Genomic DNA, 110378 nt, shown 5'->3' on the forward strand with positions numbered 1-110378 from the left:
CAGACCAGCTGCAACAGCAGCCCTGACTTCCTCCCAGGAACATCCTTGGACAACACGCGGGCGCCGAAAGGCCCCGCACGCTGAGCGTTTCTTTCCCGGTCTGGTGGCCCTAGCGCGAGCAAAACACCCGATCCCATCCCGAACTCGGCCGTTAAGTGCCGCTGCGCCGATGGTACTGCGTCTCAAGACGTGGGAGAGTAGGTCACCGCCAGACCTGGAAAGAAACGCATCTCTCTCGAACGACGTCACTTCCGATCAAGGACACCAATGGCGCGGGGTAGAGCAGCCCGGTAGCTCGTCAGGCTCATAACCTGAAGGTCACAGGTTCAAATCCTGTCCCCGCAACCAATACTAATTCCCCAGCAAGATCGAAGCCTCCCGCCTCACCGCCAGAGGCTTTCTGGCATCTCGGCGCCTGCTCATGACCGGCGGCCGCTTGCGCGATGGGGCGCCCCGTGGCCAGGTTCAGCAGACCCGCCAGCGCCCCGTGGAGGTGGATCGCCAAGGCGGGCTTCCCGTCCGCGTCCTCCTCCGGCACCAGCTCGATCTTCTCGACCAGCGCCCGCAGCGCCTCTTTCGCCTCCTCGTCCTGGTCCGCCTCGCCGAGGCCCCGGATCAGCTGCCCGACCCGCATGCGGTAGGCCGCCGACATGCCCGGGTGGAACCGCAAGGGTTCGGGGGCAGGGGCAACAGCCAGTTCCGCCTCCAGCGCCTCCTTGCGCCGGAAGGCCACGTCGAGCCGGTCCTTGATCCGAGCCGCAGGCACCCCGCCGATGAATCAATCCACCAACTGACCTAGCCGTGTGGGTCCCTCGTTCATAACGCGAGTCTGCCGGCTTAAGGTTGGTGGTCGGCGGGTGGTTTCAGGGCGAGGCGCCGTCGGTGGCCGAGGCGGTGCGCTACATCGGCGTGACGCAGTTCACCTACCACCGGTGGCGCAAGAAGTATATTGGGCTCGAGACGAACTAGGTGAAGCGGTTGAAGGAGTGCCGGACCTCACGCTCGAGAAGCTGATCCTGCGCGGTGAGGCCGGAGGCCGAACGCCTCGAAAACGTCTTAGCCGCGCCCGCCGCCGCCGTTGCGTCGACCATGTCCGGCGGTAGTTTGGGGTATCCGAGCGGCTCGCTTACCGTATGCTTGGCCAGAACTGCTCGACTCAAGAGAAAGGTTTCGCTCGGACGCCCCGACGAGGAGGCGGTTACCGCTGACATCATCGCGCTTGCATCTCCAGTATGGTCGCTATGGCTACCGACAAACTGCGGCCCTGCTGTGTCACGCGGGCTGGGTCGTGAACGTGAAGCGGGTCGTGCGGATTTGGCGGCGGGACTGAGGAGGATCAGGGAAGGCCCCAGCGGGACGCTTCCCGACGAAGCTGAAGGTCCCGCAGAAGCACTCGAAAGGGGGGGCGACGGCTCTGATGAAACGACTGATCGTGCATTCTTCTGCGGCCTGAGCGACCTGGTCAAGCCTGGTCCTACGACCTCGTCGAAAGCCGGACCCATGACGGGGAGAGCATCCGCCTGCTCAACCTGATCGAGGAGTTTACCCGGAAGTGCCTGGCGATACTCGAGCGGTCGCGAGCTCAGCCGCAGTGCCAGCGGAGTCCAGTCGCCCGAAAACCCGTTCCATGCCGCGCTCCATGCCGCGATCGAGGCCGAGAACCACGGCCCCAACCCCTACAACATCCAGACGCGCATCCATCACATCGCGCCGCGTCTGACCGCCGGGCAGATCGCGAGGGTGCAGGAGGTGGCGGCGCGGCACGATGCGGTGATCCTCTGCATCGCCCATGACGACCGGCTGGCGGCGGGACTTGCGGGGCTGGTGGCGGCCGGCCGCCCCGTCGTCACGCTGGCCACCGAGATCCGCTGCCCCGGCGCGATCTATGTCGGCCCCGACAATCGCCAGAGCGGGCGCGTGGCGGGCGATATGGTCGGCCGGCTTCTCGGCGCGGCAGGGGGCGAGGTCCTTGTCATCGCGGGTCATCTGTCGATGCTGGGCCATGCCGAGCGCGTCGCCGGTTTCGACGAGGTGCTGACCGCACGCTACCCGACCTGCCGGGTCGTGGCCCGCGTCGAGAGCCACGATCAGGCCGATCTCGCCGCCGACCTCACCTGGCGCGAATTGCAGCGACATCCGGGCATCCGGGCGATCTACAACGCGGCGGTCGGCGCGTCCGCCGTCGCGGCTGCGCTCGCGGCGCGAGGCCGTGCGCAAGAGGTGGTGCTGGTCGGGCATGAGTTGACGGAGGACAGCCGCCCGCTTCTGGCCTCAGGCGCCATCGACGCGCTGATCGACCAGGACCCCGCGCTGGAAATCCAGACGGCCATTGCCGCAATCGCGCGCCGCCACGGCCGCGTGCCCGACGGACCGGTCGTGCCATTCACGCCGCTGCGGATCGTGATGCGCGAGAATTGCTGATCGCTCTTGCGGCGCACCCGTCCGCCGATGGTAGGAATGATGCGATCCTTGATGTGAGGCGTGATGGGCAGACCTACCATCGTCGATCTGGCGAAAGCCGCCGGCGTCAGCACCGCCACCGTGGACCGTGTCCTCAACGGGCGGCTCCGGGTGCGCGAGGAAACCGTGCGCCGCGTTCATCAGGCGGCCGAGGAAATCGGCTATCACGCCGCCAATGTCATCCGTCACCGGATGCTGGCGGACCGGCCCGAGATGCGCCTCGGCCTGGTGCTGCAGAAGCCGCGGCACCGGTTCTACCAGAACATGCTGTCAGCCTTCGAGCAGCAGGCGCGGGCCGAGACGCAGCGCCGCGTCCAGATCGTCCCGCGCTTTGTCGAGACAGCCCAGCCCGAGGAGCTGGCGGAGACGCTTCTGAGCCTGCGCGGGCGCGTGGAGGCCATCGCGGCGACGGGGCTGGACCATCACCTCGTCACGCAGGCGGTGCGCGAACTGCGCGGCGCGGGGACGCCCGTCTTCTCGCTGTTGTCGGATTTCGCGCAGGGCGTTCGGGACAGCTATTTCGGCACCAACAACCTGAAGGTGGGTCGGATCGCGGGCTGGTTCATCTCGAAGCTGGCGACCGAGCCGGGGAAGGTGGCGCTGTTCATCGGCGGCTCGCGCTTTCACGGCCACGAGCTGCGCGAAACGGGCTTTCGCAGCTATTTCCGCGACGCCGCGGCTCAGTTCCAGCTGCTGGACACGCAGATCAACCTCGAGACGCGGCAGCTCACCTACGAGGCGACGGTGAACCTGCTGAACCGGCACGCCGATCTGGTCGGCCTTTATGTCGCCGGCGGAGGCATGGAAGGCGCCATCCAAGCGGTGCGCGAGGCGCGGGCCGGCAGCCATGTCGTGCTGATCGTCAACGAGCTGACGCCCGAATCGCAGATAGGCCTGCAGGAGCACGTCGTCAGCATCGTGCTTGGCACCCCGATCCGGCAATTGGCCGAGGAGGTGATCGGCGCGATGATCGCCGTGGCCGAGAAGGGCATGTCCGAGACGCCGGGCCAGCGGTTCTTTCCCGGCGAGGTCTGGACGCCGGAAAGCGAGTTCATGAGGTAATTCCATCATGAGGCCGGCTTCATTCCATCATGGATGATGGGAACTGCCCCTTCTTCTCGTTGACGCAACGGCGTCACGGGCCAATGATCCACGGCAGCGGCGCAGGGAGAGAAGAGGCGCTGCATTCGCGACAACGGCCGGGTTGACACCAGGCCCGCCCCTCGGGCGGGCGGCTGCGCCCTGCCGCGTCCGGCAAACGTGGCGTCAAGCGCCCGCAGTGGAGGAGAAAGACGTGAAGAAATTCCTGGTGACGACGGCGCTTCTGGCCGGCATGTCCGGCGCGGCCTCGGCCGAGAACATCGGCGTGTCGATGGCGCTGTTCGACGACAACTTCCTGACCGTCCTGCGGAACGGGATGCAGGACTATGCCGCCGGCCTCGACGGCGTGACCTTGCAGATCGAGGACGCGCAGAACGATGTCGGCCGGCAGCTGAACCAGATCCAGAACTTCGTCGCCTCGGGCGTGGACGCGATCATCGTGAACCCGGTCGACACCGACGCGACCGTCGCCATGTCGAACCTCGCCGCCGAAGCCGGCATCCCGCTGGTCTATGTGAACCGCGAGCCGGTGAACGTGGACGACCTGCCCGAGGGCCAAGCCTTCGTCGCCTCGAACGAGCTGGAATCCGGCACGCTGCAGACGCAGGAAATCTGCCGCCTTCTGCAGGAACAGGGCAAGGGCGAGGGCGCGCGTGCCGTGGTGATGATGGGCGAGCTGTCCAACCAAGCCGCGCGGATGCGCACGCAGGACATCAAGGACGTAATCGCCACCGACGAGTGCAGCTTCATCGAGATCGTCGAGGAGCAGACCGCGATGTGGTCGCGCACCCAGGGCACCGACCTGATGACCAACTGGCTCTCGGCCGGGGTCGAGTTCGATGCGGTCATCGCCAACAACGACGAGATGGCGATCGGCGCGATCCAGGCGCTGAAGACCTCGGGCGTGGCGATGGATGAGGTGATCGTCGGCGGCATTGACGCGACGGCCGACGCGCTGGCGGCGATGCAGGCGGGCGATCTGGACGTGACGGTCTTCCAGAACGCCGCGGGTCAGGGTCAGGGCGCCGTCGACGCGGCGCTGAAGCTGTCGCGCGGCGAAGAGGTCGAATCGAAGGTCTACGTTCCCTTCGAGCTGGTGACCCCGGACAACCTGGCCGACTACCAGAACTGACGGCCGGCCGGGCCCGCACGCCGCGGACCCGGCTTCGCTTTGGGAGGAGCAACCATGCTAGACGGAGCGGGCGCCCCGGCGCGCGGCGCATATGCGGGCGAATACATCCTCGAGGTGGACAACGTCCGCAAGGAATTCCCCGGCGTCGTGGCGCTGGACGACGTTCAGCTGAAGATCCGTCCGGGCACCGTCCACGCCCTGATGGGCGAGAATGGCGCGGGCAAGTCCACGCTGATGAAGATCATCGCCGGCGTCTACACCCCAGACCGGGGCGAGGTGCGCTTCGCTGGCAGGCCGCTGGTGATCCGCACGCCCTTGGACGCGCTGAACTCGGGCATCGCGATGATCCATCAGGAGCTGAACCTGATGAACACGATGAGCGTGGCCGAGAACATCTGGATCGGGCGCGAGCCGAAATACGGCTTCGGGCTGATCGACCATGGCAAGATGGCCGCGATGACGCGCGATCTCTTTACGGATCTCGGCATCAAGCTGGCGCCCGAGCAGATGGTCGGCGATCTGACCGTCGCGCAGAAGCAGATGGTCGAGATCGCCAAGGCGGTCTCGTTCAACTCGGACGTGCTGATCATGGACGAGCCGACCAGCGCGATCACCGAGACCGAGGTCGAGCATCTCTTCCGTATCATCCGCGACCTGCGCGCCAAGGGCGTCGGCATCGTCTACATCACCCACAAGATGAGCGAGCTGTTCGAGATCGCCGACGAGCTGACCGTCTTCCGCGACGGCAAGTTCATCGCGGCCGTCCCGGCCGCCGAGGTGACGCGCGACCAAATCATCAAGATGATGGTCGGCCGCGAGATCACCAACCTGTTTCCCAAGATCGACTGCGAGATCGGCGAGACGATCCTCGAGGTCCGAAACCTGACGCTGCCCGGCGTCTTCGAGGATGTCAGCTTCACCCTGCGCCGGGGCGAGATCCTGGGCGTGGCGGGGCTTGTCGGCTCGGGCCGCTCCAATGTCGCCGAGGCGGTCTTCGGCGTCACGCCGGCCGCCAGCGGCCAGATCCTGATCGACGGCGCGGTGGTGGACATCAAGTCGCCCCCCGTCGCGATGCGCCACGGCATGGCCTTCCTGACCGAGGACCGCAAGGAAACCGGCTGCTTCCTGAACCTCGACTGCATCGAGAACATCCAGGTCGCGCTTCTGTCCTCGGGCAAGGTCGACAACCGCGGCTTCGTCAACCAGCGCGAGGTCAATCGCCTCGCCGAAGAGTTCTGCGCCAAGCTTCGCGTGAAGACCCCGAACCTGGCCGAGACGGTCGCGAACCTGTCCGGGGGCAACCAGCAGAAGCTGCTGATCGCGCGCTGGCTGCTGACGAAGCCGCGCATCCTGATCCTCGACGAGCCGACACGCGGCATCGACGTGGGTGCGAAATCCGAGATTCACCGCCTGATCACCCAGCTGGCTGCCGAGGGTGTGGCGATCCTGATGATCTCGTCCGAGCTGCCCGAGGTTCTGGGCATGTCGGACCGGATCATGGTCATGCACGAGGGCCATGTCAGCGGCTTCCTGGACCGGGCGGAAGCCGACCAGGTGCGCGTCATGGAACTTGCGGCGAAATGAGAGGAGAAGCCTGATGGCCACCCAGACACTCGGCGCCGAACGCGCCGCCCCCAAGGCGCATCGCAAGCTGCCGTCCGAAATTAACATCCTGCTGGTCCTGATCGGGATCGCGCTGGTCTTCGAGATCCTCGGCTGGATCTTCCAGGGCCAGACCTTCCTCGGCAACATCAACCGGCTGAAGATCATGATCCTGCAGGTCTCGGTGATCGGGATCATCGCCGTGGGGGTGACTCAGGTCATCATCTCGGGCGGGATCGACCTGTCCTCGGGCTCGATCGTTGGTGCGGTGGCGATGGTCTCGATGAGCTTCGCGCAGGCTGGCGACTATGCCCGCGCCGTCTATCCGGCCCTGACCGACATGCCGGTGATCGTGCCGGTGCTGATCGGGCTGGCCTGCGGCGCGGTTGCGGGCACCATCAACGGGCTGCTCATCGCCTATACCAAGATCCCGCCCTTCATCGCCACGCTCGGCATGATGGTCACGGCGCGCGGCTTTGCGAAATGGTACACCAAGGGCCAGCCGGTCAGCTTCCCGACCGACAGCTTCGCCTCGCTCGGGGCGGGCATGATGCCGGTCCTCATCTTCCTCACCGTGGCCGCGATCTTTCACGTCGCGATGAAGTACACCCGCTACGGCAAGTTCACCTATGCCATCGGCGCCAACCCGCAGGCGGCGCGCGTCTCGGGCATCAACGTCGAGACGCATCTGGTCAAGCTCTACATGGTCGCCGGCACGCTGGCCGCCTTGGCCGGGATCGTCGTCGCCGCACGCGGCCAGACCGCGCAGGCCGGCATGGGCATGATGTACGAGCTGGACGCCATCGCGATGGCCGTCATCGGCGGCACCTCGCTGGCCGGGGGGCGCGGCTCGATCATCGGCACCTCGATCGGGATGATCATCTTCGGCGTCATCATCTCGGGCTTCACCTTCCTGCGGCTGGACGCCTACTACCAGGAGATGATCAAGGGCGCGATCATTGTGGCCGCCGTCGTGGCCGACACCTATCGGCAGCGGAAGAAGATGAAGAAGGCCTGATCGATCCTCGTCCTGCACCGACCGAACCGCGGGGCATCCTCCCCCCCGCGCAGGGGCGGGGCACCAGATTGCCCCGCCCGCCGAACCGCCAAGGAACGCACAAGATGAAACACGCGCTCGATCCGCACATGATCCGCCACCTGTCCCTCGAGGACACCTGCCGCAAGGTTGCCGAATTGGGCTATGATCATGTCGAGCTGTCACCGCGCCCCGATTTCCTGTCCTGGTGGACGCGGCCCAAGGTCTGGCCCGAGCGGATCGCCAGCTTCAAGAAGGCGCTGAAGGATCACGGCCTGGGCCTTGCCACGCTGCAACCGATGTATCGCTGGGCCAGCCCCTATCCCGACGAATGGGAGGTGGCGATCGACAACTGGAAAAGGGCCATCCAGATCGCGGTCGAGATGGACTGCCCAATGTTCGTCAGCGAGTTCGGCCGCGGCGGCAGCCCCGAGCGCAGCCTGAACGACCGCTCTGGCCTGCACCGCCCCGAGACCTGCGAGAACCAGTTCTTCCGCGCGATGGACATCCTGGTCCCGATCCTCGAGCGCGAGGGCCTGACCCTGTCGCTGGAGGCCCATCCCGAGGACTGGCTGGAAGAAATCGCCCCGGCGATGGACATCATCAGGACCATCAACTCCAAGGCCGTGAAGGCGTCGTTCATCGCGCCGCACACCTTCTTCTATGGCCCCGACATGGTCGCCAACCTGCGCGCGACGGAGGGCCATCTGGTCCATGTGCGCCTGGCCGACACTTACGACCACACCAAGTCCTCGCAGCTGCGCTATGTCGTGAACCCGCCGGGCGCCAAGGTGCGCGTGCACCAGCACCTCGACTTCGGGCAGGGCGAGATCGATTGGGATTCCTTCTTCGCCACCCTCGCCGACATGAAGTTCGACGGCGTCCTGTCGAACTGCGTCTTCGGGTGGGAGGACCGGGCCGAGGACAGCGCCCGCTTCATGCTGGACGAAACCAAGCGCTACGTCGCGACATACTGGAAATAGGAAGACAGACATGACCCTGAGAATTGGTGTCATCGGAACCGGCATGATCGGCCGCGACCACACCCGCCGCATCGCGCAGGTGCTGGCCGGCGCGGAGATCGTCGCGCTCAGCGACTACAACCCGGCGGCGGCGCGGGCCGTGCAGGCGGACCTGGCGCCGGATGCGATGGTCTACGACAAAGGCGAGGAGCTGATCGCCGCGGACGACGTGGACGCGGTGCTGGTCTGCTCGACCGGCTCCACGCACGAGGCCTATGTCCTGGCCGCCATCGCCGCGGGCAAGCCCTGCTTCTGCGAGAAGCCGCTGGCGACCACGGCCGAAGGCGCCAAGCGCATCGTCGATGCCGAGGTGGCGGCGGGCAAGCGCCTGGTGCAGGTCGGCTTCATGCGCCGCTATGACGCTGGCTACCAGATGCTGAAGAAGGTCGTGGACAGCCAGATCGGCACCCCGCTGATGGTCCATGCCGCGCACCGCAATCCGACGGTCCCTGAGCATTACGTGACGCCCATGGCGATCCACGACACGCTGATCCACGAGATCGACGTGTTCCGCTGGCTGCTGGACGACGATTATGTCTCGGCACAGGTGGTCTTCCCGCGCAAGTCCAGCCACGCGCACGGCAAGCTGGCCGACCCGCAGATCGTCCTGCTGGAAACGGCCAAGGGCGTGCGCATCGACGTCGAGATCTTCGTGAATTGCCGATACGGCTATGACATCCAGTGCCAGGTCGTGGGCGAGGAGGGTCTGGCGAACCTGCCCGAGCCGATGAACATCACGACCCGCAAGAACGCGGCGCTGTCCACGCCGATCATGACCGACTGGAAGGACCGCTTCGTCGACAGCTACGATGTCGAGCTGGCAGACTTCATCAAGGCCGCAGCGCAAGGCACCGCCTCGGGGCCGTCCAGCTGGGACGGCTACGTCGCCGCCATCAGCTCGGATGCCTGCGTCGAGGCGCAGGAGAAGACCGGCCAGATCATCCCCATCACGCTGCCGGCCCGCCCGGCGCTTTACGACTGAGACCGCCATGCGATTTGCGATCAACCACATCTCGGCGCCGAACCTGCCGCTGGCCGACTTCTTCCAGATGGTCCGCCGGCTCGGCGCGACCGAAGTCGAGATCCGGAACGACCTGCCCGATGTGCTCGGCAGCACGGACCCCGCCGAGGTGCGTGCCGAGGCGCAACGCCAAGGCATCACTATCCTGTCGATCAACGCGCTCTACCCCTTTAACGTCTGGTCCGGGGATCTGCCGGGCCGCGCGGCGCGGATGGCGGACTATGCCCGGGCCTCAGGCGCCAAGGCCCTGGTCATGTGCCCGCTGAATGACGGCACCGAGGTGGCGTTCGATGACCTCGTGGCGGCGCTGAAGGCGATGAAGCCGATCCTCGAAGAACGCGGCCTGATGGGCCTGGTCGAGCCGTTGGGCTTCCCGATCTCCTCCCTGCGCAAGAAGTCCACTTTGATCGAGGCGATCAAGGCCGCAGGGGGCGAGGGCGTCTATAAGCTGATGCACGACACCTTCCACCATCACCTGGCCGGCGAGACCGAGTTCTTCCCCGACTGGACCGGCCTCGTCCATATTTCGGGCGTGACGGACCCCGACGTGGCAGTAGAGGACATGCTGGACGCGCATCGCGTGCTGGTTGACGGCGCCGACCGGCTGGAGAACCTGCCCCAGATCAAGGCACTTCTGGACGCGGGCTATAACGGCCCGTTCAGCTTCGAGCCCTTCGCGGCCGAGGTGCATGAGGCCGCCGATCCCGAGGCGGCGTTGAAGACCAGCATGGACCACATCCGGTCCGCGCTCTGACCACGGCGGCGGGCGTTCGCGCCCGCGCTCATCTTGAAGGAGCACTGCGATGAAGACGCTTGACGTGATCACCATCGGCCGGTCCTCGGTCGATCTCTACGGCCAGCAGGTGGGCGGGCGGCTGGAGGACATGGGGTCCTTCGCCAAGTATATCGGCGGCAGCCCGACCAACATCGCCTGCGGGACGGCGCGGCTCGGCCTGCGCTCGGCCGTGATCACGCGGGTCGGAGACGAGCACATGGGCCGCTTCATCCGCAAGCAGCTGATCCGCGAGGGCGTCGACGTGCGGGGCGTGGCGACCGACCCCGAGCGGCTGACGGCGCTGGTGATCCTCGGCATCCGCGATCAGGACAGCTTCCCGCTGATCTTTTACCGCGAGAACTGCGCCGACATGGCGCTGACCGAGGCGGACATCGACGAGGGCTTCATCGCCTCGGCGCGCTGCGTGCTGGCGACCGGTACGCATCTGAGCCATCCGCGGACCGAGGCGGCGGTGATGCGCGCGCTGGAGCTGTCCCGCAAGCACGGCGCGCAGACGGCGCTGGACATTGACTACCGCCCGAACCTCTGGGGCGTTGCCGGCCACGGCGAGGGCGAGAGCCGCTTCGTCGAAAGCGCCGCCGTGACAGCCAAGCTGCAGGCGACGCTGCGTCTCTTCGACCTGATCGTCGGCACCGAGGAAGAGTTCCACATCGCCGGCGGCAGCACCGACACGCTGGCGGCGCTGCGCGCCGTGCGGGCGGTCTCGGACGCCACGCTCGTCTGCAAGCGCGGCGCCAAGGGCGCGGTCGCCTTCACCGGCCCCATCCCGGACAGCCTGGACGACGGCGAGGCCGGCCCCGGCTTTCCCATCGAGGTCTTCAACGTGCTGGGCGCCGGCGACGGCTTCTTCTCGGGTCTCCTGAAGGGCTGGCTGGATGGCGAGCCCTGGCCGAAGGCGCTGGAATATGCCAATGCCTGCGGCGCCTTCGCCGTCAGCCGCCACGGCTGCACCCCCGCCTACCCTTCGCTGGAGGAACTGCGCTTCTTCCTGTCGCGCGGCGTGATCCGCCCCGACCTTCGCAACGACGCCGCGTTGGAGCAGATCCACTGGGCGACGAACCGGCAGGGCCGGATGGGCGGCGACTGGACGACGATGCGCGTTTTCGCGTTCGACCACCGGATGCAGCTTGAGGCGATGGAGGGCTACACGCCGCAGAAGGGCGGGGCCTTCAAGCGCCTCTGCCTTCAGGCGGCGCTGGCGGTGCAGGACGGGCAGGGCGGCTATGGCATCCTCTGCGACAGCCGCATCGGGCGCGAGGCGCTGCACGCGGCCTCGGGCACCGGCCTCTGGATCGGGCGGCCGGCGGAATGGCCCGGCTCGCGGCCGCTGGCTCTTGAGCCCGAGCTGGGTCCGGATTGCGGCGGGCTTGGCGAGTGGGTGCGCGAGAACGTGGTCAAGGTGCTCTGCTTCTGCCATCCGGACGACGACGCGGCCCTGCGCGCCGAGCAGGAGGCGACGGTGGGCCGCCTCTACGCCGCCGCCCGCCGGAGCGGGCTGGAGTTCCTGCTGGAGATCATCCCCTCGAAGGTCGGCGCGGTCGATAACGACACGACCGCCACGCTGATCCGGCAGTTCTACGCCGCCGGCATCTACCCCGACTGGTGGAAGCTGGAGCCGCTGACCTCGCGAACGGCCTGGGCCAAGGCCATCTCTGCCATCGAGGATCACGACCGCCACACGCGCGGTATCGTGGTCCTCGGCCTCGATGCGCCCGAGGCCGAGCTGGCGGCCAGCTTCGAGGTCGCCGCCAGCTTCGATCTGGTGCGCGGCTTCGCTGTCGGGCGGACGATCTTCGGGACGGTTGCGCGCGACTGGTTCGCCGGCAAGATGGACGACGCCGGGGCGGTCACCGAGATGGCCAGCCGCTACGGCCGCCTCTGCGGCCTCTGGGACAATGCCCGCGCTGCGGCGAAGGTGGCGGCATGAACCGGCCCTTGAGCGAAGGCGAGGCCGTGCCCGCCACGACAGACCACGCAGGAGATGCGCAGATGAGCGGAACGATCAGGCTGACGGCGGCGCAGGCGATGGTGCGCTGGCTCTCGGTGCAGATGACCGAGGAGGGCGAGCGCTTCATCGACGGGGTCTGGGCGATCTTCGGGCACGGCAACGTGGCGGGTATCGGAGAGGCGCTGCACGGGATCGGCGACGCGCTGCCCACCTGGCGCGGGCAGAACGAGCAGACCATGGCGCACGCCGCCATCGCCTATGCCAAGGGCAAGGCCCGGCGGCGGGCGCAGGCGGTGACGGCGTCCATCGGGCCGGGCTCGACGAACATGGTCACGGCGGCGGCGCTGGCGCATGTGAATCGCCTGCCGGTGTTGTTCATCGCAGGCGACGTCTTCGCGAACCGTCGACCCGATCCGGTCCTGCAGCAGGTCGAGAGCTTCGGCGACGGGACCGTCAGCGCGAACGACTGCTTCCGCCCGGTGGTGCGCTATTTCGACCGCATCACCCGGCCCGAGCACCTGCTGACCGCGCTGCCCCGCGCGCTGCGGGTGATGACCGATCCGGCCGAGTGCGGCCCGGTCTGCCTCGCCTTCTGCCAGGACGTGCAGGCCGAGGCCTATGACTGGCCCGAGGCGTTCTTCATGCCGCGCACGTGGCGCATCCGCCGGCCCGCGCCCGATGCGGCCGAACTGGCCGAGGCGGCTGCCATGATCCGGGCCGCCAAGGCGCCGGTGCTGATCTGCGGCGGGGGCGTCATCTACTCCGGTGCCGAGGATGCGCTCGGGGACTTCGCGAGCCGCCTCAACATCCCGGTGATCGAGACGCAGGCGGGCAAGTCCGCCCTGCCGCAGTCCCATCCGATGAACTTCGGCGCGGCGGGCGTCGATGGTTCGGCCGCGGCCAACGCGGCGGTGCAGGAGGCGGATCTGGTGATCGCTGTCGGCACGCGGCTGCAGGACTTCACCACCGGCTCGCGCACGCTCTTCCCCAAGGCGCGCATCCTGGGGGTGAACGTGCAGACCCATGACGCGGGCAAGCACGGCGCCGCGACGCTGCTCGCCGATGCGCGCGTGGCGCTGGAGGCGCTGGCGGCCGAACTGAAGGGTCTGCGTTTCGACGCCGCCGACCCGCAGGCCCGAGCCGACTGGCTGGCAGTGGTGGACGCCCATTGCGCGACCACCCCCGCGGGCCTGCCGACCGACGCGCAGGTGATCGGCGCCGTGCAGGCGGCCGCGCCCGACGGCATCGCCATGTGCGCCGCCGGCACCATGCCCGGGGCGCTGAAGCTGCTCTGGCAGGCCAGCCGGCACGGCTACCACATGGAATACGGCTACTCCTGCATGGGCTACGAGGTGGCCGGCGCAATGGGCCTGAAGCTCGCCCGACCGGAACGCGACATCCTGTGCTTCGTCGGCGACGGCAGCTACATGATGGCCAACAGCGAGCTGGCGACGGCGGTGATGCGGCGCATTCCGTTCACGGTCATCCTGACCGACAACCGCGGCTATGGCTGCATCAACCGGCTTCAGGCCCATTCCGGGGGCGCGGCCTTCAACAACCTCTACCTTGACTGCCGGATCGAGGCGCAGCCGCAGATCGACTATGTCGCCCATGCCGCTAGCATGGGCGCACATGCCGTGAAAGCCGGCGATCTGGCGGACCTGCAGGACCAGATCCGCGCCGCGCGGGGCCGCGACATCCCGACCGTCATCGTGATCGAGACCACCGCCCGCCCCGGCCCCGGAGACGGGCTGGAGGCAGCGGGCCACTTCTGGGACGTGGCGGTTCCCGAGGTGGGCGAGACCGACACCCTCAAACAAGCCTATGCGCGCTACATCCAGCATGTCGCGCAGCAGGCCCTGATCAACTGAAGGCGCACCATGATCCTTTACGGCACCAACCCGATTGCCTGGGCCAATGACGACGACCAGTCCATCGGCGCCCATATCCCGACCGAGCAGATCCTGCGCGAGGCTGGCCGCGAGATCGGCTTCGACGGCATCGAGAACGGCCACCGCTGGCCGGACGACGCGCAGGCGCTGAAGGCGCTGCTGGGCGAATACGGGTTGCGCTTCATCTCGGGCTGGTACTCGACCGAGCTGCTCACCCGCTCGGTCCGGGACGAAATCGCGGCGGTCCAGCCGCATCTGGCGAAGCTGAAGGCGAATGGCTGCAAGGTCTGCATCGTGTGCGAATGCTCGAACACCGTGCATGGCGATCCGGCAAGGGCGGTCAACGACCGGCCGCGCCTGACGGAGGCCGAAATGGCCGAGTTTGGTGCCAAGATGGAGGAGTTCGCGGCCTACCTGGCGGGGAAGGGCATCACCTTGGCCTATCATCATCACATGGGCACCGTGGTCGAGAGTCCCGAAGAAATCGACGCCTTCATGGCCGCGACCGGTCCTGCGACGCATCTCCTCTTCGATGCCGGCCACTGCACCTTCGGCGGCGGCGACCCGGAAGAGGTGCTGCACCGCCACGTCTCGCGCGTCGCCCATTTCCACGCCAAGAACATCCGCCGCCAGGTGACTGAGCGGGTGCGGGCCGAGAACCTCTCGTTCCTGCAGGGCGTTCTGGCCGGCGCCTTCACCGTGCCGGGCGATCCCGAGGGCGCCATCGACTTCGTGCCCCTGCTGCGTATCCTTGCCGAGGCCGGCTATGACGGCTGGCTGGTGATCGAGGCCGAGCAGGACCCGCAGCAGCGGAGCCCGCTGCACTACCAGTCGATGGGGCTTAAGGCCCTCAAGGCGGCCGCGCGCGAGGCCGGGCTCGGCCAGTCCGTCGCGGCCTGACGGCAAGGGAAAGGAGCCGGCATGGCACATCTTCTGCGCAGACCCTTCGGCGCCCATGGCGAGGTGCACCGCATCACCCCGGCCGATGCCGGCTGGCGCTATGTCGGCTTCTCGCTCCATCGCCTCCGCGCCGGCGATCGCGCGGCCGAGGCGACGGGCGGACGCGAGGCGATCCTGGTGATGGTCGAAGGGAAGGCGCAGATCTGCGCCGCCGGGCAGGACTGGGGCACCCTGGGCGACCGGATGGACGTCTTCCAGAAGACCCCGCCGCATTGCCTCTACGTCCCGGACGGGCAGGACTGGGCGGCCGAGGCGGTGACCGACTGCACCATCGCCGTCTGCTCGGCGCCGGGGCGCGGCGGGCACGAGGCGCGGCGGATCGGCCCGCACGGCATCACCCTGACGCAGCGTGGCGAGGGCAGCAACACCCGCTGGATCAACAACATCGCGATGGAGGCCGAGGACTGGTGCGACAGCCTCCTCGTGACCGAGGTCTTCACCCCGGCGGGCAACTGGTCCTCCTATCCCAGCCACCGCCATGACGAGGACGACTTCCCCCGCATCACCTACCTCGAGGAGACCTATTACCACCGCCTGAACCCTGCAACGGGCTGGGCGGTCCAGCGGGTCTATACCGACGACGGCAGCCTCGACGAGGTGATGGCGGTGCGCGATCACGACGTCGTTCTGGTGCCCCGCGGCCACCACCCCTGCGGCGCGCCGCACGGGATGGAGCTCTACTACCTCAACGTGATGGCCGGCCCCCGACGCGCCTGGAGGTTCGTCGCCGCGCCAGAGGTCGCGCATCTGATGAGCTAGCCCGTCCAGCGCAGCAAGCGACGTTGCCCGGCTACAGGATCGTGTAGCCAAGCGACTGCTTGGCACTGGCGGCGGAGCAACCGCAGGTGCGCGTCCTCATCCGCCCGAGGTGGGTGAAAAACCGGGAGCAGGGCATGACTGCCGCAGCCGCCGATGCGCCCGACGGATTCAGTCCTGACGCAGCGACTCCAGCGGCGACTTCTTTGAGGCTTGCCAGGCCGGGTAGATGCCGAAGGTAAGCCCGACGAGGCAGGAGAGGGCGAAAGCCAGAACCAGCGGCTCGGGCGTCACCTCGATCCGCATGCCAATGCGGCTATGCGCGATGACGGCGGCGGCCAGTCCGGATGCGGCGCCTGCGAGGCCGCCGGCGAGCAGCAGGCCCGCGTCCGGAAAGATCCGCTCGGCCACCGGGTCGCCGATCATCACCACGCGGGCCGAGGCGGCCACATCCTTGGCCACGATCTGCCGCAGCAAGGCCAGCTGCCAGTTCAGCACGAAGAAGAAGAGGCGATTTGAGCGGGTGCTGTCGGCCTCGTCGGCTCGCACCTGGACGACGTCTACTCCACCAGTCTCGCTGCAAGTTCCTCGGCCAGCATCTTAGCCTGCTGCCGGATGTCCGGGATTGCGGTGATTTCCCAGAAGGCGGCGCGGGAGGCGGGGCCGATGGCGCGGATGGTGGGGTCGGGGTGGCCGGATGCGTCGATGAGGGCGCAGTCTGGGGCGATGTCGAGGCCGAGGCGGAGGGGATCGATCCGTGCAGCGCCTCGGGCCAGGAGCGCGGCGATGAGGGGCGTGGCGTTCTCGGCCGGATCGCGGCGGATGCCGCGGCAGTCGATGATTCGCGCGGCCTCAAGGCCGAGCGTGCGCGCCGTGCCGCGGGGGCGCCAGTCGGCGGTCAGGATCGCGCCCTCGCGGCGGGCGCCGAGGAAGCTGCCGGACAGGAGGCGCATGCGGCCGGCGCGGATCGCGGCGTGGATGGGCGCGGCGCTTTCAGGGGGCAGGCGGTGGCGGTGGACTTCCCACCAGGGGGCGGCGTGGCGCAGGAAGCGGGCGCGCTCGGCCGCGTCCATGGCGCGCCAGAGGGCGGTGAGGTGCGGGCGCAGCCCGTCCACCGCGTCGCGCCATGTCCCGCCCTGCGCCTCGGCCCGGGCGGCGAGGCCGCGCAGCCAGGACATCACGAAGCTGACCGGCGCGCCCAAGGGAACTTCGGCCCGGCTGATCTCCAGCGGCGTGCCCGGCGCATGGACGCGGGGCAACTGGCCGCGGCGCGAGATGGCGACGATCTCGCCCCTGTGGCCGGCATTCAGCAGCGTCACCGCCTGATCGACCATCGACAGCCCCGAGCCGATGATGACGACGCGCCCCGCCGGCGGCGGCGGCGGCGCGGCCTGCCAGGCGCCTAGGACCAGCCCCTCGGGGTCCGGCTCGGGGACGGCATGGCCGGTCGCCAGCACCGCGCGGTCGGCCGGGATCACCCGGCCGTCGTCCAGATGCGCCGCGACCTCTCGGGCGGTATGGGTCAGATCGAGGCAGGTCGCGCGGATGCAGTGCAGCCGCCCGTCCGCGGACAGGGGCGCCAGCAGCTCGGTCATGTAGGCGCCATAGGTGCCGCGGCTGACGAAGCCCGTCGGGTCCGCCGCCTCGCCGCGCGCGGCCAGCCAGCGCAGGAAGTGGCTGGGATCGTCCGGAAAGGCGCTCATGTTGCCGGCGCGGGTGTTCAGGAGGTGCCCGGGATCGGCGGTCGAATAGGCGATGCCGCAGCCCAGCATGTGCCGGCCCTCGATCACGGTGACGCGCAGGCCCGCGCCCGGATCGCGCAGCAGATGCGCGGCCAGCAGGACGCCGCTGGCGCCCCCGCCGATGATGAGGACATGGGGCAGATGGGCGATGCGCGGCGCGGGTGCGGGCGGGAACGTCTCGATCTTCATGGCATCCTCCTAAGGGCGGCGGGATCAGGGGGGGCGGCGGGATCAGAGGGCGGTGGCGAAGACGGCCATCCAGAGCGCGAGGTTGACGGCGATGGCGGCGGGGACGATCACCTCGCGCCGGCCGGGGGCGGGGCGCTGGTGCAGGCGGCGCAGATGGGCCTCGGTGGTCGGGTCGAACATGGCGGGCTCCTTTCGGGCTGCGATGGCGTCAGGCGGTGCGGGCGCCCCTGAGACGGGTGATCCAGGAGGGGCGGGCGGTCCGGGCAATCAGCTCATCGCGCAGCGCCTTGCCGCGGGGCCAGGGGCCGAAGCCCGAAGCGACGTTGATGTGGCCGGCATGGCCGAGATCGTAGAGCTCGGCGCCCCAGCCCGAGGCGACCTCGCGGGCCTGCTCGAAGCCCATCCACGGATCGTTGCGGCTGGCGACCACGGTGGCGGGAATGTCGAAGCGGCCGCGGGGCAGGGCGCCGAAGGGACGCGTGCGCGCCGAGATCAGCGGATCGGCCGGCGCGACCAGCAGCGCCCCGCGCACCGGCAGGTCCGGCCAGCGCGTCAGCAGATGGGCGATGGTGACGGCGCCGAGCGAGTGGCCGACGAGGATGCAGCCGGGGTGGCGCAGCACCTGGCTGGCCAGCATCGCCTGCCACAGCTCGCGGACGGGCCGGGCGGGATCGCCCGTCTCCAGCAGGATGGCGTCGGGATCGGTCCCCGCCCACCAGTCCTGCCAGTGGGGCGCGGGCGAGCCGTCGAGGCCGGGGACGATGATCGTCTTGGGCTGCGTCTTGGTGGTCCAGCTCATGGCGCTCTCCTTTATCTCGCATAACACTACAATGATGGTCGTGTATTTGGGTTCCAAAGATCACGCCCAGAAGGGAACAGGGTTCTACCGGTCGCGGGTGTTGACGGGGTAGGCGGTGGTGTGGCGCAGCCGCTCCATCGCGAACTGCGAGGTGACGTTCTTGATCGCCACCGCATCGGTCAGCGCGCGGTAGAAGGCGTCATAGGCCGCCATGTCCGGCACGGCGACGCGGAGGAGGTAATCGACATCGCCGGCCATGCGCCAGGCCTCCATCACCTGCGGCAGGCCGGTCAGCGCCTTGGCGAAGGCGTCGCGCCACTCGGCGGAATGATCCGGCGCCTCGATGCCCACGAAGACCGTCAGCCCGAAGCCCAGCTTGGCCGGATCGGCCAGCGCCACGCGCCGCTGGATCACACCCGCGGCCTCCAGCTTCTGGATGCGCTTCCAGCAGGGGGTCTGCGACAGGCCGACCTTCTCGGCGATCTGGGCGATGGGCGTGGTCGCATCCGCCATCAGCGCCGCCACGATCTTGCGGTCGATCAGGTCCAGCGCGAAGGCGGTGCGGGTCTCGTCCTGGGGCATGATCCTCTCCTCTTGCGCCCGAGGATGCCACGAATCATGTTAATGTCTAGCGCAATTGTCGTTATTCGACGAAAAGCCGCGGCACCCGGTCGTCTTTTCTGGCGCTTTCCGGCATATGCCCCTATGATTGCAAGGGAAGATGACGCGGAGCGGCCGGGCATGATCACGCAGAAAATGAAGTATGCCCTCAAGGCCCTGCTCGTTCTTGGCGACGAGGCCGCCCGCCCGCGCCCCGAGGCCCTGACCATCGAGGAGATCGCCCGCCGCTCGGGTGCGCCCAAGCGCTTTCTCGAGCAGATCCTGCTCGAGATCCGCAATGCCGGCATCGTCGCCTCGATCCGGGGCCGGGCAGGGGGCTACATGCTGATCAAGAAGGCCGAGGACATCTCGATCTCGGAGCTTCTGCGCCTGATCGACGGGCCCATCGCGCCGCTGCCCTGCCTCTCGCGCCGGGCCTATCAGCGCTGCGAGGATTGCACCGACGAGGCCACCTGCCGCCTGCGCAAGGTCTTCGCCGAGGTCTTCTGGTCCTACCTGATCCTGATCGAGAGCCTGACCCTGGCCGACATGCTGGGCAGCGACGAGATCGCGGGCGAGCTGACCGGCGCCTAAGGGCGCGCCTGCGCCGGAGAATGATCTTCTCCAAACACGACTAAATCAGCCGATTTATTTCTCTTGCTAAAGACGACCTTCCCTGTCGTTAATTGTGCTCATGAAGCGGCACCTGCCGCGCCCCGAGCAAGAGGATCCAGCGATGCCCCTGCGACAATCCCCTGCCGCCCGTGCCTCTGCCGCCCGTGCGCCGCTCTGCGCCATCACCCTGATCGACCGCCGCACCGGCCGGCCGCACCGCGTCAACGGCGCTGCGCTCGTCGCGCTCAGCCGCGATCCCGACGGTGCCGCGGCCGAGCTTCTGGCCGGCCGCGACCCCCGCATCTGGAGCGCTCGCGTCCAGCCGCTGCCCGGCGCCACGCGCTGACCACCACCACTCACGGAGCCCACATGAAGATCATCGCCATCCTCACCGGCCTCCGCGCCCCGGCCCCAACCTTGGCTCCGGCCCCGGCCATGGTCCCCGCCCATGCCATGCCGGGATCGCGCCCGCCCGCATCCGGCATCCGCCCGACCGGCCGCCTCGCCCCGATGGGCATCTAGGCCGCCCCGTCACCGTCACCCGGACATCTGCGGGGGCAGCGCCCCGATCCTCCCCCGCCCCTCACAAGCCGCCCCTCACAAGGACCCGCCCATGTTCCTCCGCCCCGCCGCCCTCGCCCTGATCCTGCTGGCCCCCGCCGCCCAGGCCCAGAGCCTGCTGAACGTCAGCTACGACCCCACGCGCGAGCTTTATCGCGAGTTCAACGAGGCCTTCGCCGCCCATTGGGAGGCGCAGGGCAACCCGGCCCCCACGATCGAGACCAGCCATGGCGGCTCGGGCGCACAGGCGCGGGCGGTGATCGACGGGCTGAACGCGCAGGTCGTCACGCTGGCTTTGGCCGGCGACATCGACCGCATCGCCGAGGATACCGGCAAGCTGCCCGCCGACTGGCAGTCGAAGCTGCCGCACAATTCCAGCCCCTATACCTCGACCATCGTCTTCCTCGTGCGCGACGGGAACCCCAAGGGCATCCAGGACTGGGGCGATCTGGTGAACGAGGGCGTCGAGGTCATCACGCCGAACCCCAAGACCAGCGGAGGGGCGCGCTGGAACTACCTCGCGGCCTGGGCCTGGGCCGAGAAGAACGGCCGCGACCCGCAGGAGTTCGTCGGCCAGCTCTTCGCCAATGTCCCGGTGCTGGACACCGGCGCGCGCGGCTCGACCACGACCTTCGCGCAGCGCGGCATCGGCGACGTGCTCTTGGCCTGGGAGAACGAGGCCTATCTGGCGCTGGAGGAGCTGGGCGAGGACCAGTTCGACATCGTGGTGCCCAGCCTCTCGATCCTGGCCGAGCCGCCGGTCGCGCTGGTCGAGGGCAACATCGCCGATGACGCGCAGCGCGCCTTGGCCGAGGCCTATCTGAACTATCTCTACACGCCCGAGGGGCAGGCGCTGGCCTTCAAGCACTTCTACCGGGCATGGGACGACAGCGCGGCCGATCCCGAGGACGTCGCCCGCTTCCCCGAGCTGGAGCTGGTCTCCATCGACGATCTTGGCGGATGGGCCACGCTGCAGCCCGAGCACTTCGGCGATGGCGGGATCTTCGACCAGATCTACGTGGCACGGTGACACGCTGATGGCCACCCGCGCCCCTCTCATCCAGCGCACGGCGATCCCCGGTCTCGGCCTTTCGGCCGGGATCACGCTGTTCATGCTGTCGCTCGTCGTCATCCTGCCCATCGGCGCGCTGCTGGCCAAGGGCGCCAGCTTCGGCGCCGCCGGCATCTGGGAGGTGGTGAACCGCCCCCGCACATGGGCCGCGCTGTGGCTGTCCTTCCGCCTGTCCTTCCTGGCGGCGCTCTTCAACCTCGTCTTCGGGGTGATCCTTGCGTGGGTGCTGGTGCGCTACCGCTTCCCCGGCAAGCGCATCATCGACGCGGCGGTGGACCTGCCCTTCGCCCTGCCGACGGCGGTGGCCGGCATCGCCCTGACCGCGCTCTACGCCCCGAACGGCGTTCTCGGCAGCCTCGCCGGCGAGATCGGCTGGAAGATCGCCTATACCCAGTGGGGCATCTGGCTGGCGCTGGTCTTCGTAGGCCTGCCCTTCGTCACCCGCACCGTCCAGCCGGTGATCGAGGAGATCGAGTCCGAGGTCGAGGAAGCCAGCGCCACGCTCGGCGCCAGCCGCGCCCACACGATGCGCCACGTCATCCTGCCGATGCTGATGCCGGCCGCGCTGACGGGCTTCGCCCTCTCGCTGGCCCGCGCGGTCGGGGAATACGGCTCGGTCATCTTCATCGCCGGCAACATTCCCCTCAGGACCGAGATCGCGCCGCTGCTGATCGTGATCCAGCTCGAGGAATACAACTACAACGCCGCCGCCGCGATCGGCATCGCCATGCTGGTCATCAGCTTCGCGATGCTCTTGGCGATCAACCTCATCCAGATCTGGTCTCGCCGGAGGATCGGTCATGTCTGACGCCGCCCTGAACCTCCACCGCACGGCCCATCCGGGCAAGCGCCGCTTCCGCTCGGCCACCGAGGAAAGCGCGCCTGCCCGCATTGCCCTGATCCTGATCGCCGTCGGCGGGCTTCTCCTGCTGGTCGGCGCGCCGCTGGTCGCCGTCTTCGCCGAGGCGCTGGTGCGGGGCTGGGGCGCGGCCGTCCAAAGCCTGCAAAGCCGCGACGCGCAGGCCGCAATCCGGCTGACGCTGCTGATCACCGCCATCGCGGTGCCGATGAACGCGATCTTCGGCATCGCGGCGGCCTGGTTCATCACCAAGTTCGACTTCCGCGGCAAGGCCTTCCTCATCACCCTGATCGACCTGCCGTTCAGCGTCAGCCCGGTGGTCGCCGGCCTCTGCATCGTGCTGCTGTTCGGGGCGAACTCGGCCATGGGGGCCTGGCTGGTCGCGAACGGCTTTCCCATCGTCTTCGCCGTGCCCGGCATCGTGCTGGCCACCGTCTTCGTGACCTTCCCCTTCGTCGCGCGCGAGCTGATCCCCGTGATGATCGAGCAGGGCCGCTCCGAGGAAGAGGCCGCGCTGACCCTCGGCGCCTCGGGCTGGCGGGTGTTCCGCACGGTGACGCTGCCGAACATCCGGTGGGCGCTGCTTTACGGCACGCTCCTCTGCACCGCCCGCGCGATGGGCGAGTTCGGCGCCGTCGCCGTCGTGTCCGGCAAGATCCGCGGCCAGACCGCGACCATGCCGATCACCATCGAGATGTTCTACAACGAATATCTCTCGGTCGCGGCCTTCTCGATGGCCGCGCTCCTGACGGGCTTCGCCCTCCTGACCCTGATGCTGAAAACCGTGCTGGAGCTGCGTCACGCCGACCAGCTCGCCGCCACCCGCCGCCATTGAGGAGCCCCTCCATGCATATCGACATCGACGAGATCGCCAAGGAGTTCGGTGCCACTACCGCGCTGCATCCCGTGTCCCTCGCCATCCCCTCGGGGGCGCTGGTCGCGCTGCTGGGGCCCTCGGGCTCGGGCAAGACGACGCTCCTGCGCATCCTCGGGGGCCTCGAGTTCCCGACCTCGGGCCGGGTGCTCTTCAACGGCCAGGACGCGACCGGCATGACCGTGCAGGAACGGCGGGCGGGCCTCGTGTTCCAAAGCTACGCGCTCTTCCGGCACATGACGGTCTTCGAGAACATCGCCTACGGCCTCAGGGCGCGCCCCCGCGCCGCGCGCCCCAACAAGGCCGAGATCGACCGCCGCGTCCTGAAGCTGCTGGACCTTATCCAGCTGCCCCATATCGGCGATCGCTACCCCACCCAGCTCTCGGGCGGTCAGCGCCAGCGCGTGGCGCTGGCCCGCGCCCTTGCCATCGAGCCGCGCATGCTGCTCTTGGACGAGCCGTTCGGCGCCCTCGACGCCAAGGTGCGCAAGGAACTGCGCCAAGGCCTGCGCGACATCCACGACGAGACCGGCCTGACCACCGTCTTCGTCACCCACGACCAGGAAGAGGCGATGGAGCTGGCCGATCTGGTCGTCGTCATGTCCATGGGCCGCATCGAGCAGATCGGCAAGCCGCAGGACATCCGCGCAAAGCCCGCGACCGAGTTCGTGCGCGAGTTCATCGCCGCGTGACGTCCGCCCGACCTGGGTCCAGGGGAAAGCCGCAGCGCCAAGGCAGATCCGGCAGGCCCAGATCGGGCGGCGGCGTTGCGGCGGCGAGCAGGTTGACGACATCGGCGCGGCTTCTCGCATCCGCGCCGTCCGCCAGGGCCTCCGCCAGCCAGCGCGTCGCCTGTGGGGCCGAAAGGCTCGTGCCGCTCAGGCGCTGGCACGCGGCGGGCGCGATGCCGGGCAGGGTCATGCCGAAGACGTTGCTGCTTGCATCGGCCGGCGCGGTGATGTCGCCCCCGTCGCCATTCGAAAGAAGCCCGGTATAGGCGCTGAGCCGTCCCGGCGGCCATGCGAGCGTCGCGCCGACGCGGATCTGCTGCGCGCCCCGTGCGTGAAGGCTGGCGGTGCCGTTCCGGCGGATGGGGCCGAGGGGCGGGCTGTCGCGCTCGGGCCAGCGCCCCGACGCAGTGCGCGGGGCGTGGTCGGCATGGACGAACGAGGATTGCAGGCCCTGCCCGCGAAAGCCCGAAAGCCGGTCGTCGCGGTGGATGAAGAGGTCGCAGCCCGAGGCACCTGCCTCGGTCAGGTGCAGCTTCCAGAGGCCGGGCGGCGCGGCCTTGCCGGCCTCCGGCAGCGTCGGCGGCACGATGACCGTCAGGCAGGCCCGCCCCGCGTCGCCGCCCCGGCGCTGAAGGACGACCCGCGCCAGCCGGGCGCCCCGGCCGTCCTCGACCACGCCCTGACCCGTCTGGTCCAGCGGCACGGCGATTTGCCTTCCGTCGGGCGTGGAAAGGGCAAGGCGCGGCGCGGGCTCTCCGGCCGCCCCCCAGATCTCGAGCGCGTTCAGGGTCGGATCGGCGGGCGGGATGCGCCAGCCGATGCTGCCGCCTTGCTGCAGCTTCGCCCGCAGCCGGGCCTGCCGGCTGTTGCCGGTCGGTACGACGAAGAAGATCGGCCCCAGCTCCCACTTCCTGATCTTCGTGACCGCGTCCTGCAGGCGCGACAGCAGCGCGCTTCCGTCATCCGCCCCCGCCGTCACGCCGAGCGAGAGGTTCACGACCAGCGGCGGTGCCACCTTACGGCCCGCCACCCTGGACATCTCGCGGGCAAGCGCGCGGGCGCGGGCGATGACGAAGACCACGGCCGCCTGGATGAAAAGGCCCGACAGGCTGCCCGTCGTCTCGGCCAGCACGCTTCTGGGCAGCGAGACGGCCAGCATGGGGAAGTCGCGCCCGCGCCCCTGTCGCGGATCATGCCCCGCCGCCAGCGCCGCGACCGCCGCGCCGTGGCTGGCGGCATGGGCCATCTGGAAGACGCCGCCCGGCTGCATCAGCCCGCAGGCGCGATAGGCGGCATCGGGATCGCCCGCCCGCCGCAGCGCGTCGATCTGCGGGCCGCGCAGTTCCCGGCCAAAGGCGATGTCGGCGCGGCGCTCGGCCCGCGCGGCCTCCATCAGCCAGATCGAGGCGACGCGGCTGTGGCCTTCGGACGTCGTGAAGAGGGGATGCGCGAAGGGGATGGCGTAATCTATGACCGCGACGATGGCGGCCTGGCCCGCATCTGGCGGATGGGCCGCGGGGTCGAGGAATGGCCCCTCTTCCGCCACCGGCGCGCCCTTCACCGCCAGTGCCTGCGCGGGCAGCAGCGCCGGGATGCTGTCGAGGATCGCGGTGAACAGCTCGAGGGATTGCTTGATGATCATGGGTTGAACGCCGCGTCGATCAGCGCCTGCAGCGCCTCAAGCCGGGCCGCGCGTTCGGGGTCCCCCACGGCAAGCTGCATGCCCTTCACGAGGTCATCCACCAGCGGCCAGTCGTCGTCCCGCGTCAGATGAGCTTGCGGGGCGGGCTGCCAGATGAGCGGCGTCAGCCCCATCGCCCCTCCCATTCGTCATGCGCGGCGGACCAGGTCGCGGCGAGAAGCGGCGCCTTCTCGGCGGCGCCGCCTTCGGCATGGGTCAGGCAGTTCTGCGCCTCCCATGCGGCCCAGAACGCCGGCAGGTGGAAGTCGCGCGAGCCTGCGGCCGCATCCTCGCCCCACTGCGCCCCGTCGAAGGTGATGTCGGGCGCCGTGCCGCCGGTCGCCCGCGCGACCAGCCAGCGGGCGGCGGCCAGTCCGAGCGCCGCCCCCGCCGCGCTGTCCGACGGGAAGTGCAGCCCCGCCACCGTCCGGTTCGTCGCGATCCGCGCCGCCGCGCGGTCCAGCTGGCTGCCAAGGGCGGGCGAGGCGGCGCCGCTGAGGGCCGCGAGCACGCCCGCAAGCGCGAAGGCCTGCGTCGCGTGCCCGCTCGGGAAGGTTGAATGGCCGGGGCAAGGGATGATCGGCTGGATGTCGGGCGACAGCACATGCGGGCGCGGCAGCGCGAAGCCCAGCTTCGCGCGCTGGACGAGCACCGTCGCCAGATCCAGCGCGGCCGAGGCCAGAAGCAGGGTGCAGGGCGTCCAGCGCGGCGCGATGGGCAGGATCGACGAGAAGAAGGGCAGGACCTGATCGGTCTGGCAGAGGATCTCGGCCATGCGCTCGGCGCGCAGATCGGCATAGCCGGCGACCAGCTGCACCTCGTCCTGCAAGCGCTCCGCGTCCGGCGGCGCGATCCTGACCAGCCGCCCGCCTGGCGCCTCGATCACCAGCGCCTCGGCCGTGGCCGCGATCCGCAGCCCCTCGGTCGCTTCGGACAGAAGCGCGGCGACCGCGAAATGCGGCTCGATCCGCCGCAGCCGCGCGGCAAGGTCCGCCTGCGGTGCGCCGGGCGCGGTGACGGCGACCTCGGTCATGGGGGCCAGCGCCTCGCGCGCCACCAGCAGGGCCTGGGCCATCATGGCGCTGACGCCGCCCGCGCCCTCGGCCTGGGCATTCTGCGCGTTCTGGGCATTTTGCGCGTTCTGCGCATTTTGGGCGTTCGAGAAGGACATCGGATCTTCCCTCTGCACGGGCGCGTTCCACGCCTCGATTCGCGTGAGCTATGGTAACATGCGCGCGAGCATTCATCAGGAGCCTTCGGTGATGCGCCATCGGCTGCGGCTCATGGGCCCGGTCAACCTCGTCACTGCCGAGGGCAGGGACGTGACGCCGCGTGGCCGCAAGGCGCGCGGGATGCTGGCGCTTCTGGGCACCGCGCCCGGCCTGCGCATGGCGCGCGCGCAGCTTCAGGACCGGCTGTGGAGCCTCAGCCCGCCGGTCCAGAGTTCGGCCAGCCTGCGCCAGGCCCTGCGCGAGCTGCGCCAGGCGCTGGAGGGCGCGCTGGTCGGCGGCGACGGGTGGGTGGGGCTGGATCCCGCGGCGGTCGAGGTGGACCTGCGGCCGCGCGCCGGGCTTGCGGGGCAGGTGGCCGAGTTCGCCCAGGGCCTCGAGATCGACGATCCCGAATTCGAGGACTGGCTGCGCGACATGCGCCTCGCGCTCGAGGACCGCGTGCCGGTGCCGGAGCTTGCCGCGCTGGTCCTCTGCGAGCCGCGGGGCGAGGGGGCGCAGGCCCGGATGCTGGCCGAGATCGTGCTGCAGGAGGCCGCGGCCCGCGCCGCCCCGCTGATCCCCGCCCGGATCATCCGTGCGCCCGACGGCGGCGAGGGGCTGCTGGTCGAGAGCTGGTGCCTTGGCGGGCAGGGCGAGCGGGCGCTGATGATGACGGCGCTGCGCGATCTCGGGACGGGGGCGCAGCTCTGGGCGCAGAGCGATGCGCTTGCGCCCGGCCTGCCCGACATGCGGCGGCTCGGCAGCGTCCTGGCGGCGGCGATGATCCAGGCGGCGCGCCAGAGCGGGGCGGGCGGCGGGCTGCGCTATCCGGTCCCCGATCTCTTCACCTTCTCGCGCCGCCGCCTGCTGGCCGCGGACCGCAGGTTGCAGCAGGCCGAGGGCGCGGTGCCCCGCGCGCTGCAGGCCTTCCTGCGCTACACGCTGATCATCGAGCGGCAGGGCGCCGACCCCCGCAGCCTCGCCGACGAGGCCGAGGCCTTCTGCCGCCAGTCCCTCGAGGCCGCGCCGACCGATCCCATCGTGCTATCGACCTTTGCCCTGTTGAAGTCCTTGCGCGGCGAGGTGGCGGCGGCGCTGGACCTGGCGCGGCTGGCCTGCCGCCTGTCGCCGGGCCATGACATGTCGCATCTGGCGCTGTCGCAGGCGCTGAACGATGCCGGCCGCGACCGGGATGCGCTGATGACCATCGTCAAAGCCGATGCCGGGCCGATGGCGATGCTGGGCCAGCCCAGCTGGCGGCTGCGCCTGATGGTGGCGCAGCTGCGCCTTGGGCGCCTTGCCGAGGCCGAGGCCGCGGCGGCCGCGGCCCTCGCCCATGCGCCGGAATGCCGCCCGGCGCTGCGCGCGCTGGCCGCCCTGCGCTTTCACCGCGGCGACGAGGCCGGCGCGGCCGATGCGCTGGCCGCCCTGCGCCGCGCCGAGCCCGATTTCAGCCTCGCCCTGATGGCCAGTCCCGACTACCCGGTGCTGACGCTGCGGCGCATGGGGCTTCTGGGCGTCACCCGCTCGGGCCTCTGAGGTTTTCACGCCGCTCTCACGCCGCTTTCACGCCGGCATGGCACAACTTGATTCGCGGACCGGATGATAACCGGGCCGCGAAGGCGAAGAACGACCCGGTGATCGGCCACAGTTGCTCCTGATGTGCGCGACCGGGTGCGCGGCCTTCGATCGACGGCGTGCGGGACGGTGCATCTTGCGTGGTGGTTGACGGTTTTTCCGGTCGGCACCGACCCGCCGCCTTTGGTTCGGCCCGCAACCGCGCTTCCGCCGCCGCAGCCCATGGCAGAGGGCCGCCGGCGGAAGCGGCCGGGTCTCTCGCCCTCATTCCCAAGCGTCCCCGTCGCCGGCGCCCTGCCGGCGGCGCCCCCCCCCGATGCCAAAGGCGAGCCGCCTGCGCGCGGCCAACACGGGAGAGCGACATGAGCGAAGAGACAATCATTGCCCCCGACCTGCGCCCGGCGCGACGCCGCGCCCTGCCCGAAGGGCTGGTGCGGCGGATGCAGGGGCCGGGCGGCTACTACAACATCGGCAACATCCTGGCCTTCACCGTCTCGGCGGCGCTGGCCATCCGCGCAGGCCAAGGCGCCGAGGCGCCGGGCGGCTTGCTGCCGGCGATCCGCGAGTTCCTGATCGGCAGCCCGTCGGCCACCGCGATCTCGGTCGCGATGCTGATCTTCTTCGTTAGCGGCGAGGCCTATTTCCGCGCCTGGCGGCAGCCGGGCGGGCCGTCGATCGGGGCGATCCGCCTTGGCGACGGGCTGTCGGCGGTGGCGGCAATCTTTCTGTGCGTCTCGCTGGTGCTGATCGGGAACGCCGCCCTCGGGATCGCATCGACGCTGCTGCTCCTCGGCGGAAAGCTCGGCAGCGCCCTGCGCCCGGACGCCAGCCTGATCCTGCGGCTCGGGGGCCTGCCGGCCTTTGATCCGTTCCGCCTCGCCGTCGTCGCCAGCCGGCTGCCGGCCCTGATCGGGGTCGGTGCGGGCCTTCTGGCGGGCGACGCCCCGGCCGCGGTCCTCACGCAGCAGGCCACCTTGCTGGTCTGCTACGCGCTGTGGCTGCGCGCCGACCTGATGCTGTCTCGCCTGCGCGCCGCCTGACGCGCCGGCCCCCTTCTTTCCCCTTCATGACAAGGAGACGCGCCGTGCTGGAACTTCTCATCATCGCCTGCCTGCAGGATCAATGCCGCGAGTTCTCGAAGCTCTACGATCCCGCCGAGGTGTCGCTGCTGACCTGCATGATGTCGGGCCAGTCCGAGGTCGCCCGCTGGCAGGCCGCTTATCCCGAGTGGCAGGTCGACCGCTGGAGCTGCGGCGAGCGGTCCACCCGCGCCGCGCGGCTCTAGCCACCCGTGCGTGCTGTCCGGAGGCCGCGCCATGCAGCTTCTCACCTATGCCCTCGCGCTCGGGCTGGTCGCGGCCGCGCCCGGCCCGGTCGTCGCGATCCTGATGGCGCGGGCGCTGTCGGGACACCGGCGCGGCGCCGCATGTTTCGCGGGCGGCGTGATCCTGGGCAAGCTCGCGACGCTGGCCGCGGTGACCAGCGGCCTCGTGCTCTGGCTGGGGCTTCCGGGCGCGCCGCTGCTGGCGGCCAAGATCATCTTCGTCGGATACCTCGTCACGGTGGTGCTGCAGATGTGGAACACCGCCCCGATCCCGGTGACGGCAGAGCGGCATCCGCGCCGCAGTGCCTCGGAGGCCGGGGATGTCGCGGCGGGTTTTGCCGCGGGCGTGGCCAGTCCGCTGAGCCTTCTCTTCTTCGTGACGCTGCTGCCCGCCGGCCTTCACGGCGGGAACGGCGGCTGGCCCACCATCCTCGGCGCGGCCGCGGTGACGGCGGTCGCGCCCGGCCTCGTCTTCGGGGCCTATATCCTGCTGGCCTGCCGCCTGCAGCGGCTGCTGCGCCGGCCGCGCCACGTGCGACTTGTCCATCGCGCGATGGCCGTCCTGATCGGCGGCACGACCGCGGTTCTGCTGCTGGACCCGTTTTGGAAGGGCGCCTGACCCGGCGCCCCCCCGTGGTGCGTTACAACCGCGTGCGTTACCAGAGCGCCTCTTCCCGGTCGTAGTAGCGGCGCGAGGCGGCCTCGGCGAAGCCCGCCGCCTCGAGCGGCACCACGCCCGCGTCGCGCTTGACCCCCGCGGCGTCCAGAAGCGCGGCCGCCGTCTCGTCCGCGCCGATGGCCTTGCAATGGGCGAAGGCGTCCGAGACGAAGTCGATGGCGGGCTTGTAGCGGGCCAGCATGCCTGCGTCCTCGGCCGACATCGCCAGCGCGACGGCGTCGAAGAAGACCGAAGGCTGCCCGGCCAGCTGCTCGTCGGCCTTGCCGCGCTGCTTGTGGATCAGCACGGCCTTCGCGCCGGCCTCGTTCAACGCGGCAACGACCGCGGCCAGCCGGTCCTGATCGGGCGCGTCGCCGATGAGGATGCCGACCTTCCGGCCCTTCAGGCTGTAATGCGCCCGCTTGCCGATCGAGAGCGCGTCCGAGGGCTTCATCGTCACCGGCGCCTTTGCCGGCTCGGCCGCGTCCGGCAGGCTCTCGGCCAGCCCCTCGGCGACTTCCTCGGCGAGGTCCTCGTCGATCACGCGCAGATGCGACAGCACGCGGTCCACCACATGCGGCAGGGAAACCTTGGACAGCTCGAAGACCATCGCGTCGGCCATGTGGCGCTGCTCGACCTCGGTCTGGCTGCGGTAGAAGAGCCGCGCCTGGCTGTAGTGATCGGCAAAGCTTTCGGGCCGCACGCGCAGCTTCTCGCTTGGCTCGTTGCCGAGTTCGGTCATGTGCCGGTAGGTCGCAAAGCCCTTGTCCGAGGCGCGGGGTCCGGGATCCTCGCCCGCCTCGGCCAGGCTGTTCGGCTCGTAATTGGCGCGCCCCCGCGGCACGGCCATCTGCATCATCCCGTCGCGCTGGAAGTTGTGCATCGGGCATTTCGGCGCGTTCACCGGGATCTGGTGGAAGTTCGTCGTCCCGAGCCGCGACTTCTGCGTGTCTAGATAGCTGAAGAGGCGGCCCTGCAGCAGCGGGTCCTCGGTGAAGTCGATGCCGGGCACGACGTTCGAGGGCAGGAAGGCCACCTGCTCGGTCTCGGCGAAGAAGTTGTCGGGGTTGCGGTCCAGCACCATGCGGCCGACGATGCGGACGGGGATGTCCTCCTCGGGGATGAGCTTTGTCGCATCCAGCACGTCATAGGGCTGGGCGGCGGCCCATTCGGCGTCGAAGGTCTGGATGCCCAGCTCCCATTCGGGGAAGTCGCCCGAATCGATCGCCTCCCACAGGTCGCGGCGGTGGTAGTCGGGATCGGCGCCGGCGGTCTTCACCGCCTCGTTCCAGACCTGGCTTTGCAGGCCCAGCTTCGGCTTCCAGTGGAACTTGACGAAGGTCGAGCGGCCCTCGTCGTTGACAAGGCGGAAGGTGTGCACGCCAAAGCCCTCGATCATCCGCAGGCTGCGCGGGATCGTACGGTCCGACATGGTCCACATGATCATGTGCATGGATTCCGGCATCAGCGAGACGAAGTCCCAGAACGTGTCATGCGCGCTGGCGGCCTGCGGATAGCCGCGATCGGCCTCCATCTTCACGGCGTGGACCAGGTCGGGGAACTTCAGCGCGTCCTGGATGAAGAAGACGGGAATGTTGTTGCCAACGAGGTCCCAGTTGCCCTCGTCCGTGTAGAACTTGACCGCGAAGCCGCGCACGTCGCGCGGTGTGTCGACGCTGCCCGCCCCGCCGGCGACGGTCGAGAAGCGCACGAAGACCTCGGTCCGGCCCGCCTTGGCCAGCACCCCGGCGCGCGTCAACTCGGGGATCGGGTCGGTGCATTCGAAATAGCCATGCGCGCCCGAGCCGCGGGCGTGGACGATCCGCTCGGGAATGCGCTCGTGGTCGAAGTGGAAGATCTTCTCGCGCAGGACGAAGTCCTCCAGCAGCACCGGCCCGCGCGCGCCGGCCTTGAGGCTGTTCTGGTTGTCCGAGATGGGCACGCCGTGGTTGGTGGTCAGCGCCTCGCCGCCCCTCTGCTGCGTCTCTCCGCCCTGTCCCCGCCCGTGGCTGATGCTCGACATGTCGCTTGTCCTCTTGCTTGGCGCCCGGCGTCGTGCCCGCGCGACCTAGCCAAACCCCCTTCGTCCGCAGGCGTTCCGTGGCATCTTCATCCTGCGACCATCGGCGGGGCGGCCGCCCCCGCTGAGAAAGCAGGCGGTCCGCGGTCAGTCGGAGGACGCCTGCTCCCGCAGCGGGGTGGGCTGGCGGCCGTCGGGCAGCAGTCTGCGCAGGTGCTCGCGCACGACATCGGCGCTGAAGGGCTTGGTGATGAACTCGGCCTTCTCGGGCATGTCGCCGGGTTCGGGCGTGACCCCGCCCGAGGCGATGAGGATGCTGATCTCGGGCCAGTCGCGCGCGCAGCGATGGGCCAGATCGAAGCCGGTCAGATCGCTTGGCGGCATGTTGACGTCGCTGAAGAGCAGCCGGATGCTTTTACCGGACCGATCAAGGATGTCGAACGCCTGCTCGGGCGTGGCGGCCTCGAAACATCTGAAGCCGGCATCCTTCAGGATCGCGCGCGCGTCCATGCGGATGATCGGGTCGTCGTCCACCACAAGGGCATAGGGCGTGTATCGGTCCACGGCAGATCCTTTCAGGGTGTCACCGAAATGAATGACGTGCTTCATTCTCTTGTTCCGCCCGCGCCAACAAAAGTTAGGTCGCGCGGGGCGCTTTCAGCCCGAGCCGGTGCGGGGCGCGAACCGGTCGATGCGGAAGCCGGCGAAGCTCCGGGTCTCGGTCAACGGCAGGTGGCGCGCCAGCTCGGCCACGGCGGCGGTGCCGGTCAGCTCCTCATCCGTCGGCCCGGTCCAGTTGACCGCGACGACGGTGCCCGTGCCGGCCTGGGTGATCCATGCAGCGAGGCTCTCGATCTCGCTCGGGGTCAGGAAATACAGCACCTCGGACAGCAGGATCAGGTCGGGGCGGACGGGAGGAAGCTCCTGCGGCGCGGCGCCCAGAAGAACCTCGACATGATCCAGGCCGGCCACGGCCGTGCGCGCGGCGCGGACGGCCTTGGGGATGCAGTCCATCATCGTCAGCCGACGGCAGCGCGGTGCCAGACGGCGCGACAGCTCGCCAATGCCGCAGCCGATCTCCAGCGCATGCGCGAAGGGACCGGGGCCGACCGCCTCCAGCGTGCGGCGGTACTTCTCCGCCTCATAGGGGCTGGCGCGGTGATCCCAGGGATCGTCGCTGTCGTCATAGAGCCGGTTCAGATGGGCGATGACCTCAGGGCGCGGCAATGATGATCTCCGGATGCTCGAGGAAATGGGCCTGCCGCCAATCCTCCATCACGAACCCCGACGGGTCGTCGGCGATGAGGCGGGTCATCTGGCTGGCGTGGCAGGCGAGGGCGCGGGCCTTGGCGGCCCGGGCTTCGGGCGAGGCGCGCAGACGGCGGGCGCCCTCGGCCTGCCGGTCGCCGAAGCGGCCCCAGACCGGGTAGAAGGCCAGCGCCAGGTCCGGCCGCAGGGCCGCTTTCGCCATCCGGGCGACGCTCTCGTGGTCGCAATGGGGATCGCCCTCCCAGCTGGCCAGCACCAGCGCGCCCTGCGGGATCAGCGGGCCGATGTCCGCGGTCTCGTCCACCGCGCAGTCGGGATGGCCCAGCCAGTGCAGCGTCGCCCCGAGGGTGGCGGTCGCCGCCTCCATCTCGCGCCGGCGCAATGTTGTGAGGCGCGCGGGCGGGTGGCTGGCCGAGCCGGGATGCGAGCGGCTGCCATCCGTCACGCAGATGACCGAGGTCGCGACGCCCGCCGCCACCGCGTCGAAGACAAGGGCGCCGCAGCCGAGCGTCTCGTCGTCCGGATGCGGCGCGATCACCACCAGCGGCCGGCCCTGCAACAGCTCGGGCACGGACATCCAAGGCATCGGGGCGGCGAGGAACCCGCTCATCCGATCCACCGCGCGGCGCGGTCCGGATCGGCCATGATCCGCGCCATCGCGTCCAGGGCCAGCTGGTCCGGGTTCGCCTGCCGGATGTAGAAGCCAAGATCGCGGCGGATGCGCTCGGCAGGGTGCCCCGTGGCGAAGGAGGACGCGCCGAGCGCCTCGTCCATGCGGTTCAGCACCTCGACCGCGGCCTCGGCCGTCACAAGCCGGGCGAGGATCGAAGCCTCGGCCGCCTCGGGCCCGGCGCCCGGTGCCTCGACGGTTTCGGCCGCCTGCCACAGCCACAGCCGCGCCGTCTCGCAGGCGGTCACCATCCGCCGCAGCCGCATAGCCTGCAGGGGCGCGGCCTCGTGCCCGCGGCGGCGCAGCTGGGCGGCGGTGATGGCGGTCAGCCGCCGCATCGCGCCCAGTTGCACCGCGCCGTAGCGCCAGACGCCGCCCTGGAAATGCGGCTCGCGCAGGTAGTCGCCCGGCCCGCCGACGGCTTCGGCATCGGCCAGCGGGAGACCGTCCAGATCGCAGCGCCCCGAGGCGGTGGCCTTCATCCCCGCGACATGCCACTCGCCCGGGAACAGCCGCCCGGCCAGGCGCCGCCTGTCGATGAGGAAGAGCTGCAGACCTTCCTCGCGGCGCGCCGAGACGAGGACATGGTCCAGCACGTCCGCGCCGCTGGCAAACAGCTTCTGCCCGGCAAGCCTGTCGCCGTCCACTCGCACCGGGTCCGGGCCGTCGGCGCCCCAGATCCCGCCAAGGCCGGGGCGGGGGCTACCATAGAGGTCCAGCAGCTTGCGCGCGTTGACATGGCCCTCGAAGATGCGCCCGGCCGACAGGCTGGCCGCGCCGATGCCGGTCAGCGCCTCGAACAGATCAAGCGTGCTCAGCTCGACCTCCAACAGGCCGCCCGCACGAAGCGCGGCGGCGAGGGCTGCGCCCGGGGGGCCGTCCGCGCCGTCGCCCGGCGCCTCGGCCACCAGCCGGACGGCATGCGCGACGCGGCTCACGCGGCCACCGCGCCCTGGATCAGCGGGCGCACATCCGACAGCACGAAGGCCCGCAGATGCGGCAGGGTGGCCTCGAGGTCCGAGGCGCGCAGCCGCCTCCAGTCGCCCGACGCGGCCCGGCTTGGATAGGGATCGCCCCTGCCGGCCACGGCGTCATCCCAGAGGCGGCGGATCACCGGCAGCGGCAGCATCGCCTGGTCCACCAGCGGGTCCGGCTCGGCCAGGCGCCGGCGCAGCGTCTCGGCCATGCCGCCCTCGGCCCGGCCCCGCAGCCGCGCCGAGACGGTGACCATCATCTGCGGCACGTAGTCGATCCTCAGCCCGTTCTGCTCGGCCCGGTGGACGAGCGCGCGGTCCTCGCTGGAGCGGACGTCGGGCATCCCGCCGATCCTCAGGTAGCTGTCGGCGCGGATCGCCAGCGAGGCCCCGGCCTCGGTGTAATGGGGCTGGGCGGTGCGGCCACGGCCGCGCAGATGCTCGATCGCATGGCGCGTCTCGTGCAGCAGGCGGCTATAGGCGGTCTCGAGCTGCGCCACCCGGCGCGCGCAGGGCGTCAAGAGGGCGCGGCGCAGGTCCGCGCGGATGCGGCCGCAGACGACCTCGGCCCCGGCCTCTGCCGCGGCCAGGGCGCTGACGATCCAGTCGCGATGCGGCACGCCGTCCGCATCCGTGGTCATGATCAGCGCGCCGTCCCGCGTCGCCATGTCGCAGGCAAGCCGCCGGGCCAGACCCGCGGTCGGATCGGCAAGCTGCCGGCACGCGATCTCGACGCGCAGGGCCGGATAGGCGAAGGCCGCGGCGATGGCCGCGCTGTCATCCGTGCAGTTGTTCGCGAGGATCAGCACCGTGACCGGCACGGGGCTTGCAGCCGCAGCAACGGCCAGCGCGGCAAGCAGTTTCGGCAGGCGGAGCGCCTCGTTCCGCACGGGGACCGCGACGACGACCTCTCGGATGGCGGGGCAGGGGAGGGGGCGGCCGAGGATCGGCGGGTGGGTGACGGATGCCATGCTGCGCTCGTTGCTGACCGGGAAGAAGACGCAGCGCTGCGGCAATGGTTCCGGCGGGGGCAGGGGCACGGGCGGCGAGGGAACCGCATCAGCGGCTTTCGGTTGAGCAAGGCCAAGATGAGGACAGGCCAATGGATGATGATCGCGTGTGGAACTTCGAGACGGGTCTCTGGAAAGCCTCGGAAGAGCGCTATCACGAGCGCGTCGATCCGGAATGCATCATGGCCCTGAGCCATGCGCCCTACCTGTTCCAGGGCGAGGCGGCCGTCGAGGCCGTGACCGGCACGCCGGAATGGGACGAGGTCAGCTTCTCGAACCGCAGCATCTCGCGCCCGCAGGAGGGGCTGATCGTCGTCGGCTACGAGGTCGATGCCCACAAGGGCGACACGCGCTTCCGCGCGGCCTGCACCTCAGTCTACCGGCGGATCGAGCACGAGGAATGGACGGTCGTCCAGCACGCGCAGATCGCGCGCGACATGGCCGACGCGGGCTGAAGCCGGCCGCCTCTCGCCCCGCGACGGCTTGCATCGCGCCCGCCCGGCGCGGCATGGTCACCAGGGGGCGGCGGGAGGCAGGCATGGAGTTTCAGGCGGCGGATGTCGAGCGGCTGATCACGCTGCTGCGCTGGCGGCGCGATGTCCGCCATTTCCGGCCCGACCCCGTGCCCGAGCCGCTGATCGCGCGGCTCGAACAGGCGATGACCTTGGCGCCCTCGGTCGGCAATTCGCGCCCCTGGCGGGTCATCCGCGTCGAGGATGCGCGGCTGCGGGCCGACGTGCGCGACGACTTTCTGCGCTGCAACGAGGCCGCCGCCGCCGGATATGACAATGAGCGGCGCGACAGCTACCAGGCGTTGAAGCTGGCCGGCTTGGATCATGCGCCGGTGCAGCTGGCGATCTTCTGCGCGGCCGATCCCGCGCAGGGCCACGGGCTTGGCCGCCAGACGATGCCGGCGACGCTGGAGCAGTCGGTCAGCATGGCGGTCTTCGCGCTGTGGCTGGCGGCACGGGCGCAGAACCTGGGCGTGGGCATGGTCTCGATTCTCGATCCGGCGAGGATCGAGGCGCTTCTGGAAGTGCCCGAGGACTGGCATTTCGTCGCCTGGCTCTGCATCGGCTGGCCCGAGTTCCAGGACGACACGCCGCTGCTGCACCGCAGTGGCTGGCAGGAGAACGACGAGACCGCCTGGCTCACCCGCTAGAAGTCGAGCCCCAGGTCCAGCGTGCGGGCGGAATGGGTGAGCGCGCCGACCGAGATGTAGCCAACCCCGGTCGCCGCCACCTCGGCGATCCGCTCGAGCCGCATGTTTCCCGACGCTTCCAGCACCACCTGGCCCGCGGCCATGGACACCGCCTCGCGCAGGGTGCCGGTGTCCATGTTGTCCAGAAGCACCACGTCCGCGCCGCCCTCGTCCAGCACCTCGGCCAGCTGGTCCAGCCGGTCCACCTCGATCTCGACGCGCATCATGTGCGAGGCGCGCGCCTTGACCGCCTGCAGCACCGGGCGGATGCCCCCGGCGGCGGCGATGTGGTTGTCCTTGATCAGGATCGCGTCGGACAGCGAGACCCGGTGGCTGAAGCCGCCGCCATGCAGCACCGCCTGCTTTTCCACCAGCCGCAGACCGGGGTCGTCTTGCGCGTGCAGGTGATCCGCGCCGCGGTCCCCGCCGTCTGCGCGACGAAGGCTGCCGTCTGCGTGGCAATGCCTGACATGCGGCCGGCGAAGTTCAGGGCCACCCGCTCGGCCGAGAGGATCGCGGCGGCCTCGCCCTCGATCACCGCCAGCGTGTCGCCGGCGGCGAAGGCGCTGCCGTCGGGATGGGATACCTCGAGCCGCAAGCCGGGCTCGATCAGGCGGAAAGCGATCGCGGCGAGCTGCATCCCCGAGGCGACGCCCGGCTCGCGGGCGCGGATGCGGGCCGAGTAGCGGGTGCCGGCGGGGATGACGGTCCGCGTGGTGACATCGCCGTTGGTGCCGAGGTCCTCGACCAGCGCGGCGCGGACCAGGGGCTCCAGGATCATGTCGGGCAGGGGCGGGATCATGTCGGCTCCGGTTGGTGTGCGTCTGCCGCGCGCAGCAGCGCGGCCTCGGTCAGGGTCATGCGGCTGCGGGCCGCTTCGGGCGATGTCGCGGGATGGTCGGTGCGGGCATGGGCGCCGCGGCTTTCGCGGCGGGCGAGGGCGGCGGCGCAGATCAGCGTGGCGGTGGCGGTCATGTTCAGGAGTTGCGGCTGACCGGCCGCCTCGGCCTCGACGTCCGCGATCTCGCGCAGCGCGCGGGACAGGCCGGAGGCGTCGCGCAGCACGCCGGCGCCGGCCGTCATCGCGCGGCGCAGGCGGACGATCAGCGCCGGATCGGGCAGCGGCACCGCAGTGGGCCGGGGCAGGTTGACCGGCGCAGCATCCCCCGCCGCCGTCTCGGCCGCGATGGACAGCGCGGCGCGGCGGGCGAAGACCAGCGCCTCGAGAAGCCCGTTGGACGCCAGCCGGTTCGCGCCGTGAAGCCCCGTCGAGGCCGCCTCGCCGCAGGCCCAGAGGCCGGGCAGGCTGGCACGCCCCTCGCGGTCGGTCGCGATCCCGCCCATGTGGTAATGCGCGGCGGCCGCGACCGGGATCGGCTGGCGCGCCGGGTCGATGCCCGCGCGGGCGCAGGCTGCGGCGACGGCGGGAAAGCGCGTCGTGAGGTCGGGCACCATCCGGCAATCCAGCGCGGGGGCGCGGCCCGCCTGCGTCTCGGCATAGACAGCGCGGGCCACGATGTCGCGCGGGGCCAGCTCGGCATCGGAATGCAGGTCCCGCATGAAGCGGCGGCCGGCGGCGTCGATCAGCCGCGCGCCCTCGCCCCGCAGCGCCTCGGTCGCCAGAGGGGCGGGGTCCGCGCCGCTGGCGATGGCGGTCGGGTGGAACTGGACGAACTCGGCATCCGCGATCACCGCGCCGGCGCGGGCGGCCATGCCGACGGCCTCGCCCCGGATGCGCGGCGGGTTGGTCGTCACCGCAAAGAGCCCCCCGGACCCGCCGCCCGCGATCAGGACGGCAGGCGCGGCCAGCGCGATCTCGGCCGAGCCTGCCGCGCGCGCCAGCCGCAGGCCGCTGACCCGCCCCGCGTCGCGACACAGCCCCGTCGCCACCCACCCCTCGAGCACCTGCACCGAGGGAGCGGCGCGCACGGCCGCGACGAGGGCGCGCATGATCTCGGCCCCGGCCTGATCGCCTTTGACCCGGACCACGCGGGCGAAGCTGTGCGCCGCCTCGCGCGAGAGGACGAAGCCGCCCGACGCATCGCGGTCGAAGGGCGCGCCGAGCCGCATCAGCTCGAGGATATGGGCCCGCGCCTCCTCGGTCACCAGCGCGGCGATGGCGGGATCGACGGTGCCGGCGCCGGCGCGGATCGTGTCGGCGGCATGGCAGCCGGCGCTGTCGGGCGCGGCCATCGCGGCGGCGACGCCCCCCTGCGCCCAGGCCGAGCTGGCGCCCTGGCCCAAGGGATCGGGCGAAATCATCAGCACCGGCCGCGGCACCAGCACCAGCGCGGCATAGAGCGCTCCGAGGCCCGCGCCGACGATGACCACGCGCCCCGTCTCGGTCACCGGATCAGGCCGCCAGCTTGCGCGAGAGGTCGATCATCCGCTCGACCGCCAGCCGCGCGGGCGCGGCGATGGCGGGGTCAACCTCGACCTGCCCGGTCATGGAGTGCAGCGACCAGAGCACCTTTTCCAGCGTGATCTTCTTCATGTAGGGGCACATGTTGCAGGGCCCGAGGAACTCGACCTCGGGATGCGCGTCCGCGATATTCGCGGCCATCGAGCATTCCGTGACCAGCATCGCCTTTTCCGGCCGCGTCCGGCCCACGAAGTCGATGATATGCGCGGTCGAACCGGCGAAATCGGCCTCGGCCACGACATCGGGCGGGCATTCGGGATGGGCGATGATCTGCAGCCCCGGATGCCAGTCGCGAAAGTCGCGCAGGTCCTGCGGGGTGAAGCGCTCGTGCACGATGCAGGCCCCGTCCCACCAGACGATGCGCTTCTGCGGCACCAGTTTGGCGACGTTCTGCGCCAGCCACTTGTCGGGCGTCATGATGACCGTGTCGCCGGGCATGGCCGCCACGATCTGCGCCGCGTTCGAGGAGGTGCAGCAGATGTCGGACGCCGCCTTCACCTCGGCGGTGGTGTTGACGTAGCTGACGACCTTCGCGCCGGGATAGCGCGCCCGCATCTGCGCGATCCCCTCGGCGGTGATGCTTTCGGCCAGCGAGCAGCCGGCCTCCATGTCGGGCATGAGGACGGTCTTGGCCGGGTTCAGGATCTTCGAGGTCTCGGCCATGAAATGCACGCCGCATTGCACGATCACCCCGGCCTCCACGCGGCTCGCCTCGATTGCCAGCTGCAGGCTGTCGCCCACCACGTCGGCGATGCCGTGATAGATGTCGGGCGTCATGTAGTTATGCGCCAACACGACGGCGCCGCGCTCGGCCTTGAGGCGGTTGATCGCGGCGACGTAGGGCGCGGCGATGGCCCAGTCCGGGAAGGGCACGGCGCGGCCCATGCGGGCGTGAAGATCCGCCATCTCCTCGGCCAGGGCGACCGAGGGCGCCAGATCGTAATGGGCGGCAAGCTCGGCCCGCAGGGCGGTCAGGTCCAGCACGTCGGCTCCTCCTCCGGTGCATGTGAGCGTCCGCTTAGCCGATGGCGCGGGCCGGAACAAGTTTCATGGCGTCGCGGTGCCGGCCGCGTCCACCGGCCGCCGCGCCTTGCGCGCGCGCCGCCACGGATCGCCATGTCGCAGCCACATGACCGAGAGCCACCACAGCGCGGCGCAGCACCACAGGTCCACGGCCAGCCGCGCCGCGACCGGCTGGTCGGGCGGGTTCATCTGCAGCGCGTCGCCGAGGACCGACAGCAGCACGCAGGCAGTGAAGGACCACAGCCCGCCGCGCCCGATCTGCTGCAGCCAGACCCCCGGCTTCGTCCGCGCCAGCCGGTCCATCGCCGGCGCCAGCGGAACCGCGACCAGCCAGGCCGCGGCCATGATGGCGAGGTAGCGCGTGCCGTCGAGGCTCCACTTGTCGATGCTGCCATAGACCAGCTTCAGCGCCTCGCGCAGGGGCAGGGCAGGCTCGCCGATGCGGGCGGCGATGACGATCGTGCAGCCGAAGGCGAACATCAGCACGGCGAGCAGCGTGACGGGGCGGCGCCAAGGCAGCAGCCGGGCCATCAGCTGCGCGCGGAAGAGGCCGAGGGCGACGCCGCTGTAGAACAGCATCTGCCAGCCGAAGGGGTTGAAGAGCAGCCCGCCCTGGTTGCGGTGGTTCGGGATCAGCGCGTTCAGCTGCGGGCCGAACCACCAGACGAGGACCGAGGTAGCCGCCACGGCAAACGGCCAGCGCAGCATCAGCGGCACGATCAGCGGCGCCAGCGCGATCAGGATGACGTAGACGGCCAGCACGTCCACGATGTTGGGCTGCAGCCACAGGCTTGCCACCGCGCCCGCATAGCCGAGCGGGTTGTCGATGACCCAGGCCGCGTACTGGTTCCAGATGGCCGTGTGCTTGAAGCCGAGCGCCAGAAGCGCCGCGGACAGCAGGGCCATCAGCAGCGCGGCCAGGATCATGGCGCGCCAGACCTCGAAGGCGCGGCGGGCGAAGCGGCGCTGCGCGATCCGCCGGCCCTCGCGCGCCTCGATGCCGCGCCAGACCAGGCCGACGAGAAAGCCCGAGAGCAGCACGAACAGCTCGGAGGCGTCGAAGATCGAGAAGTTGGGCAGCGTCGCCCCCCGCATGACCGAGATGGGCATGTGGTTGACCATGATGCTGACCAGCGCGTAGCCGCGCAGCATGTCCAGCCAGACGAGGCGGTTCATGCCGGCAGCGCGGCCCAGCTGGCCAGAAGCGCGGGGTCGGCGACCAGCGCGTCGGTCTCGGCGGCGTCCAGGTAGTCCAGCGCCTCGGCGCGGCTGGCGGCATGGGCGATCTTGGCGGCGGCGGTGACGCGCGAGAGGCGCAGCGCGACGGGCAGGTCCTGCGGCTCGGCGGGCAGGACCGAGACATGGCGCTGCATCAGCGCCGCATCATGGCCGAGCCGCAGCAGCCCCTCGCGCCCCGCGACGCCCGCGGGCAGGTGGCGGGCGATGGCGGCGGCCTCGGTCAGGATCGCGGGCGGCTCGCGCTCCTCGGGCGTGACCAGGAGGCCGCGCATCCGCGCCCACCGCCCGAAGAGCGGGCTGGCCGAGAGGCGCGTGGTCAGCGGGGCCAGGATCAGGCCGGCGAGGATCGGGGTCAGCCAGATCAGCTGTACGGGCGAGAAGCGCCACAGCACCAGAAGCGTCGCGACGCCCAGGGCGACATGCGACCAGTGGTGGCGCAGCACGGTGCTCCAGCCCGGCATGTGCCCGGCGCGGACCTGCGCGTTCCAGCCGCTGTCGCGGCCCTGCAGGATCTCGAGGATCTGGCGGGTCTGGACCAGCATCTGCACCGGCGCGATCAGGGCCGAGAGGACCGTCTCGAAGAGGGCGCTGGCGAAGATGCGCACGCGCCCGCCCGAATTCTTCGCCAGGGGGCGCCACCAGGCGCGGAAGGTCGCGATGAACTTCGGCAGCAGCAAGAGCCCCATCGCGGCGACGAAGAGCCACAGCATCCGGCGGCTGTCGAAGACCGGCCAGGCGGGGAAAAGCTGATAGGCGTTCGGGAAGTATTCCGGCGTCGACAGCAGCACCGTGGCCGAGAGCGCGAGGCCGACGAGGATCAGCGCCAGCCAGATCGGGCTCATCAGAAAGCCCATCACGCCGATCAGGAAATGCGCCCGGCTGATGCCGCGGATGCCGCGCATGGACAGCAGCCGCAGGTGCTGCAGGTTCCCCTGCGCCCACCGCCGCTCGCGCACGGCCATGTCCAGAAGGGTGGGCGGGCAGCCCTCGAAGCTGCCGCGCAGGTCATGGTCCAGCCGCACCTTCCAGCCGGCGCGGCAGAGCGCGGCGGCCTCGACGAAGTCGTGGCTGAGGATCGTGCCGCCGAAGGGCGGGCGCCCGGTCAGGCGCGGCAACCCGCAGGCGGCCGCGAAGGCGCGGGTGCGGATGATGGCGTTGTGGCCCCAGTAGTTGCCGGTATCCCCGGACCAGGCCGACACGCCGCGCGCGATCATCGGGCCGTAGACCCGGCCGGCGAACTGCGTCAGGCGCGCGAAGATCGTCTCGCCCCCGACCAGCATCGGCATGGTCTGGATCAGGCCCAGCTCGGGATCGGCCTCCATCCGCGCCGAGAGGGCGCGGATCGTGGCGCCCGACAGGATGCTGTCGGCGTCCAGCACCACGACCTGGTCGTAGCGCCCGCCCCACCGGCGCAGGAAATCGGCGATGTTGCCGGACTTGCGATCCTCGTTGGTCGTGCGGCGGCGATACCAGATGGGCAGCGGTGACATCTCGCGCGCGGCGGCGACGGCCAGCGTCTCGTTCACCGCGAAGGCGGCGTCGCGGCTGTCCGACAGCACGAAGATCTCGGCCCGCTCGGCCATCCCCTCGGCCGCCAGCTCGCGCGCCAGCGCGACCAGAAGGCCGAGGCTGGCGGCCGCGTCCTCGTGATAGACCGGCATCGCCACCGCGACCCGCGCGTGGCCGGGCGCCGCGGGCGTGGTCAGACGCGGCGCGAAGAGGCCGGCCAGCGTGGCGCAGAAGGAAAAGCCCACCCAGGCAAAGGTCGGCGCGAACAGGACGAGGAAGGCGATTTGAAGCGGCGTCGGCTCGCCGAAGGTCTCCAGCATCTGCCAGAAGCCGATGACGGCGATGGCGGCGGTCCCGCCGAAGGCGACAAGCCGTGCCAGCCAGACCCGCAGCGGGCTGAGGCGGCGGGCGGGGCCGCCGGCGGGCGGGGCGCGGAAATCCTGCACCGGCATCGGCAGCGGCGCCTCGGGCGGGACGGCCAGGGCGCCGGCGCCGGCGGGCAGAGGGGACAGGCTGTTCATGCGGTCCAGCGCGTCAGCCAGGTCTCGCTGAGCGCGGCGCCCTCATCGTCGGTCAGCACCGCCTGCAGCTCGGCCAAGGGCGCGCGCTCGGGGTCGAACTCGAAGGCGAGGCGCAGCACGTCCCGATCGACCAGGGGCTTCAGATAGGCATGCACGATCGTGCCGGCCGAGGTCGTCACGCGGAGCTGCGGCAGCGTCTCGCGGAACATCTCGAGGTCGAAGTCGATGATGTAGCTGCGCGTCGTCTCGACATTGATCGAGCGGCCCGAGCGGACCTGCCGGACGCGCGCCAGCGGCATCTCGGCCGGGGGCAGGGCGGCGAAGCTGAGCCGATAGGCGAAGTCGTGGCGCATGCCGCGCAGCATCGGCTCCTTCGGGACCCAGTAGCTGACGATGTTGTCGTTGAACTCGTTCTCGACCGGGATCTCCACCAGCCGCACCTCGCCCGCGCCCCATTCGCCCTCGGGCTCGATCCAGGCCGAGGGGCGCAGGTGATACATCGCCTCGGCGTCCTGGTAGGTGCCGAAGTCGCGGGCGCGCTGGATCAGGCCGAAGCCGCGCGGGTTCTCGTCCACGAAGGACGAGATCTGAAGCTGCCGCGGCGCCATCAGCCCGCGCCAGAGGGCCTGGCCCGCGCCCGTGTGCATCTGCAACCCGTCGCTGTCGTGGCAGGCGGGGCGGTAGTCGTCCACCGCGCGCCGGCTCGCGGGGCTGAACCAGAACATCGAGGTGAGCGGCGCGATGCCCGTCTCGCGCAGGTCGACGCGCGGGAACAGCGCCATGTAGGTGCGGACCATGGTCTGGGTGCCGGGGGTCACGTCGAACTGGAAGGCGCCGGCGACCGACTTGCTGTCGAGGATGGCGTAGATCCGCACGGCCTCCTCGCCCGCGGCGGGCTCGGCGATCCAGAAATCGGTGAAGAGCGGGAATTCCTCGCCGTCCGGGCTGCCGGTCTTGATCGCGAGGCCGCGGGCCGAGAGGCCGTAGAGCGTGCCGCGCGCCACGGCGCGGAAGTAGCTGGCGCCCTGGAAGACCAGGAACTCGTCCATCCGGTCGGGACGGTTCAGCCGGGTGCGGATGCGGAAGCCCGACCAGCCCATGTCGCCGACCGTCTGAAGGTCGGCGCCGTCCGGGAAATGCGAGGGATCGAATTCCAGCATCGAGGGATCGAAGCGCAGCGCCCGCGGCACGCCGGCCTCGAGGATGCTGATGTTGACCGGCTCGTAGTAGATCATGCCGGGCGACAGCAGGTCGATGCCGAAGCGGTCCGAGCCGGCCCAGGGGTCGCGGTCGCGGCGGAAGCGGATCGCCCGGTACTGGTCGTAGTTGAGGTTCGCGAAGCTGCCGACCAGTTCCGAGATCGGCTGCTGGTAGACGCGGCCGGCACGCTCGGCCGCCAGCGCGGCCACGTCCTCGAAGCCGAAGGGGCGCGGCAGGGCGGGGCCGATGAACTCGGGGGCGGCATTGGCCTGAACCGGGGCCGTGGCCTGAGCCGTGACCTGGGCCTCGGCCGGGCGGGCGACGAACGCCCCTCCGGCAGCCAGTGCCGTTGCGGCATTGAGGAATTGGCGACGCTTCATGTTCGGGATGTCTCGCAGGATCGGTGGTCTTATAGGTCCGCCGCCTAAGCACAACAAGCGGGCGCGGCGCAATGGCCGTTACGGAAGCATTTGCAGCGATTTTCTGCCCGCGCGCGCTGCAGTCCGCCTATTGCCGCGCCAGCCAGGCGGTGACGGGGCCGCGGATGCTGGAGAGGCCGCTCTCCTGCGCCTCGTCGATGACGGCGCGCAGTTCGGTCAGGTCCACGCGGCGGATGAGGTGCTTGACCGGCCCGATCGAGGCCGGGCGCATCGACAGCCGCCTGAAGCCGAGCGCGGCGAAGGTCAGCGCCTCGATCGGCCGGCCCGCATCCTCGCCGCAGAAGGACAGGGGCACGCGCGCCTCGTCGCAGCGGGCGATGATCTGGCGCAGCAGCGCCAGGAACGAGGTGCTAAGCGTGTCATAGCGGCGGCGCACGCGCTCGTTCTCGCGGTCGGCGGCGAAGAAGAACTGCTTGAGGTCGTTGCCGCCGACCGAGATGAAGTCGCACATCTCGAAGAATTTCTTCGGCGCATAGGCGAGCGACGGCGTCTCGAGCATGGCGCCCACGCGGATGTCGCTCGGCATCTCGTGGCCGAGCCGCTGCTCGCGCGCCATCTCCTGCATCAGGATGCGGTAGGCGGCCTCGTATTCGGTGATGTCGGCGACGAAGGGGAACATGACGTGCAGCGGCCGCCCGACGGAGGCGCGGATCAGCGCCTGCACCTGCATCCGAAGGATGCCGCGCTTGTCGAGGCCGACCCGGATCGCCCGCCAGCCCATCGCGGGGTTCGGCTCGTCCTGCGGCTTCATGTAAGGCAGCACCTTGTCCGAGCCGATGTCCAGCGTGCGGAAATGCACGGGCTTGCCCTGCGCGTTGTCCAGCACCCGGCGGTAGAGCCCCGCCAGTTCGGCCCGGCGGGGGACGTGGTTGCGGATGAGGAACTGCAATTCGGTGCGGAAAAGGCCGACCCCCTCGGCCCCCGACCCTTCCAGCGAGGGCAGGTCGGCCATCAGCCCGGCGTTCATGTAGAGCTGGATGGTCGTGCCGCAGGTTCCGGTCGCGGGCAGGTCGCGCAGCCCGGCATAGCGGTCCTGCGCGGCGGCCTGCATCGCGATCTTGTCGAGGAACGCCTTGAGGACGCTTTCCTCGGGGCGCAGGTGCACGACGCCCTGATCACCGTCGACCAGGATCTGATCGCCGTTCAGCGCCTCGGTCGTGATGCGGCTTGCATGGATCACCAGCGGGATGGCCAGGGCACGGGCGACGATGGCGGCGTGGCTGCCGACCGAGCCTTCCTCCAGCACCACGCCCTTGAGGCGGCGGCCGTATTCCAGAAGCTCGGCCGGGCCGATGTTGCGCGCGACGAGGATCGGGTCCGACGGCATCTCGGCCCCGGTGTCGCTGCCCTGGCCGGTCAGGATGCGCAGCAGGCGGTTCGACAGGTCGTCGAGATCGTGCAGGCGGTCGCGCAGGTAGGGATCGGCCGCCATCTCCAGCCGGGCGCGGGCGGTGGACTGCTCCTTTTCGACCGCGGCCTCGGCTGACAGGCCCAGCAGGATGTCCTCTTCCATGCGCCGCAGCCAGCTGCGCGAATGGGCGAACATCCGGTAGGCTTCCAGCACCGCGGCATGCTCGCCCTCACCGCCCATGTCGGCGGCGGCGACCATCTTGTCCACCGTGCTCCGCAGCCGCTCGACGCCCTCGTTGAGGCGCAGCAGCTCCTTCTCGGGGTCGTCGCCCACGGGATTGGCGACGACGACCCGCGGCTCGTGCAGCCAGACATGGCCTGCGGCCGCGCCCTCCTGCCCGGTGGCGCCGCGGAACATCTGCGGGAAGCGGTGCGCCTGCGGCATGCTGTCGGACTGGCCGCCCTGGAAGGCGCCGAGCTCGGTCATCTCGGCCAGCACCATCGCGACGACCTCGAGCCCGTAGACCTCGTCCTCGCTGAACTGCCGGGCGGCGACGCATTGCACGACCAGGACGCCAAGCCGCTCGCCCACGCGCTGGATCGGCACGCCGAGGAAGCTGGAATAGACCTCCTCGCCGGTCTCGGGCATGAAGCGGAAGCCTGGCTCGGAGGGGGCGTTGGCAGTGTTGACGTTGCGCCCGGTCCGGGCGACGCGGCCGACGAGCCCCTCGCCGAGGCGCATCCGCGTCTGGTGGACGGCCTCGGCGCGCAGGCCCTCGGTGGCGCACAGCTCCAGCGTCTGCGGGTCGCGGAAGAGGTAGATCGAGCAGACCTCGGTGCCCATCGACTGCGCGATGTGCCGGGTGATCCGGTCAAGCCGGTCCTGCCCGCCGCCCGGCGCGCCCAAAATCTCCTTGAGGCGCCGCAGCAGCTTGCGCGAGTCGCTTTCGGTGCGGTCGGGCATCGGGTCCTGATCTGGCGGGTCGTTCGGGTGCGTCTTCTGCCGTTGTATCGAAGCCGTGCTCATGCGCAAGCCATGTGCGGCAGGGGCGTCGGGGCAACGGCAGTGCGGCGCGCGGAAAAGCGGCGATCGGGCATTAAGAAAGACTGCTTCGAAAACGGGTCGGCCGGCAGAAATTGCCGGGGGTGCGGCGGCCGGGCCGGCCGCCGCGGGGTCGGTCAGGCCTTCTCCAGCTCGAAGGCGTCGTGCAGCGCCTGGACGGCCAGTTCCATGTACTTGCGGTCGATCAGCACCGAGATCTTGATCTCGGAGGTCGAGATGACCTTGATGTTGACGTTCTCGTCGGCCAGCGCCTTGAACATCCGCGCGGCGACCCCGGCATGGCTGCGCATGCCGATGCCGACGACGCTGACCTTGGCGACCTCGGTGTCGACGACCAGCTCGTCATAGGCGATCCCGCCGGCGGCCTTGGCCTCCTCCATCGCCCGTTTCGCGCGCTCGACCTGGTTGATCGGCACCGAGAAGGTCATGTCGGTCACCGAGCCGGGGTGATCGTCGTAATCCTTTTCCGAGATGTTCTGCACGATCATGTCCACGTTCACCCCGGCCTCGGCCAGGGGCGCGAAGATGGCGGCCGAGATGCCGGGGCGGTCCTCGACCGTCACGAGCGTGATCTTGGCCTCGTCGCGCGACGAGGCGATGCCGTTGACGACTTTCGATTCCATGATTTCATCCTCATCGCAGATCAGCGTGCCGGAATTCTCGTCGGTGTCCTCGAAGGAGGACAGCACCCGAAGCCGTACCTTGTAGCGCATCGCCAGCTCGACCGAGCGGGTCTGCAGGACCTTGGCACCAAGCGAGGCCAGCTCCAGCATCTCCTCGAAGGCGATCTTGTCCAGCTTGCGCGCCCGCGAGGTGATGCGCGGGTCGGTCGTGTAGACCCCGTCCACATCGGTGTAGATGTCGCAGCGCTCGGCCCCGAAGGCGGCGGCGAAGGCGACGGCGGTGGTGTCGGACCCGCCGCGGCCGAGCGTCGTCACCCGCCCCTCGGGCGAAAGGCCCTGGAAGCCCGCGACGACCGCGACCTTGAAGCCCTCGGCGAATTTCTGGTCAAGGTTCTTGCGGGGAATGTCCACGAAGCGGGCGGCGGAATAGGCGGCGGTGGTGTTGATCGGCACCTGCCAGCCCTGCCAGCTGCGCGCCGGCACGCCCATCTCCTGCAGGGTCAGGGCCATCAGGCCGGCGGTGACGTTCTCGCCCGAGCTGACGACGGCGTCGTATTCGCGCGCATCGAACAGGGGCGAGGTCTGCTCGACCCATCCCACCAGCTCGTTCGTCTTGCCCGACATGGCGCTGACGATGACGATGACGTCATAGCCACGCTCGACCTCGCGCTGCACCTTGCGGGCGGCGTTTCTGATCCGGTCCAGATCGGCCACGGAGGTGCCGCCGAATTTCATCACCAGAAGCGGCATCAAGGGCCTCCAGCCAAGGGTTATGTTCGGCGGGCTTGTAGGGGCGGGCCGGATGATCCGCAAGGGGTTGCGAGGCCGGCGACGGCGGGCGGACGGCCCCCGGCAACCGGTCCAGCCCGCCCGTCAGCCCGCCAGCCCGCCAGCCCGCCAGCCTGCCCGCCCGTCAGTTCGCGCGGCGGCGCGGCAGGAAGGGCAGGGGGGCGACGGGGATGCCGTCCTCCAGCAGCTTGCGGGCCTCCTCGGGGCGCGCCTCGCCGTGGATCGCGCGGGCGGGGCGCTCGCCCTCGTGGATCGCGCGCGCCTCCTCGGCAAAGCTCAGGCCGACATAGTCCGAGGTCTCCTCGACATGCCGGCGCAGACGTTCCAGCGCCGCCTCCTGCGGGTTGCGCGGCTCGGCCAGGGGCCGGGGCGCGGGCGTGTCGGCCGCGACGGCCGGCGCCATCAGCGCCTTCTCGACCTCGGCGCTGCCGCAGGCGGCGCAGGTCACCTGACCGGCCGTCCTCATGGCCGAGAACGCCTCGGACGAGCGGAACCAGCCGTCGAAGTCATGCCCCTTCTCGCAGCGCAAGGCGTAGCGGATCATCTGGTCGCTCCTGTCACATGCCTTTCATATCGGCATCCGGCCCGAGGCTGGCAAGATCGGCGATGCGGCCGATCAGCGCTGCCGGATCGCCCGCGCGCGCGCTCAGAAGCGCCCGCGCGGCCTCTCCCATCCGGCGCGCCAGGGCGGGATCGTCCAGAAGGCGCGCGATCGCCGTGGCCAGATCCTCCGGCCCCACCGCCAGCGCGGCGTTCCGGTCGTGAAGCGCCTCGAAGCTTTCGGTAAAGTTCGACACGTTCGGGCCGTGCAGCAGCGCGCAGGCCATGCCCGCGGGCTCCCACGGGGTATGGCCGCCATGATCGGCCAGCGAGCCGCCGATGAGGCAGATCCCGGCCGCGGCATACCACCGCGCCATCTCGCCGAGGGTGTCGGCCAGCAGGACCCCCCCGTCCGGCGCCTCGGCCCAGCTGTCGCTGCGGCGGAGCATCGGCAGCCCGCGCGCGGCGATCAGCGCCGCGACGGCGTCCGCGCGGGCTGGATGGCGCGGGGCGAGGATCAGCCGCAGGCCCGGGCGCTGCCGGCGCAGCTGCGCGAAGGCATCGAGGATAAGCTCGTCCTCGCCGGGGTGGGTCGAGGCGGCGAGGATGGTCCCGTCGCGGGCCGCGCTGGCCGGCGGCGGCACGAGCCGGGCGGGCTGGAGCAGCTTCAGGTCCAGCCGCGGCATCAGCGCCCGCGCCGGCAGGCCCAAGGCCAGCAGCCGCGCCTCGCTGGCCTGGTCCTGCGCCGAAAGCGCGGCGATGCGCCCCAGCATCGGGCGGATGATCCGCGGCAGCCGCCCCCAGGTCGCCGCCGAGCGTTCCGACATCCGCGCCCCGATCATCGCATGGGCGATCCCGCGCTGGCCCAGATAGCGCGAGCGCAGCGGCCAGAACTCGCTCTCGACGGTGACCAGCACGCGCGGATGCGCCGCCGCGAGGAAACGGTCCAGCGCACCGGGAAGGTCCAGCGGCGCCAGCCGGGCCGGCAGGCCCCAGCCCCGCGCCATGTCGCGCCCCGTCTCGCTGTTGGCGGTGACGAGGATCGAGGCCCTTTCGGCCAGCGCCTCGATCACCGGCCGGGCCGAAGTCAGCTCGCCCACCGAGGCGCCGTGCACCCAGATCGCGGCCGACGCCGGCGCGTCGCCCGCGACCAGCCGCTCGCGCAGCGCCGCCGAGCCGCCAAGCGCCGCGCGCAGGCGCAGGGCCGCCTCCGCGACTCGGGTCGTTGCCTGGTAGATCATCCGCAGCCCCCTCTTCTGCGCAGCCGCACCGGAATGATCCGCGCCGGATCGATTTGCAAGCCGCCTCGCGATGGCCGCCCTTGGAACCGCAAGGGGGGCGGCCGCCTTGGCTTGGCGGACACATTGCAAGGCAGGACCAAGATGACCAGGATCGTTTACGAGATCGTCGCCCATGACGGGGGCTGGGCCTACAAGCTGGACGACGTCTTCTCCGAGACCTACGCGACAAAGGAGGAGGCGACCGCCGCCGCCCATGACGCCGCCGCGCGCCAGGAGATCCCCGGCCCGTCCGAGGCGATCCAGTACCAGGACGAGGACGGCAACTGGCACGAGGAGCAGTCCTCGGGCCTCGACCGCCCCGAGGTCGAGGTGCGCGATGCCGACAGCTCCGCCGGGGGCGGCCAGGGCTAGGCGCCGACCCGCAGGAACTGCTGGATGAACACGTGCAGGTTGTGACGGGCCGCCTCGCGGTCCGTCATGCCGGGATTCCAGCGCGCCAGGTCGCCCATCAGCATCTTGCTGACCACGCCATAGGCGTAGGTATGGGCGAGGGAGATGAAGGTCTGCAGGTCGCCCCCGGCCGAGACGAGGCCCAGCTCGCGCCCGCGCTGCAGGATCTTCAGCATCAGCTCGTGGATCGACTGCTCGTAGCGCAGCAACTGGGCGTTCGCCTCGAAGATCGAGGCGGGCATCTGGCCGATGACGCGGAACTCGCGCGGGTAGCGGACGCCCCATTCGACATAGGCGTCGGCGAGGGCCGTGAATTGGGCGACCGGGTCGTCGGGATCGACGCGCGTGATCACCTCGATGAAGGTGTGGTGCAACAGCAGCATCGCGTTCTCGGCCATCGCGGCCAGCAGGGCGCATTCGTCGGGAAAGACGCGGCGGAGCTGATCCAGCGGCACGGCGATCTCGCGCGCCACGTCGCGCAGGGGCGGCGCGGCGCCGGTCGCGGCCATCATCCCCGTCACGCCGTCGATGGCGCGGGTGTAGATGTTGATGCCAGGCCGAAGGGTTGCGGTCATCGCGCGTACCGGAGTCATCACGTTCTGCAACCTTGAGGATAGCAGCCCGCCGCCCGCCCGCGAGCGGGAACAGAGTTGATATTTGTTTATCTGACGCGCCGCGGCCCAAGGCCCTGCGTGATGCTGGAGGCGGGTACCGGAATCGAACCGGTCTTCACGGATTTGCAATCCGGTGCGTAACCTCTCCGCCAACCCGCCGCCAAGAGTGGGGACGACATAGCGGATGGCGAAGGGCGGCGCAAGTCTCGCCGGCGCGCCGTCCGAAGGGGGCGTGGCGCCGACCTGCGGCGTTGCCGAGGCAGGGGAAACATGGCAATACGGCCGGGACAAGGCTCGAGCAGAGGTTCCCTAACATGACCGATTTCGCCGCCCGGCGCACGATGATGGTCGATACCCAGGTCCGCCCCAGCGACGTGACGAAATTGCCGGTGATCGAGGCGATGCTCGCCGTCCCGCGCGAGGAGTTTGTCCCCGCTGCGCTGCGCCAGGTGGCCTATTCGGGCGAGAACCTCGACATCGGTCACGGCCGCACCCTGCTGGAGCCGCGGACGCTGGCCAAGCTGCTGGACATGCTGGACATCCAGCCGAGCGAGCTGGTTCTCGACCTGGGCTGCGGGCTGGGCTATTCGGCCGCGGTGATCGCGCGCATGGCCGAAGCGGTCGTCGCCATCGAGAGCGAGGCCGATCTTGCCGCCGAGGCGGAACGGCGCCTCTCCGAGGGGGGCATCTTCAACGCCGCCGTCCTGACCGCACCGCTGACCGAGGGCGCCCCGAAGCAGGGGCCCTACGACGTGATCCTGATCGAGGGCGCCGTGCAGGAGGTCCCCGAGGCGATCCTGGCGCAGCTGCGCGACGGCGGCCGGATCGGCGCGGTCTTCATCGAGGGCGCGCTCGGCGTCGCCCGCATCGGGCACCGCATCAACGGCCGCACCAGCTGGCGCTACGCCTTCAACGCCACGGCGCCGGTGCTGGACGCCTTCGCCCGCGCGCCCGGGTTCTCGCTGTGAGCGCGCTGCGCCGGCTGGCGCTCGCAGCCGCGGCGGGCCTTAGTCTCGCGCTTCCGGTGCAGGCCGAATCGCTGGCCGACACGTTGGTCGCCGCCTACCGCCACTCCGCGCTGATCGAGCAGAACCGCGCCGTCCTGCGCGCCGCGGACGAGGACGTGGCCATCGCCCTGTCGCGGCTGCGCCCGGTGGTAAATTGGGCCGCAAGCCACACGGTGCAGCGCCCGGAGGGCTCCCCCACCCTCAGGAACAGCTCGGTCTCGCTGACGGCATCACTGACGCTCTACGACTTCGGACGTTCGCAGCTGGAGATCGACGGCGCCAAGGAGCTGGTGCTGGCCACGCGCCAGGCGCTCGTCTCGATCGAGCAGGACGTGCTGCTGAACGCGACGCAGGCCTTCTTCAACGTGCGCGAGGCGACCCAGCAGGTCTCGCTGCAGCAGAACTCGGTCGACGTGCTCGGCCGCGAGCGTCAGGCGGCGCAGGACCGCTTCGACGTGGGCGAGATCACGGTGACCGATGTCGCGCTGGCCGACGCGCAGCTTGCGGCGACCCAAGCCAGCCTTGCGGCCGCGCAGGGCCAGCTCGAGATCGCGCGCGAGGCCTTTGTCCTGGCGACCGGCCGCCGCCCGGGCGCCCTGGCCGCGCCGCCGCCGCTGCCGCAGCTGCCGCCCTCGGCCGACGAGGCTCGCGCCATCGCGCAGCGCAACCACCCGGCCATCCTGCAATCGCAGCGCCAGGCCGCCGCCGCCGAGATCAGGGTCGCCGCCGCCGCCGCCGAACGCAGCCCGAACCTGACGGCGAATGCCGGGGTCGGCGTCACGCGCAGCCCGAACACGCTTGGCGACTATAGCACGCGCAACTCCTCGCAGATCGGGATCGAGCTGAACCAGACGCTGTATTCTGGTGGCCGTCTGTCCGCGACGCATCGCAGCGCCATGGCGCAGCGCGACCAGGCGCGGTCCGGCCTTCTGCAGACCTCGCGGCAGGTGGCGCTGGCCGTGGGCGAGGCCTGGGCGAACATCGATGTCGCGCGCGCGCAGATCCGCGCCATCGACCAGCAGATCTCGGCCGCCCAGCAGGCCTATGACGGCGTGCGCGAGGAAGCGCAGCTGGGCGCGCGCACGACGCTGGACGTGCTGGATGCGGAACAGTCGCTGCTCGAGGCGCGGGCCAACCGGATCACGGCCGAGTCCAACCTCCAGTTAGCACATTATCAACTCTTGGCTGCTATGGGTCTCTTGACGGTAGAAAACCTGAACCTGGGGATCCCGACCTATGACCCGACGCAGTATTACAACGCGGTGCGAAATGCGCCGTCCACCAGTCAGCAGGGCGAAAGCCTGGATCGCGTCCTGCGCGCCATCGGTCGGGGGAACTGACGCCTCCCGCCTGTCCGGGGGCCGTCATGTCTGACCCGCGCCCCCATTTCCTGCGTCCAACCCCGGCCGCCGCCGATCCCGAAGCGGCCGAGGGTTTCGGCAACGTCCTGCACAACATCCGCCGCCTGATCGCCGAGGATGATGCCCTCTCCGCCGCCCGCGATCGCCTGCAGGCCCTGCGCGACCGCGTCGCGCAGGAAGACGGCGCCGAGTTTCTCGCCCGCCGCCACGGCGGCAACCCGGCGCTGGCCCGCCAGCTGGCCGGCGTCGACCGCGCCGCACCCCCGGCCAGCCCGACCGAACCTCCTGCCGCCGACGACGGCTGGCCGCTCGGCACGCTGGCCAACGCGCCGGACGCGCCGCGCCCTGTCGCGGACAAGCCGGTCCGCCCGCAGAACGATCTTGCCCGCCGCATGGGCAGCCTCTTCGACGAGATCGACGAGGACGAGATCATCGGCACCGCCCCCCTCAAGCTCGCGCCCGAGGCGCGGCTCGTGCCGCCCGCACCTGCCGCCACGGCCCTGCCGGCTCATGACGAGGCCTCGACGCGCGAGCTCCTCGACCTGCTGATCGAGCAGCAGGTCCAGTCCCGGCTCGAGCCGCTGGTCCAGCGCGAATTGGGCGGCGAGGCGCTCGACCGTCACCGCGCCCGCCTCCACGAGGGGCTCGAGGAGCGGGTGACCGGCATCGTCTCGGCGACGGTGCCGCGGCAGGTCCAGTACGAGACCGAGACCTTGGCCGAGCGGCTCGAATCGCATATCGACAAATCCGCCGCTGCCCTGCGCGGCACCCTGCCGGGCCTCGTGCAGCACGAGGGGCAGGAACTGCGCGGGCGGCTCCTGTCCGAGCTGGGCCACAGCCTGACCGAGCGGCTGGACGACGAACTGGCGCGGCTTGACGCCCGCGCCTCGGCCCTGCGCGACGAGCTGCGCGCCGAACTGCGCACCCAGGTCGAGGGCGAGGTCGCGACCCGCATCGATCTGTCGCTGCCGGGGCGGCTCGATCAGGGGCTCGCGGATCTCCGCGACCAGATCAACGCGCGGCTCGAGCAGACGCTGCCCGCGCAGTTGGCCGCGGGGATGGAGGTCGCCACCTCCGAGCTCGGCAAGCAGGTCGAGCAGATGGTCCCTCAGGCTATCGCGGCCAGCTTGCCCGCGCCGCTGGACGCGGGGCTTCGCGGTCTGCAGGTCCAGCTGTCGGATGAGCTGCGCGAGCTGGTTCCCGCGGCCGTGGCCTCCGCGCTGCCGCCCCAGATGGAAACCGGGCTGTCGCTCATGCAGGACGCCCTGGAGCAGCAGGTCCAGATCGCCGTGCCGACCGCCATCGAGGCGACGCTGCCGCTGCAGATGGCCGAGGTTCGCGCGGGGCTGCAGCTCGAACTGCAGCAGCTGGTGCCCGCGGCGGTGAATGCGTCGCTGCCCGCGCCGCTCGCCGTGGCGGCCGAGGCTGCCCGCGACGCCCTGCAGGCCAGCCTGCGGCAGGACCTCGCCGCCGGCTGCGCCGAGATACGGACCGAGGTCCACCAGCTGATCGGCGACGGCATCGAACAGGCGCTGCCGGACCTTCTGCTGCCGCGCATCGACGGGCTGCAGGCGCAGCTCCAGTCGGAGCTTGATGCAGGTCTTCAGACCGCGCTCGCCGCGAAGATGGAGATCGAGAGCGTGCAGCTGCGCCGCAGCGTTGCGGCCGAGCTGGACCAGCGCCTCGATCAGGGCATCGACGCGGCGCTGTCGGGTCCCGTCGCGACCCGGCTCGAGGCCATGGCCGCGGCCATCGAGGCGCGGCTCGCCCAGGATGCCGAGGCGAAGCTGGCGCGCGGCTTCGACAGCATCCTGCCCGCCCGGATCGAGACCTCGCTGGCCGAGCTGCGCGAGCCGCTGCGCCAGCAGCTTCTGGCCGAGGCGCTGCCCGAGGCGCGGGCAGCCGCCCATGCCGAGCTGGCAATCGCCGTCCAGTCCGAGCTTCAGGGCCAGATCGGCAGCCGCATCCGCGACGAGCTGCGGGGCGATCTTGCAGGCATGATCCGCGACGAGCTGCGCGCCAGCCTGCGCGCGACGGTCGATCAGGGCATGCAGGCCGAGCTGCAGGAGATGATCCGGGCCGAGCTGCTGGGCGAGCTTGGCGAGCGCTTCTCGCGCAACCTCCGCGTGGTCATCCGCCGCGAGGTCGCCTCGGCCATCGACGCGCAGATCGACCGTATCTGACCTGGCGAGGGACAGCGAATGACGAACGGCCGGCGCAAGCCGGCCTTTCTGCGATCTTGGCATGCCGCTGAGGAGGGCAGCGTCGGACAAGCTTGGACCGATGAGAATCTTCTTGGTGGCTGGCATCATCGCCATCGGCGACAACCCGGACGAGCGGCGCGAGATTCTAGGTCTCGATATCGGCACATCCGAATGCCCAACTAACCTGAACGGACATCACGCCCTAGCTGACGCTGGGCGGCCTGCGGGGCGTGAAGCTTTTCATCAACGACTTTCACGAAGACATTGGGCTGCGGCCTTGAAGGTGCTCAGCGCTTCCTGGCAGCGGTGCCGTGTCCGCGTCCAACGCAACGTCCTCAACTATCTCGGCAAGAGCAGGCGGCGTGTCGTCTCAGCCTTCATCGCAATCACCCTCGCGCAAGACACGGCCGAGGCTGCCAGCACCACAGGGCGCGCCGTCGCCGACCAGATCTGGCCCGAGGGTGCCGAAGCTGACCAGCCTCATGGATGACGCCTAGTACGACGTGCCTGGCTTGCATGTCCTTCGCGAAGAAGCATCAAGCCATGCTGCGCGCGACCAACCCGATTGGGCAGGTGAGCGGCGAAATCAAGCGGCACACCGGCGTCGTCGGCATCTTTGTAGGAGACGCAGCCGTCATCCGCCTCGTCGGCACCGCTTCTCGAACAGGGAGATGAATGGGCTGTCCGGCGAGCATGCGACAGACGCTGGAGAACAGCGTGCCGGGGGCAAAAATCCCGTCATCAGCATGCCTGCCGTAGCATCCTGATCAAACAGGCCATCGCCGAGGATCACCGCGACCTTCAGCGCCAGCTACACCACCCCGTCGAGCAGCATCAGGCGGAGCCGAGCCTATGACGCCGCCATGCTTCCGCCGTAGCCACTCCGGCCTCCTGCTGCTTGATCATGCCGACGCTCGGCTCTTCGGGCTTCCGCAGCCTTTATGGAGCCATCCTGCCACCCCATTCGTGAAGCGGCTTTTCCTCTTGGCGTCTGCTCCTTCCATTGTGAAGCTGCGGTGCAGCGGCAGGTAGACAGAATGGCGCTTATCGACCAGTCTCCCGGCCAAGCGCGTCATGGCAGGCCGCGATCACGCGATCAACGTCCTCGTCCGTCATCTTGCTGTAGATCGGCAGGCTGACGAGAGCCTCATAAGCGGCGGTGCTGACGGGGAAGCCTTCGGGCGCCAGGTGGCAGCTGTCGCGCCAGTAGGGGTGCAGGTGCAGCGGCATGTAGTGGACGCTGGTGCCGATGCCAGCGGCGGCCAGGCTGTCCACCAGCGCGTCTCGGCTGAGCCCGGCCCCCTCGGTGAGGCGGACGGGAAAGAGGTGCCAGGAATGCAGATCGCCCGCCCGTGCGCGCAAAGGCAGGCGCAGCGGCAGGTCCGCGAGCCGCGCGAGATAGGCCTCGGCGATCTGCTGGCGGCGGCGGTGCATCTCGTTCAGGCGGCGCAACTGGTGCAGGCCGATGGCGGCGGCCATGTCGGTCAGGTTGTACTTGAAGCCCGGCGCGATGACCTCGTAGTACCAGTTCCCGCCCGTGCGGTAGCGGTCGAAGACGTCCCGGTTGATCCCGTGCAGGCGCATGACCTTCGCCCGCTTGGCGACCTCGGCGTTGCGGGTGACCAGCATCCCGCCCTCGCCGGTGGCGAGCGTCTTGGTCACGTAGAAGCTGAAGACCGTCGCGTCGCTCCCGAGCGCGCCGATCCGGGTGCCGTTGAAGGTGGTCGGCAGGGCATGCGCCGCGTCCTCGATGACGCGCAGGTCGTGGCGCCGGGCGATCTTCAGGATCGCGGCCATGTCGCAGGCGAGTCCCGCGTAATGGACCGGGATGATGGCGCGGGTGCGCGGCGTCACCGCTGCCTCGATCTTCGAGACGTCGATGTTCAGGCTTCCAGGCTCGACATCGACGAAGACGGGATCTGCGCCGACGTAGCGAACGACCTCGGCGGTGGCGGTGAAGGTGTGGACGGGGACGATCACCTCGTCGCCGGGACCGATGCCGAACGCCTCGACCGCCAGGTGCAGCCCGGCGGTGGCCGAATTGACCGAGATGCACGCCACGTCTCCGCCGAGATGGGTGGCGAAGTCGGCCTCGAACTGGGCGCAGCGCGGGCCGGTGCCCAGCCAGCCTGAGCGCAGGCAGCTGACGACCTCGGCGATCTCGTCCTCGCCGATGTCGGGCCGGGCGAAAGGAAGAGGGGCCGGATGCGAGCCGGGATCGAGCGCGCGCGTGCAATGCCCCGGAACGTCGCCGTCCGAGGCGTCGATGCCGCCGGGGAAACTGGTCTTGCGCAGGGTCCTGGTCCTTCGATCTGCAAGGGGTCGACCATTATCGCCAATCCGCACGCGCTTGCCCATGCGGGAAATGCACCCTGCCGCGCTCGTGGCGGCAGGGCGCTCATGCGCTGCAGGTCTTGTTTGGTGCGCCTGCCGAAGTGACCGAGCGTCGGACGCGTCCGGCACCAGATCATGCCCCGGCGGCCCCGCAACAGGTGCGTTTGAAGGTGGCGCGCCGCGAAGCTGTCGCGGCGCGCCGAAGGGGCCGTTTCTAGAGCGACGAGCCGGGGCGGTCGGCCGAGTAGCTGGAGGCCACGCTTGTGCCGGAGCCTGCATCCGCACCCGACGTGCCGCTGCTGGTTCCGCTGCTGGTCGAGCTGCCGCTGGTCCCGCTGCCGCCGCTTCCGCCGCTGCCGCTGTTGTTGTCGAGGTTCTTCCCGAGCTCATCCTTCACGGTCGAGGTGACCTGCGCGGCGGCCGACTTCGCCTCGCTGAGGCCGGCCGAGACGACGCCCTGCACCTTGGCCTTCTCCTCCTCGAAGATGCTCTCGGCCTCGTGGAACAGCCGGTCCGAGTAGCTGCCGAGCAGCTCGTCCTCCTGCCGGGTGCGGGGCAGTAGGCAGGCTAGACCCGCGCCGACCGCAAGGGCCGCGGCGCCGAACAGCAGCGGCTCGCGGTCATAGCCGTCCGAGACGGTCCGGCTGCCCGCGCGCAGCTTGCGGGCGGCGGCATCGCGCGCCTCCAGCGCTTGGCGGCGCGCCTCGGTGACGCGGCGGCGAGCCTCATCGCTCAGATCCTCGGTGCCGGCGCTCAGGCGGTCATGCAGCTGGCTGGAGCTGTCCGACACGCTGTCGCGCCAGTCATGCGCCTTGCGCCGCAGCCGGTCGGTCATGCTGTCATGCTGGTCGCGGCTGGAGGTGCCGCCGCTGCCGCCGCTGCCGCCGGACGCATGGCCCGTTTCGGTCGAGGCGCTGCCGCCCCACGCGTCGCTGCCGCCCGAGGCGGAGGAGACGCTGCCGCCATTGCCGCCCGTCCGGTCGCTGAACTCGCCGCTGGCGCCGTAGCTGCGGGTCGCGCGGTCCCAGTCACGATCCGGCGCGGTGCGACGGCGCGGGACATCGTGGCTGACCTGGCGGTGGGTCGGGTCGTAGCCGCGCCCAAAGATCAGCCAGGCGAGGCCGACGCCGGTCAGGGCCAGCGCGACCGGATTGGACCGCGCCGCCTCGCTGGCGGAATTGGCCCACTCGCCGCCGTTCTCGCGGAACTTGTCCGTGACGCGGCGGGCGAAGCCGTCCAGCGACAGCTCGTCCTGCAGGTCGTTGAGCGTGCGGCGCAGGGCGTTGCGGTCCTGCTCGATGTCGCGTTCGATCAGTGCGGGGTCCTGGGACTCATTTGTCATGATATGCCTCCTTGATGGCATGTGCGTCGCGCTGGACGTTCTGGACGGTGCGGGACGGCATCAGCGCCTCGGGCTTGAGATCGCTCATCCCCTTGCGCAGCAGGATGTAGGCCAGCAGCGCCAGCACGAGGCCGACGATGACCGCGCTCCAGATCGGGCCGAGGTCCGTCTCGGCCAAGGCCGCGACCAGCGCCGCGACCAGCACGTTGATGGTCACGATACCGATAACGGCAGCCGCGACGATGAAGCCCACCGCGACGCCGGCGCGCTGGACGTTCTGGCCCATCTCGGCCTTGGCGAGGGCGATCTCCTTGCGGACCAGATCGCCCGACAGGCGCAGGGCCTCCGAGGCCAGTGATGCAGGGTTGTGGCTGCGGGTGCCGGTCTGGCCAAGATCTGCGGTGCGATCGCTCATTGTCCGCCTCCCGTGCCCGAGGTGCCGGGTGCGTTGCCGTAGCCCGGAACGCGCGCCTTCTCGGCGCCGCTGCTGCTGCCGGTGCCCGTCGAGTTCCCGCCGATGTTGCCGACGAGATCGCCCCCGACGCCGCTGCCCGTGGCGCTGCCAGCCGTGCCGCTGCCGGTGGTGCCGCTGCCCGTGGTGCCCGAGCCGCTCATGCCCGAGCCGCTGCCGCCACTCATGCCGCTGCCGGTCGGGCTGGCGCTTCCCGCGCTCCCCATGTGACTGCCGCTGGTGCCGCCGGACGCGCCGCTGCCGTGGCCGTGGATGCTGGCCTGTCCGCCTTGCTGCTGCGAGGCGAGGCTGGCGCCGCTGCGATCTGCAAGACCCGTCTGGCTGCCCGTGCGGCCATGGCTGCCGGTCATGCCGGTGCCGGTGCTGCGGCCCGCGCTAGGGGCGCCTGCGATCAGGAAGCGCGCCGCGCCGAAGCCGCCCAGGGCGCAGAGGCCCAGAAAGGCGCCCGGACGTTCCCGCGCGAAGCTGCGCACGCTGTCCACCATCTCGGCGGTGTCCGCGCTTTTCAGGCTGTGGGCCATGCTGCCGACGCTGTCGGCGGCATAGTCGAACATCTTGCCGATGCCGGATTGCGGGTCGATCTCGGACTTGGCCGAGCGCAGGGCCGAGGCGAGGCTGTCCGCCTGCTTCGACAGGTTGTCGCGGATGCTGTCCTCGCGGCGCGCGGCCTCCTGCTTCAGGCTGTCGGCGACTTGCGACACCTTCTGGCTGGCCTGCTCTTTCAACTCGCCAAGGCCAAGCTCGTCGCCTCCGGCCGATCCGTGGTGCTGGTCTGAAGTCATGGGAATCCTCCCCGTTCGTGGAACGACGGCGCCGCTCCTGCGGCGTCCGGGTCGTGACATGGGGGTGAGAACCGCGCCGCCCCTCCTTTGTTCCAGCGGCAGATGAAGCGGCGGCCGGGGGAACAAACACCTCTGCCGGCGATTGGGGGCACAGATCACGCACGCAATCCGGGTGCGCCCGAGACGGGTTGGCCCGGCAAGAAGAAGGACGAGGCCATGGCCCGACAAGCTCAAGGTGACAGGACTGCTGGGTCCAGCGCGGATGCCGACACGCCCCGAGGCATCCCCTCCGGCGGCTGGAAGCAGATCCTCTGGCGGGTCAAGGACGAGATCGCCAAGGACCATATCTCGGTCGTCGCTGCGGGGATCGCCTTCTACGCGCTCCTCTCGATCTTCCCGGCCATCGCGGCGCTGGTGTCCATCGCGGGGCTGATCCTCGATCCGGCCGACATCGCGGGCCAGCTGGAAAGCGCCGCCGCGGTCCTGCCCGCCGAGGCGGCCGGGATCGTGCAGGACCAGGTCGTCAAGGTCACCACGGGCGACCAGACCGGCACGGGCCTCGTGGCGCTGTTCGGGATCGCGGTGGCGCTTTACGGCGCGATGAAGGGCGTTCTGACGCTGATGGAGGGGCTGAACATCGCCTATGACGAGGAAGAGACTCGGGGCATGGTCAAGCTGTACCTGACGGCGCTGGCGATCACCCTTGCCTCGATCCTCGGCACGGCCGCGGGCATCGGGCTGATGATCCTGCTGCCCTCGCTGATCGGCATGTTCGGCCTGCCGCCGGTGCTGGAGACGGTCGTCGGCCTGCTGCGCTGGCCGGTGATGGCGGTCCTCGTGATGCTGGCGCTGGCCGCGCTCTACCGCTTCGGGCCGTCGCGGGCCGAGCCGAAATGGCGGTGGGTCAGCGTGGGCGCGGTCGCGGCGACGGCGCTGTGGATGATCGGCACGGCCGCCTTCACCATCTATGTCCAGAACTTCGGCAGCTATACCGAGACCTACGGCACGCTTGGCGGCGTCATCGTCCTGCTGACCTGGATGTGGCTGTCCTCGTTCGTGATCCTGGCCGGGGCCGAGCTGAACGCCGAGATCGAGCAGCAGACGGCGCGCGACACCACCACCGGCGCGCCCGAGCCGATGGGCCAGCGCCAAGCCGTCAAGGCCGACACGCCGCCGCCGGCCGGGGGCGAGACCACCGATGCCGGGCGTGCCGGGTCGCGGCGGCAGGATCAGGACCGCGCGGGGTCGCGCCGTGGCGGTCCGGGCCGGGCGCCGGTGGCGGCCCAATCGCCCACGGCGGACCTGTCGATGGCAATGCTGCTTCTCGGCAGCGCGGCGCTGAAGGTGCTGCGGCCGGGCACGCGGGGCGGCGCCCCCGAGCCGGAGGCCGCGCCGCGCCGGACGCGCTAGCCGCGCCCTTCGGGCCCGGTCAGGTGGCGCAGTCCGTGCGTGACATCCGCGCGGACCGCCAGGCGCAGCGCGGGCTCGTCCCCGGCCCGCAGCGCGGCCAGGATCATGCGGTGGTGGCGCGGCGGCTCGTTGCGCTTCACCCGGCCGTAGAGCGCCCGCATCGTCGGGCCGAGCTGCAGCCAGATCGTCTCGAGCATGGCCAGCATCGCCGGCGCCTGCGCACGCAGGTAGAGCATGCGGTGGAAATCCAGGTTGCAGCGGATGTAGCCGACCGCGTCATGACGCTCGACCGCGTCGGCGATGCGGCCGTTCATCGTCGCCAGCCGGTCGATCAGCGCGAAATGGGCACGGGGCAGGGCGCGGGCGGCCAGTTCCGGCTCGATCAGGGCGCGTAGGGCGGCGAGTTCCTCGATGCGCTCGTCCGACAGCTCGGGCGTCGCGACGCGGCCCGATCCCGACAGGCTCAGCGCGCCCTCGGCCACCAGCCGCCGCACCGCCTCGCGCGCGGGGGTCATCGACAGGTGGTATTCGCGTGCGATGCCGCGCAGCGTCAGCGCCTTGCCGGGCGGCAACTCGCCCAGCATGATCCGGCTGCGCAGGGAACGGTAGAGCCGCTCATGCGCGGCGGGATCGGCGGGCGTCATGGCGCAGGTGTGATCACAAAGGGGGCGCGCGTCAATCGCGAAAGCGCCACAGCATCAGCCCGCCGCCGTTCTGCTTCAGCCAAGCGCGCTGCGGCGCGTGGCCGGGCATCAGCCGCTCGACCGCGGCCCAGAAGCGGGGCGAGTGATCCATATGCGCCAGATGCGCGACCTCGTGGGCGGCGACATAGGCCAGGACCTGTGGCGGCGCCATCGCGAGGCGCCAGTTGAACATCAGCCGGCCGTCGCTCGTGCAGCTGCCCCACCGCGAGCGGGTGTCGCGCAGCACGATCGCCCGCGCCTCGCGCCCCAGCAGCGCCGCCAGCCGGTCGCATTCCGGCCGCAGCCGCGCCAGCGCCAGCTGCCGCAGGAAGGCGGCGACGACCGGGCCGGCCGGCCGTGCCTCGGGCACCAGCAGCGCGTCCGCCTCAATCCGGGGCGCGCGCAGGGCAGGGGCGGGGGTGACGGCCAGCGGGCGGCCTTCGACCGGCAGCAGGGCGCCATGCGCCACGCATCGCGGCGCCGGACGCCGCGTCAGCGCCGCCTCCAGCCAGGACCGGCGGGACCGGGCGAAGGCCTCGCCCTCGGCCAGCGGCGCGTGCAGCGGCAGGGTCAGCACGGCCTCGCCGCCCGCATGGGGCACGCGCAGGACCATGCGCCGCGCACGGGCCGAGCGGCGGAGCGCGACGGTCAGGCCGCCCTCGATGGTGATGCTGCGCATCGCGCCTGCCCCCTTGCCTTGCAGCCCGCGGCCTGCCAGAGAAAGCCTTTGACACCCTTTGGCCGCTGTGGCAGGGGGTCGCCGGATTTCCCTAATCGCGGCTGAAGGAGATTACCATGCCCAAAGAGGAATGGGGCACGAAACGCCTGTGCCCGCATTGCGCGACCCGGTTTTACGACCTGCGCACCAACCCGATGACCTGCCCCGCCTGCGGCAACCAGTTCACGCTGGAGAGCCTGACGGACGGACGCGGCAAGACGATCGTGCCCGAGAAGGTGGCGGCCCGCAGCAACGACGCGCTGGTGGATGACGAGGACGACATCGCCGATGATGCGGGCGAGCTGGACGACGACCTGCTGGAAGAGGACGATGACGACGCCGACGTGTCGCTGGACGACATCGCCGACGTCGCCGACACCGACGAGGACTGATCCCGTCCCTGTCAGATCGTGAATCCCGCCAAGGCCGCGCCACCCGCGCGGCCTTTTCCATGCCCGGGCGGCTTCCATTGCGGACCGCCCGGCGCAGGCGCTGGCCTGCGGTGCAGGGCGTCCGCGAGTCCCGATGAAAACTTCCAGCACCCGTCGTTTTTCCCCTTGCGGCCATTTTGGGCCGTCCTTATACGACCCCTCACGCAGCCGACGCACGGCGCCGCTGCGGACCTCCGGTGGGGCCATAGCTCAGTTGGTAGAGCGCTTGAATGGCATTCAAGAGGTCAGGGGTTCGACTCCCCTTGGCTCCACCATTTACATCTTTCGTTGTGTTATCAGCCAGTTATCTGGAAGATGCTGATGCGCTGATAGTGCCATGCTGATAGCAGGTCCACTATGCGCGGACCCTCCGTTATGTATGCAAATCACGCGATAGCGGCTGACTTGAGGCATGTGCAGTTGCCGTCTAGCGTCACTGAAGTTGCTCAGGAACATTCAGATGAACAAGCATTCAAAGAGAGCCGAAAGCTTTACGGATTGGCTCGGCATCACGAACACGCCTGACTGGAACGTGGCGCGCCCGCTTGGACCGCTCTTGAGTGCAATCATCGGGCTTTTATTTTTCCTTGCGCTGATTGCAGCGATCGTTCTTCTAGCCAAGACCATCTTTGCATCTGGGACCACAACACTTAGTACGGGCGCCCTTATTGCTGCTTTCCTAGGCGCGCCCTTAGTTATTTGGGGAACGATACTCAAGCAGCAATCGGTCATGTTTCAAAAGGAGGGCCATATGACCGATCGCATCAGCAAAGCGGTCGAGCAACTAGGCGCCGAGAAGGCGGTCGAACGAATTGGTCGGCCGGTTACGATATGGACTGGCCAGCCGGAGAGAGTCTTGTACCATGTAGAAGCCGCGAAACAGCTTCAAGACCAGCCCAGAACGCGGATGGGCTTGAAGTCGTGGCGTGAGTATTGGAATGACGAAACGGAAGAAACAGACGAGGGATGGTACGCCACGATTTCTACTTGGCCTGAGGAGCGGACATTGATCCAGTGGCAGGGTGAAGGTGTCGAAATTGAAGAGAATGAGGCTATCGGAATTGAGGGGCCGTGGCAGGTCTTCAAGGAGACATCTCCGAACATCGAAGTCCGTATAGGAGCAATACTTTCACTAGAGAGAATTGCTCAAGATTCTACGAGACATGACAATGGTCGCGACCATGTTCGAGTAATGGAAATCCTGTGTGCATACGTAAGACACAACGCGCCTGCATCTAAAGCAACTTTCGGAATGTATCCTGAAGGCGTTGACGAGAACTCCCTGAGAGAGAAGATCAAGAATCCGCCATACAAGTGGATTATGGAGCTAGAGCGACCAAGAAGCGATATACAACTGGCACTGACAGTGATTGGCCGGCGCAGCTTAACACAAATAGGAATTGAGAAGCAGCACCCGGACGGTGGGAGCATTGGCTACAGGCTTGACCTGTCGCAATCTAACCTGAGGAGATGCGATCTCACGAGGGCGCGCTTTGCACATGCTAATCTGAAAGAAAGCTTGCTTGAGGGGGCGTTCTGCGCAGATGCTGACTTCTCATACTGCAATCTCATAAATGCAAAGCTTACCTGGATAAGCGGCGCAAGAGCTGGCTTTTCACGCGCGAAACTTGATTCAGCAGACCTGTCATATGCCGATCTGAACAGCAGTAACCTCGCCGGCGTCAGACTTTCCCATACCCATTTGGTAAAAACCCAGCTTAAGGGAAGTTCCCTTCAATTCTTGCCCAACAGAAGAGGAACCGAAGTCAACAGAGCTTTCTTTATGAGTGCCTCACTTAATGCCGCGACGATCAGCGGTGATCTGCTCGGAATCGTGTTAGACTTCGGAAAGGACAACGCAGACGCGAGTCAGCGTCTCGTATGGGGATTGAGGTTCAGGAACATCAGGCTTCTGCGAACAAAGAGTGTTTTCGGCACGGACCATTCTGGGATGCTTTTTCCCGTCGAGCTACTTGATCACACTTTCGGCGATGGGAGTGTTCTCGTGCCCCACGCCACTTGCCCTCCGCATTGGCCCCGCGCAGAGCTTACCGACGCAGAATACGACAGTAGGTACCTTCGTTGGTTAGAGGGCGACATAGTGGGACCGACCCCTCATAGTTCTGTTGAGAGGGGTCAGAGTCAAGTTCAGTAGCGCGGGAGGTCAACCCTAAGCGCCGACAGTGCGTTGCGAATCCCAAAGGCGTTCTGGAACATCAGCGTTGAGGTGATGGCCCGGTAGTCGTGCTGGGAAACCTCGTGGTCACTGTTCACGAGCGGCGCGACGATGCCTTCAAGGCCCCTCTGAACGCCCTGCATCGGGTCCCACGTCGGGTTGCCCCAGACGCCGCTTGCCAGGACGCTGGACGGGAAATCGAAGACAGGCCCCATCCCGTTCATCCCGGTGAGGGTCCACTCCCAGCGAAATGAGAGACCTAAATCCGGCCCGCTGGAAGGATGCCTTGGCGATGCTTTCCGGGGACAGCCGCCATTCGAGATAGTCCTACCTGTCTGCCCGCCCCTGGGCGTTCACCACCGTTTGCTCGGCATAGAACAGGCGGCCGAAGTGCGTGGACGTTGCGAAGGAGGAGAAGGTCTCCCAGTCACGGTGATGGATGCCCGAAAGAAGCTGCTTCGAGTAGGACGCCAGCATGAAGCTGCGGAATTGGAAGACGGACTTCCAAGGCTCCTTGGTTATCATCGCGGGCATGTTCCTAGGGTCGTTCTCCCGCGGGACGGTTCTTTAAGACCTGTGGCAACCACCTGACGGCATGACTTATCACCCCGGGATTCCGGATGCGACAAAGCAGTTTCACCGAACCCGCATCTGGTGAATGACGAAGGCGCCGACGGCTATGGAAAAGCCGCAAAAGAACATAAGCCACGAAGTAAAAGTGATAAATTTTATAGCCGTCAGTGGCCAAATCTCATAGATCGCTGTGGAATCGTATTCTGCAGCAGCCAAAAGTCTTCTGTAGTTGCCGGGGCAGGACACTGATGGGCGGGCACCGAATTCCGTTGCCACATCGCGCGTCAGCTCATTCCATCCGCATCCTAATACGATACGTTGAGACGGTCTTCCAACGCTCACCACGAATTGTAGGGACAGGACAAGGTATGTTCCAAGCATCCAGAACATGATCCCAGAGCTAACAAACATGACTCGGGTTACTCGTTTCTTCGGGGCCGACCGAAGTGTCTGAAAACATAGAGCCAGAACTATGAGAATGCAGATTGAGGTCAGTAGAGCAGAGTTCGACGGCCATACTGGCGCTACTTCAGCGAAGTGGCCAAGGATAGGAAGTAACCCTGTTCCAGCCGTTGCCCAAAGCGCAAGGCCGCGAAATTCACGGAGGGTTTTCTTGAAGTCATCAAGGCCCGACATTTTAGAACTTGATCACGTATGGATCATCGGGAGAGGGTCGGGCGGGGTCAACGAAAATGCGCCCGGTGCGCGTCCGCCCGTCTGACCATATTCCAATGTACATAAAGGTCCCTGCGATCTGCAATCCCCCTGCGACCACGTCGACATCTCTCCATTGGCAAGCCTCAATGTCAAACCCCTCATTGCCGCCGAAGATGCACAATCGAAATTCAAACTCAGAAAGTAAATACAGCCGGGCATTTGGAGGTTCTGTGCTAAAACTCACGACGGGCCAGCTGGGGGAACCCCCGCAAGCGGGTTCTGAAAAGAACAACAGTGGTTTACCGATCAAGCCCTCGGTGTATAGCTGGTATGATAGTTCGGTTGCTTCAAGCGCTGCACGCTGCAGATCACCATGTGCATCACCATCATTATGACTGATCAGGTTTTGTGCTGCATCTATTTGAGCATTGATCCATGCTTCGTATCGACTGCGAGGTACATTAGCTACATCAAACGTAAACCTTAGATAGTCCACGAGCAGGAGGTATTCGTAGGCCCCCCTTAAGGGTGAAGATGGATCGAGGTTGAGGGAAGCGTATCCAGAATTACCGTCACAGCCTATGTATACTTCATAAAGCAAGGGAACTTCATTCAGCTTTTGAACTAGCACATCCTCGATATACTGCCGATGAATATCCAACTGGATATGGGTGCCGTACATCTCCTTTACCGCCGAACCTGCCACCACTGGAAGATCGGCTAGATCGCCTTCGGCTTGCCCAAATTCGTCTTCCAGCATCTGTTCAATTACCTGAAGCATCTCTCTTGCGGAAGGAGATTCTTGTGAGTAAGAGGATGATGGAACTGCGGCTAGCGCAAGCAATGTACTGCCTGCGGCAGCAAGTCGGCGTAGAACTTCGAAATAGTTAGCGTTGCGCTGAATGTCGGGCATTGGGTTGAAGCCATTCATTGTCATCCTTGGCATGCTAACCCAACATTGCGTCAGTTACATACTGTTTATGTCGCGGACGATGCTTTCATGGAGGGAGGGCCTGGTGTTCGTGGTCCGCAGCGCCGCCAACGTTTTGCTGAATGGCTGCAAGCAGCATGAGTATCCTGTCGAGCGAGGTCGTGCTGCCGCGGGTCGGTAGTCTACTTCAGACCAACCGCTCTTGCTGCGCCCGCATTCACTGCTGAGACGCCGGCGTTGGCGATGGTTGAAGATGCATAAGTTCTTGATCAGGTCGCTTGAGCTGCGCAACAACGCCCGCCTGTGGCGCGAGCGGCAGGAGAAGGCTCTGCGTGCGACGGCTCAGAGCGACCAAGGGAGAAGGTTGTTCTCGGCGGAAGCGCGATAGCCTCGGCTCGAAACGGCCTTGCGGGTAGTGGCGCAACTGGGGTGAACTAAAACCGAAAATGCAAAAGGGGCTGCACTCAGGCAGCCCCTCGGTTCTCTTTGCTGAAATATTCCGCGGCCTCAGCTCAGGCGCGGGAGACCTTGACGAGACCCATCCGCACGGCTTCCCGATAGGAAACCTCTCCGGTCCCCGGCAGGGTCATCAGGATGGTGCCCCCATCGCCGCGGCGGTGCTTGATGCCCGAGGCGTCTAGCGCGTCCATGACTGCATCCGGGTCGATGCGGTCGAGGGCCGCAGTAAATTTCTGGGCAAGGCCATCGAAGCCCGAGGCGTCGTTCTGGACCATCATATCCCTGACGGCCTGCTGCATCTGCCGGGTCAATGCGGGGTCGCCCTCAACAAACTGGCCGAACAACTCGTCGTCATGGACCCCGAGGCCGCCCATGCGGCTCATCACCGCGTCGTAGAAGCCAGCGCGGGTCTGCTCGATCTGCTGCGCCAGGGCTGCCGGGTCTTGCCCGCTCCGCTCGGCCATGCGCGTGACCATCTCCTGGCTAATGTCGCCGGTCTCCACCATCACATTAAGCGCGGCCATCTGGGCATCGTGGGGGAGGGTCTGCGTCAGGCTCGTCAGCGCCGTCTCGGCCTCGTCGGAGGCGCGGAAGGTGTCACTCGCGGGTGCATCGTCCTGTTGCCCCTGCGGCTGCCCTTCATCGGCTGCCCCCGAGGCGCGGGCCTCGTCGCCATTGCCGCTAAAAGAGTATCCGCCCTGCCCATCCATGCGAACAAAACCCAGGTTCGCCGCCATGCTGAGGGCCATTCGCTGCCCACCCACTTCAACGGTGTCGCTGGGTTGGTAGCTGCGGTTCATCACAGGGCTGCCCGTGGGACTGAGGATGGAGCGCTCGATCCCGGCGCCGCGCGCGAAGTCGCTGCTGCGAACTTCTCCGCCTCCGTCGTGTGTCAGGGTGCCGATTTGTTGGCCGGTGCGGTTATCGGTGCGGAAGGTCAGCTCGCGGCCGCCGCTGCCAACCTCGTAGGTTGGTGCAGCCTTGGCGGGGCCGTTGCTGAAGCTGGCGTTGCTGAAGGTGTCGGTGAAGGCGTTGTATTCGGTGCCCATGATGGGGTTTCCTTTAGATGATCTTGATGGGGTTCTTGATGAGGCGCGCGTGATGCAGGCCGCCTCGGGAGGCCGTGGAGGGTGGTTCCCTATTCGGGGTGAATGTGCCTGAGAGGTTCCCCGAACTTCCCACTCCACAGCCACCAGAAGCGGCCTGTGTGGGTGCTGGTTACCGGAGGGCGTCGAAGGTGCGGCGGGAGGAGACCATCTCGGTGCGGTGTGCGGCTGCTTCCTGGGCAACCTGACGGGCATCGTGACGGGCCGGCCGCCCAATGGACGACTGCTCACTGACAGCCAAGTTGTAGCGGCGAAGGTTCAGCGGGTCTCCGTCTAGGAAGCGCACCTGTTCATGTGGCTTCAGATCTAGGATGAGGCGCGCTGTGGGGACCTTCTCGGTGGCGGCTTGGCGCTTTAACGGCAGCGCCGTGTAGACGTAGATGCCGTAGAAGGTATCGAGACCCTGCCAGAGGCCGTTAGCCCCCATCTCCTGCATCTCGATCCAGTCGGCCGCATCGACCTTTGCGAACATCGTGCGGTTGCGGTTCAGGCAGACGGAGAGACCATGCAGACCATAGTTGCGGTCGAAGAAGGCGCGGGGGCGCCGCTGCTGACGGAGGCGGGAGATGCGAACCAAGTTGGCACCCGATAGGTGAGCGGTGGCTTCTCGGTCGATGAGGTCGCAGTAGTCTTCAAAGTCGATGCACCCGAGGGCACGGGCACGGGCGGGGATGAGGTCGGACAGCGCGGGTGCCTGAGGGGCTTCCTGCGGCTGGATGCTCAAGGCTTGGCGGAGGATGGCGTTCATGGTGTGTCACTTTCTGGGCATGAAAAGGCCCCGTCAGGAGAACCTGCGGGGCGCGCGTTACGGTGTTGTCGAGGGTGTGGGTGAAGGTGGTGGCGGAGCTGGGGGCACCTGCGGGGGAAGCTCAGGCCAGCCGAACGGCGGGAAGCGTAGGCTGTCCTTCAGGGGGAACATGACAGGTTCACCCTTCCGGCTGCCCCGCGCGGTCGGTCACGAAGATGGCCCCGGCGCGGACCTGATCGCGTGTCCAGTGGCCGCGCGGTCGATGGCCCATCTCGGCCATCTCACGGGACCTCTGGCGCATCTCCTGAAGGGTCTCCGCGGGGATGCCGGTGGCGTCGATGATGGTCTCGTCGCTCATGTTGGTGGCCCGGCGAACGAGGAGCCATGCTGTGTCAGTGCGGGGGTGGGGCATGAAGTGGGTCCTTTAGGTGGGAAGATGAGGAGTCCCTGAAGTTGGCCCCGATAAAATCGGATGCGCCTTCAGGTGATGCTCATGGTAGGCGTTCGGGGGACGCTCCGCGTCGAAGACCCAATGAGATGATCTTCACGAAGTTGAGCCGCTACCGTAGTGCGATGAGGTCAATCTGAAGCTGACCTTGCCGAAGGCAGGCGTCCCTTCAGGCTGCCTCATGGGGCACCTCTATGGGTGCTTCCCTTGATGGTGACCGCGATGAAGTTCAGCCCCTTCAGGGCCACCCAGAGGGTTTCCCTATTATATTATATATGCGGAGGGCGGATTAGCGGGCATCAGCCTCGGCGGCTGCTTCGTCAACATGCCAGTAGCGGCCCCAGCCGGGGTCTCGCATCACGCGGGCCAGCTCGCGCCAGTCATAGTTGCCGGTGACGGGCTGCGCCTTGAAGCCGAGCTTCCCCTCGCGCTTGAGCCGCTGCCAGTAGGTCTCCTTGGTGGGGCCTTGAAGGTGCGCCTCGGGTTCCGCTTCGATCTGAACCGCGCAGGTGGACCCGAGGGCGGTCTTGATGCTGATGCCCCACCGCTGCCGGCAGTAGGCATTTGCCTCCTTGGCGATGTTCAGCACGTCGGCGTTGTGGCTGTCGGGATAGAGCTTGCCTATGCCGGATGATCTGTCCGCGCCTAGCAGGCTGGGGTCTGTGAGGATGTTCCGCAACTTCGCGTCCCCATCCTTTGCGGCCACGATGAGGCGAGAGACGAACGGCAGGCGCTGCCACGCGGGCATCCGGTTGAGGTCGTAGCAGAGGGTGGCAGCTCGGCCGTGGTGGTCTCGATTGCGCTGCGCGTTCTCCGCCTTCCGGGAACCTCTGGCGCTGTTTCGGGTGGCAGCCTTCTGGCACTCCCTATCGCAGAACCTTTGGTTGCTTCGTCGTGGTGCGAACTGAACCCCGCACTTCGGGCAGAACGGGTCTCCGCTGTCTTGCGGTGCCGCGTCCAAGGCCACTACCGGGCACCCCGAACGGGGAAGACATGGGCAGAGAGGACGGGCAAAGACAGGTTGAGCGCCGCGGCGATGATCTCGCTCTTGGTGATCTCCCGGCCGGTGGCATCTGCATGGCGCTGCGTCAGGGCGTCGATGACCGTGGCCACCTCCGGGCGCATCCTGGTGGTGGACCACTCGGTAACATCTCGGCTTCGTCCGATGGTCTCCGGGAGATGACGCGCGGTGAGCTGGCGCAGGTCGGAGATGAACATTGGGTTGCTGCCGTCATTGCGGCGGTTGGCTCTGCTGGCCATTGGCGTGGTGTCCTTCGGGATGTGGTGACGGGATGCGAAAAGGGGACCGCTGGCAATGGGCCAGCAGGTGTTCGCGGAGGTGGGCTAAGGGTGGACTTGGCGCGGGGACCGGATTTGAAAGCCCACTGACGCCCACACACTCAGTTGCGGCCGGGAAGTTTCGGGGTGAGACCGTGAAAAACCGGCAGGCGGCATCAACCCGTTCGGGTTCTTTTGTGCATAAGGTGGGGATATTGTGACGGGATGCGTTGCGAGGGGCGGTGGATGCCGCGCAGGGACTCGCTGAGGGCCTTCAGAGGTTCCCCGGTGGGTTGGGGTGCAGCGAGGGCCTCGCGGGCGTCCTGAGGGGGCACCGCAGCGTCCTGCGGGCATCTCAGGCGGTGGGCCTAGGGCGGGCCGTTCTCCGGGTCTGCTACGTCACTAGGTGGGGATGATCGTCTGAATCCTCAGTCAGCACCGTGCAGGGCACCGCTGGCGGCCTCTAGGGGCGGCCGGGTGGGTGGGCACCGGGCTTGGCCTCGCGGGCTTCCTGAGGGAGCACCGCAGCGTCCTGCGGGCGTTTCAGGCGATGGGCGTAGATCGGGCTGTCCTCCGGCTCTGTTACGTCACTAGGTGGGGATGATTGTCTCGGCCCCTCCATGAGCACCGTGCGGGGCACCGCTGGCAGCTCGTGAAGGTTGCCGGGCGGGTAGGCACCGGGCTTGGCCTGGCGGGCGTCCTGAGAGGGGACCGCAGGGGTCTGTGGCGGGTTCTGAGAGGGGAAGTGGCGGGCGGGCAGTCCGTCGTGGGTCGTTGTGTCACAAGGTGGGGATGATCGTGTCCCGTTCTCGATCAGCCTCGCGCCGCCGCTCGATCAGCCAACACCCGGTAGACGCTCGCCCTGCTGATGCCCAGGCGCTTCGCCACCTCGGCTGCAGGCAGCTCCTCCTCCTTCACCATTCGCAGCACCTCCTCGGACTTTGCGCGGGCAGTAGGTTTGCGGCCCTTGTATCTGCCTTCGGCCTTGGCCTTGGCGATGCCTTCGCGCTGGCGTTCGAGCATGATCTCCCGCTCGAACTGCGCGATGCTGCCCAGGAGGTTCAACATCAGGCGCCCGTTCGGGGTGCCCGTGTCGATGGACATGTCGAGGATGCGGAGGCTGGCTCCTTTGCCCTCGATCTCCTTCACGATCTCATTCAGGTGGGCGACGGAGCGAGCCAAGCGGTCCAGCTTGGAGACAACCAGAACGTCCCCTTTGCGGATGAAGCGGAGGGCCTCGGCCAGCTTCTCGCGCTTCGCCGTATCAACCGAGGATACCTCCTCCTGGTAGATGTCCTCGCAGCATGCCGCGCGGAGGTCCCGAAGTTGCGCCTCAAGTCCTGCCTTCTGGTCGGTGGTGGAGGTGCGGGCGTATCCAACGATCATGGTCTCGATCCTTCTCAAATGGGTCTTAGACAACATGAGAGGGCTGTCTCAAAACTTCAAGCGAATTTGTGAGACGCAGCAAAACCAGCAGGCAGCATTCTCGGAAGCCATGAGTCACTAGACCTTGCCCGTGTGAGACAGCCTGCCAAAGAGAAAGGCCGCGCCGTCTCCGATGCAGCCCTTGGGGTCTCGGCTGGTGAACCGCTCGGTGGCCTCAACGGCGAACCAGAAAGGCAGCCACAAAGGACAACCGCAGGCTCCGCTGCCAGCCCCTCGCGCTGTTCACTTCCAGATCGTAGGCGATCAAGCCAGCATCCCAGCTACAAAGCACCTCGTCAGCATACGCACGGCTGCAAAGGGTGAACTCCCAGTTGGGCGTCTCGATGTAGCAGCTGGTGAGGCAGATGTCGGCGGAGAATTGGATGTTCATTGAGTTCTGTCCCTGGCTGTGAAAGCGGCGCATTCTCGGCGCCTCCTCAAGCCATACGCCTAGGTTAATTATCATGTAAAGTATTGTTTTAGCTACACAAATGGGATTATCCCGCAAGTGGAGACATCGGTGCGGAGGGCATCTCAAGGGCACCTTCTGGCGCACACGGAGGGGCACCCTACGGGGGAACGCGCGTTCCTCTCTATCTATCTCTAACTCCCATAACTGTGCGGCAAAATGTTCCGGCACCGCACGCTAACGCCAAACCGGACAAAACTACCAAACAAGTCTTTGCGGAGAATTTGATGCTTGGTATGGTCGCCCACCCGTCAGGCTATGAGGACAGGATGAAAGAGCACGCTCCTGCTGTGGTCGGCGCATTGGAACCTAGACGATTATGATGATAACAGATGCCTGCTGAAAGTTGAAATTAGGGGTCGATGGTTGTGGCAAGAGATGAAGAGTTATACCGGCGCGCGCTGAGTGAATATGGAAGCGGGATCGTAGACCGCGCTCTGCTGGCAAAGGCGTATGTGCTTTCTGAAGGCAACGAGGATAAAGCGAGGTTTGAATATATCAAACTTCGTGTGGAGCAAATAAAAAGAGACAATCTGAGAGATATTCCTAGGAGAGTTCGTGAAGGCATCTCTTCAGCCAAAGAAGAGAGGAAAAGCAGGCAGGAGAATGAACGAAAGCAATTATCACTAGCTAAAGCCAGGGAAAAAGAAGAAAGGGAGGAGAGAAGACGGAACATTGAACTTGGAAAAAGAATTGAGCAAAGAAACAAGCTGGCGCTGAAAGGCGACGTGGAGGAAAGGTCAGGAACGGCGTTGGTCGATGCGTTCTTTGGAGCCATAGCTATTCTTGTTGTTCTGGGATTAGTTGTTGGTTTCCTCTTCGATTAGCAGGATCATATGTTCGATATGGATTGCGGAAAGAGCTGGTATTAAAGCCTCCTCCACACAGACCTAGGCGAGAAGAAGCATCTGATGATGGTCTTTAGCCGCCCCTCCCTCACGGAAACCCAGCGTCTTGCCGAAGCTGCCCGCCAAGGTCTCCGCATGGTGGCCGCGGGGGAGGACAAGATGCTGGAGGGGTGGTTGGTCTAAGGGGCTGCCCTGAACGAGGGGCGGAAGTTGTTCTCCTCAGATGATCGGGGCTTTGGGCGGTGGCTCACCTCATCTAACTTGGATAAGGACATCCACCCCGGCGACCAGCAGGCCGCCATGTGGGCCGCCGCCGACGAGGCAGCCTTCGAAGAGACCCGGAGGCTGCACCCTCGCGTCCGCACCGTGCGGGGCCTTCACGCCAAGTGGAAGGAGGCCCAGCGGCCCGAGCCGAAGGAGGCACCTGTCTACGAGGAGCCGACCGAGGCCGAGCGGCACACGCTCAGGTAGATGTGGCCGCTCTGCCATACCCAGCACGGCTCGTTAAAACACTGACAAAAAAGTCGATATGTCGCCTCACAAAACCGTGTAGCTGGAGGTGGCGCGTCAACTCCGCCGCGTAATTTCCGTTAAGGTGTATCAAGATGAAGTTAGTATCTGTTCTGTCAGCGGGGGCACTCCTCCTCGTCACAGCCTGCGCGCAAACCTCGATCCAGCCGATGTCGAAGGACACTTTCAAGGTCGCCACTCAAGCGGCACCGGCTTGCGGTCCGAATGGTGCCCGCAATGTTGCGTTCAAGAGCGCATCGGTTGAGGTGATTCGGCGCGGCCACGACAAGTTCGTCTTGGCAGGCGACTCGCACAACTCTGATTTCTGGAGCGGCAACCACAAGCAGGACATGGTGGTGCGCGTCGTGCCGGAGGGTAGCCCGGAAGCAAAGAACGCCCTCTCTGCCCGCGAGCAGCTAGGCGATAACTGGCAAGAAGTTGTGGCAAAGGGCGCGCCGACGACTTGCGGATGAGTCCAACAAGTTTGGCATCAGTATGATGGAGGTTTTCTTGAAGAACGTCATTATCGCAGCGAGCTTGGCCATCCTTGGCCTGTCGTCGGTCACCACAGCTGCCGTCGCACATGGGGGCGGCTGCCGTAAGTCCTCCCCTCCGGGCCAGTGCTGCCACATGGACAACAGCACAGGCACCGTTCACTGCCACTAACGAACCCCTGGGAGTGACCAAGACTCGACCTGAGGTCACTCCCTCACAGGCAACTTCACGTCCCCCACACAAGCCCTCCGCTGCACCTCCGAGGCACCCTTCGCATACACCCCGAAGGTCACGTCCTTCTTGTCCGCGGCGTGGCCCACGATCTCCGCTATGGTCTCCCTTGGGTGCCCCGCATGTCTCGCCTTGGTGGTGAACCAGCGCCGGGCCGAGTGAAAGTTGACGAGGGACCGTCTGGTGCCCTCGCGCTTGTCATCCACTCCGACGCCCTCGCGGAACCTCTTGAAGCGTTTTCCGAAGGTGTCGCCTGGGTCCCGCTCGGTCTTCAAGCCGTGGAACAGCCAGTCCTTCCCGGTCTTGCCTGCGACGCGCCGTTTAACGATCTCCTCTAGGTCCGGGTGAATGGGCACCTTGCGGGCTGCCGCCTCGGTCTTGCCCTGCTGGATGTCGAAGACCCCATCGTGAACGTCCTCAACCCACAGGGTCAGCACCTCCGCAAGCCGCATCCCGGACAACAGGCTAATGATGAGAGCATCCCTGATTTGACTCTCCCACTCCGGCCGCTTCATGGGCCACGGCGAGTAGAGGAGCTTCTTGACCTCTTCGTCAGTGAAGGCCCGCTCCTCCTCCTTCTTGCTGCCCCGCTCCACGCGCTTGCCAGTCTTCACCGTCTGCTGCCCGTTCCACGGCCACCCGTCATCCAAGGGCATCCCAGGCGGCAGGTCGATGTGGCCGCGGCGGGCGAGGTGCTTCCAGTAGGAGCGCAGGGAGGTAAGGTGCTTCTTCTGCGTCACGGGGTGCATGGGGTCGATGACCTCCCCCACATACTTGCCCGCCTGTCTGCGGTCGATGCGGTCCAGCGTCAGGCCCTTGTCGGTGGCCCACCGGGCGAACCTCATGACCAGCCCTCGGCGCTCCTCAGTGGTCTTCGGGGCAAGCCCTGCGGTGGACAGGTAAGTGTCTAGGTGATGGGCAACCTCCTCGCGCCCCGTGAGGGCATCCGCAAAGGCGCGGCGCTGGGTGTCGTTGCGGAGCTGGTCGGCTTCATCCTCGGCAACGCTGCGAGCAAAGCTCAGAGCCTCGTCATCGTCCGCGTCTTCGTATGCCGCCAAGGTCTCTCGCCAGATGGCGCCCCGCTCGGAAGGCCCGAGTGTTGCGGCTTTGCGGGGGCCTGAGGGTTTCCAGCCGGGCAGCTCTAGGGTTGTCCTTCGGCCCATCTTGATCTGGCGGAACTGCATAGCCGTCTGCGCTTCCAGCTCATCCCGGCGCTTCTTGGCCTCGATCACGTCAGCGGTGTGCAGGTTGACCATGATGAACTGCGGCCCCGCGATCACCTTGCGGACGGCTGCCGGGACCTGCTGGCGGAACCACCACACGTTGCGACTTAGGAGGAGAAGGCGGTTCGCGCCCTTGCTGCTCTTGCCTGCCATTGGGCCACCTTTCCGCGCCATGCTGATAGCGTCATGCTGATAGCATATGGGGCAGAAAAGTCAATAATAGCTGGTTCTAGGGGTCTCAGGCTCCTCGGTTTAGCCTCCCCTTGGCTCCACCAAATCTTATCTTCCTCGATCCGACTTACGCGCCTGCGGACTTGCCCGCCGGCTCAGTTCGTCCGGGTGATCGCGGCGACCAGCATCGCCTTGTGCCCCTGCCGCAGCTCGTCCAAGGGCACCAGGCAGTCGCGGCGCGAGCTGCCCGACAACATCTGCACGGACATGCTGGCCATGATGATCGGGCCGAAGATCATGTGCACCAGCGCCTCGCGGTTCTCGACACGGAACTCGCCGGCCGCGACTCCCTGTTCGATCACCTTCATGATCGCGGCGTCCTGCTGGGCGAAGAGCCCGTCGAAGAACTGCTCGCCGATGGCGGGGATGCGCGCGGCGGCCTCGGCGATGAGGGCGGGCATCATTCCCATCTCCTGACCAAGGTAAATCGCGTAAAGCTCGTCCAGCGCCGCCTCGAAGCGGGCGCGGATGGTGAGGCTCGCGTCGTCCGCGATGGCCTCGAGGCGCAGATGGGTGCCGGCGAAGGCCTCGTCGATGCAGGCGACGAACAGATCCTCCTTGCCGGGGAAGTGGTGGTAGAGGCTGGCCTTCTGCATCCCGAGCGCGCGGGCGATCTTGCTCATGGAGGTGCCGGCATAGCCGCTGCGGATGAACTCTGCCGCCGAAACCAGCAGGATCTCGTGACGCCGACTGACCGTCGGCGACTCGTCGCGCCCGTCCATTGACTCCTCCGCGCTTTGGCATCATCTACCTACCGAACGGTAGGTTGATTCTCGTCTCATTGCAGTTTCAGCAGGAATATCCCTCATGTTCCAGCCATGTCGCCATTTCGTGACCGCCTTTCTTCTGGCTGCCCTGACCGCGGCGCCGGTCCTGGCCCAGGGGCCCGCCGCGGGCGCATCCCCGCAGCCGCCGCTGGCCCCCATGGTCAAGACCGTGGTCGCCGGCCAGTCCGGCCTCGAGCGGATGCGCCGCTTCCCCGGCCGCATCGCCGCGCGCGAGACGGTCGACCTGGCCTTCGAGGTCGGCGGGCTTCTGGACTATCTCGGCCCCTCGGGCGCCGACCCGGTCCGCAAGGGCGAGGTGATCGCCCGGCTGGACCTTGCCCCGCTGGAGCGCGCCCTCGAACGCGCGCGCCTGGGCCTGACGCAGGCCGAGCGTGACCTGGCGCGCCTGACCGAGCTGGCCGACCGCAACGTCGCCCCCCGCGTGCAGCTCGAGGATGCCGAGACCGCCCGCGATCTGGCCGTCGTGGCGCTGGAGGATGCGACGCGCAACCTGAACGCGGCCACCCTGCACGCCCCCTTCGACGGGATCGTGGCCCGGCGGATCGCCGCGCCCTTTAGCGTCATCGAGCCGGGCCAGCCCATCCTGCGCCTGCACGACATGTCCGAGGTCCGGGCCGAGATCGACCTGCCCGAGCGCATCCTGACCGCCAGCAACCGCCTTCAGGCCGTGCGCTTCTCGGCCGTCCTGCCGGGCACGGATGCGCCCGTCCCGCTGGAGCTGGCCGAGTTCGCGGCCGAGACCGCCGGCACCGGGCAAAGCTACCTCGTCAGCCTGAAGCTGCCCCAGCCCGCCGCCGCGAGCCTGATCCCCGGTACCCGCATCACCGTCACCGTGACCGAGCGCCAGCCCGAGGGCGGCCTTGTCGTGCCGGCCAGCGCCGTGGTCTTCGCGCCCGACCGCTCGGCCCTCGTCTATGCGGTCGAGCCGCAGGGCGACGGCCTGCGCCTGCGCGCTCTGCCCGTCCGGCTCGCGTCCGAGAACGGCACCGCGCTGACCGTCTTCGGGCTGGAGTCGGGCACCGAGATCGTCGAGGTCGGCGGGCACATGCTGCGCGACGGCGCCCTGGTGCGGCGCTACCTGGACCTTGGCCAGCAGTCCTGAGGCCCCTGCCATGAACATCGCCCGCCGCTCGGTCGAGAAACCGCTCTACACCTGGGTGCTGATCCTCTTCTGCCTGATCGGCGGGCTGGTCGGCTATGCCACCGTCGGCAAGCTGGAGGACCCCACCTTCACGCTGAAGAACGCGCTGATCGTCACGCCCTATCCCGGCGCCACCGCGTCCGAGGTTGGCGCGCAGGTCAGCGAGGCGATCGAATCCGAGATCCAGAAGATGGGCGAGGTCGACACGATCACCTCCTCGAACCGCCCTGGCCTGTCCATCGTCGAGGTCGAGATGAAGGACATCTATGGCGGGGCCGAGCTGCCGCAGATCTGGGACGACCTGCGCGACCGGATCGACGACGTGCGCGGCCGCCTGCCCGCCGGTGCGGGGCCGGTGACGGTCAACGATTCCTTCGGGGACGTCTTCGGCCTCTACTTCGCCATCACCGCGCCGGGCTACAGCAACGCGGACCTGTGGGACATCGCCAGCTTCCTGCGCCGCGAGGTTCTGGCCATTCCCGGCGTTGCCGATGCCGAACTGCGCGGCCTGCCCGAAGAGGCGATCTTCGTCGAGCCCTATGCCGACACGATGGCCGCCCTCGGCCTGCCCGCCAGCGCCTTGGCGGGCGAGCTGGCGACGGTGGGCGAGACGCTGGCTGCGGGCGCGGCCAATGACGCCCGCGCGCGCCTTCGGATCGAGCCGCCGGGCCAGGGCGACAGCCTGCGCGCCGTGTCCGAGCTGTCGCTCGGCTATCAGGGCAGCGTCATCAGCCTTCTGGACGTTGCCTCGGCCGAGCGGGCGCAGGTCGAGCAGCCGGGCCACGTCATCCGCCACAACGGGCAGGAGGCCTTCACCCTGGCCGTCGCGGGCCTGACCTCGGAGAACATCGTGACCGTCGGCGCGCGGGTCGAGGCGCGGCTGGCGGAACTCGCCCCGCAGCTTCCCGTGGGGGTCGAGCTGAACCCGATCTACCAGCAGCACCGCGTGGTCGACGAGGCGAACCGCTCCTTCCTTCTCAGCCTTGCGCTGTCGGTGGGCGTGGTGATCGGCGTCCTGGCCCTCTTCATGGGCTGGCGGGCTGCGGTGGTCGTGGGCGGCTCGCTGCTGCTGACGGTCGCGGCGACGCTGATGCTGATGGCCTTCTTCGACATCAAGGTCGAGCGCATCAGCCTTGGCGCGCTGATCATCGCCATGGGGATGCTGGTCGACAACGCCATCGTCATCGCCGAGGGGATGGAGCAGCGCATGTCCCAGGGCGACAGCGCCGAGGACGCCGCCCAGCACGCCGCCGCCCGCACGCAGGTTCCGCTTCTGGGCGCGACGGTCATCGGCATCCTCGCCTTCGCGGGCATCGGCCTCAGCCCGGACTCGTCAGGCGAGTTCCTGTTCTCGCTCTTCGCCGTGGTTGGTCTGTCGCTGCTGCTGTCTTGGCTGATCTCGGTCACGGCGACGCCGCTTCTGGGCAAGATCTTCTTCAAGCGCGGGACACTGAAGGCGGGCGAAGCCTATAACGGCTGGATCTTCCGGCGCTATCGCGGCCTCGTGCGGCTGTCGCTGCGCCTGCGCTGGCTGGTCATCATCGGCCTTGTCGGCACGACGGCGGCTTGCGTCGCCGCCTTCGGCAATGTCCGCCAGCAGTTCTTCCCGCCCGCCGACACGCCGCTGTTCTACCTGAACTACAAGGCGGCGCAGGGCACCGGCATCCATGCGACGCTGGACGATCTGGCGCGGATCGAGGACTGGCTTCTGGCCCGGCCGGACGTGACGGCGGTGACGACCACGGCAGGGGACAGCCTGTCGCGCTTCATCCTGACCTATGCGCCTGCCGATCCCGATCCGTCCTACGGCCAGCTGGTGATCCGCGCCAGCGACCCGCTGCTGATCCCTGCCATCGGCGCCGACCTTGCCGCCTTCACCGCCGAGGCCATGCCCTGGGCCGAGACGCGGGTGCAGCAGATCATCTACGGCCCGCCCGTGACCGCCGATGTCGAGGTGCGCTTCAGCGGACCCGATCCCGACACGCTGCGCGCGCTGGCCGGCCAGGCGCTGGAGGTGTTCCAGAACGAGACCGACCTTCTGATGACCGAGCATGTCAACTGGCGCGAGCGCGAGGCCTCGGTCGTCCCCGTCTATGCCGAGGCCCGCGCGCAGGAACTGGGCATCGCCCGCGGCGACGTCGCGGATGCCATCGCCGTGGCCACGGACGGACTGCGCGTCGGCGAGATCCGCGAGGCCGACCGCGCCATCCCCCTGATCCTGCGGGCCGAGGCCGATCGCCGCCTCGGCGAGGCGCCGCTGGAGGACCAGCTGATCCACTCCCCCGTCGCCGGGGCTTACGTGCCGCTGACGCAGGTGCTGGACGGGTTCGAGATCGCCGTGCGCGACACGCTGATCGAGCGGCGCAACCGCGTGCCGACGATCACCGTCCAGGGCTTCTCTCCTCCCGGCACCCTTGCGCCCGAATCCTTCGCCGAGGTGCGCGCGCCCATCGAGGCGATCCCGCTGCCCGCCGGCTACCGCATGGAATGGGGCGGCGAATTCGAAAGCGCGGGCGAGGCGCAGGCCAGCCTCGGCCGGCAGATGCCGCTGGCCTTCGGGTCCATGTTCCTGCTGACGCTGCTCCTCTTCGGCCGGCTGCGGCAGACCTTCGTGATCTGGGCGGTGGTGCCCATGGCGATCAACGGCGTCGCGCTCGGCCTTCTGGGCACCGGGCTGCCCTTCAGCTTCACCGCGCTTCTGGGGCTGCTGTCGCTGTCGGGGATGCTGATCAAGAACGCCATCGTGCTGGTCGAGGAAATCGACCTGCTGAAGGACGAGACCGGCCTGCCGCAATCGCAGGCCATCGAGGCGGCCGCCGTCAGCCGTCTGCGGCCCATCACGCTGGCCGCCGCGACCACGATCCTGGGGATGATCCCGCTGATCTGGGACCCGTTCTTCGCCTCGATGGCGGTGACGATCATGGCGGGGCTGGGCTTCGCCTCGATCCTGACGCTGATCGGGGTGCCGGCGATCTACCACACCATCTTGCGGTCCGAGCGACGGGCCGAGCGGTTGGGCAGGGGCCCGGACAAGCGCGGCCGGGCCGGGGTGCTGCGGCTGGCCTGAGCGCGCCGCTCCCGCGCGGGCGGGGCGGGGCGGCCGGAGACGGAGGCGGACCTTTCTCCGACTATGCCGAAGCACACGTTGACTCCGCGGGCGCATGAGAACAAAACGGGAACTAAGATTCCCTCTCGACGCTTGGCCCCTCATGCCCGCCTCTGCCGCCTCCCTTGCCGCGCTCCGCGCCCGCATCGCCCATCTCGAGGGCGGGGCGCAAGCACGTGCGGTGCTGCCTTTCGGCATTCCCATGCTGGACCGGCGGTTGCCGCAGGGGGGGCTGGCGGTGGGTTGCCTGCACGAGGTGGCGGGGGGCGGCAGCGCGGCGGTGGACGGCGCGGCGGCGGCGGGATTTGCCGCCGGGATCGCGGCGCGCCTGCCGGGGCAGGTGCTGTGGTGCGTCACCCGCGCCGATCTCTTCGCGCCCGGCCTTGCGCTGGCGGGCCTGCCCCCCGACCGGGTGATCCATGTCGAGGCGGGGGACGAGACCTCGGTCCTCGCCTGCATGGAGGAGGGGCTGCGCCATGGCGGGCTTGCCGCCGTGGTGGCCGAGGTGGGGCGGCTGCCGATGACCGCCTCGCGCCGCCTGCACCTGGCGGCGAAGGCCTCGGGCACGACGGGCCTCGTGCTGCGCCGCTGGCGGCGGCAGGCGGATGCGGCCGATTTCGGCCAGCCCACGGCGGCGATGACGCGCTGGCGGATCTCGGAACTGCCCTCGGCCCCGCTGCCCGTGCCCGGCCTCGGCCGCGCCCGCTGGCTGGTCGAGCTGATCCGGGCGCGGGCGGGGGAAAGCGTGGATCTGGAACTGGAGGCTTGCGATGGCACGGGTCATCTCGGTCTGCCTGCCGATGTGGCCGATCGACCGGCTGCGGCGGGCGGGCGGCACGCTTACGGATAAGGCGCCCGCAGAGGCGGCGCCGCTGATCCTGACGGGCCGGGCGGGCAGCCGCCGGATCGTGACCGCTGCCTGCGAGGGCGCGCTGGCGCTTGGGCTTCGCCCCGGCATGCCCGTCACCAAGGCGCAGGCCATGGTCCCGGACCTCAGGGTCGAGCCGGCCGACCCCGAGGCCGACCTGGCGGGGCTGGAACGGCTGGCCCTGTGGCTGATGCAGCGCATCGCGCCGGTGGTGGCGGTCGATCCCCCCGACGGGGTGGTGATCGATTCGACCGGCGCCGACCACCTGCATGGCGGCGAGGCCGCGATGCTGGAGACGGTGCTGGGCCGGCTGGCCCTGTCGGGGATCACCGCCCGGCTGGCGCTGGCCGACACCTGGGGCGCCGCCCATGCGCTGGCCCGCCACGGCCCGGACGGCGCGCTGACCATCGCCCAGCCCGGCACGCTGCGCGAGGCGCTGGCGCCCCTGCCGCTGGCCGCGCTGCGCCTTGGCCCGGCGACGCTTGCCGGGCTTGCGGATCTGGGCTTTGCCAGCATCGGCGATCTGCTGGCCGTGCCCCGCGCGCCGCTGACCCGCCGCTTCGGCCCCGAGATCGCCCGCCGCCTGGACCAGGCCCTTGGCGCGCGGGGCGAGCCGATCGACCCGCTGCGCCCCGCCGATCTGGCGACTGCCCGCCGCGCCTTCGCCGAGCCCATCGGCGCGGCCGAGACCATCGCCCGCTACATCGGCAAGCTTGTCCGCGACCTCTGCCGCCAGCTCGAGGCGCGCGGCCTCGGCGCCCGCCGCCTGGACCTGATCTGCTGGCGGGTGGACAGCCACGCCCAGCCCGTCCGCATCGGCCTTGCCGCCCCGCAGCGCGACCCCGCCCGGCTGACGCGGCTTCTGTGCGACAAGATCACCACCATCGACCCGGGCTTCGGGATCGAGATCATGTCCCTGACCGCCACCATCGCCGAGCCGCTGGCGCCCCGCCAGGCCACCAGCCTGCTTGAGCCTGCCGTGCCCGATGTCTCGGGGCTGATCGACGTGCTGGCCAACCGCGTCGGCGCCCGCGCCGTCTATCGCCTCGCCCCTGTCGCCAGCGAGGTGCCCGAACGCTCGGTCACACGCGTTGCGCCCCTGTCCGAGATCGCCGAGGGCTGGCCCGACCACTGGCCCCGCCCCGCGCGCCTTCTGCCGCGGCCCGAGCGGATCGAGACGATGGCGCTGCTGCCCGACCATCCCCCGGCCTGGATCGCCTGGCGCGGCATCCGCCACCGCGTCGCCCGCGCCGACGGGCCCGAACGCATCTTCGGCGAATGGTGGAAGCGCGAGGCCGAGGCGCAGGCCGTGCGCGACTATTTCCGCATCGAGGACGAGGCCGGGCGCCGCTTCTGGATCTTCCGCCAGGGCGACGGCGAGGACCGCGCCACCGGCTCGCATGACTGGTTCCTGCACGGCGTCTTCGGATGAGGAGGATGCCCCGATGAGCTACGTGGAGCTTCAGGTCACCTCGCATTTCTCCTTCCTGCGCGGCGCCTCCTCGGCGCAGGAGCTGTTCGCCGTGGCCGCCGCGATGGGGATGCAGGCGCTGGCGGTGACCGACCGCAACTCCCTCGCCGGCATCGTCCGCGCGCATGAGGCGGCGCGCGACACCGGCCTGCGGCTGATCGTCGGCTGCCGGCTGGACCTGCGCTGCGGCATGTCGCTTCTGGTCTATCCGATGGACCGGGCGGGCTATGCCCGGCTCTGCCGCCTGCTGTCCCTGGGCAAGGGGCGGGCGGGGAAGGGGGCCTGTCACCTCGACTGGCCGGACGTTCAGGCCCATGCCGAGGGGCTGCTGGCCATCCTGATCCCCGACATGGCGGACGACAGCTGCGCGCTGCAGCTGCGCCGCCTGCGCGAGACCTTCGCGGACCGCGCCTATCTGGCCCTGACCCTGCGCCGCCGCCCGAACGACCAGCTGCGCCTGCACCAGCTGAACGCGCTGGCCGCGCGGCTTCAGGTGCCGACCGTGGTGACGAACGACGTGCTCTTCCACCTGCCCGAGCGCCGCATCCTGCAGGACGTGGTGACCGCCATCCGCCACAACACCACCGTCGACGCGCTCGGCTTCCGGCGCGAGCGGCACGCCGACCGCTACCTCAAGACCCCGGCCGAGATGGCGCGCCTGTTCCCGCGCTACCCCGAGGCGCTGGCCCGCACGGCCGAGATCGCCGGCCGCTGCCGCTTCTCGCTGGACGAGCTGCGCTACCAATACCCCGAGGAGCGCCAGGACCCGACCCGCAGCCCGCAAGAGACGCTGGAGGCGCTGACCTGGCAGGGCGCGGCCGAGCGCTATCCCGAGGGCATCCCGCCCGAGGTCACCGCCGCGATCAACCACGAGCTGCGCCTGATCGCCAAGCTCGACTACGCGCCCTATTTCCTGACCGTCCACAGCATCGTCCGCTTCGCCCGCAGCCAGGACATCCTCTGCCAGGGGCGCGGCTCGGCGGCGAACTCGGCGGTCTGCTTCGTCCTCGGCATCACCTCGATCGATCCGGGCCGCAACGACCTGCTGTTCGAGCGGTTCATCAGCGAGGAGCGCCGCGAGCCGCCCGACATCGACGTGGATTTCGAGCACGAGCGGCGGGAAGAGGTGATCCAGTGGATCTACAAGACCTACACCCGCGACCGCGCCGCGCTGACCGCCACCGTGATCCGCTACCGCACCAAGGGCGCGCTGCGCGACGTGGGCAAGGCGCTCGGCCTGCCCGAGGACGTGATCCGCGCCATCTCGTCCCAGATCTGGGCCTGGTCGGAAGAGGGCATCCCCGAGAGCCTGCTGCGCGAGCTGAACCTCAACCCCGCCGACCGCCGGCTGCGGATGACGCTGGAACTGGCCGAAGAGCTGCGCGGCACGCCCCGCCACCTCAGCCAGCATCCGGGCGGCTTCGTGCTGACCCATGACCGGCTGGACGAGCTGGTCCCGATCGAGCCCGCTGCGATGGAGGACCGCCAGATCATCGAATGGGACAAGGACGACATCGACGCGCTGAAGTTCATGAAGGTGGACATCCTCGCGCTCGGGATGCTGACCTGCATGGCCAAGGGGCTGTCCCTGATCGGCCGGCACAAGGGCCAGAACTACGACCTCGCCACCATCCCGGCCGAATGCCCGCGCACCTATGCGATGATCCGCAAGGCCGACACGCTCGGCACCTTCCAGATCGAGAGCCGGGCGCAGATGGCGATGCTGCCGCGCCTGAAGCCGCGCACCTATTACGACCTCGTGGTGCAGGTCGCCATCGTCCGGCCCGGCCCGATCCAGGGCGACATGGTCCATCCCTACCTGCGCCGCCGCGAGGGGCTGGAGCCGGTCGAATACCCGACGCCCGAGCTGGAGAAGGTGCTGGGCAAGACGCTCGGCGTGCCGCTGTTCCAGGAACAGGCGATGCGGGTGGCCATCGAATGCGCGGGCTTCACCCCGGGCGAGGCCGACATGCTGCGCAAGTCCATGGCGACGTTCAAGTTCACCGGCGGCGTCAGCGCCTTCCGGGACAAGCTGATCGACGGCATGGTCGCGCGCGGCTACGACCGCGATTTTGCCGAACGCACCTTCCGCCAGCTCGAGGGCTTCGGCTCCTACGGCTTTCCCGAAAGCCACGCCGCCAGCTTTGCGCTGATCGCCTATGCCTCGGCCTGGCTGAAGTGCTGGCACCCCGACGCCTTCTGCGCGGCGCTGCTGAACAGCCAGCCGATGGGGTTCTACGCCCCTGCCCAGATCGTCCGCGACGCGCGCGACCACGGGGTCGAGATCCGCCCGATCTGCATCCTGGACTCGGACTGGGACTGCACAATGGAGCCGGTGGGCCATCCGGGGGACGAGCGCTTCGCCGTCCGGCTTGGCCTCAGGATGGTCAAGGGCCTGGCCGAAACCCATGCCCGCAGGATCATCGCCGCCCGCCCCGCCGCGACCGCCGCCGATCTCTGCCGCCGCGCAGGCGTTCCGGCCGCCGCCCTGACCGCCATCGCCGAGGCGGACGGCTTCCGCCCCGCCTACGGCCTGGCCCGGCGCGAGGCGCTCTGGGCCATCCGCGGCCAGCAGGAGGAGCTGCCGCTGTTTGCCGCCGCGCCCGCGCCCGAACCCGCGCCCGAACCCGCCGTCGCCCTGCGCCCCATGCCCGCCGGGCGCGAGGTGGTCGAGGATTACGCCCATACCGGCCTGACCCTGCGCCGCCACCCGGTCGCCTTCCTGCGCGAGCGTCTCGCGCAGCGCCGCATCCGCACCTGCGCCGAGGCGATGGCCGCGCCGAACCGCCGCTGGACCCAGGTCGCGGGGCTCGTGCTGGTGCGCCAGCGCCCCGGCTCGGCCAAGGGGGTCATGTTCATCACGCTCGAGGACGAGACGGGGATCGCGAACCTCGTCCTCTGGCCCAAGGTCTTCGACATGCACCGCCGCATCGTCCTCGGGGCGGGGATGATCGGCGTCGAGGGCCGCGTGCAGCGCGCGGGCGAGGTCGTCCACCTGGTCGCCCACCGCCTGACGGACCTGTCGGCCGAGCTTGCCAGCGTCGGCCAGCAGGGCGCCTTTCCCCTGCCGCACGGGCGCGGCGACGAGTTCCACCGCGGCGCCCCGCCCCCCGATCCCCGCAGCCAGGGGCCGAAGCCGCGCGACATGTACATTCGCGACCTGCATCTGGACAGCATCAGCGTGAAAACCCGCGACTTCCGGTGACGCCGCGCCGCCCCCCGCACCCATCCCACCTCCGCGTGCGCCCTTGCGCGCCCCCGCGCACAACCCCTGTGCATCATGCCCCATCCCGCCGGCGGGCAGGGTCCGCTATATCGAAGGGCAGCAGCAGCACGAGGCAGCCATGTTGACCAACACAACCCGCAGCTATGGTGGCGTCGCCCGGACCTTCCACTGGCTGACGGCCCTGCTGATCTTCGCCAATATCGGCCTCGGCCTTGCCGCCAACCGCGCCCCGCTGGAGCAGATGGCCCTGAAGGTGCAGCTCTTCTCGCTGCACAAGACGCTCGGCGTGGCGCTGCTGGCCGTCGCGCTGCTGCGCATCCTCTGGGCCGTGACCCAGTCCCGGCCCGCGCCGGTCCATCCCGACCGGCGCGCCGAGACCCTGGCGGCCGAGACCGTGCACTGGCTGCTCTATGCCGCGCTGGTGCTGGTGCCGGTCACCGGCTGGATCGAGCATGCCGCGACCGAGGGCTACGCGCCGATCCTCTGGCCGCTCGGGCAGGGGCTGCCGCTGGTGCCGAAATCGCCGGCGCTGGCGCTGACCTTCGCGGCGATCCACCACCTCTTTGCCTGGCTGCTGATGGCGGCGATCGCGCTGCATGTCGCGGGGGCGCTGAAACATGCGCTGCTGGACCGCGACGGCGTGCTGGCGCGGATGCTGCTGGGCCGGCCGGCGGGCAGCGGCCGCACGCAGGGCGGGCATGTCCTGCCGGCGCTGCTGGCCGCCGCGATCTTCGCCGCCGGCACCGGCTTTGCCGTCGCCACGCAGCAGCCCGCCCCCGAGGCCGCCGCCACCGCCGAGGCCGGCCCCTCGGAATGGCAGGTGACCGAGGGCACGCTCGGCTTCACCGTCCGGCAGATGGGGACCAAGGTCGCGGGCGGCTTCTCGGACTGGGCCGCCGCCATCGACTTCGACCCGGACAGCGGCCTCGGGCAGGTCCGCGTCAGCATCAACATGGAGAGCGTCTCGATCGGCACGGTGACCGAGCAGGCGCGCGGCGCCGCCTTCTTCGACGTCGCGGCCCACCCCGTCGCCGTCTTCGAGGCCGACATCCGCCCCGAGGGCGCGGGCTACATCGCCGATGGCCCGCTGACGCTGAAGGGCGCGGCCGTTCCGGTCACCTTGCCCTTCACGCTCGAGCTGGACGGCGACACGGCCCGCATGCAGGGCAGCGCCAGCCTGGACCGCCGCGACTGGCAGGTCGGCACCGGCTATGACGACGAGGCGACGGTCGGCTTCCCGGTCGAATTGGCCGTCGAGCTGACCGCCACCCGCTAGGGTTCTGTGCGCCAGATGACACCTGATGTTCAGCCATCGTGAATTGCGCACCGAAGCCTTTCGAACGATCTTGCACCCATCATCAAGGAGACAATTCATGCTCAAGACCGTCCTGACCTCGGCCGCCGCGCTGACCGCCTTTGCCGGTGCCGCCCTTGCCGCGCCCGAGGAATACACGATCGACACCTCGCACGCGCAGATCGTCTTCAGCTACGACCACCTGGGCTTCTCGACCACCACCGGCATGTTCGGCGACATCACCGGCACGATCACCTTCGACGCCGAGGATCCGGCCGCCTCGTCGGTGAACGCGACCTTCCCCGTCGCCTCGCTGCTGACGGGCTTCCAAGGCCGCGACGAGCATTTCGCCTCGCCCGACTTCTTCGGCGCCGAAGGGGCCGCGCCCGAGGTGACCTTCGTCTCGACCGGCATCGAGGTGACCGGCGAGAACACCGCGCTGATCACCGGCGATCTGACGCTGAACGGCGTCACGCAAGAGGTCGTGCTGGACACGGTCCTGAACCAGCAGGGCACCCACCCGATGGAGCAGAAGCCGTGGCTGGGCTTCGACGCCACCACCACGCTGACGCGCAGCGAGTGGAACCTCGGCATGTTCGCCCCCGCCGTCTCGGACGAGGTCGAGGTCAGCATCTCCATCGAGGCGATGCAGGCCGACTGACCCGCCGTCATTCACCAGTTCGGCCGCCGGATCAGCTCCGGCGGCCTTTTTCATGTCCGGCCCGCGCGGGCCCGCGCGCCTTGCCGCTTGAAGCCGCCGCCTCCTGCGGCCATTCAGGGCAGGCCCGCCCGGAACCCGAAGGACAGCACGTGCACGCCACCGACCGACTGCCCGCCCCCCCGCTGACGCCGGGCTGCGCCCCATGCTGACGCGGCGGGTGCGCATCGTCCTTGCGGTGCTGCTGGGGGCCGCGCTGTCGGTCGTGGCGGCGCTGAACCTGATGCCGGACCGGCGCGAGCTGCGGGACGCGCTGCCGCCCGTCGTCGCCGCCTCGGACCCGCAGTTCGCGCGCAGCATGGCCGGGCTCTTCGGCTCGAACCACCTCGGCGGCAACCGCGTCGAGACGCTGCGCAACGGCGACCGCATCTTCCCGGCCATGCTGGAAGCGATCCGCGGCGCGCGCAGCAGCATCAACTTCGAGACCTATGTCTACTGGTCGGGCGAGATCGCCGAGGCTTTCGCCGACGCGCTCTCCGAACGCGCCCGCGCCGGGGTCGAGGTCCGGGTGCTGATGGACTGGGTCGGCTCGGTCCCCATCGACGCCGACCTGCTGGCCAGCATGGAGGCGGCGGGCGTGAAGATCACGCGCTTCCGCCCGATCCGCTGGTATACCATCGACCGCATCAACAACCGCACGCACCGCAAGCTGCTGGTCGTGGACGGGCGGGTCGGTTTCACCGGTGGGGTCGGGATCGCCGACGAATGGCGCGGCGACGCCCGCAACCCCGAGGAGTTCCGCGAGAACCATTACCGCATCACCGGGCCGGTCGTGGCGATGCTTCAGGGCGCCTTCGTCTCGAACTGGGTCGAGGACAGCGGCGAGATCCTGCACGGCGACGCCTTCTTTCCAGCCCTGGAACCCGCGGGCGAGATGGTCGCGCAGCTCGCCACCAGCAGCACCGGCAGCCGCAACTACATCCACATGATGCTGATGACCGCCCTTGCCGCGGCCGAGCGCAACATCCGCATCGCCACGCCCTATTTCGTCCCCGACGACATCGCCATCGCGCAGCTTGTCGCCGCGCGGGCGCGCGGGGTCGAGGTGGACATCCTGCTGCCCGGCCCCGAGATCAACAAGCCGGCCGTCCGCCGCGCCTCGCGCGCGCTCTGGGGGCCGCTGCTCGAGGCCGGGGTGCGCATCCACGAATACCAGCCGACCTTCCTGCACGCCAAGCTGATGATCGTGGACGACGTCCTCAGCTCGGTCGGATCGACCAATTTCGACGAGCGCTCGTTCCGCCTGAACGACGAGGCGAACCTCAACGTCTTCGACGCCGCCTTCGCCGCCGATCAGATTGCCATGTTCGAGGCCGACCTGGCCGCCGCGCGTCCCGTCACCCTGGCCGAGTGGGAAGCCCGGTCGTGGTCGACCCGCCTCGGCGACTGGCTGTTCAGCTGGCTGCGCCCGCAGCTCTAGCGGGCGCCTCCGCCTCCGCCGCGTCCGCCTCCTGGCCGGGCGCCGCATCGGGCGCCGGGAAGGTGATCTGCCAGCGCGTGCCGTTGCCGTCCTCGCGGCGCACCTCCCCGCCGACCTGGGCGACCAGCGCCTCGACGATGCGGATGCCCGAGCTGCGGCCGCCCTCCGGCGTCATGCCGACCCCGTCATCGGCGATGCTCAGCTCGGCCGTCCCGGCGCCGCGCCGCAGGTCGATGGCGATCGTGCCCCGCCTGTCGGGGAAGGCGTGCTTCACCGCGTTCGTCACCAGCTCGACGACCGCCAGCGCCAGCGGCGTCGCCGCGCCGGCATCGACGATCACCCCCCGCTCCAGCGTCAGCCGGCACGCGATGCCCCGCTCGGCGGGGACCAGCGCCGGGCTGCGGCCGATCCGCTCCAGCAGCTCGCCAAGGTCCAGCCGCTGCGCCCCGGCGGCCTGGTAGAGCAGGTCGTGCACATCCGCGATGGCCGCGATCCGGGCGCGCAGCTCCTGCGCGTCGATCTGGCCGTTCCGGCGCAGCTGGATCGCGATCAGGCTGTCGACCATCGCGAGGTTGTTCTTCACCCGGTGGTTCAGCTCGCGCATGAACTGCTGCTGCTGCTCGGCCCGTGCCTCGGCCTCCTGCCGCAGCCGCCTCTGCTGCTGATGGGCCAGCCGCACCCGCATCGAGCGTTCGACCAGCCCGGACAGCACGAAGGAGAACAGGCCGACCGTCGCCAGAAGCAGCCAGACCGGCGCGGCCCGCTTCGCCCAGCCCAGCTGCACCAGCCGCAGCGGGACCCCGAAATTGGCGTAGATCGGCAGGCCGTCCAGCTTGCTGAAGGCATAGAGCCGCTCGACCCCGTCCGACGCGGCGACGGCCTGGTAGCGCCCCGCGGTGGCCGACAGGATCGCCTGCCGCGCCGGCGATGCGGCATCAAGAAACAGCGGCGGCGTCGGGACGTTGCGGACCAGAAGCTTGCCGTCGTCCCGCAGCAGCGAGGCCGATTCCTGCTCCTGCGCCGCGACGCCGTGCAGGAAGCCGCGCATCGCCTCGATGGCGATGGCCGAGGCGATGACGCCCTGAAATCCGTCATGTTCGAAGGGCTGCGCGACGACCAGCGCATCCTCGCCGCCCGGCTGGACGACCAGCCGGTCGAAGAACAGCGTATGTCCGGCCGCGATGGCGTCGATGTAATCGCGCTGCCCGAAGGTGACGTCGACCGGGAACCTGCGGCTCGAGGCGACGACGACGCCGTCCGGCGCGACGACCGCGATCCCCTGCGAGAGCAGCTGCCGCCGCTCGATCTCGACGAGGAAGCGGTGGAACCCTTCCTCGCGCAGATAGCCGCTGCCCGCCCCGTTGCGGACATGCGCCAGCGCCGCGTCATGCAAGATGGTCTGCGTCTGGACGACCCGCTCGGCATATTGCCGGACGAGGGCCACGTTCTCCTCGGCCTGCCGGTAGGCGCCCTGCCGTTCGTCGATATAGGTGATGAGGCCCCAGATCAGGCTCGCGATCAGCGGCAGCACGAGGCTGCCGACGCGCAGCGTCGCCATGCTCCTGGGTCGGCCGGGCTGCATCTGTGGCATCTGTCCCCTGTCGTCCCCGCCGTTCGCCGCGGTGCCGAACCAAGCTAGCAATCGCGGAAAATCGAGACAAGCGGATGAAACACCGACCTTGCCGACAAAGGCGGCCGCGAGACCGGCCGGCCGGATGCGGACCATCCGCGCAGCAGATCGCTGCATTTGCACGGCGCACCTTGGCGACCCCGGAAGAAGTGCCTCAAGTCAGTTTGATCAACGACTTGGACGAGAAAACTAGCCTCTGGCGCTCCATGGGAAATCAATTACTTGCATTGACCTCTAGAAACCGACTGCTGGTAGTAGCGGGCGGCCTACCGATCGTCTGGCCAGCCGTGAGGCTCATGCCCCCAATCGTCAGTGGCCAGCTCCCGCACCTTCTCCAGCCCCTCTTCCAACGATGACGCCAGTCCACTTCGAGCCGGCATAGTGATCACCGACCACTCCCACATTTCGATGCCGGGCGCGTTCAGCTGCAGATCATCGAGGTAAACGCGGCCGACCATCAGGCCATCCCGAAGGACTACCCAATCCTCGAGATCAGGATCAAAGGTGCGCTTGCGGGTCCACGTCGCCATACCCTGATCTGAGGGCTTGGCCGGCCGAAGTCCAGCCTTAGACCCCGCGCGATGGCGCCTCACAAAATCCCGCGAACATGTCCAGCCTGGCGCGAGCTGCTCTACCCAAATCGCCCGGCATCATCGCGATCGCGGTCGCCTCCGCCCGAAGACTTCGAGCCAGCGTCGCAAATGCGTCCTCGCCTTGCTTCCCCTCGGCGATGATACGGATCATCTGCATCATGATCACCTCTAGCGCCTGTATCTGCCCATTCAGGGCTTCGATCGAGTTGAGGCTGACGCCTTCACCTTCGCTGCGCATAGTGCATCTCCACGCTTGTCTGTGAGCTGGGAAGATATGCAGCTTTGTGCCGGGATGAACAGCCCTCCAGGCTGCGGAATGAAGCAGCGCCGCCACGCCGGCAGCCCCGCCCGTAGCGGCGCCGTCGTCAGCTCCCGATCACCCGGTTCAGCTCGCGAGCCAGCTTGTCACCGGCTTCCTGCAGTTTCGCTTCCGCCAAGCGCCCGAGAATGTTCTCGCTCGGCTTCAGCTTGCCTAGCGCGTCCGGCACCGACTGGCGCACATGGGTGACGATGAGGTCGATCGCGGCCGGCCCATTCAGCTGCCGGTTCAAGGCAAGATGGGCGCCGGTCATCAGCGCCGAGTGCATTGCCTCACGGTACCGCACTTCGATCTCAATGCCAGTGCGCCTCGTGAACCGAGCGCTGGCCCATGTCAGGAAGAACATAAGGACAATGCCCAAGAGCTCGAGGAGCTGAGGCAGGATCGCTTCGATGAAGCCTGGAGCGCCCGCTTCCTGCGCGACTGCCGGAAGCGCAAGCAGGATCATAAGCGGGGCGATGAACACCGCGCGGAACACGCTGGAAAGCGAGACCGGCCGTACGAACATGCGCACAAGGAAGATAGTGAGTGCGGCAATGGCCGCCAGAAGGAGGAGGGAGAACATGGTCTATCCTTTCAGCCAGAGGGGAACGTTGAAGCCCGGACAGGCCTTCGCGGCGTACTCGTTGTGGCCGCTCACGCGCTGGATGCTCGTCCGCAACGAGATCGCGGCGATCATCTGGCGCAGGGTGATGTCCTGCTGCGGGGTGTAGTGCTGGTGGAAGCGATCGGTCTCGGCCGAGCCATGGCCGCCGAGGAGGCAGGTCCCTATCGTTCCGCTGTTCTTGCCGACGGTATGGGCTCCGACGACCGTCTCGGCTCTCCCCGGCAGCACCTTCCCATCACGGTCGATGATCCAGTGATAGCCGGTGTCGCTCCAGCCGTTCGCACGGTGCCAGCGCCGGATCTCCGCGACCTTCTCCGAGAGCGGGCGCCCCGCCATCCAGTCCGGCCGCGTCGCAGCGCAGTGGACGATGATCTCGCGCACGGGGTGCCGCTTGGCACCTTGGTAGATCATGGCCGAGGTCAAGGGCTTGGGAGCCGCGGCGACAGGCTCAGGGGCAGCCGCCGCCGCGGCCTTCCCACCGGCTGCGAGCCAGCGCTCGGCAGCGCCGCGGGTGCTGTTACCAAACAGCCCATCGATCGGGCCCGGCTCGTGGCCAAGCGTGTTCAGCCCGGTCTGGATCGACCGGATGGCTTCGCGTGTCATACCATTCTCCATGAAAAAGCCCCGCGCGAGGGCGGGGCGAAGCGGGCGGTGTGAGGGCTTGCGTAGTTCACGCTCAGGGTGGAATTTACGGTTCGCCAGAGGCCTTGAGGTTGAGGGAAGATGAGACCGACGATTTGTGGAAACTTGCTGAGTTCGTCGAGCCTAGTTGCGCGCGATGTGACTGGAACAGTTACTACTCGAACCGAGCAGCCGGTGGTTAATGGTCCTGCGATCCATCAACTTGGGTTCGAGAAAAGTGATTTAGCCTCAGGAGCTCGAGCGTTGATCGTCCCCCCAATGATGACGATCGACCCAGCAAAGGGCAGCCTAAGAATGGGCGACTTTTCTGCACAAGGTATCCGAGCCGGCCTGCTGATGTGGGATGCCTTCGACTTCCCGATGAACACATCCATCAACCTTGAGTCGGTAATCCCCGATCAACTCGTTGCGCTCGGCGTAGCGAGGAAAACAACTGTCGAATCCAATGGTCAAATCGGTATGGGTCTTGCAGAGGCTTATGCCACTCTCTTTCGGGCCTATGAAGAGCAGCATCCGAATACCTGGAGCCTATTGAGTGGCCCGGATGGCATAGACGTGCTGGGAGGCGGAAGGAACCAAACGGGGATGATCAACTTCACCTCCTGTATTCCTATACCCTCGGCTGAAGTGCCGTTCGAAGAGATCCTGCACTTCAAGGAACGACGCAAAGACGAGATGCTAGCCCTGCGGCAGCACATCGAAGATATGATCCTCAGGATCCAAGAAGCGGGTGATGGTGAACTGCTTATCGATGCTGAAGTGGAAAGCTTCAGGAAAGCGGCAGAAGATCACCTGAAAGCAGCGAAGGATTCGGGGCTACATTTCAAACTCGGCGATCTTTCCGGGTCCTTCAACATCTTGGCGCCGATTACGGGAGGTGCCGCTGCATACCTCCAGGGGCTCTCGATTAGTGGAGCGTTGATCGCTGGTGCAGCTGCGGCCATCAGCTTTGCCCCTTCCACCTCAGTGAGCTACAAGCGAGTTGGCTCAACGCCGCTGCGTTACATTTCTCGCGCGCACTCAGAGCTTCCGTGGGCTTGACGACGTTTCTAGTTCGTAACTCCAACTGCTATCTAAGCTCCCTGGTCACTTCATCAGTGTCTTCATTCTGAATAGTAGAACTGGGATCAGTAATAGGATCCATGCAGAAACGTCGTGTTGAAAAACCAAGGCACAGATGACGCCCGAACACCAAGATCGGCCATCGAAAGCCAGTGACCACCGGAACTCTTCGTTCGGTCTGCCGCTAAGGCGCCGACAGCAGGACCGAGAGAGCAAGGTGCGCGCCTCTGTCATAGATGTTCTCCTTTCGACGGGATGCGGGTGCGCTAGAGCGCTACTCCGGCTTCGCCAAACCCGAGCAGAACGGCCCGAAGTACCGCTGCCGGCCGCTGTCGGAGGCGATGACGAAGCGCGAGCAGATCCGGTAGGGATCGGATGGCGGCGGGCAGCCGGTGAATGCCTGGATTCGCCAGAAGCGGTTCCGCTCGCCCAGCCAAGTGTTGTGATGCTCGGTCGAGCAGAGGACCGAGCCATCCTCGGCCTCGACCGTATTGGCTCGCAGACCATGAACCGCGCCGCGAGTGAGGATCGCGTCCTCGACCACGATGGCACCGGAGCTGTTCTGGACGATGGCGAGCTTGTTCTCGATCCACGGCTCGCCTCGGATCGTGTCCCAGAGCCTCGGCCCAAAGATGATGACCGAGAACATCAGCAGGAGCAGCGATCCCGCCGTGGTGTGCCGCTGGATCGCGGCGGCAAGGTGGGTGCACTTAGCCATTTCGGCCTCCCAAGCGCTTGATGAGGATTTCCTTCAGGATCTGTCGATCGGCAACCAGCGAGCGGGCCACGTCGAGGATCAGGTAGCCGAGCGAGGCCAGCAGGATCACCGCAATGGCCTCGTGAACGCCCGCCCAGGCAGCGACCCACTCCCCTGTGGCATATGCCAGCAAACCGCTGACCATCGCTTCCGCCGCGCGGGCGCCGCGGGCTGGCAGGGGCGACTTGTTGTAGACGTAGATCATGCCGGCAAGTATTCCCGCCCAGACTTCCGGAGAGCGTGCGTTAGCAGCCGCGCGCCACCAGAGCTGCGGATCGTCAGGCATCGCGGCCTCCGCCTTAAGTGAATTGCGCCTAAAGCATCATCAACCGTCTGACGCAGTCGATTGATCTTTCTCTCGGATCATCCCTGAGAAGATTTCCCGGCGTTATTTTCAACCGGACTCGTTGGCGGAAAATCGCCTAGCTACTTCTTGCAGCCAGCCCAGCTGCCGAATCGCTGCGGCACGCCGATTTTGTTTACGAGTTTCTAGTCAGGCGATGCCTGGCGTGCCGCAGCGATCCGCGATCAAGAGCCGCCTCACGCGCGCGCTGGCGGCCGCCCGCCACCACAGGTTCGGATCGTCAGGCATGCAGCCTCCTGGTGTTGAACGTGAGAACGGCCCGGGCACGGCGGGCCATGTTCTGCTGTTTGTTCCGCCACGCTGTCGCAGCGGTCAGGCGGCAACCGTTAGAGCCAGCCAAGCCGCGCTGGTCGTGCCGGTCCCCGCTTTCATCCAGCCCATAATCGCTGCCCCCTCGGCAGGCGCAGCCGCCTCGTTCGCGACAACGCAGCCTCTGGGGAACATGCGCGTCCAGCTGGCCGACTGGTGCGGGTTTGCGGAGGCGAACCTATCTGAGACGCCAAACCAGTCGTTTCCTTCCACGCGTTTAAACGGCATGTTTTGCCCAATCGCATAGTCGGCTGGCACAATGCCGCTAAAACGGTTTCCAACAATCTCGCTGGTCCCCGTGGCCGCGTTCAGCATCTCGAACAGCGTTGCCGCCGCCGTCATCGTGATCCGGTTGTTAAACAGCCGCAGCCCGCCCGTGCGCCCCGCGCCGACGTTCAAGTAAGCGATGCGGTCTCCGGTAATGGTGATTTCATTGTCCGAGATTTGCGCAATCCCATCTGACAGGCTCAGGAAAAACAGCCGTGGCGTGGTGATCTTACCGCCCGAAACAGCGCCTCTCACACTATGCCGGAAGGCATAGCCAGCCGGGTTGCGCTGAATGATCGTGTTGCCCGGAAGCGGGCAAGACGTGGCATAGATGGCAAAGTCAGCGAACACGTCAAGCGTGTTGCCCGCGCATGTGTCCCAGTCTCCCGTGACGGCGCCGAGGCAAGCCGCGCTGTCCAGCGACAGGACCGTGTTGCCGTCGCAATGGTTCCGCAGCCCGGCACCGTGCCGAAGGATGAACGCCCCGGGGGCCATGTTGGCGACGTGCAGCGTATTACTGACGAAGTGGACGTCTTGGCACTGCGCTGGCGTGTTGTCTGGACGGCCAATGGAGACAACCGCAGTCGTCGCCCCGCCGCGCAGGATGATGGTATTGTCGCGCCACCAGACGTTGCGCACATAGGAGTTTGGGTAAGCCGACGGCTGGCCTGTGCCGAACGTGCTGACAAACACCGTCGCCATCTCGCCTTCGCCCAGATCAATGAAGCGGTTCCGCTCGACCCACACGTTTTCAATGCCGCCCTGAACTCCGAAAATTGCCAGGGCTTCGTCCTGGCTGTTTTTCACAACCACCTCGTTGTCGGTGAACCAGACGTTGCGGGTGACTGTGCTCGTGCCTCCCAATGACCGGAACCACATGCCCTGGCGCACATTGTCGTAGATCCAGCCCTCTTTCCACGAGAAGCCGTCAATGTTGCCGCCGTGCAGGTCGATGGGGATGAAGAAGTTTGTCGTGACTGCATCGCTCACCTTGGACGAGCAGCGCAGGAAGTGAATATCGTTGGCTGCATAGACCGTGACGCCAACCCGCCCAATCCCAATCGTTTCTAGCGGGCGAGCGTCCACATCACAGAAGAAGTGAATGTCATGGGCGTGGAAGCCCGCGATGCCCCAAAGCAGGAAGTTCGCGCGCTTCTTCCAGTCGGTATCCTGGCCGGCGTCTAGCCCCCAACTATCGGCCAGAAGCATTGCCCCGTTTCCTCGGATGAAAGTGCCGCTGACCGGACTCAAGTATCTGGTGTAGCGGTAGACCGCGTTTGGCTCGCACACCAAATCGCCACCCAACGACAGCCAGCCACGCAGGGCAACTGTATCATCAGCGCCCCCCCGCAGCGCCCCGAACGCCTCCGGCGGCGTGCCGCCAACAACAGGCAGGACGCGCAGCTTGACCCCGCCGTCAGTCGTCAGATGGTGATTGGCGGCCCCCGGCGCTGCTACCTCGTAGCTGAACCCGCCAGCCCCCCACCGATTGCCTGCCGCGACCGTCAGGCTGACCGTCTGCCCGTTATGCGTGATGCTGTTGAGGCCATAGGTGATCGTGCTGGACAGCATCTGCTGCACGGTATCGAAGCCGCGGCCGGTGCCGACAAGGGCCATCATGGCGGCGGCGTTGGCGCTGTTGGCAGCCGTAATCCCATCCGCCGCCGCTGCCAGCGCCTGCGCCAGCGCATCCGGGACATTGGGAACCGGCGCCGGAAGCGCCAGCAGATCGGCGATGTTGCGGCTCGCCGATCCCGAGATGGCAATGGCGCCAAGCTGTCCCGTCACCGTCTTTCTGGCGTCAGGGTTCCAGTAGGCATAGCCAACGTCATAGGTCGTCTGGCGGGCGTTGCTGGCCGTCCGCAGCAGGGGCACCGAGATGGTGCCGTTCTGCACCGTGGCCTCGATCGGGCCGGGTGCCGCGACCGTATCCTCGTTCTTGTCCCACCCACGCAGAGTAAAGATGATCTTCGCCCCATCGGGCATGAGCGAGCCGTCAGGCAGCGCAATGCTGCCCGTCACCGTGGTGCGGAGAAATGCCATAAGGAACCCTTGTGCAGAAGAACCGCGCAGCGGCGGCGGAATGGTCGAGATCAGGCGAGCGTCTGCGGCCCGGCGGGAGGGCCCTCGACGCCGGACTGGTTGGCGGCGGCCACCCAATAGTAATAGCTCTGGTCCGGATCGATGGTGGCGTCCGGGTATTCCGAGAACTGCCCGATCGCGCCGCCAGTTGTGCCGATCTGGATGGCGGCCGAGAAGATCGCGCTGGTGCCGCGATAGATGCGGGCCTGAGCGAAGTTCGCAGGCGGGTTGCGCCAGCGCACCAGCGCCTCGCCGCCGCCGGGGACAACCGAAAGGCTGGTCGGCGCGGCCGGCGGCGTGCTGTTGATCTGCACCGCCACCGTGCCGAGCGAGATCCAGGGCGCGATCCCCTCGAACACGCCCAGCCAGCGGGCCTCGATCTCGTACCTGCCGCCATCCGACACCACGCCGCTTTCGGCCGTCAGGTCGCTGGTCGCCATCCTGGTCCAGCGGCTTGTTCCCGCCAGCCGGTAGCGGGCTTGCACCGACAGATCATCGCGGCCAAGGGCCTCGGCCTCGACCACCAGGCTGGCGGTGCCGCCGCGGATCCGTTGCGCGGCCGTGGCGATCAGCTGCGGCGGCCCGTCTGCCGCGTCCGAGGCCGGCAGCTCGGGCACGCTGCCCTCTTCGCTCGGCGTCCAGGCCTGGCAGGCTCGGTTCACCGGCGCCAGAACGATCCGGCATTCGAGGCTCACCGGGTCGAACTTGTGATCCAGCACCTCGAACTCGCCCGCGATCACCCGGCCCGATCCGTCCTCGGGCCGGTAGTCCAGCAGGATGGTGTGGCGCTGGCCGGCAAAGCGCGGAAAGCGCGCCTTGAGCCCCACCAGGTTGGTGATCACCTCGACCCGGCCGCGGTTGTCGTCATGGATCTGCTGCTTGCCCCGCCGCCGCGCCTGGCTGCGGTTCGGGCACATCTCCATGCGCAGCTCTTGGGCAATCTCGCCCTCGATCTCCAGCCGCGGCTCGTCGCGCCAGGGATCGACCTCGATCACCTCGTAATTGTGCAGGGCGCTCATGTAGTGAACAGACAGGACGTTGTAGCCCTCGCGCTCGCTGATCGCGGCGCGGGTCTGGATGTCGCGGATGTCCTTGGCGGTCAGCGTCATGGACGGCGTGCCGTAAGGGCCGCCGATCAGCCCGATCTGGCCCGTCTGTGTCTCGTAGGCGCGCAGGCCCGAGGCAGCGCCCATGCGATCGAGAACCGCGCGGGGATCCTCGTCCAGCGTCCAATATCCCCAAAGCCGCAGAGACGGCTCCGAGCCGCCGAGCTGCTGCGGCACCGCGATGTCGGACACATCCGCCATGGCCGCCACGTTTAACCAGTCGATCTCGGACTGGTCGAGCTTCAGCCCGTCAGGGTGGCGCAGGTAATGGCCGGTCACCAGCGCCGCGTTGTCGCTGTAAACCGTCTGGCCGTTTCGCGGGTCATAGATCTGCCGGCCCTTGATTTCCCATTGAAAGAGGGTCTGGTGCCCTTTCGGGAACACCTTCACGAAGTCCTCTTGCCCGGGGGCCTTGGATCCGACCAGAAACGTGGCCTGGTTCTGCAGCCGGCGGGCTTCTGTCCAGATGTCGAACTCGCTCAGCAGCACGGGATAGCTGCCCCCCTGACCGCTGCCGTTGCGGGTCACGACATTCACATAACCCTCCTTGTCGGTGCCGGTCGGATAGCGCACCGGTTGCGGCTTGCCCCACCAGTCGAGGGAATTGGCCAAGGTCTGCGGCTCGCCATCGATCCAGAACCGATCAAACCCCTCAATCCGGCCATGCGCCACCAGCACCAGCTGGTAAAGCACGCCGTCCTTGACCTCGAACAAGGCGCGGATCCCGCCGACCAGGTTCTGGCCGACATAAACCCGCCGCTGCGCGTCCGTTTGGTTGAGAACTGCCTGCATCTCCTGCTGCGGAACGTTCACCCGCGGCGACAGCGCCCGCTGGACGGCCGTCATCGTGGCCGCGATGGTAAAGCTCGACACCGCGCTGGCCAGCGATAGGATGGTGGCTGTCGACAGCCCGGCCACGGCGCCCAGAAATCCGACCGCATAGCCGATGCCCCAAAGCGCCGCCCCGATCGCCGAAAAGACTGCCATTCATCGCACCATCTGGATTTCCGCGACCCGGTAGCCCGAGCGCTCAAGTATCTGCTGCGCCGGCCCGCCATTGCAGGACAGCTTGATAAGGGTGGCGCCGTGACCCCGCGCCCATGCCTCGAATGCTCTCAGCAGCCGCAGCCCGCTGCGATCGGCCGCCCACCAGCCCAGCTCGACCGCTACGGGATCGGGGCTGATGATGGTCTGCGTGATAACCCCGGCGATGAAGCCGCGCTCCGAGATCCAAACCCCGCCATCGGGCCGCGTGATCAGCCCGGACAGGGTTTCCCCTGTGCGGATCCGGCAGACCTTTTGCGGCCCGTTCACCGCCGCGGCCAGCTGCTCGACCATGCCGATGATCCGGGGAATATCGGCCTCGCGTGCCTCCCGGATCACCCGCCCGGCACCCAGGTGATGGCCTTGTCTTTCAGCGAGGGCAGCAGCCCGAGGCCGGTGTCGCCGGGATAGCGGCGGCGCTGGTCGGCGTCGGTCCAGCGGCCAAAGGGCGGCTTGCCCTGGCGGCTGAGCCGGCCATAGGCCTCCAGCTCGATCTCGCGGGCGCCGTTCTGCGAGGTGCTGCGCATGTCCCGCATTCGGCCCACGAACATGCTGATGGGCGTTCCGATCAGCCGGCCGCGGTGCTGGTCACCTTCCTCAACGGAGGAAAACAGCTGATAGAAGATCCGGCAGGGGCGGTTGTTTACCTCGGCCTCCTGGTTGTCGCAGCGCGCCACCATCTCGGCCGAGGCGTTCGGGATCGAGAACCGGACCATGCCGGCGCTCATCCCATAGGTCAGCTCCAGCGCCGAGATCTGGATCACGTCGCCGGTGCCCTTGTAAAGAACCCCGCCAGCGGTCAGCGGGCCATAGCCCAGCCACCAGCGCTGCGGGTTGGTGGCAAAATCCATCTGGCAAAGGATCGTGCAGGCGATGTTGCCGCGGCGCAGATCCTCGTCGGGAATGTCATGGATCGACATCAGAACGTCTCGACCAGGCGCAGCGCCGTGCCTTTGAAGAGGCCCCGGCCGGGGTCCACCGGATCGCCGGTCTGCATCTGCACGGTGAGGCGCAGCTGGTCGACCACCACCACCGTGCCCGCGGGATACGCGGCGCGCAGGTTCGGCATCAGCGACAGCCGGACCCGGTCGGGGTTTCCGTCCAGCTCGGCGGCGCCCACCACCTTGTGCAGCCGGTCTCCGAGGCTGATGTGATCGCCGAACTGGATCCGCGCCTGCGGGCGCTTCTGGATGTCAATGAAGCTGTCGCGTCGGCGGGCCGCAGAGATCAAGGTAAAGCCGTTAAACGGGGGGGATGCGAAGCCCTGCGGGCTCCGCGCGCCATAGAGCCCCGAATACCGGCGGCCGGCACCGTCCAGCGCCCGCCAGGTGCTGGGGATCGGCAGGGTGCAGGTGGCATGGCCCGACATGGCGGTGACAAAGCCGGACAGCGCTCGCTGCTGATCGAGCCCTCGCGCGTGGACCTCCATTTCCACCGTCCAGAAGCCGTTAAGCGTCGGCCGCGCGAAGGGCTCGCCGTCGATGTTCACAAACGGCTCGTGCCGCAGGCCTTCCAGCTTGGGCACGCATTTGACGATCCGGCACGGCCAGGGAAATGCAACATCCATGCTCAACCCCCCAGATAGCGCTGATCGTCGGCGGCGCGCTGGCTGGCGCCGATGCCCTTGGTGATCATCAGCTGCACCTCGCCTCTGGTGGTGTATTGCGGGGTCACCTCGACGCCCGGCGCATTGTTGTGGATGATGACGCGCGGCTGCACGTCGCCCGGCGCTGCGATGGCGCTGCGCGGGACCGCCGGCCCCACATAGCCGCCGCCGGAATAGCCCTTCAGGCGGCCGCGCAATGCGTCGAAGGCGGCAGGCCCACCCGCGCGGCGCACGGTTTCCGCATCCATGACGTACTCGCCCTTGTGGACGATGCCCGCGGGGTCATGCTTGCCGCCGGGGCCGGTATAACCGCCCGCCGAAAACCCCAGGAAGCGGGTGATAAAGTTGCCCGACGCCTGGCCGAGGCCGCCGTTCCAGATCGCATCAAAGGCCCGGGAAGCGGCCATGTCGGCGAGCTTCCCCGCGACCTTGGAAAGAGCGCTGGAAAAATTGTCCGCGCCCGAAATGAGCCCCTTGAAGACGCTTTCCTGCGTGCCCCGGAAATCCTCGAGCGCGCTCTGGAACCGATCATGACGGTCGCGGGCCTCATCGGCCGCCATGCCCGCCGTGACATATTCCTGCGCCAGCCGGTCGATCTCGGCCGACAGCTGCGGGGTGACCGAAAGCCCCTGCTTCTGCGCCGCGACCAGCAGCTCCATGCGCTTATGCGCATAGGTCAGCACGTCCGCATAGCCTTCAATCGACAGCGCCGACTCGTTCAGTGCGCGGGCCTCGTCCTCATGGGCGCGGATGGCCTCCCGGACCTTGATCACCTCGTCGGCGTAGTCGGTCCGCGGCTTGCCGCCGCCCCGGCCGGACCGGCCGCCGCCGCGGGCTCCACGGCCACCGCCACCCCGGGCCGCGCGGCCCTCTTCGCCGCGACGGGCATCCGCCGCGGCCTGGGCGATGGCCAGGCGTTCCGCTTCTTCCGCGGTCAGGGCCGCGCCCGCCTTGGCCGCTTCATCAAGGATGCGGGCTGTGCGCCGCTCGATGTCCTGGCGTTCGCGGGAAAGGCCGTTCAGCCGCTCCTGTTCTGCGATAAAGGCGGCCGTGGCGGCGCCCTGCCTCTCGTCAACCGTTCCTTCATCCTCGCCCGCTCCCGCGCCGCCGCCGACCGAGGCCGTCGCCGCCCGGGCGGCCACGGCCTCGGCCCGCAGGCTCTGCAGCCAGCCGATCGCCAGGATGATTTTCGAGATGAAGGGGCCGAAGTCGGGGTTGGCGCGCTCGATCGCCTGCAGCGCGGCCTTTGTGTCGTCGGCGCTGCGTTGCCCGTCCTCGAAATCACGGATCAGGTCGGCGATCTCAGACTGGATAGGAGCTAGAAAGCCCTCCAATGCTGCCAAACGCTCCATCTCCTGGCGGGCGTCGGCAACCGAAGCAGCGGCCGCTTCAAACGCCGGGCTCGCCTCGAGGCCTGTCAGCAAGGTCGTTGCACCGTCCGCCGCGCGGGACACGTCGAGAAGCTCGGCCACAAGGCCTGCCGCCTTGTCGCTCAGACTGGAGAGGTCAACCTGCGCGACTGCCGCAGCCAACTCCTCGGCGGTGACCTTCCCGTCTTTGAACTCCCGCGCGAGGTCGCGAAGCACTTTCATGATCGGCGCATCACTTTGCTCAAAGTCGTTCAGGATGCCGTTGAGCCACGGCCAGCTAGCTGCTTGATCCATGTCCGCGATGACTTTGCCAAGCTCGCTGGAGTCACCGAAAAGCAGTTCTCCAAGGCCGCCAGTGCCTTTCAGATCCTCTAGGCCACGCTTCAAACGGGCGATCCGCTCGAGCTGCTCCTCGGTGCCAATGCCATCCACCGACTCGGCCAGATCATTGATGTCGGTCGCGACCCCGGGCGCATAGAGCCCAAGATCCTCAAGTTCCTTGCGCAACTCGGACGTGCGCGCCTCCGCGTCCCGTGCCCGATCCGACACAATGATCATGCCCCCCGCGACAACGCCCGCCAGAAGGGCACCCACCGGTCCCGCCGCGGCGCCGACGCCGGCAATCGAGGTTCCGATCGAGCCGATGGTGCCCGCGGCCCGCATGGCCGCCGCGAAGCGCAACAGCGCCCCCGTGGCCGTGCCGAGTTTCGCGATCATCCCGCCGATCGACCGGCCGATGAAGGCCGCCGCCAGCACCGCTGCAACCTTCAGGCCGGCATCGGCAACCGTGTCGAAGTTGTCGGCGATCAACTCCAAGGCTTCAGCGATGCGCCGTGACATGCCGACAGCATCGTCCCCAGTGCCGATGTACTCGAACAAGGCGTTGTTCAGCAGCATGAAGCCGTCTTGGATCGTGCCGGGCATTTCAGCGGCTTCGGCGCGCAGCTTCTCCATCTCCGTCGCGATGCCGAGGATCTCGCGGCGCCCGATCTTCCCCTCGGAGCCGAGCTTGCGCAGCTCCATCGTGGTCACGCCCATCGACTCTGCGAGGGCTTGCGAAACTCGCCCGCCGCTGTCGATCACGGTGTTGAGGTTGTCGCCCTGCAGCGAGCCGAGCGCCATTGCTTTTGACAGCGCAGACATGACCCGCTCCGCCGTCTGCCCCTTGGCGCCCGACACCACCAGCGCGTTATTCAGGCTTTCGACGAAGTCCAGCTGCTGCGACGTAGACACCCCGAGCTCGGTGAGGGTGGTAGAGAAGGCCAAGTAACCTTCTGCAGTCTGCGTCAGGTCTGAATATGTCCTCCGCGCCATCTCACTGACGCGCTTCATGACGTCGTTGCCAGCCTCCATGCTGCCTGCCGCGTTGTTTACCCGGCTCGTCAGGTCGGTCCACGCACTCGTCATCCGGATCAGCTCGCGGCCGCCGAGCGCGGCCGCGATGCCGGTAAAGGGCGCGATCAGCGAGCGCGCCGCGCTTGCGCCGATCCCGTCAAGGTTCCGGTTCATCTGGCGGAAGCGGTTCTCGATCTCCCGCGCCTGGCGGTTGGTGACGCCGGACGCCTTGCGCATCTCGCGCTCATAGCCCTTGATATCGGCCGAGAGCTGCACAACCAGCTTTTCCAGATCAGTTGCCATTGGGATCTCATGATGATCAAAAGGATTGCCCTCCTGGCGGCCAGCGTAGCGCTAGCCTCGCCCAGTTCCGCACACGCGCCAGAAGGTGAAGCATTTGGGAAAGCAGCACGCTTCTACGGCTACCTGGTCGCGATGTGCGAAGATGCAATGCGAGACAGCCACCATTATGAGTGGCGGGAGCATCGCGACTTCCTGATCGAAGGCATCGGCGCGCTGACCAGAAGGCCCGCGATCGGCTACCAACAGTACACGAAGTACAAGCGCGATATGGAGTATCTGGGGCAGGCCGCCGATGACCCTCGGCAGTGCTCGATTGCTCTGGATGGCGCCAAGGTTGACTTCATCAGCAGTGCTGCAGACCTAGCAGATTGACCGCGCTAGCAGGCCCGGTCAATTAGCCCTTCCCACAGCTCGTCTTCTTCCTCGGCCGTGATGCTGCCCTTGTCCTCGGGGCAGTTGGCCGAGATCCAACCGGCAGCGGCGGCCTCAAACTCCCAGAGGGAGCAAGCCCGGACCTCGGCCGGGCTCATCCCGATGGCTGCGCCTGTGCCGAAGAGCTGGGCGAAGCGGATGCGCCCGCGGGGGAGAGGTTCGAGCTCGTCCCGTCCCCCGCCTCGGGCTTTTCCGGCTCATCCTCCGGCACGCCCTGCAGCGCCACGCCGATGATCGCGAAGGCCGTCTGGATGTTTTCGTTGATCTGACCGGGCCCGACATAGTCGCGGACCTTCTTCAATGCCGCGATCGCTTCCATGCCACCACCGATCAGCCCGAGGCGGATGGTTTCGATGACATAGGCCGGGCTGGCGTCCTTGGGCGGCGGCACGCCGAGCGCGCGGGCCATCAGCGCGGCTTCCAGCGCCCATTGAATATACCAGGGGCCGGCGCCGGTCCTGTCCTGCAGCTCGGCCAGCTGGTCGATCTTGAGGGCGAACGGGTAAGTCCCGTCCGCCCAATCAAGCGTCACCTGCGCGTTGCGAGACATCAGGCGGCATTCCGGGTGTGTACGATTGGGCCATCTGACTGCATCCCGACATTGGCCGTCACCCGCTGGCCGTTGGGGGCGCCCAGCTCCAGGCTCTCGACATGGAAGCGGCCGGTGTAAAGATCGCTGCTGCCGTCCGGCCATTCGACCTCGACCTCGCATTCGATGCTTTCGGGGTTGGCCAGGGCCGCTTCCCACATCGGAACCGACTGCTGCGCCATCACGCCCTGGCCCGAGATCGAGGCGGTCAGCGAGATCGTGTCGCGCTCGACCCAATCGACCTGGTCCTCCGCCTCGGCGCCGGGGCAGTAGGGGGTGACGGTTTCGCCGAAGGTCTTGGACCGGGTGAACGACTTTTCGGTAAAGCCGCAGGGGGCAACGAAGTTCGGGGTGGCGGCCCCGTCGGACAGGCGCACGAAATACTTTTTCGAGCGCGCGGTGGTCGCCTTGACTGGCGCAACTGCCATGGTGCTGGCCTCCATAAAAAAGCCCGCCGGTCAGGCGGGCGGGGGGGGGTGAAGTGATCCGGGGCCTTACTGGCCCGCGGCGACGCTCCTGGCTGCCTTGCGAACGGCACCCCGGATCTTGCGGCCAGCGCGACGCTTGTTCGCCCGGTAGCTGACATAAAAGTAAGGCTGGGCCGGCATGTTCTTTGTGCCGAACTCCACCCACCGCGCGTAGAAGGCATCATCCGGGCCACGGCTCTTGTCGCGGCTACCTGCGTAGATCGTGATTGTCAGGTCGCCGCCGGCGCCCGCGCCCTTCATCGCGGCAATGACCATCGAGCCCTTCGGCGCTTGACCCCAGGTCCAGCCGATGCTGTCGCGCAGGGCACCGGCACGGCGGCGGGCGTCAGGCTCCTTCAGAACCGGGACGAGAGACCTCATCATCGCCACGATCTCGTCGGCGGCTTCCGCCATCTTCTGCCGGATCGTCGCCTTCGCGATCCCCGGCAGCCGGTCGAGTTTCTTCTGCAGCTTGGCCAGTCCCCGGATCGTCGTGCCGCGCGCCATGCCCTGCCGCCTTCT

The 110378-nt window shown here is 68.2% G+C and carries 106 protein-coding genes, 3 tRNA genes, 1 rRNA gene and 3 pseudogenes; 52 read left to right on the forward strand and 61 right to left on the reverse strand.

The annotated features are described in order from the left end of the window. Positions 1-99 precede the first annotated feature (99 nt). From rrf to iolB, 16 genes and pseudogenes are all read left to right on the forward strand, one after another. Positions 100-214: ribosomal RNA gene (gene rrf, locus BLP73_RS00005) — 5S ribosomal RNA — on the forward strand. Between the two features lie 57 nt (positions 215-271). Then, positions 272-348: transfer RNA gene (locus BLP73_RS00010), tRNA-Met, on the forward strand. 73 nt (positions 349-421) lie between these two features. Next, positions 422-799, forward strand: coding sequence for a hypothetical protein (locus tag BLP73_RS00015; protein WP_090739452.1), 378 nt, complete (start codon positions 422-424; stop codon positions 797-799). 71 nt (positions 800-870) lie between these two features. After that, positions 871-1565 (forward strand): annotated as a pseudogene (locus tag BLP73_RS19660) (IS3 family transposase); the annotation flags it as partial. A gap of 52 nt (positions 1566-1617) precedes the next feature. Continuing rightward, positions 1618-2421 (forward strand): annotated as a pseudogene (locus BLP73_RS00025) (substrate-binding domain-containing protein); the annotation flags it as partial. Between the two features lie 63 nt (positions 2422-2484). Next, positions 2485-3522 carry a substrate-binding domain-containing protein gene (locus tag BLP73_RS00030; RefSeq protein ID WP_090739455.1) on the forward strand — a complete coding sequence of 346 codons (1038 nt, stop codon included), beginning with the start codon at positions 2485-2487 and terminating at the stop codon, positions 3520-3522. 232 nt (positions 3523-3754) lie between these two features. Beyond that, positions 3755-4693, forward strand: coding sequence for a sugar ABC transporter substrate-binding protein (locus BLP73_RS00035; protein WP_090740007.1), 939 nt, complete (start codon positions 3755-3757; stop codon positions 4691-4693). Positions 4694-4747: 54 nt separating this feature from the next. Beyond that, positions 4748-6277 (forward strand): sugar ABC transporter ATP-binding protein, encoded by a 1530-nt coding sequence (locus tag BLP73_RS00040; protein WP_090739456.1) that lies wholly within the window; start codon positions 4748-4750, stop codon positions 6275-6277. Positions 6278-6290: 13 nt separating this feature from the next. Further along, complete coding sequence (locus tag BLP73_RS00045) at positions 6291-7313, forward strand: ABC transporter permease (protein ID WP_090739457.1); 1023 nt, start codon at positions 6291-6293, stop codon at positions 7311-7313. Between the two features lie 104 nt (positions 7314-7417). Further along, complete coding sequence (locus BLP73_RS00050; protein ID WP_090739458.1) at positions 7418-8314, forward strand: sugar phosphate isomerase/epimerase family protein; 897 nt, start codon at positions 7418-7420, stop codon at positions 8312-8314. A gap of 10 nt (positions 8315-8324) precedes the next feature. Further along, entirely contained in the window at positions 8325-9335 is a 1011-nt protein-coding gene (locus BLP73_RS00055; RefSeq protein WP_090739459.1) for a Gfo/Idh/MocA family protein, read from the forward strand. A 7-nt stretch (positions 9336-9342) separates the two neighbouring features. Then, positions 9343-10128, forward strand: a complete 786-nt coding sequence (locus BLP73_RS00060; protein WP_090739460.1) for a TIM barrel protein — start codon at positions 9343-9345, stop codon at positions 10126-10128. Between the two features lie 49 nt (positions 10129-10177). Continuing rightward, positions 10178-12097 (forward strand): bifunctional 5-dehydro-2-deoxygluconokinase/5-dehydro-2-deoxyphosphogluconate aldolase, encoded by a 1920-nt coding sequence (locus tag BLP73_RS00065; RefSeq protein ID WP_090739461.1) that lies wholly within the window; start codon positions 10178-10180, stop codon positions 12095-12097. A gap of 62 nt (positions 12098-12159) precedes the next feature. Beyond that, positions 12160-13989, forward strand: a complete 1830-nt coding sequence (iolD, locus tag BLP73_RS00070; protein WP_090739462.1) for a 3D-(3,5/4)-trihydroxycyclohexane-1,2-dione acylhydrolase (decyclizing) — start codon at positions 12160-12162, stop codon at positions 13987-13989. A 9-nt stretch (positions 13990-13998) separates the two neighbouring features. Next, the gene (gene iolE, locus BLP73_RS00075; RefSeq protein ID WP_090739463.1) at positions 13999-14910 is read left to right on the forward strand and encodes a myo-inosose-2 dehydratase; all 912 of its coding nucleotides are present in this window, start codon (positions 13999-14001) and stop codon (positions 14908-14910) included. A gap of 21 nt (positions 14911-14931) precedes the next feature. Continuing rightward, positions 14932-15729 (forward strand): 5-deoxy-glucuronate isomerase, encoded by a 798-nt coding sequence (gene iolB / locus BLP73_RS00080; protein WP_090739464.1) that lies wholly within the window; start codon positions 14932-14934, stop codon positions 15727-15729. Between the two features lie 168 nt (positions 15730-15897). On the opposite strand, the gene BLP73_RS00085 is transcribed toward iolB, so the two are convergent. The 5 genes from BLP73_RS00085 to BLP73_RS00100 all read right to left on the reverse strand — a co-directional run bounded on the left by BLP73_RS00085 (position 15898) and on the right by BLP73_RS00100 (position 19038). After that, positions 15898-16275: an ABC transporter permease gene (locus BLP73_RS00085; protein WP_090739465.1), complete on the reverse strand. Its 378-nt coding sequence runs from the start codon at positions 16273-16275 to the stop codon at positions 15898-15900. An 11-nt stretch (positions 16276-16286) separates the two neighbouring features. Beyond that, the gene (locus tag BLP73_RS00090; protein ID WP_090739466.1) at positions 16287-17657 is read right to left on the reverse strand and encodes an FAD/NAD(P)-binding protein; all 1371 of its coding nucleotides are present in this window, start codon (positions 17655-17657) and stop codon (positions 16287-16289) included. A gap of 42 nt (positions 17658-17699) precedes the next feature. Then, on the reverse strand, positions 17700-17837 hold the full coding sequence (locus BLP73_RS19255; RefSeq protein ID WP_175453173.1) for a hypothetical protein: 138 nt from the start codon (positions 17835-17837) through the stop codon (positions 17700-17702). Positions 17838-17865: 28 nt separating this feature from the next. Continuing rightward, on the reverse strand, positions 17866-18456 hold the full coding sequence (locus BLP73_RS00095; protein WP_090739467.1) for an RBBP9/YdeN family alpha/beta hydrolase: 591 nt from the start codon (positions 18454-18456) through the stop codon (positions 17866-17868). An 84-nt stretch (positions 18457-18540) separates the two neighbouring features. Further along, positions 18541-19038 (reverse strand): Lrp/AsnC family transcriptional regulator, encoded by a 498-nt coding sequence (locus tag BLP73_RS00100; protein ID WP_090739468.1) that lies wholly within the window; start codon positions 19036-19038, stop codon positions 18541-18543. A 159-nt stretch (positions 19039-19197) separates the two neighbouring features. Between BLP73_RS00100 and BLP73_RS00105 the strand changes: the two genes are divergently transcribed. The 7 genes from BLP73_RS00105 to BLP73_RS00130 all read left to right on the forward strand — a co-directional run bounded on the left by BLP73_RS00105 (position 19198) and on the right by BLP73_RS00130 (position 23729). Then, a complete protein-coding gene (locus BLP73_RS00105) occupies positions 19198-19650 on the forward strand; it encodes an RrF2 family transcriptional regulator (protein ID WP_090739469.1) in 453 nt (150 codons plus the stop codon). 142 nt (positions 19651-19792) lie between these two features. Beyond that, the gene (locus tag BLP73_RS00110; protein WP_090740008.1) at positions 19793-20017 is read left to right on the forward strand and encodes a hypothetical protein; all 225 of its coding nucleotides are present in this window, start codon (positions 19793-19795) and stop codon (positions 20015-20017) included. Between the two features lie 23 nt (positions 20018-20040). Further along, on the forward strand, positions 20041-20193 hold the full coding sequence (locus BLP73_RS19260; protein WP_175453174.1) for a hypothetical protein: 153 nt from the start codon (positions 20041-20043) through the stop codon (positions 20191-20193). A 91-nt stretch (positions 20194-20284) separates the two neighbouring features. After that, the gene (locus tag BLP73_RS00115; RefSeq protein WP_090739470.1) at positions 20285-21262 is read left to right on the forward strand and encodes a sulfate ABC transporter substrate-binding protein; all 978 of its coding nucleotides are present in this window, start codon (positions 20285-20287) and stop codon (positions 21260-21262) included. A 7-nt stretch (positions 21263-21269) separates the two neighbouring features. Continuing rightward, positions 21270-22112 (forward strand): sulfate ABC transporter permease subunit CysT, encoded by an 843-nt coding sequence (gene cysT / locus BLP73_RS00120; protein ID WP_090739471.1) that lies wholly within the window; start codon positions 21270-21272, stop codon positions 22110-22112. Beyond that, complete coding sequence (cysW, locus tag BLP73_RS00125) at positions 22105-22998, forward strand: sulfate ABC transporter permease subunit CysW (RefSeq protein ID WP_090739472.1); 894 nt, start codon at positions 22105-22107, stop codon at positions 22996-22998. Before cysT ends, cysW begins: the two co-directional genes overlap by 8 nt. Before the next feature lie 11 nt (positions 22999-23009). Beyond that, positions 23010-23729 (forward strand): sulfate/molybdate ABC transporter ATP-binding protein, encoded by a 720-nt coding sequence (locus BLP73_RS00130; protein ID WP_090739473.1) that lies wholly within the window; start codon positions 23010-23012, stop codon positions 23727-23729. Here BLP73_RS00130 and BLP73_RS00135 read toward each other — a convergent pair. Genes BLP73_RS00135 through BLP73_RS00140 form a run of 3 tightly spaced genes read right to left on the reverse strand, consistent with a single transcriptional unit; the run spans position 23716 to position 26620 of the window. Continuing rightward, positions 23716-25410 (reverse strand): S8/S53 family peptidase, encoded by a 1695-nt coding sequence (locus BLP73_RS00135; protein WP_090739474.1) that lies wholly within the window; start codon positions 25408-25410, stop codon positions 23716-23718. The two genes, BLP73_RS00130 and BLP73_RS00135, sit on opposite strands and share 14 nt — an antisense overlap. Beyond that, positions 25407-25583: a hypothetical protein gene (locus BLP73_RS18870; protein WP_175453175.1), complete on the reverse strand. Its 177-nt coding sequence runs from the start codon at positions 25581-25583 to the stop codon at positions 25407-25409. Before BLP73_RS18870 ends, BLP73_RS00135 begins: the two co-directional genes overlap by 4 nt. Next, the gene (locus BLP73_RS00140) at positions 25574-26620 is read right to left on the reverse strand and encodes a phosphatase PAP2 family protein (protein ID WP_090739475.1); all 1047 of its coding nucleotides are present in this window, start codon (positions 26618-26620) and stop codon (positions 25574-25576) included. Before BLP73_RS00140 ends, BLP73_RS18870 begins: the two co-directional genes overlap by 10 nt. 91 nt (positions 26621-26711) lie before the next feature. On the opposite strand from BLP73_RS00140, the gene BLP73_RS00145 reads away from it, so the two are divergent. The 4 genes from BLP73_RS00145 to BLP73_RS00160 all read left to right on the forward strand — a co-directional run bounded on the left by BLP73_RS00145 (position 26712) and on the right by BLP73_RS00160 (position 30181). Continuing rightward, positions 26712-28199 carry an AfsR/SARP family transcriptional regulator gene (locus BLP73_RS00145; RefSeq protein ID WP_090739476.1) on the forward strand — a complete coding sequence of 496 codons (1488 nt, stop codon included), beginning with the start codon at positions 26712-26714 and terminating at the stop codon, positions 28197-28199. Positions 28200-28600: 401 nt separating this feature from the next. Beyond that, entirely contained in the window at positions 28601-29278 is a 678-nt protein-coding gene (locus BLP73_RS00150) for a hypothetical protein (protein WP_090739477.1), read from the forward strand. Between the two features lie 44 nt (positions 29279-29322). After that, the gene (locus tag BLP73_RS00155; protein ID WP_090739478.1) at positions 29323-29523 is read left to right on the forward strand and encodes a hypothetical protein; all 201 of its coding nucleotides are present in this window, start codon (positions 29323-29325) and stop codon (positions 29521-29523) included. A gap of 31 nt (positions 29524-29554) precedes the next feature. Beyond that, entirely contained in the window at positions 29555-30181 is a 627-nt protein-coding gene (locus BLP73_RS00160; RefSeq protein WP_090739479.1) for a LysE family translocator, read from the forward strand. A 37-nt stretch (positions 30182-30218) separates the two neighbouring features. Here the strand turns inward: BLP73_RS00160 and BLP73_RS00165 are convergent, their stop codons facing one another. The 6 genes from BLP73_RS00165 to BLP73_RS00190 all read right to left on the reverse strand — a co-directional run bounded on the left by BLP73_RS00165 (position 30219) and on the right by BLP73_RS00190 (position 36124). Next, complete coding sequence (locus BLP73_RS00165; protein ID WP_090739480.1) at positions 30219-32243, reverse strand: catalase; 2025 nt, start codon at positions 32241-32243, stop codon at positions 30219-30221. A 144-nt stretch (positions 32244-32387) separates the two neighbouring features. Further along, positions 32388-32804 (reverse strand): response regulator, encoded by a 417-nt coding sequence (locus BLP73_RS00170; RefSeq protein ID WP_245686480.1) that lies wholly within the window; start codon positions 32802-32804, stop codon positions 32388-32390. A gap of 93 nt (positions 32805-32897) precedes the next feature. Further along, positions 32898-33467 carry an SAM-dependent methyltransferase gene (locus BLP73_RS00175; RefSeq protein ID WP_175453176.1) on the reverse strand — a complete coding sequence of 190 codons (570 nt, stop codon included), beginning with the start codon at positions 33465-33467 and terminating at the stop codon, positions 32898-32900. Next, positions 33454-34119, reverse strand: a complete 666-nt coding sequence (locus BLP73_RS00180; RefSeq protein ID WP_090739483.1) for a PIG-L deacetylase family protein — start codon at positions 34117-34119, stop codon at positions 33454-33456. Before BLP73_RS00180 ends, BLP73_RS00175 begins: the two co-directional genes overlap by 14 nt. Next, a complete protein-coding gene (locus BLP73_RS00185; protein WP_090739484.1) occupies positions 34116-35117 on the reverse strand; it encodes an acyl-CoA dehydrogenase family protein in 1002 nt (333 codons plus the stop codon). The genes BLP73_RS00180 and BLP73_RS00185 overlap by 4 nt, the downstream gene beginning before the upstream one ends. Next, positions 35114-36124 (reverse strand): glycosyltransferase family 2 protein, encoded by a 1011-nt coding sequence (locus tag BLP73_RS00190; RefSeq protein ID WP_139165850.1) that lies wholly within the window; start codon positions 36122-36124, stop codon positions 35114-35116. Before BLP73_RS00190 ends, BLP73_RS00185 begins: the two co-directional genes overlap by 4 nt. Positions 36125-36255: 131 nt before the next feature. Here BLP73_RS00190 and BLP73_RS00195 point away from each other — a divergent pair, with 131 nt between their 5' ends. After that, positions 36256-36618, forward strand: coding sequence for a DUF4440 domain-containing protein (locus tag BLP73_RS00195; protein WP_090739486.1), 363 nt, complete (start codon positions 36256-36258; stop codon positions 36616-36618). Positions 36619-36701: 83 nt separating this feature from the next. Beyond that, complete coding sequence (bluB, locus tag BLP73_RS00200; protein ID WP_090739488.1) at positions 36702-37325, forward strand: 5,6-dimethylbenzimidazole synthase; 624 nt, start codon at positions 36702-36704, stop codon at positions 37323-37325. On the opposite strand, the pseudogene nadC reads toward bluB, so the two are convergent. From nadC to BLP73_RS00250, 10 genes and pseudogenes are all read right to left on the reverse strand, one after another. Then, positions 37322-38166: pseudogene (gene nadC, locus BLP73_RS00205) on the reverse strand (carboxylating nicotinate-nucleotide diphosphorylase). The gene bluB and the pseudogene nadC sit on opposite strands and share 4 nt — an antisense overlap. Further along, positions 38163-39713 (reverse strand): L-aspartate oxidase, encoded by a 1551-nt coding sequence (locus tag BLP73_RS00210; protein ID WP_090739490.1) that lies wholly within the window; start codon positions 39711-39713, stop codon positions 38163-38165. Before BLP73_RS00210 ends, nadC begins: the two are co-directional and overlap by 4 nt. A gap of 4 nt (positions 39714-39717) precedes the next feature. Next, on the reverse strand, positions 39718-40770 hold the full coding sequence (gene nadA, locus BLP73_RS00215) for a quinolinate synthase NadA (protein WP_090739492.1): 1053 nt from the start codon (positions 40768-40770) through the stop codon (positions 39718-39720). A gap of 63 nt (positions 40771-40833) precedes the next feature. After that, positions 40834-41985 carry an OpgC domain-containing protein gene (gene opgC, locus BLP73_RS00220; protein WP_090739494.1) on the reverse strand — a complete coding sequence of 384 codons (1152 nt, stop codon included), beginning with the start codon at positions 41983-41985 and terminating at the stop codon, positions 40834-40836. Continuing rightward, positions 41982-44078 carry a glucans biosynthesis glucosyltransferase MdoH gene (gene mdoH, locus BLP73_RS00225; RefSeq protein WP_090739496.1) on the reverse strand — a complete coding sequence of 699 codons (2097 nt, stop codon included), beginning with the start codon at positions 44076-44078 and terminating at the stop codon, positions 41982-41984. Before mdoH ends, opgC begins: the two co-directional genes overlap by 4 nt. Further along, positions 44075-45658, reverse strand: coding sequence for an OpgD/OpgG family glucan biosynthesis protein (locus BLP73_RS00230; protein ID WP_090739498.1), 1584 nt, complete (start codon positions 45656-45658; stop codon positions 44075-44077). The genes mdoH and BLP73_RS00230 overlap by 4 nt, the downstream gene beginning before the upstream one ends. A 127-nt stretch (positions 45659-45785) precedes the next feature. Further along, complete coding sequence (gene ptsP / locus BLP73_RS00235; protein WP_090739500.1) at positions 45786-48032, reverse strand: phosphoenolpyruvate--protein phosphotransferase; 2247 nt, start codon at positions 48030-48032, stop codon at positions 45786-45788. A 215-nt stretch (positions 48033-48247) separates the two neighbouring features. Beyond that, entirely contained in the window at positions 48248-49504 is a 1257-nt protein-coding gene (locus BLP73_RS00240) for an aspartate kinase (protein WP_090739503.1), read from the reverse strand. 163 nt (positions 49505-49667) lie between these two features. Beyond that, positions 49668-50087 carry a DUF1178 family protein gene (locus BLP73_RS00245; protein WP_090739505.1) on the reverse strand — a complete coding sequence of 140 codons (420 nt, stop codon included), beginning with the start codon at positions 50085-50087 and terminating at the stop codon, positions 49668-49670. Positions 50088-50100: 13 nt separating this feature from the next. Further along, positions 50101-51324 carry a 3-deoxy-D-manno-octulosonic acid transferase gene (locus BLP73_RS00250; protein WP_090739507.1) on the reverse strand — a complete coding sequence of 408 codons (1224 nt, stop codon included), beginning with the start codon at positions 51322-51324 and terminating at the stop codon, positions 50101-50103. 141 nt (positions 51325-51465) lie between these two features. Between BLP73_RS00250 and BLP73_RS00255 the strand changes: the two genes are divergently transcribed. Then, complete coding sequence (locus BLP73_RS00255; RefSeq protein ID WP_090739509.1) at positions 51466-51735, forward strand: DUF2188 domain-containing protein; 270 nt, start codon at positions 51466-51468, stop codon at positions 51733-51735. Here the strand turns inward: BLP73_RS00255 and BLP73_RS00260 are convergent. Continuing rightward, a complete protein-coding gene (locus tag BLP73_RS00260) occupies positions 51732-52349 on the reverse strand; it encodes a TetR/AcrR family transcriptional regulator (RefSeq protein ID WP_090739511.1) in 618 nt (205 codons plus the stop codon). The genes BLP73_RS00255 and BLP73_RS00260 overlap by 4 nt on opposite strands. A 124-nt stretch (positions 52350-52473) precedes the next feature. Further along, positions 52474-52547: transfer RNA gene (locus BLP73_RS00265), tRNA-Cys, on the reverse strand. Positions 52548-52702: 155 nt separating this feature from the next. Between BLP73_RS00265 and BLP73_RS00270 the strand changes: the two genes are divergently transcribed. From BLP73_RS00270 to BLP73_RS19865, 5 genes are all read left to right on the forward strand, one after another. Beyond that, positions 52703-53356 carry a protein-L-isoaspartate O-methyltransferase family protein gene (locus tag BLP73_RS00270; protein ID WP_090739514.1) on the forward strand — a complete coding sequence of 218 codons (654 nt, stop codon included), beginning with the start codon at positions 52703-52705 and terminating at the stop codon, positions 53354-53356. Then, on the forward strand, positions 53353-54735 hold the full coding sequence (locus tag BLP73_RS00275) for a TolC family outer membrane protein (RefSeq protein WP_425415676.1): 1383 nt from the start codon (positions 53353-53355) through the stop codon (positions 54733-54735). Before BLP73_RS00270 ends, BLP73_RS00275 begins: the two co-directional genes overlap by 4 nt. Positions 54736-54761: 26 nt before the next feature. Next, entirely contained in the window at positions 54762-56939 is a 2178-nt protein-coding gene (locus tag BLP73_RS00280; protein ID WP_090739516.1) for a coiled-coil domain-containing protein, read from the forward strand. Positions 56940-57054: 115 nt separating this feature from the next. Continuing rightward, a complete protein-coding gene (locus BLP73_RS18875) occupies positions 57055-57450 on the forward strand; it encodes a transposase (protein ID WP_175453177.1) in 396 nt (131 codons plus the stop codon). A gap of 26 nt (positions 57451-57476) precedes the next feature. Further along, positions 57477-57635 carry a transposase gene (locus BLP73_RS19865; RefSeq protein WP_175453178.1) on the forward strand — a complete coding sequence of 53 codons (159 nt, stop codon included), beginning with the start codon at positions 57477-57479 and terminating at the stop codon, positions 57633-57635. Positions 57636-58004: 369 nt separating this feature from the next. On the opposite strand, the gene BLP73_RS00290 is transcribed toward BLP73_RS19865, so the two are convergent. The 4 genes from BLP73_RS00290 to BLP73_RS19265 all read right to left on the reverse strand — a co-directional run bounded on the left by BLP73_RS00290 (position 58005) and on the right by BLP73_RS19265 (position 61890). Beyond that, positions 58005-59318 (reverse strand): DegT/DnrJ/EryC1/StrS family aminotransferase, encoded by a 1314-nt coding sequence (locus BLP73_RS00290; RefSeq protein ID WP_090739520.1) that lies wholly within the window; start codon positions 59316-59318, stop codon positions 58005-58007. A 190-nt stretch (positions 59319-59508) separates the two neighbouring features. Next, entirely contained in the window at positions 59509-60636 is a 1128-nt protein-coding gene (locus BLP73_RS00295) for a DUF3618 domain-containing protein (RefSeq protein WP_175453179.1), read from the reverse strand. Then, on the reverse strand, positions 60626-61051 hold the full coding sequence (locus BLP73_RS00300; RefSeq protein WP_090739524.1) for a phage holin family protein: 426 nt from the start codon (positions 61049-61051) through the stop codon (positions 60626-60628). Before BLP73_RS00300 ends, BLP73_RS00295 begins: the two co-directional genes overlap by 11 nt. Continuing rightward, on the reverse strand, positions 61048-61890 hold the full coding sequence (locus tag BLP73_RS19265; protein ID WP_175453180.1) for a hypothetical protein: 843 nt from the start codon (positions 61888-61890) through the stop codon (positions 61048-61050). The genes BLP73_RS00300 and BLP73_RS19265 overlap by 4 nt, the downstream gene beginning before the upstream one ends. Positions 61891-62106: 216 nt before the next feature. Between BLP73_RS19265 and BLP73_RS00315 the strand changes: the two genes are divergently transcribed. Further along, a complete protein-coding gene (locus tag BLP73_RS00315) occupies positions 62107-63300 on the forward strand; it encodes a YihY/virulence factor BrkB family protein (protein WP_090739530.1) in 1194 nt (397 codons plus the stop codon). On the opposite strand, the gene BLP73_RS00320 is transcribed toward BLP73_RS00315, so the two are convergent. Together BLP73_RS00320 and BLP73_RS00325 are read right to left on the reverse strand one after the other, a co-directional pair. Then, positions 63297-63944: a GntR family transcriptional regulator gene (locus tag BLP73_RS00320; RefSeq protein ID WP_090739532.1), complete on the reverse strand. Its 648-nt coding sequence runs from the start codon at positions 63942-63944 to the stop codon at positions 63297-63299. The two genes, BLP73_RS00315 and BLP73_RS00320, sit on opposite strands and share 4 nt — an antisense overlap. A 31-nt stretch (positions 63945-63975) precedes the next feature. Then, entirely contained in the window at positions 63976-64662 is a 687-nt protein-coding gene (locus BLP73_RS00325; RefSeq protein ID WP_090739534.1) for a M48 family metallopeptidase, read from the reverse strand. A 116-nt stretch (positions 64663-64778) separates the two neighbouring features. Between BLP73_RS00325 and BLP73_RS00330 the strand changes: the two genes are divergently transcribed. From BLP73_RS00330 to BLP73_RS00340, 3 genes are all read left to right on the forward strand, one after another. Next, entirely contained in the window at positions 64779-65093 is a 315-nt protein-coding gene (locus BLP73_RS00330; RefSeq protein WP_090739536.1) for a TIGR02300 family protein, read from the forward strand. Positions 65094-65331: 238 nt separating this feature from the next. After that, positions 65332-65407: transfer RNA gene (locus tag BLP73_RS00335), tRNA-Ala, on the forward strand. Between the two features lie 185 nt (positions 65408-65592). Next, positions 65593-67287 (forward strand): pentapeptide repeat-containing protein, encoded by a 1695-nt coding sequence (locus tag BLP73_RS00340; RefSeq protein WP_175453181.1) that lies wholly within the window; start codon positions 65593-65595, stop codon positions 67285-67287. Here BLP73_RS00340 and BLP73_RS00345 read toward each other — a convergent pair. The 10 genes from BLP73_RS00345 to BLP73_RS00385 all read right to left on the reverse strand — a co-directional run bounded on the left by BLP73_RS00345 (position 67281) and on the right by BLP73_RS00385 (position 75324). Further along, complete coding sequence (locus BLP73_RS00345) at positions 67281-67532, reverse strand: hypothetical protein (RefSeq protein WP_139165854.1); 252 nt, start codon at positions 67530-67532, stop codon at positions 67281-67283. The two genes, BLP73_RS00340 and BLP73_RS00345, sit on opposite strands and share 7 nt — an antisense overlap. A gap of 103 nt (positions 67533-67635) precedes the next feature. Beyond that, positions 67636-67842, reverse strand: coding sequence for a hypothetical protein (locus BLP73_RS00350; RefSeq protein WP_090739540.1), 207 nt, complete (start codon positions 67840-67842; stop codon positions 67636-67638). 676 nt (positions 67843-68518) lie between these two features. Then, positions 68519-69469 carry a hypothetical protein gene (locus tag BLP73_RS18890; protein ID WP_139165855.1) on the reverse strand — a complete coding sequence of 317 codons (951 nt, stop codon included), beginning with the start codon at positions 69467-69469 and terminating at the stop codon, positions 68519-68521. 512 nt (positions 69470-69981) lie between these two features. Further along, complete coding sequence (locus BLP73_RS00355; protein WP_090739541.1) at positions 69982-70977, reverse strand: hypothetical protein; 996 nt, start codon at positions 70975-70977, stop codon at positions 69982-69984. A 169-nt stretch (positions 70978-71146) separates the two neighbouring features. Beyond that, entirely contained in the window at positions 71147-71782 is a 636-nt protein-coding gene (locus BLP73_RS00360; protein WP_090739542.1) for a hypothetical protein, read from the reverse strand. Between the two features lie 178 nt (positions 71783-71960). Then, positions 71961-72140, reverse strand: a complete 180-nt coding sequence (locus BLP73_RS00365; RefSeq protein ID WP_139165856.1) for a hypothetical protein — start codon at positions 72138-72140, stop codon at positions 71961-71963. A gap of 379 nt (positions 72141-72519) precedes the next feature. Continuing rightward, positions 72520-72978, reverse strand: coding sequence for a hypothetical protein (locus BLP73_RS00370; RefSeq protein ID WP_139165857.1), 459 nt, complete (start codon positions 72976-72978; stop codon positions 72520-72522). A gap of 218 nt (positions 72979-73196) precedes the next feature. After that, complete coding sequence (locus tag BLP73_RS00375) at positions 73197-73490, reverse strand: hypothetical protein (RefSeq protein ID WP_090739545.1); 294 nt, start codon at positions 73488-73490, stop codon at positions 73197-73199. An 831-nt stretch (positions 73491-74321) separates the two neighbouring features. Continuing rightward, on the reverse strand, positions 74322-74894 hold the full coding sequence (locus BLP73_RS00380; RefSeq protein WP_090739546.1) for a recombinase family protein: 573 nt from the start codon (positions 74892-74894) through the stop codon (positions 74322-74324). A gap of 214 nt (positions 74895-75108) precedes the next feature. Further along, positions 75109-75324 (reverse strand): hypothetical protein, encoded by a 216-nt coding sequence (locus BLP73_RS00385; protein WP_139165858.1) that lies wholly within the window; start codon positions 75322-75324, stop codon positions 75109-75111. A gap of 440 nt (positions 75325-75764) precedes the next feature. Between BLP73_RS00385 and BLP73_RS18895 the strand changes: the two genes are divergently transcribed. The 3 genes from BLP73_RS18895 (at position 75765) to BLP73_RS00395 (ending at position 77233) form a co-directional block, all read left to right on the forward strand. Further along, a complete protein-coding gene (locus BLP73_RS18895) occupies positions 75765-76229 on the forward strand; it encodes a hypothetical protein (RefSeq protein WP_139165859.1) in 465 nt (154 codons plus the stop codon). A gap of 282 nt (positions 76230-76511) precedes the next feature. Continuing rightward, a complete protein-coding gene (locus tag BLP73_RS00390; protein ID WP_090739548.1) occupies positions 76512-76721 on the forward strand; it encodes a hypothetical protein in 210 nt (69 codons plus the stop codon). A gap of 134 nt (positions 76722-76855) precedes the next feature. Next, positions 76856-77233: a hypothetical protein gene (locus BLP73_RS00395; RefSeq protein WP_245686481.1), complete on the forward strand. Its 378-nt coding sequence runs from the start codon at positions 76856-76858 to the stop codon at positions 77231-77233. 228 nt (positions 77234-77461) lie between these two features. On the opposite strand, the gene BLP73_RS00400 is transcribed toward BLP73_RS00395, so the two are convergent. Next, a complete protein-coding gene (locus tag BLP73_RS00400) occupies positions 77462-78862 on the reverse strand; it encodes a tyrosine-type recombinase/integrase (RefSeq protein WP_090739549.1) in 1401 nt (466 codons plus the stop codon). A gap of 173 nt (positions 78863-79035) precedes the next feature. Beyond that, positions 79036-79662, reverse strand: coding sequence for a TetR/AcrR family transcriptional regulator (locus BLP73_RS00405; RefSeq protein ID WP_090739550.1), 627 nt, complete (start codon positions 79660-79662; stop codon positions 79036-79038). 85 nt (positions 79663-79747) lie between these two features. Here BLP73_RS00405 and BLP73_RS00410 point away from each other — a divergent pair, with 85 nt between their 5' ends. The 8 genes from BLP73_RS00410 (at position 79748) to BLP73_RS00445 (ending at position 92972) form a co-directional block, all read left to right on the forward strand. Beyond that, positions 79748-80830 (forward strand): efflux RND transporter periplasmic adaptor subunit, encoded by a 1083-nt coding sequence (locus BLP73_RS00410; RefSeq protein ID WP_090739551.1) that lies wholly within the window; start codon positions 79748-79750, stop codon positions 80828-80830. A 10-nt stretch (positions 80831-80840) separates the two neighbouring features. Further along, positions 80841-83936, forward strand: coding sequence for an efflux RND transporter permease subunit (locus BLP73_RS00415; protein WP_090739552.1), 3096 nt, complete (start codon positions 80841-80843; stop codon positions 83934-83936). A gap of 142 nt (positions 83937-84078) precedes the next feature. Beyond that, positions 84079-84825 (forward strand): ImuA family protein, encoded by a 747-nt coding sequence (locus tag BLP73_RS00420; RefSeq protein ID WP_090739553.1) that lies wholly within the window; start codon positions 84079-84081, stop codon positions 84823-84825. Beyond that, positions 84746-86275, forward strand: coding sequence for a Y-family DNA polymerase (locus BLP73_RS00425; protein ID WP_090739554.1), 1530 nt, complete (start codon positions 84746-84748; stop codon positions 86273-86275). Before BLP73_RS00420 ends, BLP73_RS00425 begins: the two co-directional genes overlap by 80 nt. 13 nt (positions 86276-86288) lie before the next feature. Beyond that, positions 86289-89519: an error-prone DNA polymerase gene (locus BLP73_RS00430; RefSeq protein WP_090739555.1), complete on the forward strand. Its 3231-nt coding sequence runs from the start codon at positions 86289-86291 to the stop codon at positions 89517-89519. 139 nt (positions 89520-89658) lie between these two features. Then, entirely contained in the window at positions 89659-90816 is a 1158-nt protein-coding gene (locus BLP73_RS00435; RefSeq protein ID WP_090739556.1) for a cytochrome b/b6 domain-containing protein, read from the forward strand. Between the two features lie 97 nt (positions 90817-90913). Beyond that, on the forward strand, positions 90914-91495 hold the full coding sequence (locus tag BLP73_RS00440) for a YceI family protein (protein WP_090739557.1): 582 nt from the start codon (positions 90914-90916) through the stop codon (positions 91493-91495). A 202-nt stretch (positions 91496-91697) separates the two neighbouring features. Then, a complete protein-coding gene (locus BLP73_RS00445; protein WP_090739558.1) occupies positions 91698-92972 on the forward strand; it encodes a phospholipase D-like domain-containing protein in 1275 nt (424 codons plus the stop codon). Here the strand turns inward: BLP73_RS00445 and BLP73_RS00450 are convergent. From BLP73_RS00450 to BLP73_RS00470, 5 genes are all read right to left on the reverse strand, one after another. Beyond that, a complete protein-coding gene (locus tag BLP73_RS00450) occupies positions 92947-94530 on the reverse strand; it encodes a sensor histidine kinase (protein WP_139165860.1) in 1584 nt (527 codons plus the stop codon). The two genes, BLP73_RS00445 and BLP73_RS00450, sit on opposite strands and share 26 nt — an antisense overlap. A 338-nt stretch (positions 94531-94868) precedes the next feature. Further along, complete coding sequence (locus BLP73_RS00455; RefSeq protein ID WP_090739560.1) at positions 94869-95132, reverse strand: hypothetical protein; 264 nt, start codon at positions 95130-95132, stop codon at positions 94869-94871. Between the two features lie 37 nt (positions 95133-95169). Beyond that, positions 95170-95433, reverse strand: a complete 264-nt coding sequence (locus tag BLP73_RS00460) for a hypothetical protein (protein ID WP_090739561.1) — start codon at positions 95431-95433, stop codon at positions 95170-95172. A gap of 127 nt (positions 95434-95560) precedes the next feature. After that, a complete protein-coding gene (locus tag BLP73_RS00465) occupies positions 95561-96079 on the reverse strand; it encodes a hypothetical protein (RefSeq protein ID WP_090739562.1) in 519 nt (172 codons plus the stop codon). Positions 96080-96082: 3 nt separating this feature from the next. Next, entirely contained in the window at positions 96083-96724 is a 642-nt protein-coding gene (locus tag BLP73_RS00470) for a peptidoglycan recognition protein family protein (RefSeq protein ID WP_175453182.1), read from the reverse strand. A 120-nt stretch (positions 96725-96844) separates the two neighbouring features. On the opposite strand from BLP73_RS00470, the gene BLP73_RS00475 reads away from it, so the two are divergent. Then, positions 96845-97804 carry a DUF6236 family protein gene (locus BLP73_RS00475; RefSeq protein ID WP_245686482.1) on the forward strand — a complete coding sequence of 320 codons (960 nt, stop codon included), beginning with the start codon at positions 96845-96847 and terminating at the stop codon, positions 97802-97804. A gap of 295 nt (positions 97805-98099) precedes the next feature. Here the strand turns inward: BLP73_RS00475 and BLP73_RS00480 are convergent, their stop codons facing one another. The 8 genes from BLP73_RS00480 to BLP73_RS00515 form a co-directional block, all read right to left on the reverse strand. Further along, on the reverse strand, positions 98100-98543 hold the full coding sequence (locus BLP73_RS00480) for a hypothetical protein (protein WP_090739565.1): 444 nt from the start codon (positions 98541-98543) through the stop codon (positions 98100-98102). Continuing rightward, positions 98536-98868, reverse strand: coding sequence for a hypothetical protein (locus tag BLP73_RS00485; RefSeq protein ID WP_139165861.1), 333 nt, complete (start codon positions 98866-98868; stop codon positions 98536-98538). Before BLP73_RS00485 ends, BLP73_RS00480 begins: the two co-directional genes overlap by 8 nt. Before the next feature lie 390 nt (positions 98869-99258). Continuing rightward, a complete protein-coding gene (locus tag BLP73_RS00490) occupies positions 99259-101565 on the reverse strand; it encodes a hypothetical protein (RefSeq protein ID WP_090739567.1) in 2307 nt (768 codons plus the stop codon). A 50-nt stretch (positions 101566-101615) separates the two neighbouring features. Next, complete coding sequence (locus BLP73_RS00495; protein ID WP_090739568.1) at positions 101616-103697, reverse strand: phage tail protein; 2082 nt, start codon at positions 103695-103697, stop codon at positions 101616-101618. Beyond that, positions 103698-104093 carry a GNAT family N-acetyltransferase gene (locus BLP73_RS00500; protein ID WP_090739569.1) on the reverse strand — a complete coding sequence of 132 codons (396 nt, stop codon included), beginning with the start codon at positions 104091-104093 and terminating at the stop codon, positions 103698-103700. Beyond that, on the reverse strand, positions 104090-104674 hold the full coding sequence (locus BLP73_RS00505) for a hypothetical protein (protein WP_090739570.1): 585 nt from the start codon (positions 104672-104674) through the stop codon (positions 104090-104092). Before BLP73_RS00505 ends, BLP73_RS00500 begins: the two co-directional genes overlap by 4 nt. After that, positions 104674-105279: a hypothetical protein gene (locus BLP73_RS00510; protein ID WP_090739571.1), complete on the reverse strand. Its 606-nt coding sequence runs from the start codon at positions 105277-105279 to the stop codon at positions 104674-104676. The genes BLP73_RS00505 and BLP73_RS00510 overlap by 1 nt, the downstream gene beginning before the upstream one ends. Positions 105280-105323: 44 nt before the next feature. Then, positions 105324-108368: a tape measure protein gene (locus BLP73_RS00515; RefSeq protein WP_090739572.1), complete on the reverse strand. Its 3045-nt coding sequence runs from the start codon at positions 108366-108368 to the stop codon at positions 105324-105326. Between the two features lie 9 nt (positions 108369-108377). Here BLP73_RS00515 and BLP73_RS18900 point away from each other — a divergent pair, with 9 nt between their 5' ends. After that, positions 108378-108740, forward strand: coding sequence for a hypothetical protein (locus tag BLP73_RS18900; protein WP_139165863.1), 363 nt, complete (start codon positions 108378-108380; stop codon positions 108738-108740). A gap of 5 nt (positions 108741-108745) precedes the next feature. Here BLP73_RS18900 and BLP73_RS19270 read toward each other — a convergent pair whose 3' ends face one another. The 4 genes from BLP73_RS19270 to BLP73_RS00535 all read right to left on the reverse strand — a co-directional run bounded on the left by BLP73_RS19270 (position 108746) and on the right by BLP73_RS00535 (position 110363). Further along, entirely contained in the window at positions 108746-108898 is a 153-nt protein-coding gene (locus tag BLP73_RS19270; protein WP_175453183.1) for a hypothetical protein, read from the reverse strand. After that, complete coding sequence (locus tag BLP73_RS00525) at positions 108895-109350, reverse strand: gene transfer agent family protein (RefSeq protein ID WP_090739574.1); 456 nt, start codon at positions 109348-109350, stop codon at positions 108895-108897. Before BLP73_RS00525 ends, BLP73_RS19270 begins: the two co-directional genes overlap by 4 nt. Beyond that, the gene (locus BLP73_RS00530; RefSeq protein WP_175453184.1) at positions 109350-109817 is read right to left on the reverse strand and encodes a phage tail protein; all 468 of its coding nucleotides are present in this window, start codon (positions 109815-109817) and stop codon (positions 109350-109352) included. Before BLP73_RS00530 ends, BLP73_RS00525 begins: the two co-directional genes overlap by 1 nt. 66 nt (positions 109818-109883) lie before the next feature. Further along, positions 109884-110363, reverse strand: a complete 480-nt coding sequence (locus BLP73_RS00535; RefSeq protein WP_090739576.1) for an HK97-gp10 family putative phage morphogenesis protein — start codon at positions 110361-110363, stop codon at positions 109884-109886. Positions 110364-110378: the final 15 nt, after the last annotated feature.

This window comes from Paracoccus tibetensis, assembly GCF_900102505.1.
Lineage (GTDB): Bacteria > Pseudomonadota > Alphaproteobacteria > Rhodobacterales > Rhodobacteraceae > Paracoccus > Paracoccus tibetensis.

What these genes read in the sequence shown, in the direction of transcription:
- BLP73_RS00015 (WP_090739452.1), top strand. Translation starts at nt 422, where the DNA reads ATGACCGGCGGCCGCTTGCGCGATGGGGCGCCCCGTGGCCAGGTTCAG.
- BLP73_RS00030 (WP_090739455.1), top strand. Translation starts at nt 2,485, where the DNA reads ATGGGCAGACCTACCATCGTCGATCTGGCGAAAGCCGCCGGCGTCAGC.
- BLP73_RS00040 (WP_090739456.1), top strand. Translation starts at nt 4,748, where the DNA reads ATGCTAGACGGAGCGGGCGCCCCGGCGCGCGGCGCATATGCGGGCGAA.
- BLP73_RS00045 (WP_090739457.1), top strand. Translation starts at nt 6,291, where the DNA reads ATGGCCACCCAGACACTCGGCGCCGAACGCGCCGCCCCCAAGGCGCAT.
- BLP73_RS00050 (WP_090739458.1), top strand. Translation starts at nt 7,418, where the DNA reads ATGAAACACGCGCTCGATCCGCACATGATCCGCCACCTGTCCCTCGAG.
- BLP73_RS00055 (WP_090739459.1), top strand. Translation starts at nt 8,325, where the DNA reads ATGACCCTGAGAATTGGTGTCATCGGAACCGGCATGATCGGCCGCGAC.
- BLP73_RS00060 (WP_090739460.1), top strand. Translation starts at nt 9,343, where the DNA reads ATGCGATTTGCGATCAACCACATCTCGGCGCCGAACCTGCCGCTGGCC.
- BLP73_RS00065 (WP_090739461.1), top strand. Translation starts at nt 10,178, where the DNA reads ATGAAGACGCTTGACGTGATCACCATCGGCCGGTCCTCGGTCGATCTC.
- iolD (WP_090739462.1), top strand. Translation starts at nt 12,160, where the DNA reads ATGAGCGGAACGATCAGGCTGACGGCGGCGCAGGCGATGGTGCGCTGG.
- iolE (WP_090739463.1), top strand. Translation starts at nt 13,999, where the DNA reads ATGATCCTTTACGGCACCAACCCGATTGCCTGGGCCAATGACGACGAC.
- iolB (WP_090739464.1), top strand. Translation starts at nt 14,932, where the DNA reads ATGGCACATCTTCTGCGCAGACCCTTCGGCGCCCATGGCGAGGTGCAC.
- BLP73_RS00090 (WP_090739466.1), bottom strand. Translation starts at nt 17,657, where the DNA reads ATGAAGATCGAGACGTTCCCGCCCGCACCCGCGCCGCGCATCGCCCAT.
- BLP73_RS19255 (WP_175453173.1), bottom strand. Translation starts at nt 17,837, where the DNA reads ATGTTCGACCCGACCACCGAGGCCCATCTGCGCCGCCTGCACCAGCGC.
- BLP73_RS00095 (WP_090739467.1), bottom strand. Translation starts at nt 18,456, where the DNA reads ATGAGCTGGACCACCAAGACGCAGCCCAAGACGATCATCGTCCCCGGC.
- BLP73_RS00100 (WP_090739468.1), bottom strand. Translation starts at nt 19,038, where the DNA reads ATGCCCCAGGACGAGACCCGCACCGCCTTCGCGCTGGACCTGATCGAC.
- BLP73_RS00105 (WP_090739469.1), top strand. Translation starts at nt 19,198, where the DNA reads ATGATCACGCAGAAAATGAAGTATGCCCTCAAGGCCCTGCTCGTTCTT.
- BLP73_RS00110 (WP_090740008.1), top strand. Translation starts at nt 19,793, where the DNA reads ATGCCCCTGCGACAATCCCCTGCCGCCCGTGCCTCTGCCGCCCGTGCG.
- BLP73_RS19260 (WP_175453174.1), top strand. Translation starts at nt 20,041, where the DNA reads ATGAAGATCATCGCCATCCTCACCGGCCTCCGCGCCCCGGCCCCAACC.
- BLP73_RS00115 (WP_090739470.1), top strand. Translation starts at nt 20,285, where the DNA reads ATGTTCCTCCGCCCCGCCGCCCTCGCCCTGATCCTGCTGGCCCCCGCC.
- cysT (WP_090739471.1), top strand. Translation starts at nt 21,270, where the DNA reads ATGGCCACCCGCGCCCCTCTCATCCAGCGCACGGCGATCCCCGGTCTC.
- cysW (WP_090739472.1), top strand. Translation starts at nt 22,105, where the DNA reads ATGTCTGACGCCGCCCTGAACCTCCACCGCACGGCCCATCCGGGCAAG.
- BLP73_RS00130 (WP_090739473.1), top strand. Translation starts at nt 23,010, where the DNA reads ATGCATATCGACATCGACGAGATCGCCAAGGAGTTCGGTGCCACTACC.
- BLP73_RS00135 (WP_090739474.1), bottom strand. Translation starts at nt 25,410, where the DNA reads ATGATCATCAAGCAATCCCTCGAGCTGTTCACCGCGATCCTCGACAGC.
- BLP73_RS18870 (WP_175453175.1), bottom strand. Translation starts at nt 25,583, where the DNA reads ATGGGGCTGACGCCGCTCATCTGGCAGCCCGCCCCGCAAGCTCATCTG.
- BLP73_RS00140 (WP_090739475.1), bottom strand. Translation starts at nt 26,620, where the DNA reads ATGTCCTTCTCGAACGCCCAAAATGCGCAGAACGCGCAAAATGCCCAG.
- BLP73_RS00145 (WP_090739476.1), top strand. Translation starts at nt 26,712, where the DNA reads ATGCGCCATCGGCTGCGGCTCATGGGCCCGGTCAACCTCGTCACTGCC.
- BLP73_RS00150 (WP_090739477.1), top strand. Translation starts at nt 28,601, where the DNA reads ATGAGCGAAGAGACAATCATTGCCCCCGACCTGCGCCCGGCGCGACGC.
- BLP73_RS00160 (WP_090739479.1), top strand. Translation starts at nt 29,555, where the DNA reads ATGCAGCTTCTCACCTATGCCCTCGCGCTCGGGCTGGTCGCGGCCGCG.
- BLP73_RS00165 (WP_090739480.1), bottom strand. Translation starts at nt 32,243, where the DNA reads ATGTCGAGCATCAGCCACGGGCGGGGACAGGGCGGAGAGACGCAGCAG.
- BLP73_RS00180 (WP_090739483.1), bottom strand. Translation starts at nt 34,119, where the DNA reads ATGAGCGGGTTCCTCGCCGCCCCGATGCCTTGGATGTCCGTGCCCGAG.
- BLP73_RS00190 (WP_139165850.1), bottom strand. Translation starts at nt 36,124, where the DNA reads ATGGCATCCGTCACCCACCCGCCGATCCTCGGCCGCCCCCTCCCCTGC.
- BLP73_RS00195 (WP_090739486.1), top strand. Translation starts at nt 36,256, where the DNA reads ATGGATGATGATCGCGTGTGGAACTTCGAGACGGGTCTCTGGAAAGCC.
- bluB (WP_090739488.1), top strand. Translation starts at nt 36,702, where the DNA reads ATGGAGTTTCAGGCGGCGGATGTCGAGCGGCTGATCACGCTGCTGCGC.
- opgC (WP_090739494.1), bottom strand. Translation starts at nt 41,985, where the DNA reads ATGAACCGCCTCGTCTGGCTGGACATGCTGCGCGGCTACGCGCTGGTC.
- mdoH (WP_090739496.1), bottom strand. Translation starts at nt 44,078, where the DNA reads ATGAACAGCCTGTCCCCTCTGCCCGCCGGCGCCGGCGCCCTGGCCGTC.
- BLP73_RS00230 (WP_090739498.1), bottom strand. Translation starts at nt 45,658, where the DNA reads ATGAAGCGTCGCCAATTCCTCAATGCCGCAACGGCACTGGCTGCCGGA.
- ptsP (WP_090739500.1), bottom strand. Translation starts at nt 48,032, where the DNA reads ATGCCCGACCGCACCGAAAGCGACTCGCGCAAGCTGCTGCGGCGCCTC.
- BLP73_RS00240 (WP_090739503.1), bottom strand. Translation starts at nt 49,504, where the DNA reads ATGCCGCTTCTGGTGATGAAATTCGGCGGCACCTCCGTGGCCGATCTG.
- BLP73_RS00245 (WP_090739505.1), bottom strand. Translation starts at nt 50,087, where the DNA reads ATGATCCGCTACGCCTTGCGCTGCGAGAAGGGGCATGACTTCGACGGC.
- BLP73_RS00250 (WP_090739507.1), bottom strand. Translation starts at nt 51,324, where the DNA reads ATGATCTACCAGGCAACGACCCGAGTCGCGGAGGCGGCCCTGCGCCTG.
- BLP73_RS00255 (WP_090739509.1), top strand. Translation starts at nt 51,466, where the DNA reads ATGACCAGGATCGTTTACGAGATCGTCGCCCATGACGGGGGCTGGGCC.
- BLP73_RS00260 (WP_090739511.1), bottom strand. Translation starts at nt 52,349, where the DNA reads ATGACCGCAACCCTTCGGCCTGGCATCAACATCTACACCCGCGCCATC.
- BLP73_RS00270 (WP_090739514.1), top strand. Translation starts at nt 52,703, where the DNA reads ATGACCGATTTCGCCGCCCGGCGCACGATGATGGTCGATACCCAGGTC.
- BLP73_RS00280 (WP_090739516.1), top strand. Translation starts at nt 54,762, where the DNA reads ATGTCTGACCCGCGCCCCCATTTCCTGCGTCCAACCCCGGCCGCCGCC.
- BLP73_RS19865 (WP_175453178.1), top strand. Translation starts at nt 57,477, where the DNA reads ATGTCCTTCGCGAAGAAGCATCAAGCCATGCTGCGCGCGACCAACCCG.
- BLP73_RS00290 (WP_090739520.1), bottom strand. Translation starts at nt 59,318, where the DNA reads ATGGGCAAGCGCGTGCGGATTGGCGATAATGGTCGACCCCTTGCAGAT.
- BLP73_RS00295 (WP_175453179.1), bottom strand. Translation starts at nt 60,636, where the DNA reads ATGACAAATGAGTCCCAGGACCCCGCACTGATCGAACGCGACATCGAG.
- BLP73_RS00300 (WP_090739524.1), bottom strand. Translation starts at nt 61,051, where the DNA reads ATGAGCGATCGCACCGCAGATCTTGGCCAGACCGGCACCCGCAGCCAC.
- BLP73_RS19265 (WP_175453180.1), bottom strand. Translation starts at nt 61,890, where the DNA reads ATGACTTCAGACCAGCACCACGGATCGGCCGGAGGCGACGAGCTTGGC.
- BLP73_RS00315 (WP_090739530.1), top strand. Translation starts at nt 62,107, where the DNA reads ATGGCCCGACAAGCTCAAGGTGACAGGACTGCTGGGTCCAGCGCGGAT.
- BLP73_RS00320 (WP_090739532.1), bottom strand. Translation starts at nt 63,944, where the DNA reads ATGACGCCCGCCGATCCCGCCGCGCATGAGCGGCTCTACCGTTCCCTG.
- BLP73_RS00325 (WP_090739534.1), bottom strand. Translation starts at nt 64,662, where the DNA reads ATGCGCAGCATCACCATCGAGGGCGGCCTGACCGTCGCGCTCCGCCGC.
- BLP73_RS00330 (WP_090739536.1), top strand. Translation starts at nt 64,779, where the DNA reads ATGCCCAAAGAGGAATGGGGCACGAAACGCCTGTGCCCGCATTGCGCG.
- BLP73_RS00340 (WP_175453181.1), top strand. Translation starts at nt 65,593, where the DNA reads ATGAACAAGCATTCAAAGAGAGCCGAAAGCTTTACGGATTGGCTCGGC.
- BLP73_RS00345 (WP_139165854.1), bottom strand. Translation starts at nt 67,532, where the DNA reads ATGAACGGGATGGGGCCTGTCTTCGATTTCCCGTCCAGCGTCCTGGCA.
- BLP73_RS00350 (WP_090739540.1), bottom strand. Translation starts at nt 67,842, where the DNA reads ATGCCCGCGATGATAACCAAGGAGCCTTGGAAGTCCGTCTTCCAATTC.
- BLP73_RS18890 (WP_139165855.1), bottom strand. Translation starts at nt 69,469, where the DNA reads ATGAATGGCTTCAACCCAATGCCCGACATTCAGCGCAACGCTAACTAT.
- BLP73_RS00355 (WP_090739541.1), bottom strand. Translation starts at nt 70,977, where the DNA reads ATGGGCACCGAATACAACGCCTTCACCGACACCTTCAGCAACGCCAGC.
- BLP73_RS00360 (WP_090739542.1), bottom strand. Translation starts at nt 71,782, where the DNA reads ATGAACGCCATCCTCCGCCAAGCCTTGAGCATCCAGCCGCAGGAAGCC.
- BLP73_RS00365 (WP_139165856.1), bottom strand. Translation starts at nt 72,140, where the DNA reads ATGAGCGACGAGACCATCATCGACGCCACCGGCATCCCCGCGGAGACC.
- BLP73_RS00370 (WP_139165857.1), bottom strand. Translation starts at nt 72,978, where the DNA reads ATGCCCGCGTGGCAGCGCCTGCCGTTCGTCTCTCGCCTCATCGTGGCC.
- BLP73_RS00375 (WP_090739545.1), bottom strand. Translation starts at nt 73,490, where the DNA reads ATGGCCAGCAGAGCCAACCGCCGCAATGACGGCAGCAACCCAATGTTC.
- BLP73_RS00380 (WP_090739546.1), bottom strand. Translation starts at nt 74,894, where the DNA reads ATGATCGTTGGATACGCCCGCACCTCCACCACCGACCAGAAGGCAGGA.
- BLP73_RS00385 (WP_139165858.1), bottom strand. Translation starts at nt 75,324, where the DNA reads ATGAACATCCAATTCTCCGCCGACATCTGCCTCACCAGCTGCTACATC.
- BLP73_RS18895 (WP_139165859.1), top strand. Translation starts at nt 75,765, where the DNA reads ATGGTTGTGGCAAGAGATGAAGAGTTATACCGGCGCGCGCTGAGTGAA.
- BLP73_RS00395 (WP_245686481.1), top strand. Translation starts at nt 76,856, where the DNA reads ATGAAGTTAGTATCTGTTCTGTCAGCGGGGGCACTCCTCCTCGTCACA.
- BLP73_RS00400 (WP_090739549.1), bottom strand. Translation starts at nt 78,862, where the DNA reads ATGGCAGGCAAGAGCAGCAAGGGCGCGAACCGCCTTCTCCTCCTAAGT.
- BLP73_RS00405 (WP_090739550.1), bottom strand. Translation starts at nt 79,662, where the DNA reads ATGGACGGGCGCGACGAGTCGCCGACGGTCAGTCGGCGTCACGAGATC.
- BLP73_RS00410 (WP_090739551.1), top strand. Translation starts at nt 79,748, where the DNA reads ATGTTCCAGCCATGTCGCCATTTCGTGACCGCCTTTCTTCTGGCTGCC.
- BLP73_RS00415 (WP_090739552.1), top strand. Translation starts at nt 80,841, where the DNA reads ATGAACATCGCCCGCCGCTCGGTCGAGAAACCGCTCTACACCTGGGTG.
- BLP73_RS00420 (WP_090739553.1), top strand. Translation starts at nt 84,079, where the DNA reads ATGCCCGCCTCTGCCGCCTCCCTTGCCGCGCTCCGCGCCCGCATCGCC.
- BLP73_RS00425 (WP_090739554.1), top strand. Translation starts at nt 84,746, where the DNA reads ATGGCACGGGTCATCTCGGTCTGCCTGCCGATGTGGCCGATCGACCGG.
- BLP73_RS00430 (WP_090739555.1), top strand. Translation starts at nt 86,289, where the DNA reads ATGAGCTACGTGGAGCTTCAGGTCACCTCGCATTTCTCCTTCCTGCGC.
- BLP73_RS00435 (WP_090739556.1), top strand. Translation starts at nt 89,659, where the DNA reads ATGTTGACCAACACAACCCGCAGCTATGGTGGCGTCGCCCGGACCTTC.
- BLP73_RS00440 (WP_090739557.1), top strand. Translation starts at nt 90,914, where the DNA reads ATGCTCAAGACCGTCCTGACCTCGGCCGCCGCGCTGACCGCCTTTGCC.
- BLP73_RS00445 (WP_090739558.1), top strand. Translation starts at nt 91,698, where the DNA reads ATGCTGACGCGGCGGGTGCGCATCGTCCTTGCGGTGCTGCTGGGGGCC.
- BLP73_RS00450 (WP_139165860.1), bottom strand. Translation starts at nt 94,530, where the DNA reads ATGGCGACGCTGCGCGTCGGCAGCCTCGTGCTGCCGCTGATCGCGAGC.
- BLP73_RS00455 (WP_090739560.1), bottom strand. Translation starts at nt 95,132, where the DNA reads ATGGCGACGTGGACCCGCAAGCGCACCTTTGATCCTGATCTCGAGGAT.
- BLP73_RS00460 (WP_090739561.1), bottom strand. Translation starts at nt 95,433, where the DNA reads ATGCGCAGCGAAGGTGAAGGCGTCAGCCTCAACTCGATCGAAGCCCTG.
- BLP73_RS00465 (WP_090739562.1), bottom strand. Translation starts at nt 96,079, where the DNA reads ATGTTCTCCCTCCTCCTTCTGGCGGCCATTGCCGCACTCACTATCTTC.
- BLP73_RS00470 (WP_175453182.1), bottom strand. Translation starts at nt 96,724, where the DNA reads ATGACACGCGAAGCCATCCGGTCGATCCAGACCGGGCTGAACACGCTT.
- BLP73_RS00475 (WP_245686482.1), top strand. Translation starts at nt 96,845, where the DNA reads ATGAGACCGACGATTTGTGGAAACTTGCTGAGTTCGTCGAGCCTAGTT.
- BLP73_RS00480 (WP_090739565.1), bottom strand. Translation starts at nt 98,543, where the DNA reads ATGGCTAAGTGCACCCACCTTGCCGCCGCGATCCAGCGGCACACCACG.
- BLP73_RS00485 (WP_139165861.1), bottom strand. Translation starts at nt 98,868, where the DNA reads ATGCCTGACGATCCGCAGCTCTGGTGGCGCGCGGCTGCTAACGCACGC.
- BLP73_RS00490 (WP_090739567.1), bottom strand. Translation starts at nt 101,565, where the DNA reads ATGGCATTTCTCCGCACCACGGTGACGGGCAGCATTGCGCTGCCTGAC.
- BLP73_RS00495 (WP_090739568.1), bottom strand. Translation starts at nt 103,697, where the DNA reads ATGGCAGTCTTTTCGGCGATCGGGGCGGCGCTTTGGGGCATCGGCTAT.
- BLP73_RS00505 (WP_090739570.1), bottom strand. Translation starts at nt 104,674, where the DNA reads ATGTCGATCCATGACATTCCCGACGAGGATCTGCGCCGCGGCAACATC.
- BLP73_RS00515 (WP_090739572.1), bottom strand. Translation starts at nt 108,368, where the DNA reads ATGGCAACTGATCTGGAAAAGCTGGTTGTGCAGCTCTCGGCCGATATC.
- BLP73_RS18900 (WP_139165863.1), top strand. Translation starts at nt 108,378, where the DNA reads ATGATGATCAAAAGGATTGCCCTCCTGGCGGCCAGCGTAGCGCTAGCC.
- BLP73_RS19270 (WP_175453183.1), bottom strand. Translation starts at nt 108,898, where the DNA reads ATGAGCCCGGCCGAGGTCCGGGCTTGCTCCCTCTGGGAGTTTGAGGCC.
- BLP73_RS00525 (WP_090739574.1), bottom strand. Translation starts at nt 109,350, where the DNA reads ATGTCTCGCAACGCGCAGGTGACGCTTGATTGGGCGGACGGGACTTAC.
- BLP73_RS00530 (WP_175453184.1), bottom strand. Translation starts at nt 109,817, where the DNA reads ATGGCAGTTGCGCCAGTCAAGGCGACCACCGCGCGCTCGAAAAAGTAT.
- BLP73_RS00535 (WP_090739576.1), bottom strand. Translation starts at nt 110,363, where the DNA reads ATGGCGCGCGGCACGACGATCCGGGGACTGGCCAAGCTGCAGAAGAAA.